The organism is Streptomyces sp. NPDC049687 (genome assembly GCF_044465285.1).
In the GTDB taxonomy this organism is placed as follows: domain Bacteria; phylum Actinomycetota; class Actinomycetes; order Streptomycetales; family Streptomycetaceae; genus Streptomyces.
In genome coordinates, this window is record NZ_JBITLN010000010.1 from 1 (window position 1) to 114,100 (window position 114,100).

Here is a 114,100-nt window from a genome sequence, read left to right on the forward strand (position 1 = left end):
AGGATCATCATGTAGCCGGTGTGCCGCCAGCAGGCGGCGACCAGGATGGCCCACAGGTTCAGGTGCGGGTCGCCGATCCAGTCGATGTAGTGGCCCGGCTTGTTGGCCCCGATGACGCTGTTGATCAGGCCGGTGTCGGGGTTGTAGACCAGCTGCCAGACGAACCCGGTGACCGCCAGCGAGACGACGACCGGGAGGAAGAAGGCGGTCTGGTAGACCCGGCTGAAGCGGATCTTCTTGTCCAGCTGGACCGCGAGGAAGAGCCCGAGCGGGGTCGGGATCAGGATCAGCACGACGAACCAGATGACGTTGTGCTGGACGGCGGGCCAGAACTGCGGGTTGTTGGTGAACAGCTCCCTGAAGTTGTCCAGCCCCACCCAGGTGATGGAGTCGAAGCCGATGCCGTCCCAGGTGGTGAAGGCCAGGGCGATCGAGGCGAGGGCGGTGACCCAGACCAGGGTCACGTGCAGGACCGTCGGCACCCCGGCCATCAGGCCGAGCGTGAGCCGGTCGCGGCGGGTCAGCAGGCGCCGGTGGCCCCGCGGAACCCGCTTCGTGGAGGAGGCGGCGCCCGGAGGCGGCACGGCGGCCGCCTCCCGGGTCTTCGTGGTGTCGATGCTCATGTCGCTGGAAGGGTCCTCGCCTCAGCCGGACGCGAAGATCGTCTTCTTCTGTCGCTCGATCGAGGACAGCAGGCTGTCGACGCCCTTGGGGTCACGGACGAACTTCTGCAGCGCGGGCTGCATCACCGTCGAGGTGAAGTCCGGCCGGCTGTCGCGGTCCATGAACTGGGTGAGATGCTTCGCGCCGCTGATCATCTCGTAGGCCTTCTTCTGCAGGGGGCCGTAGCCGGAGGTGTCGGCCTTCGTGGAGGCGGCGATGAGGCTCGGGTCGGCCTTGAGGTAGGTTTCCTCGGCCTGCGGCGTGCCCAGGAATTCGAGCAGTTCGACGGAACCGGCGTGGTTCTTGGGGCTCTTGCTGAGCATGATGCCGTCGGTCGGCGCTTCCACGGTGTCCTGGCCGTGGGCGGGGTCGATCTCGGGGAAGGCGAAGAAGTCGAGGTCGTCCAGGTCGGCCTTGTCGGTGAACTGCTGGGCCACGAACATGCCGAGCATATACATGCCGGCCTTCTTGGCCACCAGGGTCTGGGCGGCGTCCTGCCAGGTACGGCCGACCGCGCCCTCCTGGTGGTAGGGGAGGGTCTCGGCCCAGGTGTCGAAGACCTTGCGGACCTTGGCGTCGGTCCAGGAGGCCTTGCCCGCCATCAGCTCGACGTGGAAGTCGTAGCCGTTGAGGCGGAAGTTGATCTGGTCGAAGGAGCCCATCGCCGGCCAGGCGTCCTTGTCGCCGAACGCGATGGGCACCAGGCCGTCCTTCTTCATCTGCTTGCACAGGGCGACGTAGGCGTCCCATGTGGCGGGGACCTCGTAGCCGTACTTCTGGAAGAGGCTCTTGCGGTAGAAGACCGCCCACGGGGACGTGGTCAGTGGTACCAGGTAGTACTTGCCGTCCTGACCCTTGCTCAGGTCGTGCATGGCGGTGGGGAAGTTGCCCCCGATCGTCTTCCACACGTCGTCGATGGGGGTGGCCAGCCCCTTGGCCGCGAAGAACTGCATCCGGTAGCCGGCGAACCACTGGAACACGTCGTCCGGCGTGCCCTGGAGGTAGGAGTTGATCTGTTCCTGGAAGGTGCCGTGGTCCTTGGTGTTGATGGCGACCTTGATCCCGGACTGCTTCGTGAAGGCCGCGTAGACGTCGCCGTATGCCTTCTTCGGGACGGCGTCGGAAGCGTTGGAGCCCACGGTGACGGTCTTGGAGTCGGTCGCGGTGCCGCTGCCGCCGCAGGCGGACAGCAGCGGGACACCAGCACCGAGCAGAGCGGCTCCGCCCAGCCCGCGCAGCACGGTTCGGCGACTGGTTCCGGGCACGGACTGACCAAGGGATGAATGGCGCATTTCGGCTCCTGACAGGGCTGGCGGTGCCCAGGCAATGGCACGTCAGCGCGAAGGGGTAACGGCGAAAGAGGGTCGCCGGACGATCAGAACCAAACACGATCGAACAAACACGATCGGGCGGATGCCAGGAAGCGTGAACGCTCCGTGGACTCGCTGTCAAGACTCCGCATGCAGCGAACCATGACGGCCGGACCGGCGAGACCTCGCACCTGTCGGCGGCCGGACCGGGCCGACAGGGCCGGCCGTCACGCCGCTTCCCTCTGGGAAATATCCGCCTGACCAGCATCGACACCGTCCCGGCATGGACTCCTGGGCCCGCGCGACGGTCTGCTCCGCGCGGCTGCCGACCCCGGCGGCCGCCAATCCGTTCGGCAAGTGGCGTTGCGCGAACTCTTGACGAGCGGTCGGTGGATGCGTAGACATTGACCGCGCGGTCAGACCGCGCGGTCATGTCACTGACCTCGCACGATGTAGGCACGCTCGTTGGGAGACTCCATGACGACAGGGGCACTGCGGGGCGCGAGCGCCTCCGCGCCGCGTAGTGCGGACGTGGCCACACCGGCCGGCGTCTCGCGCAAGACGGTCTCACGGGTCCTCAACAACGAGCCGTACGTCTCCGAAGAGGCCCGCCGACGTGGCCGCGCGGCCGCCGAGGAGCTCGGCTACCGACTGAACAACGCGGCAAGGGCTCTGGCCCCCGGACGCACCCGGTCCATCGGCGTGGTCGCTCTGCGAACCGCCGGGTACGGAACCGCCTCCCTGACCGCGGACTGTCCTGGACCTTCGTCAGCAACATCGCCACCGGTGGCGAGGCGATCTCCAGCAACGGCCACACACCGGTGTGGGAGCCGTTCTTCCTGTTCGCCGACGGCCGGCTCATCGCCTACTACTCCGACCAGCGTGACACCGCCTACGGGCAGAAGATCGACCACCAGGTCTCCACGGACCTGCGGACCTGGGGTCCGGTCGTGGACGACGTGACGAAGCCGACCTATGCCGACCGGCCGGGCATGCCGGTGGTCACCCGGCTGCCCAACGGCAACTACGTGATGACCCACGAGTACTGCGGGGCGCCCGAGGGCGGCTGCTCCGTGTACTACAAGATTTCCGCCGACCCCGAGGCGTTCGACTCCGCCACCGACCGGGTGCCGCGGGCGACCGACGGCACCATCCCCAGCGGAGCGCCCTACGTCACCTGGCTCCCGACCGGCGGCCCCAACGGCACCACGTCTTCAGGTGGGCCGGCGTCACACTGAGGCCGGGGCAGAACACGGTGACGGTCACCGCGACCGTCAACGGCTCCCCGTACACCGACAGCGTCGACTGGACTCTCGGCTGAGAATCTCAGAAGGAGCTGGTCGGACACCGGCGTCACGCCACGGCCACGCGGTCACTGGTCCGTTTCCGCGCCGATGAGGACGAAGGCCATCGTGACCGGTCGGCCGCTGCGGTTGCGCCAGGCGTGGCGGGTGCCGTTCTGGATCACGATGTCTCCTGCCGCGAGCGGGGTGCACTGACCGTCGTCGAGTTCGAGGACGATCTCGCCCTGCAGCACGATGCCGTAGTCCACGGTCGGCGTGGTGTGCATGCCGTCGGGCTCGATGAGTTCCGCGATGCCGGGTGAGTCGGCCCGCTGTTCCCGGTCGAAGGCGACCGGGTCGAAAGCCGGGTCGGCCATCGCGGCCTCCGGCGGGAACGTCAGGACGATGAACCGGGTGCCGCCGGGTGCCGGAAGCAGGTTGGTGACCTTCGGGGTGGGGTCCTCGCCGGTCCGGCTGACCGGTGCGCCGGCTTCGGTGGCCCAGGGCAGGCGGGAGACCCAGCCGGGCAGGCTGGTGAACTCCCGGCTGCGCGGGACGGGGCCGTCGCTGACAACCACCGACTTGCCGTGCTCGTCATGGCCGGTGACGACTCTGCGCATGGTCTCTCCTCGGTCGGTCTGTGGGGTACGCGGCAGCGCTCGGGTCAGTCGGGCCGGCCGCTGACGGGTTCGGCGTGGGTGCCGACGGCGACCGCCCAGGCGTCCAGGACGTCCGCCACCGTGGGGACGGGCGCCCGGAGCAGGGCCGATGCCGCGGTGCGTACGAACAGTCGGTGCCGGTCGTCGGTGAGGTACTCCACCGGGGACTTGCCGTCCACGCGGGCGAGCAGCAGAGCCGGCAGCAGTGCCGCGGCTCGCTCCTCGATGACGGGTCGGGGCTCCCAGTCGACACACCGGAGGTACTCCTCGACCAGCGCCCGGGCGCAGGACAGCAGTTCACCGCGGCGTCCGGGCACCACCAGGGTCTTGAGGAGGAGATGGTTGACGCAGAAGGCCACGTCGAAGGCCGGGTCGCCGTACCAGGCGCACTCGGCGTCCAGCAGCACGGGTCCCGCCGGGCCGACGAGGATGTTCTTGGGACTGACGTCCCCGTGCACCAGGGCCAGGCGCGTGGTGGACGTGCGGTCGGCGAGGCTCTGGAGGATGTCGTCGAGCTCGGGATGCGCCGCCGCGGTGGCCAGCAGATACGGCTCGATGCGCAGGGCGTGGAAGTTGTCGTCCGTGGCGAACTCGGCGGCGATGGCCGCGTCACCCGCGCTCGCCGCGTGCAGGGTGCCGAGTACCTCTCCGACGGCCGCCGCGGTCGCCACCTCCACCTCGCCGCCGAGCAGTCGTGCCTTCCACATGGGGTATCGACCGGGGGGCAGGTACGCCATCGCGAAAAGGCCGGCTTCGGCGTCCTGGGCCAGCAGCTCGGGCACGTTGTCGGGCCGGTGCCGGGAGGCGAACCGCATCCATGCCCATTCGTAGGCGTTGCGCGAGACCGGTGCCTCCCAGTCCGCCGCGACCCGCAGCCGGGCCAGGGCCCGCTTGACGCACAGGGAACGCCCCGGCAGGTCCACCCGCCACAGGTCCGACGAGACTCCGCCGGCCAGCGGCGTCCAGTGGGCGGTCTCGCCGGGCCGGGCGAGTCGGTGGGCGATCAGGAAGTCGGCCAGCAGGGGGTCCGGACTCGCCGGCACGGAGGTCGGGCTCATCGCCGGCCGCCCGGAACGGCGGGGCGGTCGCCGGGGATGTTGCAGGGGTGCGTCGGTGCCTCGCCCGCGAGGACACGGACGACCTCCTCGGCGGCGCGGCGGCGCAGTTCTGTCACGGAGGCGTCGGAGGAGAAGGCCACGTGGGGGGTGAGCAGCACACCGGGCTGGTCCAGCAGCGCGGTGGGCACATGGGGTTCGCTCTCCAGCACGTCGAAGGCGGCTCCGTCCAGTCGTCCGCCGTTCAGTGCGTCGGTGACCGCGTCGGTGTCCACCAGACCACCGCGGCTGACGTTGACCAGCAGCCCGCCCGGCTTCATCGCCGCCAGTTGCTCGGCACCGATGAGGTGGTGGGTGCCGGGCGTGAGCGGCACGTGGAGGATCACCACGTCGCTGCGGCGCAGCAGTTCCTCCAGGTCCACCATCTCCACCCCGGGGGCGTCCCTGGGCGGGTGCGGGTCGTGGGCGAGGATCCGGCAGCCGAACGCACCGAGCTTGCGCACGGTGGCTCGTCCGATACGTCCGTACCCGACAACGCCGCAGGTCAGCGTCGACAGTCGGCGCAACCGGGCGCTCGCGGGGTCCCAGCGGCCCGCGCGGACCTCCCGGTCGGACCGGGCCAGTCCGCGCGTCCATGCCAGCACCATGCCGACGGCATGGTCGGAGACTTCCTCGACGCAGTAGTCGGGAACGTTCGTCACCCACGCACCCCGCGCGGTGGCGGCGTCCACGGCGATGTTGTCGAGACCGACCCCGAGCCTGGCCACGATCCGCAGCTCCGGCGAGGTGCCGATCGCGGTGGCGGAGACAGGCGCCCAGCAGGTCAGGATCCCGGCGGGCCGGTGTGCGGCGACCAGGTCCTCGATCACGTCGGCTGAGGCGGGCTCGGCAGGGCCGGTCACCAGGGTGTGGCCCGCTTCCTCGATCACGGATCGCTCGACGGAGTCGTCGGGCCAGGCATGGTCGGTGAGCAGCACGGTGCCTGGGCGGCTCGATGGTTTCATGGCAGGTCGTCCTCGCAGAGTCGTGCGGCCGCCGCCGGCGGCCGGGCGTCCCGCCCTTCACGTCCGGTCAGCAGGTTCGATCGTCATCCGGAAGGGCGACCGACGGCATGTCCGATGAGGCCGTTGGCCGCCATGGGCGGGGTGGGGAGGGTCACTGGGCTCGGGTCGGGACGCCGGCACCCGCCGACTTGTGGTCGGTTCGGGCGCCGCGGTACGTCCCGGGAACGGGTCACGAGATGCCGGGGCACGTCGAGTCACTCTGTCACAGCCACGCAGTGCTAACGATAGCACCGACGCCCTTCGGAACGTCAAGAGCCCGGCCGCGGACTCGGTCGCCGACACCCCGCCCGCGTTCGCCGGGAAGCGCGGAACCGGCCGACGCGGGGAAAACACGGACCGCCGAAGAAATCCCCTGCCCGCGTCTTGACGCATGAGGGACTTCGCATTCAAGGTTTCTGCCAACGCCGACCGCGTGACCGATATGTGTCCGCACGAGGTCCGGCTGTCGACGACGCCACAGCCACGGACGTCACCGACGGGCGATACACGAATGAATTCCGCACGCGGCGTCCGACCGCGCTGCGGCCCATCGCCCCATTCCACCGATCGGCGACCACCTCACCGTCGCCGACGCGAGTCCGTGTTCAGCTCACCGCTTCTCGTCATCGCCGTACGACCCCGTACCGGCGAGGCATCCGCCGCGGCCTGCCGCGGCCCATTCCTCCTCAGGAGCCGCCATGACTCACGCAGCGCAAGTCGACACCCATCCCGTGCCCGCCGACGACACGCAGGAAAGCAACCGCGCACCCATTTCCAGGGGCATGACCGGGGTGGGCTTCCTGCTGGTGGTGCTCTCCTACATGGTCAACGCGATGGACCGCCAGGTCTTCCCCCCGCTGCTGCCCGACATTCGCCAGGGCTACGGCTTCTCCCTGGAGCAGGGCGGACTGCTGGCCACGAACTTCACGCTCGGCATGGCCCTGGCCGGCCTGCCCGCCGGCTACCTCCTGGACCGCTTCCGGCGCAAGACCGTGCTCCTGGTCAGCATCGTGATCTACTCCCTGGGCACGATGGCCACGCCACTGGCCGTCGGCTTCGCCGACATGACCGTGTACCGCGTCGTCTCCGGCTTCGGCGAGGGCATGCAGTCCGCCGCGATCTTCGCCGCGCTGGGCGCCTTCTTCACCCACCGGCGGGGCCTGGCCTTCGGCATCATCGGCGTGGGCTACTCCATCGGCGTGTTCGTCGCCCCGCTGATCGGCGTCCGGCTCATGAACCTGCACGGCACCTGGCACGCGCCCTTCTACCTGTTCGGTACGGCCGGCCTGCTGATCGCCGCCGCCTCCCTCTTCCTCGTGAAGACCGGCCTGACCGAGCACGCCGTCGAGAAGGCCGTCTCGACCAGGACCTACGAGTACATGCCGGCCTCCGCCTACAACCGCAACAGCATCGCGCTGGCCGTCCACTCGGTGGTCAGCGGTGTGGCCATCTACGGGTTCCTCGGCCTCTACCCGACGTACCTCATCACCTCGCTGCACTACACCTCCGAGCAGGCGGCCCTCGCCATGAGCCTGCTGGGCTTCGGCGGCATGACGGCCCTCCTCGGGGGCTGGCTCGGCGACCGTATGAACCAGCGCACCCTTCTGATCGGGAGCCTGCTGGCCGTCTCGGCCGTCGCCGTGTGCATCTACGAGACCCGGGCCGGCGTCGGCGCGCAGTGCGCGTTCGCCTTCCTCATGGGCGCCTTCGGGCTGGGCTTCATCTACCCCAACACCAACAGCGCGATGCAGCGGGCCGTCCGACCCGAGCAGATCGGACGCGCCTCCGGCCTCTTCGTCACCAGCTACTACGGAACGGCGGCGTTCTCGGGACTGCTGTTCGCCGCCCTGGTGGACTCCGTCGGCTGGAGCCGGGCCGGCCTCCTTCAGGTCACGTTCCTGCCGCTGGTGGGTGTCGTCGCCCTGACCTTCGTCCGCCCGTCGCTGTTCAACAACGCGGACCGCTGAGCGGCCGCGCCTGAGCGGTCCCGGTGAGCGGGGTGACAGGGGTGCCCCCGCTCGAGCGAAGTCGGGAGGGGGGAGTCGGCAACCGACGACACCTCGGCAGACGCGCGCGCCACACCCCGCAGACACGCAAGGGGGTTGCCCACCACCGTTCGGTGGTGGGCAACCCCCTTTCTCGGCCTACGGCGGGTCCCGGAGTCAGAGGCTCTCGGCGACGACGGGGTTGCGCAGCACACCGATGCCCTGGATCTCGACCTCGACCTCGTCTCCGGGGCGGATCGGACCGACACCGGACGGCGTGCCGGTCATGATCGCGTCACCGGGCAGCAGCGTCAGATACCGGCTCAGGTAGGCGACGATGTCGGGCACGGCGAGCAGCAGGTCGGCCGTGCTCGCCGACTGCACGACCGTCCCGTTCACACGAGTGGTCAGCGACAGCCCGGACGGGTCGAGTTCGGTGGCGATGACCGGTCCGAGGGGAGCGAAGGTGTCCTGTCCCTTCCCGATCAGCAGCGTCCCGAACGCACTCTCCTTGCGCTGGACGATGCGGTCGCTGACATCATTCCCGCACGTGTAGCCGAGGATGTATTCATGGGCCTCGGAGGGCTTCACATGGCGGGCTTCCTTTCCCATGACGACGACCAACTCGCCCTCGAAATGGATAAGTTCACCGTCCACTGGAAACACGATCGCGTCCCCCGGCCCAATGACAGCCGTGCTCGGCTTCATGAAGCAGACGGGAACTTCCGGAATCTCACGCTCGGTCTCGTCGATGTGTGAGGCGTAGTTGTAGGCGAACCCGAAGATCCGGGGCCGCTCGAGCGGTGGGAGAACGACGACGTCACCGACATCGTCGACGCACCCTGTGGCGACCAGTCCGGTGAAGGGATCGCCTTCGAATCTGGCGATCCGCGTGTCACCGAATTCGAGTTCCCCGTAGTGCCGCACACCGCCGACGGCATACCTGACGATTCGCAAAGGAGACCTCCGCAATTGGGCAGCCGGGGGCGGCTGCACGGCCCATCCAGCAATGCTAACGTTAGCACGAAGCAGATGATTGGTCCGGCGCCCCACTCGTCCGGCCACGGAGCACGACAGCAGCGCTATCGTTGGCACACGGAAAGTGACCGCACCAGGATCCGGTAGCTCGAAGGGGCCTCTAAGTGATCACCACCAGGGACATCGCCGAACACCTCGGCGTCTCCGTCTCGACCGTCGGCCGGGCACTCGCCGACGATCCGCGCATCAGCGAGGAGACCAAGTTCCGGGTCCGCCAGGCCGCTTCCGAGATGGGATACGTCGGCAACCGCGCGGCGCGGATGATGCGGGGCGCGTCCAGCAACGTGGTCGCGCTGGTGATCCCGGACATCCGCAACAGCTTCTACTCGACCATCGCGCACGAGCTGTCCAAGAACATGGAGGCCGAGGATTACCAGCTGATGCTCTCGGAGACCGACGACGACCGGATGGTGGAACTGCGCCATCTGCGGGAGCTTTCGGCGAACCGCGTCGCGGGCGTCATCATCGTGCCCACCGCGCGTCCGCACGGCGAATCCGTCAAGCTCCTGCGCGCCCTGCCGCACCTGCAGCTGCTGCGCCGCCACACCCTGCTCGGATCCCAGTGGTTCGGCGTGGACGACCACGAGGCGCTGCGCCAGGCCACGGCGCACCTGGTGGCCCAGGGGCACACCCGCATCGCCTACATGGGCGGCCCCGAGGAGCTGCCCACGGGTGCCGAGCGTCTGCGCGGCTTCCGCAGCGCCCTGCGCGAAGGCGGCCTGCCGGACGATGCCGGGCGCGCGGAGCTGGGGCCGCCGTCGTCCGTGAACCACGGCCGCGAGACGGTACGCCGGCTGCTCGAGGGTCCGGATGCGCCCACCGCGCTCGTACTGGGATCGATCCAGCTCACGCTGGGCGTCCTGGAGGAGTTGTCCGCGCAGAACGTGAAGGTGCCCACGGACCTGTCGGTGGTCGGGTTCGGGGACGAGCCCGGCTTCTCCTGGTGGGGTCCCGGACTCACCACGATCGGTCTGCCGATCCAGGAGATGGCCACCGGCTGCGCGCTGTGGCTGATGCGCCGGCTCAAGACCAAGCCGAGCAACGACGGCCCGTACACCTCCCTCTCGCCCGGAACGCTGCTCCTGCGCGGCAGCACCGCACCACCCGGCGACCGGCTCCCGTCCCCGTCCGGCTGACCGCGGAGCGACATCGGCCGCACGTGCCGAGGCGCCCGGAGCGATACACCCCGGGCGCCTCCGTACCGCCTGCGCGGATCAGTGCGCTGCGCCGCGCAGCCGGCGCATGACGCGCGCCGTGCGCGCCGGCTCGTCGAGCACCTGCTCCGCAGCGGTCTCATGGATCTCGCCCGCCCGGAACGCGCCGCCCTCGACCCGCTCGCTGACGAACGGGATGCTCACGGTCACGGAAGCGTGAGTTCGCGCAGGTCGACCACGTGCGACTCGGACTCGTCGCACTCCGCGACCCGGATGGTGAACCAGTCCGCGACGGACCTGCCCACACGTCCGGGACGCGTGCTCGCGACGACAGTGGTGAGGGTCATCGGTGCCACGGAGGGCTCGGCTGTCGTGTCGGCTCGCTTTCGGTCCGGCCGCGGTCCGGCCCGGCGGGCCCACGCCCACCTGTGCTGTCCGTCCGTCCAGGAGGAGCGCAGGTCCGCCGGAGTCCTCACCGGAGCGGACCAGTTGTGCGAACGATAGCATTGGCGCTGAAGGACACCAAGAGGTCGGCAGCCGCTCCTGACGGTCCGAAATGGAGAGGCACCTCCCCCTTGACACCGAGACAAGCGCTGCGCACCATTGCGCTATCGTTAGCATTTGCCGCAGCGCCCCTCGCCTTCGCATCCCCACTCCCGTCGGCCCGGCGGCGGCGACGAAGAGAGCCGTACGACGCTTCGCTCGCCCTCTGCCCCGGCGCCCCGCCGATCCGGATGCCGCACCGCGAGGTCGGCTGCGCCCCGGAGGGCCCTGCCGCGAGGGCAGGCCCGGCCCGGCCCCCCGATGGTCCGAACTCCGAAAGGTTGCACCGCCATGACAGACGCGCGGATCGCCAGGCTCTACGGCCGCAGGGTGTGGGACTCACGCGGCCGGCCGACCGTCGAGGTCGAGGTCCACCTCGGGGACGGCGCGGTCGGGCGGGCCATCGCGCCGGCGGGCGCCTCCATGGGCCAGGGCGAGGCCCTCGATCTGCGCGACGGGGGCGAACGCTTCGGCGGGCTCGACGTCCACCGCGCGGTGGGCTCGGTGAACGACGAGATCGCTCCCGCTCTCCTGGGCCTCGACACGACCGATCAGGAAGCCGTCGACCGGCTCCTGGTGGACCTCGACGGCACCCCCGACCGCAGCCGCCTCGGCGGCAACGCCATCGTGGCCACCTCCATGGCGATCCTGCACGCCACCGCCGCGTCGGCAGGCGTGCCCCTGTGGCAGCACCTGTCCGGCGGGCGTCCGGTCCGCATTCCCCTGCCGGAGATCCAGATCTTCGGCGGCGGCGCCCACGCGGACCGCCGCGTCGACGTGCAGGACTTCATGGTGGTCTGCCCCGCGGCGGCGACTTTCTCCGAGGCCCTGGACTGGACGGCGGAGATCTACCGGGCGGCCGGCAGCCTGATGCGCGCGGCGGGCAAGGCCCAGGGCGTGGCCGACGAGGGCGGCTTCTGGCCCGCGTTCGACTCCAACGAGGAGGCCCTGGAGACGCTGACCCTGGCCATCGAGACCGCCGGCTTCACACCGGCGGCCCAGGTCGGCATCTCCCTGGACGTCGCGGCCTCCCAGTTCGGCGGCGGCGGGCGGTACACGCTCGCGCTCGACGACCGCACCCTGGACACCGCGGCGCTGATCGACATGCTCGGCGGCTGGATCGAGCAGTACCCGATCCTGTCCGTCGAGGACCCGGTGGGCGAGGACGACCAGGACGGCATGGTCGAGTTCACCCGGCGCTACGGCCACCGCTGCCAGGTGATCGGCGACGACTACCTCGTCACCAACGCCAAGCGGGTGGAGGCGGCGGCCACCGACGGCGCGGCCAACGCCGTCCTCGTCAAGCCGAACCAGGCCGGCACGGTCACCGAGGCCCACCAGGCGCTGCGCGCCGGAAAGGACGCCGGCTTCGGCACCATCGTGTCGGCCCGCTCCGGTGAGACCGAGGACATCACCATCGCGCACCTGAGCGTCGGATGGGACGCCGGCCAGCTCAAGGTCGGCTCGTTCACACGCTCCGAGCGTATGGCCAAGTGGAACGAGGTTCTGCGCATCGAGGAGTCGCTCGGCGATGCCGCGGAATTCAGCGGATGGTCCGCCTTCACATTCGCCGATTCCGCACCTGCCACGAGGCGATAGAAAATCCAGCAGTATTGAGTTCAGTGGAATACAGAGCCGACCGGAGCACGGAGACCAGCATGCTGCCCCCCGTCAACCTGCGCCCGAGTTTCAACATCACCCGAACCAGCCATGTGCGTCTCACCGTGGCCGACCTCGCCGAATCCCGGAATTTCTACGTGAACGCCCTCGGACTCGTCGTCAGCGACGAGGACGAGCGCACCTGCTACCTCCGCGGCCTCGCCGAGGCATGCCACCACAGCCTCGTGCTGGAGCTGGACGCGGAAGGGGCCGGCGCCTGCCGGAGGATCGGTTTCCGCGTCTTCTTCGACGAGGACCTCGACATCGCCTACGCGTGGTTCCGCGACCGGGGGCTGCCCGCGGAGTGGGTCGACCTCCCCTACCAGGGCCGTACCCTGCACGTCAGCGACCCCACCGGTACACCGCTCGAACTCTGCGCGCACATGGAGACGCGCCCGCGGCTGCACATCGGCTTCGAGCACCACAAGGGTGCCCACGCCCAGCGGCTGGACCACTTCCAGACCTTCGCACCGAACGCCTACGAGCTGACCGCGTTCTACGGCGAACTCGGCTTCCGCAACTCCGAGTACCTGGCCCACGGCGACAAGCTGCTGAGTGCGTTCATGTACCGCAAGGGCACCTGCCTGGACCTCGCGATCGTGGAGAACACCGGCCCCGCCCTGCACCACTTCGCGTACACCGTCTCCGAGAGCCGTGACATCTTCACCGCCTGCGACTGGGCGGGCATCCTCGGCTACGGCGAGGGCGTGGAGCGGGGTCCGGGACGTCACGGCCCGGGCGGGATGCTCTTCACCTACCTCCGCGACCCCGACGGCCACCGGGTGGAGGTCTTCAACAGCCACTACCAGACGATCGACACCGAGGTGGAGCCCGTCCGCTGGGACGCGGGATCGCTGAGCACGAACGTCCGCTGGGGGCTTCCGGCGCTGGAGAAGTGGTACTTCGAGGCGTCGCCCTTCGTGGGCGTGAAGCAGACCCCGCCGGCCGAAACGCCGCAGCCGATGACGCTCGAGCGGTTCCTGCTCGAACAGTCCACGCACTGACCCTTGAGCCCCCGAGGAGACGCCATGGCACGAGTTCCCTATCTGCGCCGCGAGGACGCGGACGAGTCGCACAAGCCCCTGTACGACCGGCTGGAAGCCGAACGCAAGGTACCGACGGCGAACATCTTCCTCGCCCTCGCCAACGCGCCGGACCAGCTGGACGGCTTCCTGACCTACGCCAACGCGCTGCGGGCCGGAGAGCTCAGCCCCGCACTGCGCGAACTGGCGATCCTGACCGTGGGGCACCTCACCCGCTCCGCGTACGAGGTGGCGCACCACCACTCGCACGCGCTGCGGGCCGGGCTCACGGAGGAACAGATCGCCGCGGTGGGCGACTTCGAGAGGGCCGAGGTGTTCGACGAGACGGAGAAGGCGGTGATGCGCCTGGCCAAGGAGTCCACGCTCCGGGTCGACGTCTGCGAGGAGACCTGGCGTGCCGCTGCCGAGCGCCTGCCCCGGAAGCAGATGGTCGAGCTCGCGCTGTCCATCGCCTGGTACAACTCCGGCGTCCGCATCATGGGCCTGCTGGACATCGACCTCGAAGACAACTACGCCAACCCGTTTCCGAATTCGTAGTTCTGGGCGCCGATTCGGCCCGTCAGTAACCGAGATGTGATTACCGAGCCGCCGTTCCGCCGCCTCGGTCGCCGAAAGGAAAGTCTCCGGCCCCCGATCGTCGGGACGGAACAGTTTCAAGGAGTATTTCAATGGCGAAAATGCTCGCTGCTCGACTGCACGCGCTCGGTGAGCCGATGTCCGTGGACACGGTCGACGTGCCCGTCCCGCGGGCGACCGACGTCCTGGTACGGGTCAAGGCGTGCGGAATCGTGCCGAACATGGCCAACGTGATCAACAACTGGCCCACCTGGTATCCGCACCAGCCGCTGCCCAAGCTGCCCGCGATCTTCGGTCTGGACCCGGCGGGCGTGGTCGAGGCGGTTGGCGAGGCGGTGCTCAACACCAAGCCCGGCGACCGGGTCTATGTGAGCCCGCTGCGGTCCTGCGGCAGCTGTCAGGTGTGCCGCGGCGGCGAGCTCAGCCGCTGCCGCTACTTCACCCTGAACGGCTACTTCAGCACCTCCCGGGACGGTCAGCGGATCTTCGACCTCTACCCCTACGGGGGTTTCTGCGAGTACATGACGGCACCGCAGCACGCGATCGTCAACATCCCCGACAACATGACGTTCGAGCAGGCCGGCAAGCTCGGCTACATCGGCACCTCCTACCGAGCCCTCGCGTGCGCGGCGGCCGGCCCCGGCCAGGTGGCGCTGATCGACGGGATCACCGGCACCCTCGGCGTCGCCGCCACCCTCCTCGCACTGGCCTCGGGTGTCTCCAGGGTCCTCGGGACCGGCCGCAACGAGGAGTTGCTCAAGCGCGTCCATGAGCTGGCCCCGGACCGGATCGAGGTCATGCGGCTGGGCGAGCGCTCCTCCGGCGAGTGGGCGAAGTCCCGCACCGGCGGCGAGGGGGCGGACTTCGTCATCAGCGCCCTGGGTGCCAAGGCTCCCGTGGAGACCATGCTCGACTCCATGCGGGGTGTCCGCCGCGGCGGCAGGGTGGTCAACGTCGGCGGTGTGGCCGACCGGCTGTCCCTGGACGTGAAGTGGCTCATGGACGAGCAGGTCCAGCTGATCGGCTCCAACTGGTTCAGCACCGCGCAGGGCCAGGAGGTCGCCGACATGGTGGCGACCGGGGCTCTGGACCTGTCGTACCTGATCACGAAGCCCTTCCCGCTGGCCGAGGTCAACGAGGCGATCTCGGGACGCGCGACGGACCTCGACGGCGGGTTCAGCAACTACGTCGTGATCCCCTGAACGGCGGATCCCGCACACTCACCCCGCGGCGGTCCTGTTCTGCCCCGACACCGCCGCGGGGTGCCCACCCACGGCCGCGGCGACCACGGGTGCTCTCGGCGGCAGGACGGAGGAGCCGATGGAACTGCGCTGGCTGGAATCGTTCGTCACCGTCGCGGAGGAACTGCACTTCGCGCGCGCCGCGGACCGTCTGCACCTGGCCCCGTCAGCCCTCAGCGCCCAGGTCAGAGCCCTGGAGTCGCACCTGGGCGTACGGTTGATCGACCGCGGCCGGCGCACCCGCCCGGCCCTGACCGGTGCCGGGCGGCTGTTCCTCGAAGAAGCGCGGCTCACCCTCGCTCAGGCCGCCCGGGCCGTGGCGGTGGGCCGGCGCGCCGGGCGCGGCGAGCTGGGGCACGCCCAGATCGCGTACGTCGCCTCGGCCGCGTTCTCGGGGGTGCTGACCCACGTCCTCACCCGCTGCGCAGCTCCCGGGACCGATCTGACGGTGCAGGTACGCGAGTTGGAGACCCCGGCCCAGCTGGAGGCGCTGGCCTGCGGGGACATCGATGTCGGCTTTCTGCGCTGGCGGCCGGAGTACCCGCCCGAAGTCACAGCCATCTGCCTGCTCACGGAGGAGGTGGTCCTGGCGCTGCCTGTCGATGCGCCGCTGGCGGCGTACGAGGCGGTCCCGGCCGCGAAGCTGCGCGACGAGTGCTTCGTGGCACCGCACTTCGACGAGGAGTACGGCTGCCGCGACCAGATCCTCGAAGTGGCGGAGCAAGGGGGTTTCAGCCCGCGATGCGCTCCCCCGGTCCGGGACTTCATCGCCGCGCTCACCCTGGTGGGCGGTGGTCTCGCGGTCGCCCTGGTCCCCGACTCCCTGCGCCGCGTCCGGATCCCAGGGGTCGCCTACCGCCCGCTGGCTGACGTGGCGCCGACCACCCGGCTGGTGGGTGCCTACCGCCGGGGTGAGACCTCGCCCGCGGTGCGCGGTGTGATCCGCAGGCTGCGGGAGGCGTCCACCGCGACGGTCACGGCCGGCTGAAACCCCGGTGCGCCGGCCGGTGTCAGCGCATGCCTGACACCCGGTCGGCGAACGCGGTCCCGGATGCCCACGGCTGCCTCCGCCGGCTCCCCTCTCCCGCCGCCGGGCCGCCCCGGTCGTGATCGTCGTGCTCCCCACGGCAGCGCCGGTCAACGACGGACCCACGCATCTTTGTACGCGGATGACGCACCGTCCGAGCAGGTCAGAGGGGGTGCACCCGGCCTAGGCTCGATACGGAACCACAGTCCGTGGTGGCACCGTTCGGCCGCCACGGACGGAGGAACAGGCGGAGGAGCACATGACATCGATCAAGCACGTGGGCGTCGTCGGCGCCGGCCAGATGGGCCGGGGAATCACCGAGGTCTGCGCCCGGGCCGGACTGCGCGTCACGCTGTGCGACGTGACCGAGGACCGGGCCCGCGCCGGCCTCGCGGGGGTGGCGGACTCCCTGCTCAAGGCGGAGCAGCGCGGCGCCATCGGGCCGGAGGACCGCGCACACGCCCTCGCCGGGGTCGCGGCCACCGCCGACCTCTCCCGCCTGTCCGGCGCCGACCTGGTCATCGAGGCCGCCGTCGAGGACGAGGAGGCCAAGACGGAGCTGTTCCGGCAGCTGGACAAGGTGGTCACCGACCCGGCAGCCGTACTCGCCAGCAACACCTCCTCGATTCCCATCGCCCGGCTCGCCGCCGCGACCGGACGACCGGAGGCCGTGGTGGGCCTGCACTTCTTCAACCCCGTCCCCGTCATGCCCCTGGTCGAGATCATCCCCACGCTGCACACCTCCAAGGCCACGGAACAGCGCGTGCGCGCCTTCGCGGGGGACGTGCTGGGCAAGAAGACCGTCGTGGCCCAGGACCGGGCGGGATTCGTGGTGAACTCCCTGCTGATTCCTTACCTGTTGGCGGCGGTGCGGATGGTCGGCTCCGGCACGGCGACGGCGGAGGACATCGACACCGGGATGACGGCCGGCTGCGCCCACCCCATGGGCCCGCTGCGCCTCGCCGACCTCATCGGCCTCGACACCGTGGCGGCCATCGGCGAGGCGCTGTACGAGGAGTACCGGGAACCGCTGTACGCACCGCCCCCGCTGCTGCGCCGCATGGTCGAATCGGGCCTGCTGGGCCGTAAGTCGGGACAGGGATTCTTCACCTACGGGGCGGCCTGCGGGCAGCGGCCGGATTCGGGACGGGCCGCACCCCCGTCAAGGCGGCCCTCGCATGTCGGAGCCTTCGGATCGGCCTGAGCGGGACCGGTCCAGGGACAGGACGGGACCGGAACGGCTTGAAGAGATACGGCGGCGTGCGTCTGCACGCCGCCGTTGTCCGGCCGAACTGCTCGTCCTGCACGGAGCTTGCGAGGTGACCGCGGCGGTGGCCGCCGCAAGAGCTCCCCCGCGAGCCGGAAAGCCACGATCCCCTCCCGCCGCTCCGGCGTACGGCGGAGGGCCGGACCGGTCCCGGACCAGCCCGGCCCCCCCGATCCGGGCGCACTGCCGCAGTCCGGTGCCGGTGCCCTCCGGTTCGTTCCGCACACCGCCGCTCAGGGCTCAGCCGCGCCTCCTCGCAGTGGAGGGCGTGGTCCGCGCCGGTCAGGGTGTGTTACGGGACCCGTACGACGGTGTCCACGGCGTTGCTCCCTCGGCCTTCCCCCGATTCAGCGGTACGCCGGCCGGCCGGTGATCGCCTGTCCGACGACCAGGGTGTGCATCTCACTGGTGCCTTCGTACGTCAGCACGGACTCCAGGTTGTTGGCGTGGCGCAGCGGCGAGTACTCGAGGGAGATGCCGTTGGCACCCAGGACGGTGCGGCACTCGCGCGCGATGGCGAGGGCCTCGCGGACGTTGTTGAGCTTGCCGACGCTGATCTGTTCGGGCCGGATGCGGTGCTGGTCCTTGAGCCGGCCCAGATGCACGGCCAGCAGCGCGGCGGTGCCCAGGGACACGGTCATGTCGGCGAGCTTCTTCTGCGTGAGCTGGAAGGCGCTGATCGGCTTGTCGAACTGCACCCGGGAGTCGGCGTATTCGACGGCCGCCTGGAGCGAGTCGCGGGCGGCGCCCACCGCGCCGAAGAGGATGCCGAAGCGGGCCTCGTTCAGGCAGGACAGTGGTCCGCGCAGACCCTCCGCCAGCGGAAGCCGTGCCGAGTCGGGCAGTCGTACGTCGTCGAAGGAGAGCTCCGAGGTGATCGAGGCGCGCAGCGACATCTTCTGCTTGATGTCCTGGGTGGTGAAGCCGGGCGTGCCGCGCGGCACGAGGAAGCCGCGAATGCCGTCCTCGGTCTGTGCCCACACGGTGGCCACGTCCGCGATACCGCCATTGGTGATCCACATCTTGGAGCCGTTGAGGATCCAGTCGCCGCCGTCGCGTACGGCCCGGGTGCGCATGCCGGCGGGGTTGCTGCCGAAGTCGGGCTCGGTCAGCCCGAAGCAGCCGATCGCCTCACCGGCGGCCAGCCGGGGCAGCCACTCCTGCTTCTGCTCCTCCGAGCCCCACTTCCAGATGGAGAACATCGACAACGAGCCCTGCACGGACACGAAGCTGCGGAAGCCGGAGTCCGCCGCCTCCAGCTCCAGACAGGCCAGTCCGTAGCCGACCGCGTTCGTGCCGGCACAGCCGTATCCTTCGAGATGCATGCCGAGGACGCCCAACTTGCCGAGCTCAGGGGCGAGTTCACGGGCGAAGTGGGCGTTCTCGAACCACTCGCCGACGTGCGGCCGCACCCGGTCGGCGAGGAACTTGGCCACGGTGGCCTGGATCTCCCGCTCCTCGTCGGTGAGGACGGAAGCGATGTCGAGCAGGTCGAGGGGGTCCTTCAGCGGCTTGCCGTTCATCCGGGGCTCCTTGTGGTCGTGGTTGTGTGTTCGGGCGCCGGGTCGGTAGAGGTGCCGACCTGGCGGTGGAGGATCTCTTCGGTGTGCTGGCCCAGCCGCGGCGGGGGCAGCAGGTACCGGGCGGGAGTTGCGCTCAGCGTGATGGGATGCGCGACTTGGCGGACGGGCGCGCCGCTCGCTCCTTCCGCCGTCGCGGCAGGGATCTCGACGATGCCGGGCAGGCCGAGTTGGTGAGCGAAGGCAAACGCCTCGTCGAGGCCGTTGACCGGGCCGGCCGGCACCCCTGCGGCCAGCAGGGCCGTCGACCACTGATCCGCGCCCGCGGTCCGCAGCAACCCGGTCAGGTTCTCCCGCAGCTCGCCGCGGTGAGCGACGCGATCCGTGTTGGTACGGAAGCGGTCGTCGAGCGCGAGACCGGGATTGCCGACGACCCCGGCCAGCGCGGCGAACTGCCTGTCGTTGCCCACCGCGAGGGCGATCGGGCGATCGGCGGTCGGGAACGTCTCGTACGGAGCGATGCTCGGATGCGCGTTGCCCATACGCCCGGGGACGACACCGGCGACGGCGTACGCCGATGCCTGGTTGACCATGGCCGACAGCAGCGAGCCGAGCAGGTTCACCTCCACGAGCTGCCCCTCCCCGGTGACGTCCCGGTGCCGCAGCGCCGCGAGGATGCCGAGCGAGGCATGCAGTCCGGTGATCACGTCGACCAGGGCCACGCCCGCCTTGACCGGTTCCCCGTCCGCGGTTCCGGTCACGCTCATCAGACCGCCGACAGCCTGCACGAGCAGGTCGTATCCGGGGATCGCGGCGCCCGCGCCTCTGCCGAAACCGCTGATCGAGCAGTAGATCAGCCCCGGATGGCGGGCCCGGAGTTCCTTGGGGCCGAGCCCCAGCCGCTCCATCGTGCCGGGACGGAAGTTCTCCACCACCACGTCGCACTCGGCGACCAGGGCTCGGGCCTGTTCGAGCCCGGCCCCGGTCGCGAGGTCCAGGACGACCGACCTCTTGTTCCGGTTGACGCTCAGGAAGTACGTCGAGGTACCGTCGCGGTCCGCGGGCGGGTGCCAGGCCCGGGTGTCGTCCCCGATGCCCGGCCGCTCGACCTTGATCACGTCGGCCCCGTGGTCGGCGAGGAGCATGGTGGCGTACGGCCCCGCGAGAACCCGGGAGAAGTCGGCGATGCGCAGACCGTGCAGCGCGCTCCGCCCCGCTCCGTCGAGACCGCCGGCCCGTCCGTCCGGCATGTTGTGCTGGGTGCTCACACACCCTCCTCTCTGATCGTCCCGCCCGCGTGACTCCGTCGGAGCCGGAGCGGGACCCTCACCACAGACGCGGCAGAGGCCGTGCCGACTCGGTGAGTTCGACGACGGGAAGGCCCTGCCCGATGGGTGCTCCGGCTCGTACGACAGTCACCCGCACGCCCACCCCCACCACGAACGGTGCCGTCCCCGTGACCTGGCAGAGCAGGTTGAAGCCCTCGTCCATGGCGACGAACCACGTGTTGTGGTGGGCGTGGCCGTTGCGGCGAACGACGACCCCGACGCCCGCGCTGCGTTCCCTGCTGAAGGTCATGGACCCGCAGGCACGGCAGAACGAGCGCCGGTAGGCCGGTGTGCCGCACCACACGCAGCGCTGGAAGAAGAGTTCGCGGCACCCCGCCGGTGCGGCCGGCGGGCCCGTCGGTGTCGCGTCGGCGGCAGCCGCGTCGGGGGTTTCCCGGGGCTCGGTGTGTTCTCGGGTTTCTGTCTGGAGCATCGCGGCCTCCCGCACGCAGTTCGGCGACCGGAAAACGGGTGATCGGAATCCGATGTCCCCCTCACCCTGGCCCGGCAGCGAATCGCCGGTCAACGACGAGATGGCGCATCTTTGTGCGCGGAAAACGTTCCATCCGCCGAGGTCAGAGCCGTCTGCACGGCATGGCTCCCACCGCGGGTCCCGCCGGCCGCGGGTGCTTGCGCACTCGTGATCACGTCGCGGAGACGTCGACGACCGCCTCGGCCCCGGCCAGCGCCGTATCCGGCCCGGCTCCGCTCAGCAGATCGACACCCTGCCCCCGCGACAGCGCCGCGGGCACGTGCCCGCGCGCCCGCAGTGCCCCCATCACGAGCCGTCCGGCCACACCCGTGCCACCGGCGATTGCGATCTTCATGCCGTCCCTGGGGGTGACCCGCGTTCGGGGGCGACATGCCGCCCATGGCGTAATCGGCTCGTCGGACCGGTCGGGGATGCGAACCTGTGCCGGTCGACAGCGTCGTGCCGCGCCGATCGGCGCTGCCTGCCGGACGGGTCCGAGAGCGTCGGACGGGTGCGTCGCGTACGGCCCCGTGGGTCGGGGTGTGAAGGCGCCGACGCCATTGCGGCCGGTACCGCCACGCACCGGCTGCGGTTCGACGAGGAGGCGCCGGGGCGCCCGCGGACAGCGCGTGGACGGGAGCCACCCCGATGCGTTCCCCATGCCCCGGGGCGAAGGGAAGCAGACAGCGATGACGGACGGTGGGCACGGACCGGACGGAGTTGGGGTGGACCGGTCGGAGGGGTTCGGCGAGCGACTGCTGGGTGTGCTGCTGGACCGGGCTCACGAGATGCCGCCGGACTTGATCGCCCCACTCGTCGCGGAGGAGGTGGCCAGGGTCGGGGGGCGGGAGGTCTCCATCCTCCTGCAGGACTACGAGCAGGTGCTGCTGGTGCCGCTGCCGGGCCGGAGGCTGAGGGTCGGTGGCCCCGAGCCGGTCGAGGACTCCCCCGCCGGCGAGGCGTTCCTGAGCCGCAGAACGGTGGAGGTGCCGCAGAACGGCAGTGTGCGGATGTACCTGCCGCTGCTGGACGGCAGCGACCAGATCGGGGCGATGGCCGTCACCCTGGACAGGGTCGACGACGACGACCGGCGGTTGCTCCGCAGACTCGCCGGCCTGGTCGCCGACATGATCGTCACCAAGGACGCCTACACCGACCAGTTCTTCCAGGCCCGCCGCAGCGCCCCGATGAGCGTGGCCGCGGAGATCCAGTGGTCGTTGCTGCCCCCGCTGTCGATGACGGTTCCGCAGGTCGAGGTGGCCGGAATCCTGGAGCCCGCCTACGACGTGGCCGGCGACAGCTTCGACTACGCCCTCAACGGCGACATCCTGCACGTGGCCATGCTCGACGCGATGGGTCACGGGCTGGACGCGGCGACCATGGCGACGGTGGCCGTCGGCGCCTATCGCCACACGCGACGTGCCCATACCGATCTGTCCCAGGTGTACGCGTTCATGGACAGCGCCATCAACCAGCAGTTCGGCCCGGAGCACTTCGTCACGGCGCAGATGATGATCCTGAACATCGCCACGGGCCGGCTGCAGTGGGTCAACGCCGGTCACCCGGCTCCGTTCCTGATCCGTGACCGCGCCGTGGTGGACCGGCTGGAGAGCCCGACCACGTTGCCGGTCGGGTTCGGCGGAGAGGAACCGGTGGTCAGCGAGCGGATGCTGCGCCCCGGGGACCGGTTGCTGTGCTTCACCGACGGCCTGATCGAGGAGCACGAGGCCGGCGGAGAACAGTTCGGCGAGGAGCAGCTCGTCGAGTGGACCAACCGCATCCTCCGCGACCGCACCGAGGTACGGGCGGTGGTGCGAGCGCTCTCCCACGCCCTGAAAGAGGAACGCGGCGGCACCACGAGCGACGACGCGACCATCTTCCTCGTCGAGTGGCGAGGCGGCGATGCCGATCATCTCGCCACCCTCGGCTGAGGCTCGCGTTTCTACTCTCGGTGCCTCAGCACTCTCCGGACCAGCAGGAAGGCCGCGATGGCGATCAGGGCGATCCCCATGAAGATCACGACTACCCCGACGACGACCAGAAGCATCCCGAGCAGGATCACCAGTGTCCCGATCAGAAGAAGAAACATCGCGAGGACGGTCACGGTCGCCTCCTGTCCCTCCTCCGACTCTGACTCCTCCCCGCCCTCCAGCGCAAACATTTCCGGATAAATCATCATGAGAGCGGTGCGGAGGTCGGTGCCGAGGTCGGCGCAGGCTTTGCGGAACGGCTGCGGGTCGGGCTTCTCGCGGCCTTGCCCGTAGGAGATGACACAGGTGTCGGTCAAGGCGTCCCGCCCGTGGTGGGCGAGGTGGTGCGCAGGTGGCACGCGAAATCGCTGACGGCGACCTGCTCGACCACCCACGCGGCCCCGCGCCGTGGGCGCGGGGCCGCGTGGGTCTTCGCCTTACCGGATGGTGCGGTAGGCGCGCTCCACTGTCTGGACCAGGGTGTTGCCGTCACGGTCGGTCAGCTCGGCTCGCAGGGAGACGGTGCCCGGCTGAGCGGGGTGGCGCAGTGACAGGTGGGTGCCGTCGACCTTCTTGGCCGCCTCCCAGGTCCTGCCCTCGTCGTAGGACACCTCGAAGGCCAGCTTCCGGACCGTGCGCGCGGTGGCGGCGCCCTCGACGGTGAAGGGCACCTCGAACGTCTCCCCGGCCTTCGCGGTGCTGGTCAGCGACAGCTCGGGGCGGAAACGGACCACGGACAGCGGCAGCCGGGTCCAGTCGTCCTCGGACACCTGCGCCGACCTGAACGTCCACTGTGCCCGCACTCGGGTGCTGAGCGAGAACAGCTCGGGGTCCCGGGAGGCGTCGAGGCTCAGCTCGTACCGGCGGTCCTCCGCGGGGACCGTGTACTCGGCGGAGAACAGCGGATCGCCGTCGGTGGGGATCTCCTCGCCGTCCGCGCGGAGCGAACTCTCCACCGTGTAGGTGCTGGCGTAGCCCACATGTCCGTCGCCGTCGGCGAACAGGGGCAGCACCGCCTTGACCGTGTTCCCGCGCCGCGCGAGACCGGGCCGCGTCAACTCCGGTTCGTCCTCGGCCGCGGACAGGGTCGGGCCGAAGACACCGACGTTGAACCGACGGGTGTAGCTCTTCCCCGGCTTGAACGCCGTGTACGGATCGTCCAGCGAGGCCGCCAGGTCCCACATGGTGTAACCCCACTTGAGGCCATTGCCGAGGACGTATTCGGTGGTCCGCAGCGGCAGTTCCAGCTCGGGGAGGGCGCTGTAGTCGGCCCCGAAGCCGTCGGGCGTCAGGGGCACCGTCGCGATCTGCGCGTTCTGGTCCGGGCCGGGCGTGCCCACGGTCAAGTCGATCTTGGCGAGGTCCTCGCGCCGGACACGTGCGGTGAAACCGCCGAGCGAACCCGTACGGTTCCACGCCATGCGGTAGTTCACGGCGTGCCCGTCGGCGTCCTGACGGGTCCAGAAGCCGCTGTACTGGGCGTATGCCGCGTCCTTCGGTGCCTTGGGGCCGATGTGCGCGACCTTGAAGCTCTGGAAGCCGGGGTAGGCGAGGACGACCGGCTCGAGGGGCTGCCCGTCGGAGCGGGTGTAACCCGGGATGAGCTGGGCGTGGTAGTTCTCGGCCTGCGCGTCGGGGACGGTGACCCGCGCGGGCTTGGCCTGTCCGGCGTCCATGACGATGGTGGTGTCCTTGTCCAGCTGGACGGCCGGAGCCAGGAAGAGGGATTCGGCGGCGGAGGCGTCGGCGGCGCCGAGGAACCCGGTGAGCGCGTAGCCGCCCTTGGGCAGTCGCACCGTGAGCTCACCGTCCGCCGGGTCGGCGACCTCCTTGTGGAAGTCGCGGTCCCGGCCGTCGATCGCCGTGAACCCCCTGCCGGTCGGCTTGCCTTCGTCGTCGAGCTGCTTGATGGTCAGGTCGTACGACTCGACCTCGCGCTCCACCCCGAAGGCGGTGCGCACCGCGGTCTCGCCGTCGGCCGAGGTCGCGGTCACCGAGCCGCCGTAGGAGCCGTCGGCGTCGCCGCCGACCCGGGTGTCGGCGGTCACCGTGGCACTCGCCGTACCGCCCGCCGGGACGCTCAGCTGCCGCGTCGAGATCTGGAACATGCCCTCGGGAGCGGGCTTGCCGTCCACCCCGAGCGCCTCGACGCCCAGGTCGAGGACGACCGGTTCGGTGCCGAGGTTGCGGTAGGTGATCTCCTTCGTCACCGGCTGGTCGTCGGTGTGCGGCCACTGCTGGAGGCCGAAGCCGAGCGGGCCCTGTTCGGTGACGACGGTCTGCCCGATCGCCCGGGCCACATCGGTGCGGCCGGTGCCCTGCTGGTACGCGCTGTAGGGGCCGGGCTTCGTCGAGGCGGTGAGAGCCGCCTTGATCCGCTCGCCGGTCCAGTCCGGGTGCCGCTGCGCCAGGATGGCGGCGGCGCCGGCGACATGCGGGGTGGCCATCGACGTACCGCTCAGCGTGGCGTAACCGGGCGTGCCCGAGGGAGACCCCTTCTCCACCCGGCTGCCGGTGGCGGCGGCGGCCGTGATGTCGACGCCCGGCCCGGTGAGGTCCGGCTTGACCCCGCCGTCGCCGACCCGCGGGCCGCGGCTGGAGAAGTCGGCGAGTTTGTCGGCCTTGTCCACCGCGCCGACCGTCAGCGCGGACTCGGCGCTGCCCGGTGACCCGACGGTGGACTCGCCCTGATCGCCCTCGTTGCCCGCGGCGATGACGAACAGCGTGTCACTTTCGGCGGAGAGACGGTTGACCGTCTCCTCCAGCGGGTCGACACCGGGCGTGTCCGTGCCGCCGAGGCTGAGGTTGACGACGTCGGCGCCCTGGGCCACCGCCCATTCCATGCCCGCGATGACGGAGGAGTCCGCGCCCTCGCCCCTGTCGTTCATGACCTTGCCGTCCAGGATTCGCGCGCCCGGCGCGACCCCCTTGAACGTGCCGCCCGACTTCGCACCCGTACCCGCCACCGTCGAGGCCACATGGGTGCCGTGACCGAACCGGTCCACACCGTCGGGGGAGTCGGAGAAGTTCTGTTCGGCGATCTCCTGGCCCGCGAGGTCGGGGTGTGTCTGGTCGACGCCGGTGTCCAGCACGGCGACCTTGACGCCGGTGCCGTCGTACCCGGCGTCCCAGGCCGTGGGAGTGCCCATCTGGGGCACGCTCTTGTCCAGGCTCGCCTTGCGCCTGCCGTCCAGCCAGACCTTCTTCACCTTCTTCACCGCCGGGGAACCGGTCAGCCGCGCGGTGCCCCGGCCGGACTCGCCGCCGTCGGTGAAGGTGTTCCAGAGCGCGGCGCCGCCGCGCTTGTCGGCGCGCAGCGCCACTCCGTTGACGCTGTCCAGCGTTCGGCTCACCCGCGCCCGTGCGTCACGGAAGGCGCTCGCGGACGGTGTCTCGTTCCCGTTGTAGGTGACGATCAGCGGCAGGTCGGACCGCCCGGCGTCGTCGTAGCCGTAGGCGAGCAGCTGGGTCACGTCGAACAGCCGCCGGTCCAGCGTGCCCTGGGCCACCGCGAGTGCCGCGTCGCCCGGGACGACGTAACTGTGCCCGTCGGCCTTCCGGAGGGAGAACGACGCGCTCTCGCGTCCTTCGGCCCGCTCGATCCCGGTGACCGAGCCGTCCGCGGCGATCGTCACCTTGTCGCCGGTGATCAGGGTCACCGTCTTCGCGCTCTTCGAAGCCGGACCGGACAGCGAGGTCCCCGAGTCCGGAGCGGCGGAGGAGGACGCGACGGCCTGGCTCACCCCCGGCATGCCGGTCGCGGCCAGTACGACGGCCATGGCGAGGACTTTCAGTGGGGTGGCCGCACGTAAGCGTCTGCTGGGCGGTAGGGGCATGGTCATCCCGTATCTCTCTCGGTGAGCGGTCGTGATCACGGTCACCGAGGCTGCAACCGCCATGTGACCGCGCCTGGACCGGCCGATAACGGAGCCGCAACGGCCGTCCCGGGCACTCGGCGCGGCACCGGAGCGACAAGGACGAAGATTGCATCGGTAACAGGCCAAGTACCTGAAGTTCGAAGGTTCGGTAAAATTTGCCGGACAAGGCTCGCATGTCAGGTACTTGGCGCACATCACCCCTCGTCGCACATGCAAGAGATCCGGTATCAATGGGTCCGCATGCCTTTTCGGAAATGCGAGCTTACGGGGGGCTCCATGTTCTGCTGCCGTGCGTCCAGAAACGTTTCACGATTAGATTTCCGGCCACCGCTCCCAGCAGAACGGTGGTGAGGCAGTGTCGCAGCGCGACATCGAGGTGAAACTCCTGCGCACCCTGCTGGCCGTGGTCAACGAGGACGGTTTCTCCCGGGCCGCGCAGTCGCTGCACGTGACCCAGCCGACGGTGAGTCAGCAGATCCAGCGGCTGGAATCCATCATTCAGGCGCCGTTGTTCCAGCGCACCAAACGGCCGTTACGGCTGACACCGGCCGGCCGGGAACTGGTGGCCCACGCGCGCCGGGTGATCCTCCTCAACAACGAAGTGCTGAACAAACTGTCGGCGATTTCCAGTCAGGAGTCGTTCGGCATGGGCTGTTCGATCCATTTCGCCGAGGGACTGCGCACCATGCTCATGCAACTGGCCGCGGAACGGCCCGGGTTGCGGTGCGCCATGGTCACCGGCGTCAGCGCCGCACTCGCCGACCGGGTCACGGAAGGGGAGTTGGAGGCGGCCCTGCTGCTCGGGACGGAGACGCCCCGGTGCGAGTTGCTGGGGCGGCTGCGCCTCGGCTGGTTCGGGCACGCGCCGCTCACGGCCGGGGAGCGGGGTGTGCCGATCGCGCTGACCGGTGAGCGCTCGGCGCTGTCCATCCGGATCGTCGAGGCGCTCGCCGAACAGGGTGTCCTGTGGCGCTCCGTCCCGTGGAGTTCCGACCCGCTGGCGGTCCGGGCGTCCGTGCAGGCGGGGCTCGCCTACACCGCGCTCAGCGAGAGCGCCCACCACAGCCATCCCGCGCTGCGCCCGGCCCCGCCCGGGGTCCTGGGCCCGGCACCCGCACCCCTGCCGGTCTATCTGGCCTTCTCCCCCACCGTCCGCCCCTCCGTCGTCGACGCCGCCCGCGCGGCGGCCCGCGCGACACTGGCGGACGTTCCCCTGTCGCCGCCGTAGCCGGCCGGGCCTCCGACGGTGGCGCCGGGCGGCCGGTACGGGGGAGGGACCGGTCGCGGCGGGGCCGCCGTCGGAGGCGGTTCGAGGGCCTGCCGGGCACATGCCCGGCGATGGGCGGGGATCAGTAGGAACTGCGGGCGGCGCCGCGGGCGGCCAGTTTCGGGCCGTAGGGGGCGGAGTCCAGCCAGGCGCCGGCGCGGCGGCCCGCCGTGGCGACGGCTGCCGCGGCGCGCTGGCGCAGCCAGAGGGAGGGGCGGTGGGCCAGCATGTGCTCCAGGGCCGCGCTGGCGCAGGCGCGGTTGTAGGTGGCCGCTTCCTTGCGTTCCTCGGCGAACCGGGCGACGGCCCGGGTGGCACCCGCGCCGCCGGTCTCCAGGGCCTCCACCGCCGCCTCCACCGCCCGGACCGCGTCCGGCACGCTGGAGTTCATGCCACGGGCCCCGAACGGCGCGAACAGGTGGGACGCCTCACCGGTCAGCAGCACCCGGTGGTGGGTGTCGGTGAAGCGTGCCGCGACCTGTTGGGCGAAACGGTACGTCGACACCCAGCGCACCCGTTCGCCGTACGCCTCGGGCAGGATCCGCGGGATCCAGCGGCGCAGGCCCTCCGGGGAGACGTACCGCTCGGGGTCGTCGTGGACGAGGAGGTTGAGGTCGACCCGCCAGCCGCCGGCGAAGGGCACGGTCAGCACGTTGCGGCCGCCCACCCGGGGGTGCCGGTAGTGGAAGACCCGCTCGATCGGCATGGGGTTGTGGTCGGGGTCGTCGTCCAGGTCGACGACGACGAAGGTGTTCTGGGAGCGCGGGCCCTCCAGCGGGCTGCCGATGGCGGTGCGCAGCACCGAGCGGGCGCCGTCGGCCGCGATCACGTAGTCGGCGAGCCACTCGCCGCCGGACGCGTCGGTCAGCCGTACCCCGTCGGGGGTGGACTCGGCGGACGTCACCTCCACCCCCCAGTGGAACTCCACCCCGTGCTTGCGGCAGGCGGTGGCCATCAGGTCCTCGGTGATCACCTGCGGGAGGCTGGTGAAGGGCGGCAGACCGTCGCGGGCCGAGGGCGGGTACGTACGGGTGTAGACCTCCTGGCCCGCCCAGTACGACCGTTTCGTCGCCCACATCAGGCCGCGGCCCGCTATCTCGTGGCCGAGCCCGGGGCTGAGCCGCTCCAGTTCGCGCAGGGAGGCGCCGTGGAGGTAGGCGGCGCGGCTGCCGGGGCGCACCGAGGACTCCGTACGGCGTTCGAGGACCACGGCGGGCAGGCCCGCGGCGCGCAGGGCCAGGGCGGCGCTGAGGCCGGCCGGGCCGGCGCCCGCGATCAGGACCGGATGACGCGTCGGGGAACTCATACCGCCTCCTTGGCGAGGTGGAGCGTGTCGGCGGTGAAGGCGACGATGCGGCCGTCCAGGCCGCCGGTGAGGGTGGCGAACCAGACCGCGGTGCGGATAGCGGCGGGGTCGCGGCGCAGCACCACCTCGTCGGCGGCGGAGCTCAGCTCCAGGTAGTCGCCGGTGTGCCGGACGGCCATGCCGGCGGCCTCGGCGGTGTGCACGACGGGTTCGAACTCCGGTACGTCCAGCACGTACAGCGCGAGCGTCACAGTTCCGCCACCTCCGCTGATTTACGGACCAGTTCGGCCTTGCGCTGCCACAGCGCCTCGACGGTGGGCCGCGGGGACTCGGCGACGTCGGCGAGCGCGCGGACGGTCAGTTCGGCGTCCCGGGAGTCGATGCCGGACATCTCGCGCAGCGGGCGGGTGATCTCCAGCTGGATGCCGTTGGGGTCGTCGAAGTAGATGGACTCGATCAGTTCGTGCGGCAGCGGCGGGGTGACCCGCACCCCGTGGGCCTTCAGCCGGTCGCGCCAGGCGAGGAGCTCCTCCTCGGTGTCGACGTGGAAGGCGAGGTGCCGGGAGCGGTGCATGAGGTCGCTGGGGGCGTCCTCCTGCGGCAGGCCGAAGTAGTAGAAGAACGCGATGCGGTTGCCCGCGCCCATGTCGAAGAAGAAGTGCACGAAGTCGGGGTAGTCCTCGGTGACCCAGCCGGTCGCGGTGATCGCGTGCACCAGCGGCATGCCGAGGGTCTGGGTGTAGAACTCCACGGTCGCCCGGGGTTTCCAGGTGACGAAGGCGAGATGGTCGACCCCGTCGACGCGCAGGCCCGGCCGGCCGGGGTGGGGACGGTCGGACGGTGATGCGGTTGCCAATGCTCCTCCAGTGGTCGGGACAGCCGGCAGGGCGCTGCGCGTCACGGGGACGGGGTCGTCGGGAGACGGAAGGGGCGAACCGGTGTCAGTTCGCGGTACGACCCCGCAGTCCCGTTCCCGCGATGAGCGCCCCGAGCAGCAGGGACGCGCCGCCGACGACCAGCGCCCAGCGGGTGCCGTCGGCGGTGGTCGAGGACAGGTTGAGGATCACGCCGAGGACGGCGACGCCGAGGGAGGCGCCGACCTGGCGGGCGGAGTTGAGCGTGCCGGCGCCGATGCCGGCGAACTCGGTGGGGATGGAACTGGCCATGCCGGCGACGAGCGCGGGCAGGGCGAAGGAGACGCCGAAGCCGAAGGCCAGCAGGCCGACGATCGTGGCGGTCAGGTCGAGGGCGGAGTCCCCGGTGAAGGGGGCCTGGAGCAGGGCGCCGACGCCCATCAGCAGGAACCCGGTGGTCGCGGGGCGGCGCGGGCCGATCCGGCCGACCAGGCGGCCGGTGTAGATGGGGTTGAAGGCGGTGGGCAGGGTCAGCGGCAGGAAGGCGAGACCGGCGTTGAAGGAGGAGTAGCCGCGGCTCTCCTGGAAGAACAGCGCCAGCACGAACAGCAGACCGGACAGGCCGAAGTTGGCGAGCAGGCCGGCGCCCAGCGCGGCGGAGAAGCCCCGGCTGCGGAACATCCGCAGTGGCAGCATCGCCGCGTCGCCGGCCCGTACCTCGGCGGTGATGAACACCGCGGCCGCGACCGCCGTGAGCGCGAAGGCGCCGAGCACCGGGCCGGTCGCCCAGCCCTTGTCCGGGCCCTCGATCAGCGCGTACACGAACGCGGCCAGCGCGACCACGGCGCTGAGCTGTCCGGTGACGTCGAGGCCGCTGCGCTGCTTGAGCGCGGTCTCCGGGGCCAGGCGCAGGGTGATGAAGAAACTCACCAGCGCCAGCGGCACGTTGACCAGGAAGATCGCCCGCCAGCCGACGCTGTCGGTGAGCGCGCCGCCGACCAGCGGGCCCGCGGCGAGCGCGGCGCCGGTGATGGCCGCCCAGTTGCCGACGGCACGGGCGCGGTCGGCGGGGTCGGTGTAGGCGTTGGTGATCACGGCGAGGGAGGCCGGCAGCAGCAGCGCGCCGGCGACACCGAGCGCGAGGCGCAGCCCGACCAGGGCGCCCAGGGTGGTCGCGGCGGCCGAGACGCCCGAGAGCACGCCGAAGGCGGCGAGGCCCCAGAGGAAGACCCGACGGCCGCCGTAGCGGTCGGACAGCCAGCCCGCGGTGAGCAGCAGAGCGGCGAAGGTGATGGTGTAGCCGTTGGTGACCCACTGCAGACCGCTGAGCCCGACGTGCAGGTCACTGGAGATGGCGGGCAGCGCCACCGAGACGATCGTCATGTCCAGCAGGACCATGAAGTAGCCGAGCGAGAGCCCGATCAGCAAGGTCCGGGAGGGCTTGTCGGTTCGTGCCGGTGCGACGGAAGCCCGTTGCGGTTCCGCCTGCGTCGACATGATTTCTCCTTTGTTTCAGTTTGTTGCAGCTTCGATAATTCGCCCCCGGACGGGGGATGTTGGGGGGCGGCACAAACCATTCAAGCCGACGGGAAAGGCGAATTGCCGCTCCTGACGCCGGGAATGCCCTATGGGTAACATCGGCTGAGCCGATCGGTCGTCGAGTCGGTCAGCAAGGGGGACCCGGGATCGTGGAGTTACGGCATCTTCGGACGTTCGAGACGGTCGCCAGGACGCTCAGCGTCACCCAGGCGGCCAGGGAACTGCACTACGCGCAGTCCAGTGTCAGCGACCAGATCCAGGCGCTGGAGCGCGACCTGGGCGTGGAGCTGCTGGACCGTTCCCAGCGCAGAGTACGGCTGACCCCTCAGGGGGTGGCGCTGTCGGAGTACACCGAGCGCATCCTCAAGCTGCTGGAGGAGGCGCGCTGGGCGGTCGCCCGGCCCGGCTCGGAGGTGGCGGTGGGCGCGCTGGAGACGGTCTGCCTGCATCTGCTGCCCGGTGTCCTCTCCCGCTACCGCTCCCTGTATCCCGAGGCGCGGGTGCGGGTGGCCCAGGACAACCGGGGCGAGCTGTACAAGGCGGTGCGCCGGGGCGACCTGGACGTCTGTCTGACCTTCGGCGACCCGCCGGCGGACGCGGGGCTGCGGGCCGAGACGCTCGCCGAGGAGCCGCTGGTGGTCATCGCCCCGCCGGACCACCCGCTGGCCGCCCGGGGCCGGGCCGGCCTCGCGGAGCTGGCCGCGGAGCCCTTCCTGGCCACCGAACGGGGCTGTGGTTTCCGGGAGATGTACGACGGTGTCTTCGCGGGTTCGGCCGCGAAGGAGCCGGTCGCGGAGGTGTCGAGCATCGGCACGCTCGGGGCGTGCGTGGCGGCCGGCATGGGGTGCGCGCTGCTGCCCCGGCTCGCGGTGCGCGCCCAGGCCGACCGGGGTGAGGTGGCCGTGGTCCGGGTCGACGACGCGGATCTGCGCACCGCGGTCACGATGACCTGGCTGGACCGCAACTCGGCCAACCCGAACCTCATGGGCCTCCAGACGGTGCTGCGCAAGCAGCTGGGGGGCTGAGGGGGCGAGGACCGGCCAACCGGACGCGGGGCGGGCGATCGCCCTCGGGGTGGCTGCCGCCGGGGCTGTTGCCGTCGCGCCGGCCGCCCTCCGGCCACCCCGCGTCGGGCATCTCATCGGCCCGGCTCCGCCCTGCCGGGAACCGGTACCGGCTCGGGTGCGGGTGCGGCCCGGTGAGCGGGTGCGGGGAGAGGCGGCAGGGGGATCGCCTTGAGGCGGGCTCGGGCGATCTTGCCGGTGACCGTGGTCGGGAGACTGTCCACGAGGACGAGTTGTTCGGGGAGTTTGTAGGTGGCCAGGCCCTTGCGGGCGAGGTGGGTGGTCACCTCGTCCAGGGTCAGCCGCGCGCCCTCGCGCAGTGCGACCAGCAGGCACGAGCGCTGGCCGAGGCGGGAATCGGGCCGGCCGACGACGGCGTGCTGTGCCAACTCCGGCAGGTCGTTGAGGAGTTCCTCGACCTCCAGGGCGCTGAACTTCAGCCCGCCCCGGTTGATCAGCTCGTCGGCGCGGCCCCGGTAGGTCACCGCCCCGTCCGCCCCCAGAGCGGCCAGGTCGCCGGAGCGCAGCCAGCCGTCGGGGGTGAGGGCGGCCCGGGTCTGCTCCGGGGCCCGGTAGTAGGCGCTGAACATGTACGGGCTGCGGTACTGCAGTTCGCCGGTCTCCCCGGGCGCGGCCGGCTCACCGGCCGGGCCCACCACCCTGACCTGAGCGCCCGAGGCGGGCCGGCCGATGGTGAACGCGGCCTCGGGCGGGTCGGCGGGCCGGGTGTAGGTGCCGGCGCCGACCTCGGTCATCCCCCACTGCACGACGAGCCGTGCGCCGAGCGACTTCCGTACGCCGTCGGCGAGTTCGCGGGGCACGGGGGCGCCACCGGTGCGCACCTCGCGCAGGGCGAGGGACGGCAGCGTGTCCGGGGGGAGGGCGAGCAGGTCGCGCAGCTGGGCGGGGACCGCGAACGCGGCGGTGGCCGAGGCGGCGGCCAGGGTCCGGGCGAACCGCACCGGCTCCCAGCCGTCGAACAGCCCGACCGCTCCCCCGGTCACCAGGGCCAGATGCACCGACAGCAGCCCGAAGGCGTGGCTGAGGGGGCTCGCGGAGACGATGGTGTCGCCGGCGCCGAGTCCGCCGTCCGCCGCGACGGCCGCCGCGTTGCCGAGCAGTCCGCCATGGCTGTGGACACAGAGTTTCGGCCGCTGGGAGGTCGTACCGGAGGAGGCGAGCAGCACCAGCGGGGTGGACGGGTTCCGGGGGCGGGGCGGAAGCGGGACCGGCGGGCCCGCCTCCTCGGCCGACGGCCCGGTCACCCCGTTCTCCTCGGACACCAGCTCGGTCACCTCGGGGAGCCCGGCGGTTCCCCTACGGCCCTCCCCCGTGGTCCTCACCCAGACGTGCCGCAGTGACGGGCACTGCTCGCGCAGGGTGAGGATCTCGCCGATGCGGTCGTGCCCGCGATGGAAGGCGCGGGCCACCAGGCCGGTCGCGCCGGACTGGTCGATCAGGGCCCGGGCCTCGTGGGTGCCGTAGGCGGAGTGCAGGGGCAGCAGCAGGACGCCGAGCCGGGCGGTGGCCGCGTGCAGGACCACCAGGTCCCAGGAGTTCGGCAGTTGGGCCGCGAGGACGTCGCCGGCCGTGAAGCCGTGACGGTGCAGGGCGACGGCGGTCCGTTCGGCCTGGCGCAGGCAGTCGAGCCAGGTCCGCCATCGGCCGCCGTCCCATACGGCGGGCTCCGTACGGCGGGCGGCGGCGCGTTCCAGTGCGTCGGGGAACGTGCGCGGCGCCGCCGGGGATTCCATGGGTGGTGCGGGAGCGTTCACGAGGAAACCTCCGGGTGCGGCAGAGCGAAACGGGTTCACTGCCTTGCGACACGGATTCTGTGCGGCACCGGATTGGATCGTCCAGCGAAGACCGATAAGGAATTCCGATACGGATCTCCGGGTCGGCCGCAATAAAAATTCCCTATGCAAGCGGTTCCTGGCGGGCGCGGACGGGTCGTCGAAGGCGCGTCGCACCCGCCGTTCGGTACCGCCGATGGGGGTCATCGGCGGTACCGAATCCCGGTCGGTCGCCGCAGCGGCTCCGGCAGCGGAACGAACCGCTTTCCCGAGTGGTAAGAAATCTCAATAGAGAAATCACGGTCTCCACTTCAGCGAGATGTCCGAACGGTTACCGACCGAGCCGATCGGTAGCCCCGATGAAGGTCATCGATAAGGCCGAACTGCCACGTTTCCGCAGTTCAGAAAGGTGCCAAGAGCCGAGAACGCGGTTTCCCGAGCAGCGGGGCCCCGAATCGCACCTGATCACCCTTGCCCGGCGAGCGGAACGCGTCACAGAATTCCGTCGGCCCTGATGCAGGAGGTATCAATGGCCTTAGTCCATCCCTCTGGCAAAACCCGGGAAAATCCGCTGCCGGCCGACTTCACGGACGGGGGCGGCGCATTCTCCGGAACGGATCTGCGCCGACTGGACGCCACGATCCGTGATGCCCGCTCCGCCTCCACGGCGACGGCGTCCGCGCTTCTCGCACCGGTCGTCCCGCACGGCGACGCGGTGTCCCTGACGGACCTGAACTGCGTGTTCGACCACTGCGCCGTCCTGCTGTTCCCCACCACGCTGAAGGCGGGACTGCGTCATCTGGAGCGGGCCGGCCTGGCGCCGCTGCCGCCGGTGCCGAGCACGGTGGTGCGGAACCGGCTGAGCGCGCGTCACGGCCTGGACCCGGAGCTGTGCCGGATCCACATCACCCGGCTGCGCCTGGACCTGCCGGACGGCCGTCGGCACCCGGCGGTGGAGGTCTTCCTCTTCCCGCACGACAGCCGCGCCTTCGACGAGCGGCCCGGGGAGCACCTCGGACAGCGGGTCGAGGAGTCGGAGATCGAGAACGGTTTCGAGAACCACACCGCGTTCGTCGTCGGCCGCCCGTCCGCACCGCTGCTGGGCGAGCTCGTCACCGCCTGGCGCACCGAGGCGGGGCTGCTGTGGGAGGGCGGCGGTCACAACCCGCACGAGGGCGGACCGCACGGATCGACCGTCCTCTACTTCGTCCGCGACCACGAACGGCCCGCCGAGCGACGCCGGTTCGAGCTGCACTGCGCCGGCGACCTGCGCGACGTCACCGCCGCGCTCCCCCGCCAGGACGACGCCGTCCGCCGCGCCTACGAGGCGTGGCCGCGCATCCGCCGTACCGCCGCCTGAGACCGAACGCCCCTACGACCACCGGGAGAAACCCCGTGCTGCGGAACGAGACGCTCAGGAACATCCCGCTCACCCCCGACCTCCACGACTATCTGCTCACCGAGGGCAGGATGACCCCCGACCCGCTCCTGGTCGAGCTGGAGGAGCGGACCCGCGCGGCCGTCCCCGACCAGGCGCACATGGTGGTCGCGCCCGAGGAGGGCGCCCTGCTGACCTTCCTGGTGCGGCTGCTCGGCGCCCGCCGCGTCGTCGAGGTGGGCACCTTTACCGGTTCCTCCTCGCTGTGCCTGGCCCGCGGCCTTCCGCCCGGCGGCTCCCTCGTCACCTGCGACCTCTCGCCCGAATGGACCTCGCTGGCGCACGAGTTCTGGGCCCGCGGCGGGGTCGGCGACCGAATAGAGCTGCGGCTCGGCCCGGCCGCCGAGACGTTGCGCGCCCTGCCCGCCGAACCACATCTGGACCTCGCGTTCATCGACGCGGACAAGCCCGGCTACATCACCTACTGGGAGGAGCTCGTGCCGCGGATGAAGCCCGGGGCGCTGCTGCTCGTCGACAACACGCTCTTCAGCGGCGAGGTGATCGAGGAGTTCCCCGGCGAGAAGGCGGCCGCGATCCGGGCGTTCAACGAGCACGCCCGCAAGGACGACCGGGTCCAGCTGGTGATGCTGCCGGTCGCGGACGGACTGACGATGGCGCGGCGGCTGCCGGCCGGAGAGTCGCCGTTCTGATGGCGGGCACGACATCCTCGTACGGATATCCGCTGCACGCCCTCGCCGCGGAGTCCCCGCTCGACGATCTCGACGAGGACTTTCCCACCGGGCTGGGCACGGCCGAGCAGCAGCCGCACTGGGACGATCCGGTCCGGGTCGCGGCGGCGCGCGCCGAACTGGCGCGGCTGCCGGGCCTGGTGGGCTGGGAGGAGGTCCGGCTGCTGCGGACCCTCCTCGCGGAGGCCGCGACCGGCCACTATCTGGTGATCCAGGCGGGCGACTGCGCCGAGGACCCGGCCGAGTGCGAGCCCTCGGCCGTGGTGCGCAAGGCCGGGCTGCTGGACGCGCTGGCCGGGGTGATGGTCGCGGGCACGGGGAAGCCGGTGCTGCGCGTCGGCCGGATCGCGGGCCAGTTCGCCAAGCCGCGCAGCGCCCCCACCGAGACGACCGGCGGCGTCGAACTGCCGGTCTACCGCGGCCACTTGGTCAACGCCCCCGAGCCGACCGCCGAGGCCCGCCGCCCCGATCCGCGCCGGATGCTGGACTGCTACTACGCCGCCCACCGCGCCGTGACCTATCTGCGGCACCGCACCAGCGACTGGGCGCTGCCGACGGAGGCGCCGGTGTGGACCAGCCACGAGGCGCTCGTCTTCGACTACGAGCTGCCGCTGCTGCGGCGGACCCCGTCCGGCGACATCCTGCTGGCCTCCACGCATCTGCCCTGGATCGGCGAGCGCACCCGGCAGTCCGACGGCCCGCACGTCAGGATGCTGGCGCAGGTAACCAACCCGGTGGCGTGCAAGGTGGGCCCGGCGACCCGGCCGGCGGAGCTGCTGGCCCTGTGCGCCCGGCTGGACCCCGGCCGTGAGCCGGGGCGGCTCACGCTGATCGCGCGGATGGGCGCGGGGGCGGTCCGCGAGGCGCTGCCGCCGCTGGTGGCCGCCGTGCGCGAGGCCGGCCATCCGGTGGCGTGGCTGTGCGACCCGATGCACGGCAACACCGTCAAGTCGCCGTCGGGTGTGAAGGTCCGCTCGGTGCGCACGGTGGTCGAGGAGGTGCGCGCCTTTCTGGAGGCGGTGACCTCCGGGGGCGGCACGCCCGCCGGACTGCATCTGGAGACCACGCCGTACGACGTCGCCGAGTGCGTCTGGGCGGACCCGGCGGAACTCGACGCCGGCGCCGGCGGCCGGGGCTCGGCCGCGGCGTCCCACTGCGATCCCCGCCTCAACCCGGCGCAGGCGCTGGAGGTGGCCCGCGCCTGGGCGAACCCGTGACCCCTCGAGCCCCCACCCCGTCACGTCCGCATATCGAGCCCGTATCACAAGGAAAGGGAACGACACCATGTCCGAGACCGTGATCCGTACCGACGACGGCACCTTCGCGATGATCAACGTCTTCGAGGTCGAGCCGGAGAAGCAGACCGAGCTGGCCGAGGTGCTCAGCGAGGGCGCCGAGAAGTTCATCCGGCACCGGCCGGGGTGCATCTCGGTGAACATCATGACCAGCCTGGACGGCAAGCGCCTGGTCTACTACGCGCAGTGGGAGAGCAAGCGCGACATCAAGGCCACCATGGCCGACCCGGACGTCCAGGTGTACCGCGACCGCGCGGCCGCGCTGGCCAAGCCAGACCCGCACGCGTACACGGTGTTCGCCGTCCACCACCCGGAGGCCTGACGGCACCCGGAAGCCCTTCCGCACGCGCCCGAGCCGTACGGCACCGCACCGCCCGCTCCCGGGGGTGCGGTGCCGCCCCCTCCCGCCGGTAAGGAGACGTCCCCGCCATGTCCCGCCGTCTGTTCACCTCGGAGTCCGTGACCGAGGGCCATCCCGACAAGATCGCCGACCAGATCAGCGACACCGTCCTCGACGCGCTGCTGCGCGAGGACCCGACGTCCCGGGTCGCCGTCGAGACCCTGATCACGACCGGCCTGGTGCATGTGGCCGGCGAGGTCACCACGCGGGCGTACGCGCCGATACCCCAGCTCGTCCGCGAGAAGATCCTCGAGATCGGCTACGACTCCTCGAAGAAGGGCTTCGACGGCGCCTCCTGCGGAGTCTCGGTGTCGATCGGCGCGCAGTCCCCGGACATCGCGCAGGGCGTCGACACCGGCGGCGCCGGCGACCAGGGCCTGATGTTCGGTTACGCCACCGACGAGACCCCCGAGCTGATGCCGCTGCCGATCCAGCTCGCCCACCGCCTCTCCCAGCGTCTGACGGCCGTCCGCAGGGACGGGGCGGTGCCCTATCTGCGACCCGACGGCAAGACCCAGGTCACCATCGAGTACGACGGTGAGCGCGCCGCCCGTCTGGACACCGTCGTGGTCTCCTCCCAGCACGCCTCCGACATCGACCTGGACACGCTCCTGACCCCGGACATCCGGGAGTTCGTGGTCGAGCCGGAGCTGAAGGCGCTGCTGGAGGCCGGCATCAAGCTCGACACGGACGGCTACCGTCTGCTGGTCAACCCCACCGGGCGGTTCGAGGTCGGCGGCCCGATGGGCGACGCCGGCCTCACCGGACGCAAGATCATCATCGACACGTACGGCGGCATGGCCCGCCACGGCGGCGGCGCGTTCTCCGGCAAGGACCCCTCCAAGGTGGACCGCAGTGCCGCGTACGCGATGCGCTGGGTGGCGAAGAACGTCGTCGCCGCCGGGCTCGCGGCCCGCTGCGAGGTGCAGGTGGCGTACGCGATCGGCAGGGCCGAGCCGGTCGGGCTGTTCGTGGAGACCTTCGGCACGGAGACCGTGGCCGTGGACCGCATCCAGAAGGCGATCACCGACGTCTTCGATCTGCGCCCGGCGGCGATCATCCGCGACCTGGACCTGCTGCGCCCGATCTACGCCCGGACCGCCGCCTACGGTCACTTCGGCCGGGAGCTTCCCGAGTTCACCTGGGAGCGCACCGACCGGGTGGCGGCTCTGCGGGCGATGGCGGGGGCCTGAGATGCGCGTCGCGGTCACCGGTTCCATCGCCACCGACCATCTGATGACGTTCCCCGCCCGGATCACGGACCAGCTGCTGGCGGACCGTCTCGACCGGGTCTCCCTGTCGTTCCTGGTGGACAGCCTGGAGATCCGGGAGGGCGGGGTCGCCGCGAACATCGCGTACGGCCTGGCCCTGCTCGGCCACCGGCCACTGCTGGTGGGGGCGGTGGGCGCCGACTTCGAGGCGTACGGGGCGCGGCTGGCGGCCCTCGGGGTGGACACGGCCGCCGTACGGGTCTCGGCCACCCGCCACACGGCCCGTTTCCTGTGCACGACCGACCCGGACGGCAACCAGATCGCCTCGTTCTATCCGGGCGCGATGACGGAGGCGTCCGCGATCGATCTCGCGGAGGTCCTGCGGGCGGGTGTGGACACCGTGCTCGTCGGGGCGGACGATCCGGCGGCGATGCTCCGGCACACGCGCGCGTGCCGGGCCGCCGGGGTCCGTTTCCTCGCCGATCCCTCCCAGCAGTTGGCCCGCCTCGACGGCGCGGCGATCCGTGAACTCGTCGAGGGCGCCGACCACTTGTTCACCAACGAGTACGAGCACGGGCTGCTCCTGGAGAAGAGCGGCTGGTCCCGGGCCGAGGTGCTGGGCCGGGTCGGGACCTGGGTGACCACCCTCGGCGAGAAGGGCAGCCGTGTCGAGCGGGCGGGCGAACCGGTGCTGGAGGTGCCCGCGGCCCCGGCGGCCGCCGTGGCCGACCCGACCGGCGTCGGCGACGCCTACCGCGCGGGCTACCTCTCCGGCCTGGCGGCGGGCCTGGACCCGGTGCGGTGCGCCCGGACGGGCTCGGTCCTGGCGTCCCGGGCCCTGGCTGCGGTGGGCACCCAGTCCTACGCCGTCACCCCGGACGCCCTGCCCGCCCTGCTCGCGTCGGCCTACGCGGGTTAGGGCGTGTTGTGAAAGAAGCGTCGTCCGCCCGGAGGGCGGGCCCGGCGGTGCCTGGTGCGTGCGATCGCAAGGCGGAGGGTCGCCCCGATACTGGAGGTATCGGGGCGACCCCGACAACGCAGCGAGCGTGCTTGCCAGGCGCCGCCGGGCGGACGGGACTTTCACAACCCGCCCTAGACCTGGGTCAGGGTGACGTCCTGCCGCTGTACCGCGTGGAAGCGGGGCAGGGGCAGGCCGCCGCGGGGTTCGAGCTCCAGCAGCGTGGACTCCACGTGGACGGGGCCGGCCTTCAGGGCGTCCTGGGGCGCCTTGCCGGTGTTCTGCCAGGTGTGCACGGCGCCGTCGCACAGGGCACGGGAGCCGCCGACGCCGTACCGCGTGGTGCTCGGGTCCTGCCGGACGGAGGAGCTGACGAAGACCGGCCCCGTGCTGCCGACGCAGCGGTAGGTGCCGGTCAGGGTGACGGTGCCGTCGGCGGTGATCCGGGCGGCCGGGGCGACGGTGACGGTCTCGGACGGGCCGGCGGTGGCGGCCTGGCCCGGTACCGCGAGCAGGAACAGGGCGGCGCCGGCGGCCGCGGTCAGCAGAGGGCGAAGCGACATGGAGTCCTCCTGTGGTGAGGGATTCCACTGGTACCGGGCGGACGCGTCCAGGTCCGTGATCGTCACTCCTTCGGTGGCGAGTCCGCTCCGGTCGTCGGCGAACGGTCCTGGAGTTGTCCTGGTGCTGTCACGCTTCCGGTAACCCCCTGGCGATGCCCCGCCGACGGGCGCATGGTCGTTGCATGCGAGGCCGACCGGACGGCCGGCCCCCACCGACGTGGAGGTGCGCCATGTGTTCCCACTCCTTCGCCGCCGCTCCTGCCGACGCTACCGCGATGCACGTCGTCGCCGCCCACCCCGAGCAGGGCTGGAGCCTGCTGTGCGACGGCACGATCGTCTTCGACGACTCCGGCGAGCTCCTCCCCGACGGCCGTGTCGTGGCCCCGCACCGGGTGCCCGCCGGCCACCTGGCCGTCGCCGCGTGACACCCGCTCACCCGTCCAGCACCGCGAACCCGTCCAACTCGACGAGGGCCTCCTCGTCCCACAGCCGTACGACGCCGACCACCGCCATCGCCGGATAGTCCCGGCCGGCCGACTCGCGCCAGAGCCGGCCGAGTTCGGGGGCGCAGGACCGATAGGCGGCGACGTCCGTGACGTAGACCGTGACGCGCGCCAGGTCCGCCGGCCCGCCGCCCGCCGCCCCCAGCGCGGCCAGCAGGTTGGCGAGCGCCCGCGCGAACTGCTCGGGCAGGGTGGCCCCCACGACCTTCCCGTCGGCGTCGAGCGCGGTCTGACCCGCGAGGAACACCAGCCGGGTGCCGGTGGCGACGACGGCGTGGGAGAAGCCGGTGGGCGGGGAGAGGCGGGGCGGGTTGACGCGTTCCGTCGTCATCGGGTGGCCTCCAGGCCGGCGTACAACTCGCGGGCGATGATGCCTCGTTGGACCTCGCTGGCGCCCTCGTAGATGCGCGGTGCGCGCACCTCGCGGTAGAGGTGTTCGAGGAGGTGGCCGCGGTGCAGGGCGCGGGCGCCGTGCAGTTGGACGGCCGTGTCGACGACGTACTGCGCGGTCTCGGTGGCCAGCAGCTTGGCCATGGCGGCGCGCTGCGGGACGTCGGGGGCGCCGGTGTCGTACGCCGTGGCCGCCGCGTGGACCATCAGGCGGGCGGCCTCCGTGCGCAGGGCCATCTCGGCGACGGTGTGGGCGACCGTCTGGAGGTCCCTCAGCTTGCCGCCGAAGGCGTCCCTTCGGGAGGTCCAGGCGAGGGTCGCGTCGAGGGCCGCCTGGGCCATGCCGACCGCGAAGGCGCCGACGCTGGGGCGGAAGAGGTTCAGGGTGGTCATGGCGACCCGGAAGCCGCGGTCGGGCTCGCCCAGTACATCGGCCGTCGTGACCGGGACGGCGTGGAAGTCGAGGGTGCCGATGGGGTGCGGGGAGAGCATGTCGAGGGGGGTGCCGGTGAGGCCGGGGCGGTCGGCGGGGACGAGGAAGGCGGTGACGCCGCGGGCTCCGGCGTCCTGGGTCGTACGGGCGAAGACGGTGTAGAAGTCGGCTTCGGGGGCGTTGGAGATCCAGCTCTTGCCGCCGGTCAGACGCCAGGCGTCCGGCCCGTCGGGCTCGGCGGCGAGGGACAGCGCCGCCGCGTCCGAGCCCGCCCCCGGTTCGGACAGCGCGAACGCGGCGACCGCGCTGCCGTCGGCCACCCGCGGCAGCCAGCGCTCCCGCTGGGCGGGGGTGCCATGGGCATGGACCGGATGGGCGCCCAGGCCCTGGAGGGCGAGCGCGGTCTCCGCCTCCGTGCAGCCCTGCGCGAGGGACTCGCGCATCAGGCAGAGGTCGAGGGCGCCCGAGGTGAACAGGCGGGAGAGCAGCCCCAGTCGGCCGAGCTCGGCGAGGAGGGGCCGGTTGACGCGACCCGGTTCGCCCTTCTCGGCGAGCGGGCGCAGCCGGTCCCCGGCGAGGGCGCGCAGCTCGGCGCACCAGGCCGTCTGTGCCGGTTCGAGCGAGAATGCGGGCATCGCCAGGTCCCCTCTGCCGTCTGTGGCCGGCGGCCTCCCCGACGGTATCGCGTATCGTTGACTGTCGTCACCAAGGCGATACGCTCGTTGCGCGAGCCCACCCGACGCGCCTTCCAGGCAAGGGGGCGAACGCCCATGAACGTCTCGGCCCATGTCGACACCTTCGCGCGCGACCACCTCCCGCCACCGGACCAGTGGCCCGACCTCCGTTTCGACCTGCCGGAACTCGGCTACCCCGACCGGGTGAACTGCGCCGCCGAGCTGCTCGACCACGCCGGCTCCCCCGGCCGGCCGGTGTTCCACACCCCCTCGGGACCGGCCTGGACGTACGGGGAGCTGCGCGCCCGCGTCGACCGGATCGCGCATCTGCTCACCGGGGACCTCGGGGTGGTCCCCGGCAACCGCGTCCTGCTGCGCGGCCCGACCACGCCCTGGCTCGCGGCCTGCTGGCTGGCGGTGCTCAAGGCGGGCGCGATCGCGGTCACCGTGCTGGCTCAGCAGCGGCCGCAGGAGCTGCGCACGATGTGCGAGATCGCCCGGGTGGGGCACGCCCTGTGCGACGTCCGTGCCGTCGACGACCTCGCCAAGGCCGAGATACCCGGGCTGCGGATCACCACGTACGGCGGTGACTCCCCCGACGACCTGCTGAACCGTCCGGCGTCGAGCGCCCCGTACCCGGCCGTGGACACGGCGGCCGACGACGTGGCGCTGATCGCGTTCACCTCCGGCACCACGGGCCGGCCGAAGGGCTGTCTGCACTTCCACCGGGATGTGCTGGCGATCGCCGACACCTTCTCGCGGCACGTGCTGAAGCCGCTGCCGGACGACGTCTTCGCCGGCAGTCCCCCGCTCGGCTTCACCTTCGGCCTGGGCGGTCTGGTCGTCTTCCCGCTGCGGGCCGGGGCGAGCGCCCTGCTGCTCGAACAGGCCGGCCCCCGGCAGTTGCTGCCCGCTGTCGCCGCACACCGGGTGAGCGTGCTGTTCACGGCGCCCACCGCCTACCGCGCGATGCTCGACGACCTCGCCGCGCACGACGTGACGTCCCTGCGCCGCTGTGTCTCGGCCGGCGAGAACCTGCCCGCGGCGACCTGGCGGGCCTGGCACGAGCGCACCGGGCTGCGCCTGATCAACGGCATCGGCGCCACCGAGCTGCTGCACATCTTCATCTCCGCCGCCGACGAGCACATCCGCCCCGGCACCACCGGCGTCCCGGTCCCCGGCTGGCACGCGCGCGTGCAGGACGCGCTCGGCGCACCCGTGCCCGACGGCGAGCCCGGGCTGCTCGCGGTGCGCGGCCCGGTCGGCTGCCGCTACCTCGCCGACCCGCGCCAACAGCAGTACGTGCGCGACGGGTGGAACGTCACCGGCGACACCTACGTCCGCGAGCCCGACGGCTACTTCCGGTATGTGGCCCGCGCCGACGACATGATCATCTCCGCCGGGTACAACATCGCGGGGCCCGAGGTCGAGGAGGCGCTGCTGCGCCACCCGGACGTGGTCGAGGCGGCGGTCGTGGGACGGCCCGACGAGGACCGGGGGCACGTCGTCGTGGCGTTCGCCGTCCTGCGGGAGGGTGCCCGGCGGGACGCCGACGCCCTGCGCGCCTTCCTCAGGGAGGAACTGGCGCCGTACAAGTGTCCGCGCGAGATCGTCTTCCTGGAGGCGCTGCCGCGTACCGCGACCGGCAAACTCCAGCGCTTCAGACTGCGCGCCGAACGCGACCTAAGATGATCAACGTGTCCGACCAGCCCGCACCTCGGTCTCTCATCGTCACGCTCTACGGCGCGTACGGCCGCTTCGCGCCGGGCCCGGTGCCCGTCGCCGAGCTGATCCGGCTGCTCGCCGCGGTCGGCGTCGACGCCCCCTCCGTACGGTCCTCGGTGTCCCGGCTGAAGCGGCGCGGACTGCTGCTGCCGGCCCGTACCGCGCAGGGCGCGGCCGGTTATGAACTGTCCGACGAGGCGCGTCAGTTGCTCGAAGACGGCGACCAGCGCATCTACGCCCCCGCCCCGCCGCGGGACGAGGGCTGGGTGCTGGCCGTCTTCTCGGTGCCGGAGTCGGAGCGGCAGAAGCGGCACGTCCTGCGCTCCCGGCTGGCCGGACTGGGCTTCGGCACGGCGGCTCCGGGCGTGTGGATCGCCCCGGCGCGGCTCCACGAGGAGACCCGGCACACCCTCGAGCGGCTCGGGCTCGACACGTACGTCGACTTCTTCCGCGGCGAGCACCTCGGCTTCGCCCCGACCGTCGAGGCCGTGGCCCGCTGGTGGGACCTGGCCGCCATCGCCAAGGAGCACGAGGCGTTCCTGGACCGCCACGCGGGCGTGTTGCGGGCCTGGCAGCAGCGGCCGGACACGCCGCCCGAGGAGGCCTACCGCGACTATCTCCTCGCCCTGGACTCCTGGCGCCATCTGCCCTACGTCGACCCCGGCCTGCCCGCCCGGCTGCTCCCCGAGAACTGGCCGGGGGCGCGCTCGGCGGCCGTCTTCCACGGGCTGCACGAGCGGCTGCGGGACGCGGGCGCGGAGTTCGCGGGGGTGTGACCCCTCGAACACCAGGCGCCACTCAGCCAAACCTCAGGTTCCTCAACAGGTCGTCTCAGACTCCTTGCCTACCGTTCGACGCGTTGCACGCCGGTAGGAAAGAGGACTGTTGCGCATGACCAGCACACCAAGGGCCGTCGCTCCGAGGGCCCGGGGGGCCACGGTCTGGCTCACGGGACTGCCGAGCGCGGGCAAGACCACGATCGCCCGCCTGCTGGGCGACCGGCTGAGGGCCGAGGGACACCGCGTGGAGGTCCTGGACGGCGACGAGATCCGCCGCTTCCTCTCGGCCGGCCTCGGCTTCAGCCGCGAGGACCGCAACACCAACGTGCAGCGGATCGGGCTCGTCTCCGAGGTCCTGGCGCGCAACGGCGTCCTGTCCCTCGTCCCCGTCATCGCGCCCTACGCCGACAGCCGCGAGGCGGTGCGGCTGCGGCACGAGAAGAGCAGGACGCCGTACGTGGAGGTGCATGTCGCCACTCCGGTAGACGTGTGCAGCGAGCGGGACGTGAAGGGGCTCTACGCCCGGCAGCTGGCGGGCGAGCTGACCGGGCTGACCGGCGTAGACGACCCGTACGAGGTGCCGGTGGACCCCGCGCTCGTGCTGACGACGCGGGAGCAGACACCGAAGGAGTCCGCGGACGCGGTGTACGCGGCGCTGGCGGAGCGGGGGCTGGTGTGAGCGGGGCAGAAGGCACCGAGGGTGCGGGCATGAGCGTCAGGGCGTCCTTGATGCAGGCCGAGCGCGTGAACTGGGCTTCCCTGCGCTGCGGGTGCGGCAGGACGGGAGCCCACATTCCCGAGACCTTCGCTCAGTTGCTCGAGGCAAGCACGTCCCAAGAGTTGGCCGAGGCGTCCCTGGAGGGACACGGCCAAGCTGATCGACCGGGTCGGAAAGCGGGCGAAGCGCTGATGGGGCTGTGCCCCGGACGACGCTTCCGAGAGGGGGTGCCGGTAAGAACGCTGTCACCAGCCGCAAACGGCGGGCGTCACGTGCGGCGACGTGCGGCGGGGTCGCGTTCCGCGACGTGTCGGGCGACCGCGTCGACGCCGGGGCGGGCGTACCGCTCCAGGGAGCGGACGGAGGCGTGGCGGGAGCGGGCCAGCAGCATCGGCGTGGACGTGCAGTCTTCGGCGTCGTGTGTGAGGGCACTATGGCGGAGCCGGTGGAGTGTGAAGCCGTCCAGGTCCTCGATGTCCTCGTGTGAGGCGAGCGGGTTGGCCAGGAGCCGGGTGTTCTCCTCGAAGATCTCCTCGGCCCGGCGGTAGGAGAGCCGCGCCCGGCCAGTCTCCGGGCACACGTCGAGCGTCGGAGTCCCGGCAGCGGCCTTGCGGTCGGTGAGGAACAGCGGGCCACGGGTCCGGCGGGCGATGAGGCGGGGCAGGAGCTGGGCTGTGCCGGACTGCCAGTGAATCCACTCCGTCGCCCCGCCCTTGGCGGTGATCTTCCCGCGCTTGTCCTGCGGGTACAGGTCTTCCACGTTGAGGCACAGCACCTCGGCGGCGCGGGCCGCGGACTCGTAGAGCACCTTCCAGAACGTCTTCTCCCGCAGGGCGACGTCCAGGCGCCACAGGGCGGCGATCTGCTTCTCGGCCAAGGCCTTGGTGCGGTCCGGCGGCGCCGGCCGCCGCTCGATCCCGATCGTCGGGTCACCGATGATCCAGCCCTGGCGCTGCCACCAGCCGATCGCCTTGCGCGCGATGGACAGTTCGCGGTTGACGGTGTCGGCGTCCATCTCGTCCGCCCGCGCCGCCGCCAGCTCGGCCAGCACCTCGGGCAGCGCGGGATCGTCGATCGCGGCGACGGGGACGACGGGCGGCTTCGCGCCCCGGCGAGCGGGCCCGGTCGGCGCCGGTTCGCCGGCGAGCATCCACCCCCACGTCGTCAACGAGATCCGGTAGATCCGCGCAGAGGACTTCGCGATGCCCGCACCGGTGAGGTACCGCTCGACCGCTGCGGTATACGACGAGGGCGGGGCGGACAGCGGCACGACCCGGGCGCGCGGCAAACGCAGCACGCCCCGGCTCCCGAGTTCGGTCACCGGTTCGATCGCCACGCCCGTCCCGCCCTCCCGGCCCTGCCGCAGTAAATGCGTACACCTCGCCTGCGGCGGTCGGAGGGTCCGCCGCAGGTCGCGTTGATCACGGTAGAGGCTCTGCCGCAGTAAATCCGGCATTTACTGCGGCAGTCATCTGAAAGTGTGGGCGTCACGGATTGCAACGGCGGTTACCGACAGCTACTTGTCGGGTGGCGGCAGCTGTACGAGGACAAGTCCCCAGCACACATGGCGTGTTGGCGGCGGTCAGAAGGCTCGTTGCCGCAAGGCGCCAAGCGACCTCCGGATGACTGAGCTCCGGGGGGAGGGCACCGCTGGTCCCGGCGAACCTCGCGGCTGACTATCCCGCGCACTCCGACGGTCGTTGTCGGTGCAGCCCCATAACTTGGGGCCATGATGGAAAGATCTGATCACGTGTCCCGGGATGTGACTGCCTCGCAGGGGCTGGCTTCTTGGCGGGCGGACTGGACGTGCGGTTCCGGGTCGGACCCTCGGCTGCTGCGCTGCTTCAAGGGTCACGACGCCCCTGTGGTCGCGGTGGCGACGGCGGTTGTCGACGGGCGTCCGGTTGTCGTCTCGGCGAGCCGCGACGCGACGATGTGTATCTGGGACCTGGCGACGGGGGAACGGCTGCATACGCTGACGGCAGCTCTCTCCGACCCCATGTCGTTGTTGTCGCCCGAGTTCTTGGCCCTGGCCACGGTGGTGGTCGACGGGCAACCCCTGGTCCTCACGTGCCACGAGGACGGGACCGCAAGGCTGTGGGATCCGGAGACGGGGCGTTCTGCGGGCGAACTGGTCCTGGGTCTGGCGCGGTTGGATATGGACGGTCGGCACGTGGTGCTGGCCATCGGGGCGGACCGGACGCTGGGTGTGTGGGACCAGGCCACCGGCAGCCGACTGGGCGCATTCCCCTGGATGGCGGGCATGGGGGAGCTGGATGGACGCAAGGTCGTTGTCACATCTCCACCGGACCATCCAGCGCAGGTGTGGGACCTGGCCACCGGCCACGAGGTCGGCGAGTGCCTGCCGGCCGAGGGACCCTGGACACTCGAAGGGCGGCACTTCGCCGTAACCGATGAGGAGAGCCAGGCACCCCGTGTGTGGGATCTGGACCGCCACGTGCTTCTGGCAGCCGACCCGCAGGAGCTGCTGGCGGATACCGAGTGCCATGACGAATTGTCAGCCCTGACGGTCGTCGACGGGCGGGTCGTGGTCCTCAGCTTCGACTACGAGGAGGCACCGCAAGTGGTCGGAGACCTGGCTCCCATCGCTTTTCCCGACGGCCCGTCCGAGACCCTGATCCTGGAAGAGCGCAGTGTGGCGCTCGTCGTAAACGCGGACCAGACACTGCGCTTCTGGGACCTGCCGACGAGCCCCATAGGCCCTGACGGTACTCGGAGCATCCGCAGCATCCCTTTGGCAGCCGCTGAGGGGAAAGGGCTGATCAATGCCGACCCGGAAAACCGGGCTGGCCTGTGGACCCTGGTCTCCGCCCGAACGAACGGCCTGCTCGCCGTCGAGTTGCGCTGGGGAATCGGGGTAGGGGTCGCTTCCCGGAGTCTGGTGCTGGATGACCTGCCCGTCTCCCTCATCGCCGAATCGGACGGCACCATCACGGTGCGGCACGCGCGCAGCCTGTCACCTGCGGGCAGTGCGCTGACCGGTCACACCGATCGGGTGTGGGCCATCGACAGCGCTCCGGTCGGGACGCGAACCCTGGCGGTCACGACCTCCCGCGACCGCACCGTACGCGTCTGGGATCTCGCCACCGGCGAACAGGAGGGTGAGCCCCTCACCGGGCACACCGGCCAGGTGTGGGACGTCGCCACCACCGTTGTGGACGGACGTTGCGTCGCCGTCACCGCAGGGGAGGACCACACAGTGCGCACCTGGGACCTCACCGCTGCCCGAGGGGACGGTGACCGACTGCGTGCCGGACACACCGAATCAGTCCTGGCGGTCGCCACCGCGGTCGTTGACGGCGTCCCCGTGGTCGTCACCGCAGGCGCCGACCACACCGTGCGCACCTGGGACCTGACCACCGGCTCGCGGGCCTCCGACTCCCTGAGCGCAGAGGTGTCCGCCATGACGACGGCGGTGGTGGGCGGACACGCGGTCGTCGTCACGGCCACTCCCGACGCCACCCTGCACATCCTGGAGCTCGCCACCGGCCGACCGGTCCACCGCCCGTTTCCCAGCGGCCACGGCAGAGTCCTGGCCATCGCCTCGACGGCCCTGGACGGCCTGCCCGTCGCCCTCACCGCAGGCAGTGACCGCGTCGTGCGCGTCTGGGACCTCACCACCGGACAGCCCCTGGTCGCACCTCTCACCGGCCACTCCAGCCGTGTTACCACCGTCGCCACCGCGGTTCTCGGCGGACGGCCCGTGATGGTGACAGGCAGCTGGGACAAGACGGTGCGACTGTGGGACCTCCCCACTGGCCGACAGCTCGGTGAACCCCTGATCGGCCACACCGACTGGGTGACCGCCGTGGCCACTGCCACCTTGGGCGGAGCTTCCATCGCGATCAGCAAGGGCCGGGACCGGACGGTACGCCTGTGGAACCTGTCCACGGGGCAGCAGATCGGCAATGCCCAGGCCGCCGAGTCAGGCTCCGGCAATTCGCTGGCGGTCTCAGCGATGGCCGACGGACGGCTCGTCGCGGCCTTCGCCGATGACCACACCGTGCGGTTCCACGATCTCACCGCAGGGTGCCCGGCCGGTACCGACCACCTGCTCCCTTTCCCCGTGCACTCACTCGCCGCGGCACCGGGAGGGCGCTTCGTGGTCGGGTTCGGTTGTGAGGTCGCGGTGCTGTCGAGGACATCCTGACAAGCCAGGTCTCGCCAGGGTAGCGACGGTCCTCGCCGAGCCGCGGCTGTCGCTCCACACGGTCCGTCGGCAGGACGGACACAGAGGACGCCGGGAGGAAGCGGAACTGGCCGTCGACATAGTCCTGCACCGGACAGCGCTCGGCCACCCACCTGTGGCCGGGCGGCCCTGGAGGGAACCAGGCTCATGCGTTCTCCACGGGTGCTCGGGCAGCCTCGCTGTCCGCGCCTCGGGGCCCCGGAACGGTCACCTCGGCGAGGTTGAGGCGAGTGTCCATGTCGAGGTTCACGTCACCGTACGGGCGGACGTGGGACCAGAACAGCGGGGTCAGGCCGCGCCGGTCGGCGGGGGTGAGGAGGTCCGTCCATTCCGGTTCGCCGAGGATGTCCTGGAGCATCAGGGTGTTCACGTAGACCAGGGCGGATTGCAGGATGCGCAGGCACAGGACGAACATCTCCTGCTCGTCGCGCCGGTTCGAGGCGATCTCCCCGCCCTTCCCGTAGGCGATCACGGAGTTGGCGCCGTTGGAGGACTCCATTACGTTCAGGCCCTCCTCGATCTCCCGCTGAAGGTCGCGCAGCCGCAGGTAGCGGGCCACGAAGGTGGTCTTCTGTGCGCGGCCGACCTCCAGCATGGCCGCGTAGGTGGGGTGGGAGGCGTTGTGAAGCGGCGCAGGATCGCCTCGGTGGACGCGGTCCGCGTGCGGATCGCGGTCGCGTACTTGATCATCTCGCCCTCACCGGCACTGGCTTCACCGGGTACGGCGTCGTCCGTCTGGTCGGCCCCGGCGACCAGGGCGATGATCCGCTCCGTGCTCTGAACCGTGATCCGGGCTGAGATCCTCGCTGTCAGCATCTCCTCGGCCACTCGCAGCGCGGCACCCACGATCCGGTCACACCGCCCCGGAGTCGGCGGCTCGATGCTCTCCGTGCGGCAGCGGGCCAGCAGTTCCACCCGTACCTGCTCCGGCCGCCGCTCCTTGCACGCGACGTACTCGGCGAGCCAGCCGGTCAGCTTGTCCGCATCCGCAACGCTGGACTCACGAAAGCCCAGGTGCCCCCGGATCTGCGCGCGGTGGTACTCCACCGTCCGGCCGCTCCACTCGTACACGTCCAGCTCGGCGGCAGGCACCTGTACCTGCCGGGCGACGAACTCCACCGCCTCGCCCGGCAACTCGAATCGGCCCCGGGGAAACCGGCCGTACTGCGTATAGAACTTCAGCAACATGGCGAAGCCCAGTCGCGTCGCACCGCGCTTACCTGACACAAGCCCATGCTCGTCCTTCAACAGCGTCCAGTGCTCGACCAGGTCGTCCAGGTCCAAAGGGGTACGGGCCACGGTCGTCGATCGTCCTCTCGGGCCCCGCCCCGAGCAGCTGTACGACCCCGGACTCACCCACACGGGTGACATCCTCGCAAGATCACCGTTTGCGGCTGGTGACAGTGTTCTTACCGGCACCCCGAGAGGGCGGTATGAGAGTGCACAGGAGTCCTGTCGTCACCTGAACCCGTGGTGGTGCGGCATCCCAGCCGGTCGGCGGCCATGGGCCTCGTTCTGCCGGTCGTGATTCCTGTGCGTCGGAGGCCGCGCTGTCCGTCCGCTGTGGGTGTCACACCTTGCCGATCCCGGCGTCGACTTTCCTCTCCGAGGGCGGTCCAGGGCCCGGCAGCCAATTCGGCCGTGCGCCGTTCGATCTCCGCTCGCAGCCGGCGGCCGGCGGGGTGGCGGTGCCGTCGGAGTCCGGCAGGCCGCGGGCCGCAGGCCTCTGGTTGGAGTGCCGGTAGGAACTCTGTCACCGATCCTGCTGGCTTATTCGGTCATGCGGCGAGCCGTTGGTCCCCAAGGCTGGAAACGGGCCCGCACGGTCGGTCCGCCTGATTCGCCCGCCACCCGGGCGCGGGGGCGCGCGTCGAGCGCTGTCGAATACGCCTGTACGCGGATGGTGGCGGCGCGTGCGCCTGCGGGACCATTGCCTCTCCGTCACGCGGATCACGGGGGCGTCAGCCTTCCGTAACAGATCTCGTCCGTGGGCATCCCTGTGCCCGACCGGACACGTGGACACGCGCACATGGACGTTCGACTCCGGGGGTGGCCGACGATGTTTCCCGACCCTGCTCAGCAAGCGAGCCAGCAAGCCTTCAATGACTCCGTCAGGCGGCAGGCGAACGACCACCTGGACGCCATGCGCCGTAGCCAGGGCCGCACCGGGGGCCGCTCCGGTTCCGGTCTCGGCGGCCTGCTGAGGCTCCTGCTCCTCGTCGTGGTCGCCGCCGTCCTCGTGCGGAACCCTGAACTGCGCGCCGATCTCTGGACATTCGCCCAGAACGTGTGGACGGACGTCCAGACCCGCTAATGATCAGAATCGGTCCGGGTTCTGGGACGTTGGACGGGTGTGAGCGATCCGGTAGGGGACGCACGGCATCCAGGACCTTTGCCACGCCCGTGCCCGTCGTCCGCGTCGGCAGCCGGCGCAACCGCTCCAGCTCCGAGATCCGACGGCCTTCCGGAACGTGCAGCAGCGCCACCAGGTCGCTCACCACCCGGAAGGAACCGTCGTGAAGAACTTCCTGGCCCTTCTCGTGGCCTTGCTGCTTGCCGTCCTCGCCTACACCACCGTGCACAACGGCACTTTCGCCCTACCGTGGCAGGACTCGGGTGCCGGTTCCGGCTCCGCCGACGGCCGCAGCGGAAGCGGCGGCGGCTCGGGGTCGACCTCCGGCACCGAGACCGGCCCGGGCAAGGCCAGTCCGGGGAACAGCGGCAACAACGGCGGCACGACCACCGGGCCGGGCAGGAGCAGCAGCCCCACGCCCCCGGTCGGCCCGGCCCAGCTCGTTCCGGACGGACGGCCGTGCAGCGATGGGGCGAGCTGCGGCGTATACGGCAGCGGGTTCGCGCCCGGCGAGCTGGTCGACCTGTACTACACCTGGCCCGACCACAGCGGTGAGGTGAAACAGGCTACGAGGCAGGCCGATGACGCCGGGAGGATCGACTGGAGCGTCCTGCACGCCATCAGGGACAGCGGCACCATCCACGTCCGGGCGGTCGGTCAGACCTCTGGGCTCACCGCCACCACCAGCTACCACGACTCCGGCGCCTACTGACTTGCTACCGCCTCGCCTGAGTCTTCCCGCGGCACTAGGCGCATCCCCTTCCGTCTGAGGCGATCGTGTGGGACCTCGGCGGGTCCGGCGCGCCGGCGGTGAACGACCCTGGGCGGATCACCCTGCGCACCGCCGAGCCGCTCGCCCTGGACGACTACGGGGTCGCTCGGCGCACGGGCGCGTTCGTCCTGGTCGACCCGGCGGACGGCGCGACGCTGACGGCGGGGATGGTCGACCTCCCGGGGGCTCAACGCGTAAGCGTCAGACGGGGTTTGGGGGCGTCCGTGCGCCCGGTGCGCGGGGGCCGGCTGCCTGCCAGGTAGGGGGTCGGCCAGTCGGCGCCCGGCCCGGTGTAGCCCTGTTCGGCGGCCGCGTGCAGGGTCCAGTTCGGGTCGTGGAGGTGAGGTCGGGCGAGGGCGCAGAGGTCCGTACGGCCCGCCAGAATCAGCGAGTTGACGTCGTCCCAGGAGGAGATCGCACCGACGGCGATCACCGGGACGCCCGCCTCGTGGCGGATACGGTCCGCGAAGGGGGTCTGGTACGAGCGTCCGAACTCCGGTGTCTCATGGGCGACGACCTGCCCGGTCGACACGTCGATCGCGTCGGCGCCGTGGGCGGCGAAGGCGCGGGCGATCTCGACGGCGTCCTCGGCCGAGGTTCCACCGTCGGCCCAGTCGGTGGCGGAGATCCGCACGGTCATCGGCCGTTCCGCCGGCCAGACCCCGCGTACCGCGTCGAAGACCTCCAGCGGGAAGCGCAGCCGTTTGGTGAGGGAACCGCCGTAGGCGTCCGTGCGCCGGTTGGTCAGCGGGGAGAGGAAGCCCGACAGCAGGTAGCCGTGGGCGCAGTGCAGTTCGAGCAGGTCGAAGCCGGCCCGGGCGGCCCGCCAGGCGGCAGTGGCGAACTGTTCGCGCAGATCGGTGAGTTGGGCTCGCGACAGCTGGCGCGGGATCTGGCTGCCCGGCTTGTACGGCAGCGGGGAGGCGGCGACGAGCGGCCAGTTGCCGTCGGGCAGCGGCTCGTCCATGCCCTCCCACATCACCCTGGTCGAGCCCTTGCGCCCGGAGTGGCCGAGCTGCACGCCGATCGCGGTGCCCGGCGCCCGGGTGTGCACGAAGTCGGTGATCCGCCGCCAGGCGTCGGCCTGCCTGCCGGTGTAGAGACCGGCGCAGCCGGGCGTGATGCGCCCCTCCGGGGAGACGCACACCATCTCGGTCATCACCAGCCCGGCCCCGCCGAGGGCGCGGGCGCCCAGGTGCACCAGGTGGAAGTCGCCGGGGACGCCGTCGGTGGCGGAGTACATGTCCATGGGCGAGACGACGACCCGGTTGGGCAGGGTCAGGCCGCGCAGCCGGAACGGGGTGAACATCGGCGGTGTGCCGGGCGGGCAACCGAACTCCCGCTCGACGGCCTCGGTGAAGTGCGGGTCGCGCAGGCGCAGGTTGTCGTGGGTGACGCGGCGGCTGCGGGTGAGCAGGTTGAAGGCGAACCGGCGGGGCCGCTGGCCGACGTAGAGGCCGAGGTTCTCGAACCACTCCAGGCTGGCGCGGGCGGCCCGCTGGGTGGAGGCGACGACGGGCCTGCGCTCCTCCTCGTAGGCGGTCAACGCCGTGCGGAGATCCGGCTGTTCGCGCAGACAGGCCGCGAGGGCGAGCGCGTCCTCGACGGCGAGTTTGGTGCCGGAGCCGATGGAGAAGTGGGCGGTGTGGGCGGCGTCGCCCAGCAGGACGACGTTGCCGTGCGACCAGTGCTCGTTGGTCACCGTGCGGAAGGTGGTCCAGGCGGAGTTGTTGGACTTGAGGGAGCGGCCGCCGAGTGCCTCGGTGAAGATCTTGGCGCAGCGTGCCGTGGACTCGTGCTCGTCGAGTTCGTGGAAACCGGCCGCCTTCCAGACCTCCTCGCGCATCTCGACGATCACGGTGGAGGCGTCGGCCGCGTACGGGTAGCCGTGCAGCTGCATCACCCCGTGCTCGGTCTCGGCGATCTCGAAACGGAAGGCGTCGAGGGCGAGGTCGGCGGCGAGCCAGATGTAGCGGCAGCGGTGGGGGGTCACGTGCGGGCGGAACACGTCGGCGTACGCCTCGCGGGTGGTGCTGTGCACGCCGTCGGCGGCGATGACCAGGTCGTAGGTCTCGGCGAGCCGGGACGGGTGGGGGGCCTCGGTGCGGAAGCGCAGGTCGACGCCGAGCTCGCGGCAGCGGTCGTGGAGGACCTGCAGGAGGCGGTGCCTGCCCAGGGCGGCGAAGCCGTGGCCTCCGGCGGTGTGACGGGTGCCTCGGTGGACGATGTCTATGTCGTTCCAGCGGACGAAGTCGCGTTGGAGGGCCGCGTGGACGACCGGGTCGGCGTGTTCTATCCCGCCGAGGGTTTCGTCGGAGAGGACCACTCCGAAGCCGAAGGTGTCGTCGGGGGCGTTGCGTTCCCAGAGGGTGATCTCTCGGGTGGGGTCCAGGCGTTTCAGCAGCGCGGCTGCGTAGAGGCCGCCGGGGCCACCGCCGATGATCGCGACTCGTGGCGGGTGGGGGGTCCTGTCGGGCGGCCGCGGGATTGTTGCGGCCGGCCGTGCCCCTGAGGTGGGCGTCCCCGGAGTCGGCTTCGTCATCGGCCCCGCCACTTCGGAGGGCGCTTTTCCGTGAAGGCCGCGTGGAACTCCGCGTAGTCCTCGCCGTTCATCAGCAGTGCCTGGGTCGCGGCGTCCAGTTCCACCGCTGCCGCCAACGGCATGTCGAGTTCGGCCGTCAGCAAGGCCTTGGTCTGGGCGTACGCCAGGGCCGGGCCGTCGGCGAGGCGGCGGGCCAGTGCTTGTGCCGCCTTGTCGGCGTCGCCCTCCTCCGTCAGTTCGCTGATCAGGCCGATTCGCTCGGCCTCGCAGGCGTGGACCGGGTCGCCCAGCATGAGGAGGCGGGTGGCGTGGCCGAGGCCGACGACCCGGGGCAGGAGGTAGGCGGCGCCCATGTCGCCGCCGGAGAGGCCGACCCGGGTGAAGAGGAAGGCGAAGCGGGCGGTGGGGTCGGCGATCCGGAAGTCCGCGGCGAGGGCGAGCACCGCTCCGGCGCCGGCGGCCACCCCGTGCACGGCCGCGATCACCGGGAACGGGCACTCCCGTACGGCCCGCACGACCTGGCCGGTCATCCGGTTGAAGTCCAGGAGCTGGGCGGTGTCCAGGGCCAGGGTGGCGCCGATGATCTCGTCGACGTCGCCGCCGGAACAGAAGCCGCGGCCCTCGCCGGCCAGCACCATGGCGCGGACCGACCGCTCCCGGGACAGCTCGGCGAGCAGGTCGCGCAGGTCGGCGTAGGCGCCGAAGGTGAGGGCGTTCAGTTTCGCGGGGCGGTTCAGCGTGACGGTGGCGACGCCGTCGGTGTGCTCGACACGGAGGTGTTCCCAGTGGGCGGTGCGCGCGGCGGATCCGGTGAAGGGACTCATCAGGGCGGCCTCCTCGACGGTCACTCCTGAAGTTATCACTGATATGTGACTGTCGTCACGAGGGCGCGATATGGCGGTGTCGGGGCGAGCGCCGATCACAGTGTCACCGCTCGTCAATAACGCGGTAACAACGGGATCGGGAAGGCGGGAGGGGCCGTTGTCCGGGGTAAGCCACCTGTCAGCGGGACCGAAGGTCCCGTACGGCGCCCTTTGAGCGTCGCCGCCGGGGGCCCCGTACCATTCCTCAAAGTTGAAAGCAGGACCGCCTGATGTCGATCACAGGACCCTGCGCCATGAACGGACTCGCCTTGCAAGATCGTCCCTCCGACTCGACCGCCTCCTGGCGGATCGCACTGCCGCACTCCGCCGCGGCCGTGCCGGTGGCCCGTGCACTGGTCCGTACGGCGCTGGCGGAGCTGGAGCACGGCGCGGACAGCGACACCGCGGAGCTGCTGACGGCCGAGCTGGTCGCGAACGCCGTGGAGCACACCGCTGTCGGGGACGCCCCGATAGAGCTGGTGGTGGAGTTGCGGCCGACCGGCTGCCAGGTCGAGGTGCACGACCACGACCCGATGCCGCCGGGGGACCTCACCCGGCCGTCCGGCCAGGAGCCCGACCCCTGGCAGGAGCACGGGCGCGGGCTGCTGCTGATCCGCGCCCTCAGCTCGTCCTGCGGGCACCGACCGACCGAGAAGGGCAAGGCGGTGTGGTTCAGGCTGGCCGCGGTTCCGCCGCAGTGGCGGCCGCGTCCGGAGTGACCTGCGGGTGCGGGTTTCAGGCCAGGGTGGCCACCAGCACGGCCTTGATGGTGTGCATACGGTTCTCCGCCTCGTCGAAGACGACCGAGTGCGCCGACTCGAACACCTCGTCCGTGACTTCCAGCGACTCGAGGCCGTGGGTCTCGTGGATCTCGCGGCCGACCTTGGTGCCGAGGTCGTGGAAGGCCGGCAGGCAGTGCAGGAACTTGACGTCGGGGTTGCCGGTGGCGCGCAGGACGTCCATGGTCACCGCGTACGGGACGAGGGCGGCGATCCGCTCGTCCCAGACCTCCTTGGGCTCACCCATGGACACCCAGACGTCGGTGGCGACGAAGTCGGCGCCGAGCACGCCCTCGGCCACGGACTCGGTGAGTGTGACGCGGGCGCCGCTGGTCTCGGCGAGCTCGCGGGCCCGGTCGACGATCTCCTGGGCGGGCCAGTAGGTCTTGGGGGCGACGATCCGTACGTCCATGCCGAGCAGGGCGCCGGTGACCAGGTAGGAGTTGCCCATGTTGAACCGGGCGTCGCCGAGGTAGGCGAAGGCGATCTCCGTGAGGGGCTTGGCGCTGTGCTCGGTCATGGTGAGGACGTCGGCGAGCATCTGGGTGGGGTGCCAGTCGTCGGTGAGTCCGTTGTAGACCGGGACGCCCGCGTACGCGGCCAGTTCCTCGACCTTCTGCTGGCTGTCGCCGCGGTACTCGATGCCGTCGTACATCCGGCCCAGGACGCGCGCGGTGTCCTTCACGGACTCCTTGTGGCCGATCTGGGAGCCCGACGGGTCGAGGTAGGTGGTGGAGGCGCCCTGGTCGGCGGCGGCGACCTCGAAGGCGCAGCGGGTGCGTGTCGAGGTCTTCTCGAAGATCAGCGCGATGTTCCGCCCGCGCAGGTGCCGGCTCTCCGTCCCGGCCTTCTTGGCCGCCTTCAGCTCGGCGGCCAGCTCGATCAGGCCGCGGAACTCCTCCGCCGTGTAGTCCAGCTCCTTGAGGAAGTGGCGGCCGGCGAGGGCGGTCGGGACTGTCGCCATGGGGGCGCTCCAGGGGTACGGGAACAGGACCATGGAACTCTATACGATGATTAGCATTTCTATACAGTGACTATACGGGCGCCCGTTCGACCGGACAGCTCATGCAGCGGGGTCCGCCCCTCCCCCGGCCCAGTTCGCTGCCCGGGATCTCGATCACCTCGATGCCCTGTTTGCGCAGGTGGGTGTTGGTGGTGGCGTTGCGTTCGTACGCGATCACGACACCGGGTTCGACGGCGAGGACGTTGCAGCCGTCGTCCCACTGCTCACGCTCGGCCGCATGCACGTCCTGGGTGGCGGTGAGCACCCGGATCTCACTGAGGCCGAGGGCGGCGGCGATCGCCCGGTGCATGTGCTCCGGCGGGTGGTCGGTGACCTTCAGTTCCTTCTCGCCGACGCCGGGTTCGATGGTGTACGAGCGGAGCATGCCGAGGCCGGCGTACTGGGTGAAGGTGTCGCCGTCGACCATCGTCATCACGGTGTCGAGGTGCATGAAGGCACGGCGCTTCGGCATGTCGAGGGCCACGATGGTCTGCGCCGAGCCGGCGGCGAACAGCTTGTGGGCGAGCAACTCGACGGCCTGCGGGGTCGTCCGCTCGCTCATCCCGATCAGCACCGCCCCGTTGCCGATGACGAGGACGTCACCGCCCTCGATCGTGGAGGGGTAGTCGGCCTGCCCCTCGGACCAGACGTTGAACGTTTCACCACGGAACAGGGGGTGGTGCCGGTAGATCGCCTCGAAGTGAACGGTCTCGCGCTGCCGGGCGGGCCAGCGCATGGCGTTGACGGCGACTCCGTCGTAGATCCAGGCGGAGGTGTCACGGGTGAAGAGGTGGTTGGGCAGCGGGGCGAGAAGGAACTCGTCGAGGTCCATGACATGGAAGCGCACGGAGACCGGCTCGGGATGCGCCTCGAGGAACTCCCGCTTGGTCATGCCGCCGACGAGGCTCTCGGCCAGGTCGGCCGCGGGCAGGGTGTCGAAGGCGGCACGGAGGTGGTCGGTGGCGAGCACCCCGTACTCCTTCTCGTCGAAGACGCGGTCCAGGACGAGGGCGCGGGCCGCCGGGACCTCCAGGGCCCCGACGAGCAGATCGCCGAAGAGGTGGACGGCGACACCGCGGTCGCGCAGCGCGTCGGCGAACCCGTCGTGCTCGGCGCGCGCCCGGCGCACCCACAGCACGTCGTCGAAGAGGAGCGCGTCCTTGTTGCTGGGGGTGAGCCTTTTGAGCTCGAGATCCGGCCGGTGCAGGATGACGCGGCGCAGCCGCCCGGCCTCGGAGTCGACTTGGAATCCCATGCCTCCATCCTGACCATCGGGGACCGTCTTCACCCGCGGTGCGACCGTTTCCCCGCCTCTTATTTTCGTCCCCTTGACGACAACTGGTCGGCTCGATTATCGTCGCATTGACGAAAAACACGAGGGCGAGGGGGATCACTCCATGGCCGACATCACCCGGCGGCTGGGCTGGCGCCATCTGCGCGGCGCCCCGACGGCACACATCCGCCACCACCGCTCGGGCACGCTGGTGCACGACGGCCCCGGGCTCAGCTTCTGGTTCCGCTCGTTGACCGCGGCGCTCTCCGAAGTGCCGGTGGACGACCGTGAGCTGGCCATGACCTTCCACGCCCGTACGGTCGACTTCCAGGACGTCACCGTGCAGGCGACGGTGACCTACCGGATCAGCGACCCGGCGGTGGCCGCCGCCCGCCTGGACTTCTCCATCGACCCGGACACCGGCAGCTGGCGCGGCGCGCCCCTGGAACAGCTCGGCACGCTGCTGACCGAGACGGCCCAGCAGCACGCGCTGGACGTCCTCGCCCGTACGCCGCTGTCGGCGGCGCTGGTCGACGGGGTCGCCTCGGTGCGGGAGCGGGTCGCCGCGGGGCTGGCGGCGGAGCCGCGCCTGCCCGCCACCGGCATCGAGGTGGTCGCCGTCCGCGTGGTCGCGCTGCGCCCCGAGCCCGAGGTGGAGCGCGCGCTGCGCACACCGGCCCGCGAGCAGATCCAGCAGGAGGCCGACCGGGCGACGTACGAACGGCGGGCGGTGGCCGTCGAGCGCGAACGGACCATCGCCGAGAACGAACTGGCCAGCAAGATCGAACTCGCCCGGCGCGAGGAGCAGTTGGTCGAACAGCGCGGTACCAACGCCCGCCGCGAGGCGGAGGAGAGCGCGGCCGCGGACAAGGTCCGGGCGGAGGCCGAGGCGACCCGCACGGTACGACTCGCGGAGGCGGAGGCCGCCCGCGCCGTACAGCTCGCCCGGGCGGAGGCGGAGGCGGCGCGTGAGGTGGGCCAGGCGCGGGCCCAGGCGCAGGCGGCCTGGCTTCGGGTGCACGCGGAGGTCGATGTCGCGACCCTGCACGCCCTGACCGGAACCCGGCTCGCGGAGAACCTGCCGCGCATCGACAGCGTGACCATCTCGCCGGACGTGCTGACCGGGCTGCTCGCCAGGCTGGGAGCACCTCGGTGAGCCTCGCCCCGCGGGCCGTGCTCGTCCATCGCACCACGGAGTACGAGGAGTTGGTGGCCCGGCACGGCACGCACGGCCAGGCCGCCTTCTTCCTCTCCTCTCGGGGCCGGGACATCGAGGAGATCGCCGAACGCCATCGCCGCACCCGGCGTGCGCTGGCCGAGGTGACGGCGGCGATCCCTCTGACCTGGCGTCAGACACGGGTGGAACGTACCGACCTGGACCGCTTCCTCTTCGCCCCCGAGGATGTGGTGATCGTGGTCGGCCAGGACGGTCTGGTGGCGAACGTCGCCAAGTACCTCGCCGGACAACCGGTGGTGGGCATCGACACCGACCCCGGCCGCAATCCGGGCGTCCTGGTCCGCCACCGCCCGGGGGACGCCGCCGCGCTCCTGCCCTCGGTGCTCGCGTCCGCCACCGGTGTGTCCGAGCTGACCATGGTCGAAGCAGTCGCCGACGACACACAGCGCCTGCTGGCCCTCAACGAGATCTACCTCGGCGCCGCCGGTCACCAGACCGCCCGCTACCGCCTGGGCCTCGAGGACGACGGGGGTGTCGTCGAGGCCCAGGCCTCCTCCGGGGTGCTGATCGGCACCGGCACGGGAGCCACCGGCTGGATCCGCTCGGTCTGGCAGGAGCGGGGCGGAGGCCTCCGGCTGCCGGGGCCCGCGGAGGAACGGCTCGTGTGGTTCGTACGGGAGGCCTGGCCGTCGCCCGTGACGGGGACGTCATGGGTGGCGGGCGAGCTGGCCGGCGGCGGCCGGCTGACCCTCACCGTCGAGTCCGAGCGGCTCATCGCCTTCGGGGACGGGATCGAGGGCGACGCGGTGGAGCTGACGTGGGGGCAGACGGTGCGGGTGGGGGTGTGCGGGGAACGGTTGCGGCTGGTGGGGTGACGGGCGAGCCCATGAGCCAATAGGGCGAAATGTACGGCTCCGGCGGCGGGTCGTCCGGCACGGCGTGGGACATCCCTGGTAACGCCCCCACTCTGCGACAGGAGCCCGCCTTGCCCCACATACGCATGATCCCGAGCGGATGGCACGCCCGCTGTGCCCTCACCGGGATCCTCACGGCCGTCGCCGTCCTGTGCGGGATGCTGCCCGCCGGAGCGCGCGACGGACTGTTCTGGATCACGCTGCCGTCCATGCCCACGGCTCGTTCCCAATTGGCCTCGGCCGCCGCGCCCTGCCCGCGTGGCCAGACCGGGAGCTGTCTCTACGCGGTGGGCGGTACCACCGGCGGCTCGACGCTGGCCACGGCGGAGTCGTACAACCGGCGCACCAACGCCTGGTCCACGCTGCCGCCCCTGCCCGCGCCCCGCAGCGCCCTAGCGGCGGCTGCCGCGCCCTGCCCGGACGGGCTGGGCGGGACCTGCGTGTACGCCCTCGGGGGTTCCGGCGTCAGCGGCGCGGTCACGTTCTACAACCCTGCGGTCAACGCCTGGGGAACCGCCACACCGCTGAAGACGGCCCGCAGGTCCTTCGCGGCGGCGTCCGCACCCTGCCCCGCGGGACAGGGCGGGATGTGTGTCTACGCGGTGGGCGGTGTCGGCTCCTCCGGCGCCCTGGCGACCGTGGAGTCCTTCAACCCGGTCACCAGGTCCTGGAGCACGGTCGCGTCACTGCGCGCGGCCCGGTACTCCCTGGGCGCCGCGGCCGCCCCCTGTCCGGCGGGGCAGACGGGCATCTGTGTCTACGCGGTGGGCGGGTTCGACGGCAACAAGCACGCCACGGGCACGGTGGAGTCCTACAACCCGGCCACCCGCGCCTGGAGCCAGGTGGCGTCGTTGCCCGTTCCCAGAGGAGCTCTGGGAGTGGCCGCCAGCAGCTGCCCACCGGGACAGCAGGGCACCTGTGTCTACGCGGTGGGCGGCGCGACCGACACGGCGCTCCTGGCCGACGCCGAGTCGTTCAACCCGGCGTCCAACGCCTGGACCACCCTGCCGTCGCAGCCGGGGCCCCGCTCGAACACCGGAGCCGCGGCGCTTCCGTGTCCCGCCGGGGTGACCGGCAACTGTGTCTACGTCGTCGGCGGCGTCACGAACGCCGGCGAGGTGGCCCGACTGGAGGCCCTGGACCCCCCGTCGGCCACCCGACGCTGACCTCACAGCCGCGGGTCCACCGGCTCCGACTCCAGCGCCAGCACCCCGAACACCGCCTCGTGGACTCGCCACAGCGGCTCGCCCTCGGCCAGGCGGTCCAGAGCCTCCAGGCCGAGCACGTACTCGCGGATCGCGAGGGAACGCTTGTGGTTCAGGAAGCGTCCGCGCAGCCGTGCCAGGTTGTCGGGGCGCGTGTACTCCGGGCCGTAGATGATCCGGAGGTACTCGCGGCCCCGGCACTTGATGCCGGGCTGGACCAGGCGGCCCTGCCCGCCCCCGCTCTCGGCTTCGCCCGAGCGGGGGGACCCGCTCCGTACGACGGCACCGAGCGGCTTGACGACCATGCCCTCACCGCCGCGGCCGGTCATCTCCAGCCACCAGTCGACGCCGGCCCGGACCGACTCGGGGTCGGCCGTGTCGACGTACAGGCGGCGGGTGGTCTGCAGCAGACCGGTGCCGTCGTGCTCCACCAGCCGGTCGAGCAAGGCCAGTTGCTCGTCGTGGGGCAGGCCGGCCAGGCTGCGGCCCTGGACCGCGAGGATCTGGAACGGGGCCAGGCGTACGCCGTCCAGGCCGTCCGTCGTCCAGCAGTAGCGGCGGTAGGCCTCCGTGAACGCGGCCGCGTCCGAGGCACGTCCGCGCTGGCGGGCGAGCAGGTCCGAGACGTCGACGCCCCTGGCCGCCGCGCCCTCCAGGGCGGCGAGGGCGCCCGGGAAGACCGCCCCCGACGCGGCGCCCACGGCCGCGTACTGCGAGCGCAGCAGACCTGAGGCCTTCAGCGACCACGGCATCAACTCGGCGTCCAGCAGCAGCCAGTCCGTGTCGAGTTCCGCCCAGAGTCCCGCCTCGTCCACCGCCGTCCGCACCCGCCCGAGGATCTCCTCGGTCACCGACTCGTCGTCGAAGAACGGGCGGCCGGTGCGGGTGTAGAGGGACCCGGTGGGGCCGTCGACGCCGAAGCGCTTGCGCGCCACGTCCGCGTCACGGCAGACCAGGGCCACCGCCCGCGAGCCCATGTGCTTCTCCTCGCACACGACCCGTGCGACGCCGTCCGCCGCGTACTGCGCGAACGCCTCCGCCGGGTGCTCCAGGTAGCCGTCCACACGGCTGGTCGCCGTGGGCGCCATGGTCGGCGGCAGGTACGGCAGCAGGCGCGGGTCGACCGCGAACCGGCTCATGACCTCCAGGGCCGCGGCCGCGTTCTCCTCGCGGATCGAGATCCGCGCCTGGCCGTCGTACCGGGTCTCGACGACGCGACGGCCGTGGACATCCGCCAGGTCCAGCGGGCGGCCGTCGTGCCCGCCGGGCGCCTCCGACCTCAGCGGCCTGGCCGGCTCGTACCAGACCCGCTGCGCCGGTACGTCGACCAGCTCGCGCTCGGGCCAGCGCAGCGCGGTCAGCTTGCCGCCGAAGACGGCGCCGGTGTCCAGGCAGATGGTGTTGTTCAGCCAGGTGGCCTCCGGGACAGGGGTGTGCCCGTAGACGACCGCCGCCCGGCCCCGGTAGTCCTCCGCCCACGGGTAGCGCACCGGCAGGCCGAACTCGTCGGTCTCGCCGGTGGTGTCGCCGTACAGGGCGTGCGAGCGGACCCGGCCGGAGGTGCGGCCGTGGTACTTCTCCGGCAGACCGGCGTGGCAGACCACCAGCCGGCCGCCGTCGAGGACGTAGTGGCTGACGAGTCCGTCGATGAACTCCCGTACCTCCCGGCGGAACTCCTCGCTCTCGCCCTCCATCTGCTCGATCGTCTCGGCGAGCCCGTGGGTGTGCTGGACCTTGCGGCCCTTCAGGTGACGGCCGTACTTGTTCTCGTGGTTGCCCGGGACGCACAGGGCGTTGCCCGACCTGACCATCGACATCACGCGCCGCAGCACGCCCGGGCTGTCCGGGCCGCGGTCGACGAGGTCGCCCACGAAGACCGCCTGGCGGCCCTCCGGGTGGACGCCGTCGGTGTAGCCCAACTTCTCCAGCAGCGACTCCAGTTCGAAGGCGCAGCCGTGGATGTCGCCGATGATGTCGAAGGGGCCGGTGAGGTGGGTCAGGTCGTTGAAGCGCTTCTCGGTGACGACGGTGGCGTTCTCGACGTCCGCCACGCCCCGCAGGACGTGCACCTTGCGGAAGCCCTCGCGCTCCAGGTGCCTGAGGGAACGGCGCAGTTCGCGGGTGTGGCGCTGGATCACGCGGCGCGGCATGTCGGCGCGGTCGGTGCGGCCCGCGTTGCGCTCGGCGCACACCTCCTCCGGCACGTCGAGCACGATGGCGATGGGCAGCACGTCGTACTGCTTGGCCAGGTCGATCAGTTGCCGGCGGGCGTCCTGCTGGACGCTGGTGGCGTCGACGACCGTGCGGCGGCCCGCCGCGAGCCGCTTGCCCGCGATGTAGTGCAGGACGTCGAAGGCGTCCCTGGTCGCGCTCTGGTCGTTCTCGTCGTCGGAGACCAGCCCCCGGCAGAAGTCGGAGGAGATCACCTCGGTGGGCTTGAAGTGCCGTCGCGCGAAGGTGGACTTGCCGGACCCGGACGCGCCGATCAGCACGACGAGGGAGAGGTCGGTGACGGGGAGGACCCGCCCCTGGGTGTGTGTCTCGGTCATGCCGCCTTCGCCTCCTTCTCGTTCGTGGTCTCGGTGCTCCTGATGCTGAACACGGCCATCTGGGTGGGCGGTCCCACCTCCGGGTCGTCCGGGCCGACGGGGACGAACCGAACCTCGTAGCCATGCCGTTCGGCCACCGCGGCCGCCCACCCGCGGAACTCCTGCCGCGTCCACTCGAAGCGGTGGTCGCCGTGCCGGACGTGTCCCGCCGGCAGGCTCTCCCACCGGACGTTGTACTCGACGTTCGGGGTGGTCACCAGGACCGTGCGCGGGCGGGCCGAGCCGAACACCGCGTACTCCAGGGCCGGCAGCCTGGGCAGGTCGAGGTGCTCGACGACCTCGCTGAGCACGGCGGCGTCATAGCCCTTGAGGCGGGTGTCCGTGTACGCGAGCGAGCCCTGGAGGAGCCGGACGCGGGACGCCTGCCGCTCGCCCATCCGGTCCAGCTTCAGCCGTCGGGAGGCGATGGTGAGCGCGCGCACCGACACGTCGACACCGACGATCTCGGTGAACCCCGGGTCCTTCAGCAGCGCCTGCACCAACTGTCCCTGGCCGCAGCCGAGGTCGAGCACACGGGCGGCGCCGGACGCCTTGAGCGCGGCGACGATCGCGTCCCGCCGCTGCACGGCGAGCGGGGTCGGCTTCTCCTCCGTCTCCGCCTCCGCCTCGACCGCGTTGTCGATCTCCTCGACCGCGCTGTCGTCGGCCTCGGCGAGCCGGACCAGCTCCAGCCGCTCCATCGCCTGCCGGGTCAGCGACCAGCGGCGCGAGAGGTAACGGCTGGTGATCAGCTTCTGCTCGGGGTGTTCGGGCAGCCAGCCCTCACCGGCGCGCAGCAGCTTGTCGACCTCGTCGGAGGAGACCCAGTAGTGCTTGGCGTCGTCGAGGACCGGCAGCAGCACATACAGGTGCCGCAGCGCCTCGGCGAGGGTCAGCGTCTCGGATTCCAGTACGAGACCGACGTACCGCGAGTCGCCCCACTCGGGGAACGCGGTGTCGAGGGCCACCGGGTCGGCGGTCACCGTCCAGCCGAGCGGCTCGAAGAGACGCCGTACGAGAGCGGCGCCGCCCCGGGCGGGCACCGCGGGCACCTCGACGCGCAACGGCCTTGTCTGCCCGGGGAGTTCGGGCCTGGCACCGCACACGCCCCGCATCGCGCTGGAGAAGACGGCGCTCAGCGCGACGGCGAGCAGCGAGGAGGCCGCGTACGGACGGTCGTTGACGTACTGAGCGAGCGCCGCGTCGGGGGCGCCGCCGCGGCCCTTGCCCTTGCCGCGCCGGACCAGCGCCACGGCATCCACCTCCAGCAGCAGCGCCGCCGTGCAGCGCCGGTCGTCGGCCTCGGGATAGAGGACGTGCGCCTTGCCGTAGGAGGTGGAGAACGCCTGCGATTTGTCGGGATGCTTGTGCAGCAGGAAGCCCAGGTCGGTGGCGGGGCGTTCGGGGGTGCCGGTGGTGGTGATCGTCAGGAACACGGTGGGTGCCTCGAAAGGGTTCGGTAGGAGCGAAAGCGCTGGTCGTGCGCTCGCGCGCCCCTCCAACGTACAGAGATCGGTCCGGGCGCACGCGGGAATTTCCCGGCGTACGGCCGCGCCCGTTCCCGCGTCCTACGGTTCCGCCCGTTTCCACGCGCCGACGCCCAGCTTGCCGGTGGTCCCGAGATCGAGGTGGGGCGTCACCGTCACCGGTGCGGCGCCGGCCTTGGCGCGGATCCGGACGTAGGGGATGTTCACGGCGGTGCCGGAGCCGGTGGTGTTGCGCCAGACCAGACCGGACACCGCGCTGTCACCGGGTTTCAGGGTGAGGGGGCGGGGCGGGTCGTCGTAGCCGGTGCCGCCGGCGATGCTGTCGCCACCCCGGAGGATCCGCACTCCTTCGACCGGCTCGCGGTCCTCGTCCAGGAGGGTCAACTGCGGGTAGCCGTCGAGGCTGTAGTCCTTCGTGCCGCAGTTCTCCAGGCGCAGTCCGACGACGCGCAGCCCCATGGCGGCGTCGCCGTCGTCGGCCGTGACCCGGATCCCGGAGGGCGGGCAGACGCCGGCCTCGGCCGGCGCCTCGGCGGCGGGGACCTTGGTGACCTCGGTGACCTTCACCGTGGTCACCGCGGGCGCTCCCGGTGGCAGCACCCCCGGTCCGACGGTCCCCCGGACCGTCCTGCCGGGACCGACCGAGCGTACGGTCTCGCGCTGGTTGCTCACGGCCCCGCCGTCACTCGACATGAAGCCGAAGAGCACGGTGTACGTCAGCGCCTCGGTGCCGTCGTTGGTGACCTCGTAGGCGGCGGAGACCTCGGGGTCGGCGGGGAGAGGGTCCGCGTGGACTTGGCCCGGGGAGGCGGAGGGGGTCGGCGAGGCGGACGGGATGCTCACGGCCGTGATGCGTACGCCGTCCACCGGCGGGTCCGTGACCCGGGTCCGGGGCGCCGGGGAGGCTGCTCCGGGACCGTTGGACGGGTGGCCGACGCGTTCCGAACCGCAGGCCGACAGCAGCAGCACGACGGCGAGGGCCGGGACGAGGGGGGCGGGTCTGCGCATCCGGTCACCTCATCAGGGCCGCACCGCCCCGGCCGTGATGGAAGGCACACCTCCGGTCACAGCCCTGTCACAGCGGGGCGCCCTCGGTGGACTCCCTCACTGGGGCGACATGGTGAGCACACCGGAGGCACGGTCGAGGAGATACTGCAGGGGCTCGGCCGTCCACGGACCGCGCCGGGCGATCAGCTCGCCGGCGTGCCGGCCGAGGTCCTCGCCGCTCAGCCAGGACACGCTGTCGGCGCCCGCCGCGGCGCGGGGGCGGGTGCGGACGGGGCCGATGACGAGCTCGTAGATCCGCGGGCCCTTGCCGTCGAGTTCGGCGGTCAGCGTGCGCAGCAGCGACTTCTTGGCCGCGTTGGTCGCGCCGATCAGGGCGGCACCCGGGTAGGGCAGTTCCGCGCTGAAGCCGGTGAAGTGGACGAGTGCGCCGTCCGGGGCGAGCAACGGGGTGACCGCGCGCAACGCCCGGAAGTGGCTGGAGAGGTTGTCGGCGATCATGGTGTCCCAGAGCTCGTCGGTCACCTCCAGCAGCCCCGTCCGGCCCTGCGGGCCCCAGTTGCCGAGGGTCAGGACGGCGCCGTCGAACGTGCCGTACTCCTGGGCGAGCGCGGAGCGCACGGCGGCGCTGTCGGGGTCGGAGACGTCGACCACGTGGGGACGCAGGATGCCCGGGCCCGCGTCGGCCGCGTACTCGGCGAGGCCGTTCAGCCGGGCCTCGCTGCGGCCGGCGGCGACCACGGTGGCGCCGAGCGTCAGCAGGGCGCGTGTCACTCCTTCCCCGATGCCGCCGCTCGCGCCGACGACGAGCACGGTGCGGCCCTGCAGGTAGGGAGCGGCGGGCGGTTGCCCGAATGTCTTCCCGAATGGCCTTCCGAAGAGTTCCTCGGGCGGTTCCCCAAACGGTAATGAACGAGTGGTCATTTCGAGCAGCCTAGTCAGCGGCGGCGCTAATGACCAGATGTACATTTGGAGTTGTGACCACGGAACCGACCGATGCCCCCGCCCCGGCCAGGAAACGCGTCCGCGCCCCGGAGGCGCACCGCGAGGCGATCCTGGAGGCCGCGCGGGCCGCGTTCGCCGAGCGGGGCTACGCCCGGGCCACGATCCGGGAGATCGCGGGCCGGGCCGGGGTCACCCACGGTCTGGTCATGCGGCACTTCGGCTCGAAGGAGCAGTTGTTCCTCGCGGCCGTGCCCGGCCCGCGGGACCTGCCCGAGCTGATGCCCGGCCCGCCCGGCACCCTGCCGGACCGGATCGCACAGGCCTTCGTCGAGCGGATGGAACACGCCGACGGCAACGACCCGTTCCTGGCCCTGATCCGCAGTGCCGCCTCCGACGAGCAGGCCGCCACCGAGTTGTACGCGGCGATGCGGCGCAGCAGCGCGGAGGCCTACCGCACGGTGCTGACCGGCCCGGACGCGGACGAGCGCATCGATCTGCTCGCCTCCCAGCTCATCGGCGTCACCTTCAGCCGGTACGTGCTGCGCAGCGGGCCGGTGGCCGAGATGCCGCCGGAGCGGCTGGTGGCGCACCTGACGCGCATGCTGCGGTGTCTGCTTCAACCCCTCGAACACCTCGAGCCCGTACACCCCGAGCCCTTCGGAGGGACCTCCGCGTCATGACGGAACAGAGCGTCGCTCACGTCGAGTTACCGCCGTCCCTCACCGGCCGCGCGGTCCTGCCGTCCGACGCGCGCTACGAGCGGGTGCGGCACGGATACGTCCACCGGGGCGCCCCGGCGGTGGTGATCTTCCCGGAGAGCGTGGAGGAGACGGCCGCGGCTCTGGCGTACGCCCGCTGCCGGGGCGGGGTGCTGTCCGTGCGCAGCGGCGGGCACGGCATCAGCGGGCGGTCGACCAACGACGGCGGTGTCGTCCTCGACGTCTCCCGGCTCGACCGGGTGGAGGTGCTGGACCGGGCACGCCGCCGGGTCCGGGTCGGCGCGGGCGCCCGCTGGGGGCGGGTGGCGCAGGTCCTCGCCCCGCACGGGCTGGCCGTCAGCTCGGGCGACACCGGCGATGTCGGCGTGGGTGGGCTCGTCACGGCGGGCGGCATGGGCTGGTTCGCGCGGCGGGACGGGCTGACGATCGACCATGTGACGGCCGTCGAACTCGTCCTGGCGGACGGGACGTTCGTACGGGCCGAGGCGGAGCGCGATCCCGACCTGTTCTGGGCGGTCCGGGGCGCGGGCGGCAACTTCGGGGTCGTCACGGCGGTGGAGCTGGAGGCGTCCGAGACCGGTGACGTCGTGTTCGCCGACCTGATCTTCGACGCGCGGGACGGCGCGGCGCTCGTGGAGGAGTGGGGAGAGGTTCTGGCGACCGCGCCCCGGGAGCTGACCAGTTTCCTCACCCTCATGCCGGCGGGACCCGGCCGGCCCCCTGTCGCCCATGTCGCCGCCGTGTACGCGGGCGAGCGGCCGGAGGACGCCCAACGGGTACTGACGCCCCTGCTGGGGCTGGGCCCGCTGCTGAAGCAGGAGGCGGTGCTCGCCCCCTATCCGGCCCTGGTGCCGGTGGGCGGCGCCCCGCACCACGGCCAGGGGCTCGGCGCCACCCGCTCCGGGCTGCTGGACCGGGTGTCCGCGCACACCGCGCGGTCCGTGGCGGAGGCACTGGCGTCGGGGCAGGTGCTGATGGAGCAGTTCCGTTCGGTGGGCGGCGCGGTGAACGACGTCGATCCCTCGGCCACCGCCTACGCCCACCGCACCCAGAACTTCCAGCTGCTCTCCGCGACCGTCCCCGACCTGGAGCGCTCCCTCGACGCCCACTGGGCGCGGCTCGCCCCCGAGGTGAACGGCATGTACCTCAGCTTCGACAGCCGCCGCTCCCCCGACGTCCTCGCCGAGGCGTTCCCCGAGCCGGCCCTGACCCGGCTGCGCTCGCTCAAGGCCCGGTACGACCCGGAGAACGTGTTCGACCGCAACTTCCCGCTGCGGTGAGCCGCCGCCCCGGGCGTCAGGCTCCGCCGTGGGTGCGGGCGCCGTCGATCGCCGCCTGGTAGGAGGTGGCGGCCAGCTCCTTGAACTGGGCGAGCCGCGGCACGTGCGCCGACTTGGTGAGCTCCGCGTGCAGGAAGGTCAGGTCGGCGGCGAGGCCGACCATGGCGAGGGCCGCCTTCAGATACGGCTCCTGGTGGTCGCTGTCGTGGCGGGGCGTGCCGGGGCCGTAGGCACCGCCGCGCGCGGAGGCCACCACGACCTTCTTGCCGGACAGCGGGCCCTGGCCGGTGGCCGGGTCGGCGATCAGCGGGGCGATCAGGACCCGGTCGAACCACGCCTTGAAGGTGGACGGCACGGAGAAGTTGTACATCGGGACGCCGAGCAGGACGGTGTCGGCCGCGAGCAGCTCCTCGATCAGCGGCCAGGTCACCGCCCAGCTCGCCTTCTCCTCGGGCGACCGCGCCGCCTCCCGGGCCGCCGCGAGGTCGCGCACGCCCTCCGTCTCCAGACGGTGCATGACCTCGATCTGCGGGTGATCGACGTGCGGCACGGGGTCGGCGGCCAGGTCGCGGTAGACGTAGGTGCCCTCGGGGTTGGCCTTGCGCCAGGCCTCCGCGAACTCACCCGAGATCTGGCGGGAGACCGAGCCCCGGCGGGGGCTGGAGTCGAGGTGGAGCAGTGTGGGCATGCGGATTCCCTTGTGTGAGCTACGCGTTGGACAGGGCCGATCTCCATTGAAAGCGCCGCCCCGGAGCCCTGTCCCGTAATCTGGCGTGATACTTCGTAACCGGAAGCGTTAGCGAGGATGACGGTGCTGGACGTACGGAAACTGGTGCTGCTGCGCGAGGTGGGGGCGCGGGGGTCGATCGCCGCGGCCGCCCAGGCGCTCAACTACACGCGTTCCGCGGTCTCCCAGCAGTTGTCCGCGCTGGAGTCGGAGACCGGCGCCGCGCTCCTGGACCGGGGCAGCAGGCGGGCCGAACTCACCGCCGCCGGGCGCCTGCTGGTCGCCCACACCGAGCGGGTCCTCGCCCAGTTGGAGGCTGCCGAGGCCGAGTTGCTGGCGCGTGACGGCAGGGTCAGTGGCGAACTGCGGGTGGGGGTGCCGCTGCACGAGGGCCCGGCCCTGCTGGTGCCGGCGCTGAACCGCCTGCGGGAACGGCATCCGGATCTGCGGATCACCCTCCACGGCGTGGATCCGGACGAGGGCCGGCAGACGGTCCGGCTGGGCCGGCTCGACGCGGTCCTGGCCTCCGGCTATTCGCAGGTGCCCGAGCCCCGGGTGCCCGGACTGTACGAGGAGGAGGTGATCAGCGACCGTATCCGCCTGGTCATCGCACCCGGTCACCCGCTGGCGCGGGGTGAGGGTCCGCGTGACCTCGCCGAGTTCGCGGAGCAGCCCTGGCTGCTGGACCGCACCTCCGGGCTGGGACAACTGGCCCTGCACATGTGCGCCGGGGCCGGGTTCGTCCCCGACATCGTCTCCGACATCGGGGACATGCAGGCCGTGTTCGGGCTGGTCTCGCTGGGCTGGGGTGTCGCCCTCGTGCCCGATCTGGTGCCGGAACGCCCGGGCCATCCGGTCACCCGTATCGCCCTTGCCGGCGTCCACCCCACCCGCCGTATCACCCTCGTGGTCCGCGAGGGCGCCCTGGACAGCCCTCCGGTCGCGGTCCTGCTCCCTGCCGTTCGAGAGGCGGCCGAGGACCTCCGCCGCGGCGCCTCCGACGACCCCGCACGCCCCACGCCGGCCTGACTCGACCCCAGCCGGCGGGGCCGTCATTCCGGCAGCGGCCGGCACAGCGCGGTCCGCGTGCAGGTCCCCTCCGGGCCGGGGCGGGCGTACGTCATGGGCACACGTCAGCTCTCGATCACACGGTGGAAGGCGACGGTGTCGAAGATGTCCTCCATCCGCACGGCGCGGCCGTCGCGCAGCACCCAGGAGTGCACGAACGGCTGCCGCTCCGTGTGACCGCCGAGGGAGGTGATGTCCCGGTGGCCGAAGACCACCACGCGCTCCCCCTCGCGGACGAACTCCTCGGGATGCAGCCGCATGCCACCGAGGACGGTCGGCACGTGCGCGAGGAACTCCTTGACGCCGGCGTGCCCGTGCTTGGTGCCGCCGAGGCCGTATTTGTCCATGCCCTCGGGGTGCACCCACTCGATGTCGGGGTCGAAGGCGCCCAGGAGGGCTCCCACGTCACGGTTGGCGAAGGCCGCGTAGGCGGCGTGGATCGGTGCCAGCGGATCGGTGTTCTCGGTCATGGCCGGTCCGTTCCTTCAGTCCTTGAGATGGTCGGGGTGCAGCGCCGCGAGGGTGCGCCGGATGCCCTCGCGCCACGGCACCTTGCAGGGTCCGGTGAGCGAGCGGCGCAGCGTCGGGTCGAACTGGTAGGTCTCTCGGGTGACCTCGCTCGGTACGAGGTTCGCCTTCACCCCGGTGAGCTCCTCCAGGTAACGGACGCAGTCGGTGATGCCGACGGACTCGTCACCGCCCCAGTTGGTGAGGGTCACGGGGACGCTCGCCGCGTCCCACAGACGCGGGACCTGTTCCACCAGGTCGTCGGTGTACAGCAGGGAGGTCCAGTTCTGGCCCTCCAGGGGGACGGGGATCGGCTCGCCCGCGAGCATGCGCTTGAAGTAGAGCATCGGTACGCCGCCGTAACCGCCGGGGCCGTAGGCGATGTTGAGGCGGGCGATGACGGTCGGCAGACCGAGGGTCTGGGCGAACGCCCGGACCGTGCCCTCGGCCGCGATCTTGGCCACGGGGTAGGCGGGCAGCCAGTCCGCCCTGCCGTCCAGCGGGTCGGTCTCGGTGTACTGGTGGTCGAGGGTCTGCCGGGCGTACAGGGCGCCGGTGGAGACGTACAGGAACGCCTCCGCCGTACGGCAGTGGGTCATCAGGCGTCCCGCGGCGACGGAGTTGACCTCGACGGCGGCGTTGAAGTCGCCGTCCTCGCCGCGCCGGACCGCCGAGTGGAAGACGTGGGTGAAGTCCTCCGGCAGGCCCTTGAGGGAGCCGGCGCTCGTGTCGTCCATGTCCCAGCGGACGGTGCGGATGCCGTGCCGGGTCAGTTCCTCCTCGGACCCGGGGGTGCCGAAGCGGCCGAGTGCCCACACCTCGTTGCCGTCGGCGAGCGCCTTGGCCACCGGTCCGGCGACCTGTCCGGTGGCGCCGGTCACCAGGATCTTCTTGCCGTTCAAGGGATTCCCTCCCAGGGATGCGGGGTCAGGCGTCGCCGAGGGCGCGGTCGAGCTCCTTGCGCAGGATCGACTGGAAGGTCGCCACGTGCGCGGGGCCCATCAGGGTGTAGTGCTCACCGGGCACGTCGAGGTACCGGTTCTCTCCGGTGACGTGCTCGTCCCAGCGGCGCAGCTCGTTGTTGAGCCAGTCCTCCTTGGTGCCGCGCAGCGGAACGGCGTAGAAGACGCTCATCGAACGGACCTTGCCCTCGGGTGAGTAGCCGCGCCCGAGGTCGGTGAGCCGGTCGGCCAGTTCCGCCCACGCCTTGAACTTCTCGAAGGTGAGGTCGAGTTCGGCGAGCCGGCCCTTCGGCGCGTGCTCGATGAAGTACGCCAGCTGTTCGTCCCTCGGCAACGGCCTCAGTACCGCGGGGAGTTCGAGGGACTGCTTCTTGTCGATGAGCTCCAGGAAGAACGCCAGGTTGGCCGCCGTCTCGATGAAGTCGAGTTCCTCCATGCGGTACTTGATGTGCGGGGGCAGATTGAAGCTGCCGACGAAGTCGACGCGTTCACCCTGTGCTTCGAGGGCTTTGGCCATCTCGAAGGCGACGGCGCCGCCGTAGGAGTATCCGGCGACGGCGTACGGACCGTGCGGTCGGCGGGAGCGGATCGCGCGGACATAGGTGTCGACCATCTCCGCGAAGCTCTCGAAGGGCTTCTCGCCGGGGTTGAAGCCACGGGCGCGCAGCGCGTAGAACGGGCGGTCGCCGACGAAGTACTTGGCGAGGTTGACGAAGACGAGTACCTCGCCGACGCCGGGGTGGACGCAGAACAGCGGGGTCCGGTCGCCGGTGGTCTGCATCGGGACGATGGGGTCGTACTCCTGCTCGCCCTCGGCCGCCCCGTCGAGCCGGGCGGCGAGCGCGCGCACGGTGGGAGCCCGCAGGACGGTGATGATCTGCAGGTCGTGCGCGCCCAGGCGCTGGGCGACCAGGGAGCGCAGCCGCAGGATGTCGAGCGAGGTGCCGCCCAGGTCGAAGAAGTTGGCGGTGGCGCTCAGCCGCCCCGGGTCGGTGTCGAACATGTCGGCGTAGATGCCGGCCAGGACCTTCTCCGTGTCGCCCTCGGGGGCGGTGTAGCCGCCGAGCCGGCGCAGGACCAGGTCGTCGACGTACGCCTTCACGTCGTCGTACGCCCCGGCCTCCAGACGTTTGCGCATCAGCGCGCGCTGGATCTTGCCCAGGCTGGTCTTGGGGAAGGCGTCCTCGGGCAGCGGCAGGATGAGCGCGGGCCGGAAGCCCCAGTGCATGACGACCGTGCTGCGGACCGCGGTGAGCACCCGGTACAGCGCGAGCTCGTCGCCCTCGGGGCACTCCGGGTGGAAGGCGATGACGAGCTGCTCGGTGTCGCTGCCGGGGGCGCGGGTGGGGAAGGCGGCGACATAGGAGCGGGCCACGTCGTCGAGGTCTTCGAGGAGGGTCTCGATGTCATGGCTGAAGTAGTTGACGCCATTGACGATGACGCTGTCCTTGCTGCGGCCGACCAGGGTGAGGCGGCCGTCGTCGATCCGGCCGAGGTCGCCGCTGCGGAACCAGCCGTCGGGCGTGAAGGCGTTCCGGGTGGCCTGCTCGTCGTTGTGGTAACCGGCGGTGATCATGGGGCCGTCGAGCTGGAGCTCACCGACCTCGCCCTCGGGCAGCTCACGGTGGTTCTCGTCGGCGATCCGGATGCGCAGTCCCTCGACGGGGCGGCCCAGGTTGGCGAACTCCTGTCCCTGGTCGGCGGCCGGGAAGTCGACGGAGTAGACGCTGCCGGCGCAGGTCTCCGACATGCCGAAGGCGGGCCAGAGGGCGTCGGCGCGCAGCCCGTGGGGCGCGAAGCGGCTCAGGAAGGTCTCGCCGGTGGTGCGGACGACGGCCTCGCCGCCGCTGATGATGTGCCGCAGCCGCGACAGGTCGAGCTCGTCGCCGTCCTCCTCGTCGAGCCGGTCGGCCTGTGGATTGATCAGCCCCAGCAGGAAGTTGGGTGTGAAGGTCATGGTGACCCCGAAGCGGGAGACGATCCGCAGGAAGTTCAGCGGTTCCTGGAGCACCACGGATGCTTCGACGTGCAGTTGGGTGCTGCCCGCGGACAGCGGCAGCAGATGGCACTCGAGAAGGGCGGCGACATGGTCGAAGGAGACCCAGTTGAGGCTGGTGTCCTCGGCGGTCAGCCGGTGGTAGCCGTTCTTGGCGGCCATGGAGGCGAGCAGGTTGGCGTGGCTGAGCATCACGGCCTTGGAGTTGCCGGTGGAGCCGGACGTCAGCACGAGGACGGCGGTGTCCTCGGGGTCGGCCTCGTGGAAGGAGTCGGCCGGCTGTTCGGCGCGCAGCTCCTCCAGCGGCACGACGTCGAGGCCGTCGGCGCGCGGGAGTTCGGCGGCGAGGGTGGCGCTGGTGACGAGCAGCGGATGGTCGAGAAGGGTGTCGACATGGGTGAGCTGGGCCGCCCAGCGCTCGGGGTCGCCGCCCAGGGCGGCCATCGGGCAGGGCACGAATCCGCCGAGCTGGCAGGCCCAGAACGCGGCGAGGAACTCCTGCGGCTTCTCCAGGAGCAGGACGACCTTGTCGTGGGGGGCGAGGCCGTGGGCGCGCAGTCCGGCGAGGACCGAGCGGGCCGCGTCGAGGAGTTCGGGATGGCTCTGCAACGGCGCGTCCCGGTCGTCCGCGCTCCGGGGGTAGCGCAGCCCGGACTCCGGATGGTTGCGGGCCGCGTCGCGCAACAGGTGCGCGATGGTCCGTGTCGCCGTCACGGCTGTGGTCATGGGGGGTGCCTTTCCTCTGCCTCGGCAGCCGTGCCCGGGATCACCGGGTCGGTATGCCGAACGATGTACGGAATGTCGTACTGACGAGGTGAGACGTACAGGGAACGAGGGGGGTGAGGCGTACATGGGAAAGAGGGCGCCGACCGCCCTCCGGAATCTTCAATTCCATGAGCCACGTCGGCCGGGCTCCGAATACCCGTGGACTATAAGAACCGCCCGATCGGGTTGTCAAAGGTAAAAGGCGCAATCCGAAAGACCAGGAATATGGGAAGAAAGCCCCGTCAAACATCTACGAGCGTGAGTGAGAACACACCGGTCAGAGCGGGTGTTGCCCCGGAATCGACATCGGTGTCATTTCCTGACCTGCGCCGCCTCGACTTCGTTGCCTCGCCCGTCGCATTGAGTTGCCCGGCATTTCCGCGAAACCCCGGGGTGCCGGTTTTTCTGACGGTGGGCGTAAGCAATGCAGACGGATGCGGGAAAGGCGGCCCGCCGCACCGGTCCGGCGGGCCGCCCGGGCTTACGGCAACTGCGACTGCACCTGGGCGGAGATGAGTTCCAGGTGGTCCAGGTCGTGCAGGTCGAGGATCTGGAGGTACATGCGGCGGGAGCCGGTCTCGGCATAGCGGCCGATCTTGTCGACGACCTCGGCCGGGGTTCCGGCCAGGCCGTTGGCCTTGAGTTCGGCCACCTCTCGGCCGATCGCGGCGGCGCGGCGGGCGACCTCCTGGTCGTCCTTGCCCACGCAGGCGACGAGGACGTTGGAGAGGGTGATGGCGTCGGCGTCCCGGCCGATCTCGGCGGCGGCGTCCCGCACCCGGCCGAACTGGCGCCCGCTGTCCTCGGGCGAGCCGAACGGCATGTTGAACTCGTCGGCGAACCGGGCCGCCAGCCGGGGCGTGCGGCTCGCGCCCTGGCCGCCGATCAGGACGGGCACCTTCGGCTGCGCGGGCTTGGGCAGCGCGGGCGACTCGGTGAGGTCGTAGTACGTGCCGTGGAAGTCGAAGGTCTTGCCCGGCCCGGTGGCCCACAGGCCGGTGACGATCGCCAGCTGTTCCTCGAGGCGGCCGAACTTCTCCTTCGGGAAGGGGATGCCGTACGCCGCGTGCTCCTCCTCGAACCAGCCCGCGCCCAGGCCGAGTTCCACGCGGCCGCCGGACATCTGGTCCACCTGCGCGACCTGGATGGCCAGGACACCGGGCAGCCGGAAGGTGGCGGCGGTCATCAGCGTGCCGAGACGTATGCGCCGGGTCTCGCGGGCGAGGCCGGCGAGGGTGATCCAGGCGTCCGTGGGGCCGGGGAGGCCGTCGGCGTCCCCCATCTTCAGGTAGTGGTCGGAGCGGAAGAAGGCGTCGAAGCCGAGGTCTTCGGTGGCCTTCGCCACGGTGAGGAGGGTGTCGTAGGTGGCGCCCTGCTGGGGCTCGGTGAAGATACGAAGATCCATGCCTCCCATCCTGCATGCCGGGCGTCCCGTCGACCCCACCGGTCCCCTCGGGCCGGGCCGTCCCCGGTCGGGTGAAAAACGTCCGTGCCGGCCTGGGGGGTTGCCCGCGCCAGTGACCCGCCCCGGCGGTGATCGTTGGCTGCTGCGGAGCCGGACCGCCCGGCGCCCGCCCGGCGGTTCGGCGCCGGGACGTCACCGCGTCGGCTGCCCCCGAGGGCAGACCGGGGCCGAGGAGGCCGTCATGTCGGAAGAGACCGCGCCGCACCAGGACGAGGGCGCCGCGGCAGCCCAGCCGAAGGGGCTGCTGCAGCGGATGGAGGAGCTGATGGCGGCGCTGAACACGAACCTGACGGCACTGGAGGACTTCCACTCGGCAGGGAGCACACGAGCGCCGCGGGCGGCGGAGGGGGACGTGGGCGAGGTGCGCTGACCCGGAGTCATCTCTCCGGTAAAGCGCCTTCTCTCTCCTCTCGCTCCTCTCTCTCCTCCCTCGCCGCCAGCTTGCGCAGCATCTCCAGGACGCGGTCCCTGGACTCGTCGGCCGCGTCGATGGCCTCCATGCACTGCCAGTACGTGCCCTGGTCGTCCGCCGCACTGGCGAGGGCGACCAGGGCGATGCCGACCTCGCCGAGCAGGCCGCCCAGGTCGATCAGGGCACCGCGGGCGTCCTCCAGCGCGGTGAGCTGGGCGGCGCGCAGGTCTGAGGGGTCGAGGTCGGGGGCGTCCAGCACACCGCAGCCGCGACCCGCCAGCTCCGTCAGCCCCAGGGCCTCGCCGCGCAGTTCGGGCGGGCCCGAGACGGCGAGGCGACTGCCCATCGCCTGGGCCAGGGCCTGCGCCTGCCACACCTCCGTGAGGATCTCCGCCTTGCCGCCGCTGCCCGCGAGCGCACGCCTGCTCGCCAGAATGAGCCGCACCGCGTCCATGCGCCGCCCCCGTCTGTCCCGACGCGCTCCTCGCACGTCCGCCCGAACTCCCGTGCACCCAGCCCTGGTCCCGCTCTTGCGCACCGAGAGCGTTCCACTACCCAGAGTGAAGGCCTGTGGGGCGAAAAGCCAGAGGAAGGGGGAAATCTGTGGACAACAAATCGGTGTCGGGCCAGCCGATGACTCCGGAGAGTGAAAGCGGACCGAGGTAATCCAGAGTTGTCCACAGCCAACGGCTCGGCACGCCGGTCACGGCGCGGGGAACCTCCGCTCGTTGCGGTCGATCTTCGCGTCCAGGGCGGCGAGCGGGTCGATGCCGAGCACCTCGCACAGTTGCAGCAGATACGCGAGGACGTCGGCGACCTCGTCCGTCACCCGGTGGGCGGTCTCCGGGTCGTCCATGACGCGCGCCGACTCCTGCGGGGTCAGCCACTGGAAGATCTCGACCAGCTCGGAGGCCTCCACGCTGAGCGCGGCGACGAGGTTCTTGGGCGTGTGGAAGGGCTGCCAGTTCCGCGCGGCGGCGAACTCGGCCAGCCTGCGCTGCAGCTTCTGCACGTCGAGAGGTTCGGAATGTTCGGTCACGGCCCCAGGTGTACCACCGTCACTCCCTTGGTCCGGACGGCGTACGACGGGTCGCTCACCGCGCCGACCAGGCGGATGTGCCCGCGTTCGGCCATCCGCACGGCAAGCCTCAGCAGTCCGGCGCGCTGCCGTACGTCCAGGCCCCGGTCGAAGTTGTCGGCGAGCAGGGTGAGTGCCTGCATGGCCGAGGGCACCTCGCCGGCCGTGTCCAGGTCGAGTACGCCGGGGCCGGTGAGCAGGACCAGGGCGAGGGCCACATGGCGCAGTTCGCCGTATCCCAGCCGGGCGAGTTCCGTACAGGTGCCGTCGCCGCGGTCGAGCACCGCGCGGACCGTGCCGTCGGACAGGGGTTCGGCGCGCAGGTCGACGACGGGTCCGGCGCAGCCGTCGTCCAGGGCGGCGACCAGTTGCGCGTGCCGTCGTCCGCACTCCTCGCGGGTGCGCCAGAGCACGTCGGCGAGGTTGTCGCAGCCGCCGAGCAGCCGCCCGGAGCCGGTGGGCACCGGAGCGCCCATCCACTCCGGCCGGGGGTCGCAGGCGAAGACGGACCGCAGGGCGACGACCATCTGTTCGGCGGCGGCGAGTACGTGGCGCTGCCCCTCGGTCTTGCCGGCCACGCGCAGCGGCAGCAGGGCGGTGCCGAGCCGGTCGTCGGGCAGCGGGGCGCGGGTGACGGGGGCGGATCCCGCGGTGTGCCAGGCGGCCTGAACCGTACGGCGCCCCGGGTCGCGCAGGGCGGTCTCGAGCAGCACGAGCCCGCCGGCGCTCAGCCGCTCCCCCGCGATGCGCAGTGCGGGCTCCGCCTGCACGGCGATGTCGAGCCGGACCGGCCCCTCGGGCCCGTCGGCGGTGCATCCGATACGGAACCCTCGGCGCCGCTGGGCGTCGGGCCGCGCCCGCTCGGGCACACAGGCGAGGGGATCGGGGAAGACCTCGCCCAGCCTGGCCCCGCCCCCGAGCCGCGCCAACGCCTCGTACGCCCGTAGCGCGGTCGTCTTCCCGCTCCCACTGGCCCCCGCGAGAACGGTCACCGCTCCCAGCCGGATCCCCAGCCGCCGATGCCCGCCGAAAGCGGAGAGCCGCAACTCGGTGAGACAGGGGCGGAGCGGGTGGGGGCGGCGGACGGGGGTGGGCGGGACGCCGTCCATCGGGGAAGCCGGGACGGCCGGAGAGGCGGAGGAGGCACGCGGCACGGTCATGTGCGGACGGTAGGACTCCGGCTCTCAGGCGAACCGTTCCGTCCGCAGCAGCTTCCCACGATCGGGCGACGTGCCCGACCGACCCGCCCCGCGAATGGGCCGGGTCCTCATGGGCCGACCGAGTCGGTCCGGCCCCGTCTCAGCCCCCCGGGGCCCCCGCTTCCTCCATGATGCCGCTCACCTCGGTGCCCGGTGGGGTGAGGAGGAAGACGTTGCGGTCGACGCGGTGCATGCCGCTGGCGAGGCCGAAGACGACGCCGGTGGAGAAGTCGAGGACGCGCTTGGCGACCTCCGTCTCCGCGCCGGTGAGGTCGAGAAGCACCGGGATCCCCGCCATGAGGGTCTCGGCGACCTCGCGGGCGTCCGCGAAGACGTTGACCCGCAGGACGACGAAGCGGCGCCGCGCCTCCGTCTCCGCGTCGGGCAGCGCACGGTGGTTCACCGCCGACGGCCACGCGTCCCGGCCCCGCAGCGGAACGACCTGTGCGAGCCCTTCCCACTGTTCATCGGTGACGTCGTATCGGTTCACCGGCTCCCCCCGAACTGACTCGCACTCCATGCCTGCACCAGCCAATTCTTACGCCAAGTCACCCGTTCGGCCCAACAGCGACACGGACCGCGACCGTCACAACCGTCCCACAGATGCTTCCCAGCGCCCGCACACCGGAATCTTCACGTCCAGGAGCACCCCCTTCACCAGGTGCGATTACGTTCACGCGCCGCGCACGTGGCAGATACCCCGCTGGTGGCACCCGCCCGGCGGTGTCCGCCTTTCCTGAGCCCCGCTCAGTGGCACCGCGTCCTGACGCCGCTCTCCACCGCCGGCCTCTTCATCGGCACCCGCGCGGTCTGGAGCTCGGCCACGGGCCACCGGGTCGCGGTGGCTGCGTACGGCGACCGTACGACGGTGAAGGGACGGCCGGTCAGGCAGTCGTCGCGCGCGTGAAGCGGAGCGTGGCGTTGACCGTGGTCAGGCCGCGGATCATGCCGAGCTGGTTCCAGCCCAGGCCGAACTCGCCGCGGTCGACGGTGAATTCCGTGTCCAGCGTGACCGCGTCGGCGCTCGCGCCGGTGAGCTTCGCGGTGAGGGAGTGCGGCCTGCTGATGCCGCGCACGGTGAGCTGGCCGGACACCTGGACCGTGCCGCCGTCGCCGAGTTCGGCGGAGCGCACGGCGTAGGTGATCTCGGGGTGGTTCGCGACGTCGAAGAAGTCGGCGCCGCGCAGGTGCTCGTCCCGCTTGGCGTTCTTCGTGTCGAGGGAGGCGGCGTCCAGGGTGAGGGTGCCGGTGGCGGATCCCTCGGGCCCCACCTCTCCCCCACCGCTCACGGCGGCGATGGCGCCCTTGACGGTCACCAGGCCCCACATCGTCTTGTGCTTCAGGGCGACGGTGGAGGCGACGGTGTCGAGCTGCCACAGTCCGGTTTCCACGGCGACGGTCATGATCTGTCCTCGAATGAGTGGTTCAAATTTGGATGATCACACGCTAGCTGGTCATCCAAATCTGAACAACCCCGTCATCCAAAATTGGACGACAGGTACACTCGGAGCATGGCCGACCCCGACGAGCACGCCCTGGACCTGCCCGAATGTCCGTCCGCGCAGGGCGCGGGGCTGCTGCCGCCCGAGCTGCGGGCCTGGATGATGCTGCTGGCCGCGACCGGAGCGGTGGAGCAGCGGCTGCGGTCGGTGGTCAAGGAGCGGCTCGACGTCTCGCACGACGAGTTCCTCGTCCTGTGCCTGTTGGCGGAGCAGCCCCGCGAGGGCCTGCGCATGACGCGCATCGCGGAGCTGCTGGGCCGCCCGAAGACCCGGCTCACCTATCAGATCGCCTGCCTCCAGCACGCCGGCCTCGTCACCCGCAAGGCGGTCTGTGGCGACAAGCGCGGCGTCGAGGTCGCCCTCACCGACAAGGCCCGCACCCTGCTGCGGGAGGCGTCCGACTCCCTGGCCGAGACGGTCACCGGGGCGATGGCCCACGTCGTGGGGCCCGACCACAGCGCCGCCGTACGGCGGCTGCTGTGTCTGGCGGAGGAGGCGGAGCCGGAGCAGGAGGCCGGGCAGGCCACGGAGGCCGTCGTCGTGTCCGACTGACGCCGAGGGGTGCCGGGGCCGGCCGACCGCCACGGAGCTTGGCCCCTACGCCCCCGGGTACCCGGCGACTGCCGCGCGGGGCGCGCGGTCATGACCTCTGCCGGTGTCCGAAGGAGGCCCCCCATGGGTGTGCAGGACCTGCCCGATCCCGTCCGCCACCGGCCGTCCGATCCCCCGGTGGACACCGGCTCCCTGGCGGCCGCACTGCACGCGCGCGTGGACGGGGAGGTGCGGTTCGACGCCGGAACGCGGGCCGCGTACTCCACCGACGCCTCGAACTTCCGGCAGACCCCGATCGGCGTGGTCGTCCCCCGTACGCCCGAGGCTGCCGCCGAGGCGGTGGCGGTGGCCCGTGAGCACGGCGCACCGGTGCTGTCCCGGGGCGGCGGGACCAGCCTGGCCGGGCAGTGCACCAACACCGCCGTGGTGATCGACTGGTCGAAGTACTGCCACCGGCTGGAGTCCGTGGACGCCGACGCCCGCACCTGCGTCGTACAGCCCGGCATCGTCCTCGACGACCTCAACCGGCAGCTCGCGCCGACCGGACTGCGCTTCGGCCCGGAGCCGGCCACCCATATGAACTGCACGATCGGCGGCATGATCGGCAACAACTCCTGCGGCGCCACCGCGCAGGCGCACGGCAAGGTCGTCGACAACATCGCCCGGCTGGAGGTGCTGCTGTACGACGGCACCCGCTTCTGGTGCGGCGGGACGAGCGACGAGGAGTACGCCGAGATCGAGCGGCACGGCGATCTGCGGGCCGCCGTGTACCGGCGGCTGCGCACCCTGCGCGACACCTACGCCGACGAGATCCGCCACCGCTTTCCGCGCATCCCGCGCCGGGTCTCCGGTTACAACCTCGACTCCCTCCTGCCCGAGCACGGCTTCGACGTCGCCGGGCTGCTGGTGGGCAGCGAGTCGACGCTGGTGACCGTGCTGCGCGCGGAGCTGGAACTGGTGCCCGTGGTCAAGGAACGCACGCTGGTGGTACTCGGGTTCCCGGACATCGCGGTGGCCGCGGACGCGGTGCCGGCCGTACTGCCGTACGAACCGATCGCGCTGGAGGGCGTCGACTCGCGGCTGGTCCACGACGAACAGCTCAAGCGGCTCAACGCCAAGGCGATCTCTCAACTCCCCGAGGGTGACGCCTTCTTGATGGTGGAGTTCGGCGGGGACACGCTCGAACAGGCGGAGGAGCGCGCGCACGCGATGCTGGACGCGCTGGACGAGAGCGAGCACGACGCGGAGGTCGCCTTCCTCGACGACCCGTCCCACGAGGAGCAGTTGTGGCAGGTACGGGAGGCAGGCCTCGGCGCCACGGCGCACATCCCGGGCCGTCCCGACACCTTCGAGGGCTGGGAGGACTCCGCCGTACCGCCCGAGCGGCTGGGCGAGTATCTGCGCCGGCTCCGGGCGCTCTTCGAGGAGTTCGGCTATCTCAGCGACACCGGGCCCAGTCTGTACGGGCACTTCGGGCAGGGCTGCGTCCACACCCGTATCCCCTTCGACCTGTACACCGCGGCCGGGGTGGCGGCCTACCGCCGCTTCATGCGGCGAGCCGCCGATCTGGTGACCGAGTTCGGCGGGTCCTTCTCCGGGGAGCACGGGGACGGACAGAGCCGGGGCGAGCTGCTGCCGAGGATGTTCGGGGAGGAGATCGTCGAGGCGTTCGGCCGGCTGAAGGCCGTGTTCGACCCCGGGGACCGGATGAATCCCGGCAAGGTGGTGGCGCCGTACCGTCTGGACGAGAACCTGCGTCTCGGCGGCCACTGGGCACCGTACGACCCGCAGGACCTGTACTTCCGCTTCCCGCACGACGGCGGTTCGTTCGCCGAGGCCGCCAACCGGTGTGTGGGCGTGGGGAAGTGCCGCCAGCACACCACCGAGGGCGGTGCGGTGATGTGCCCGTCCTACCAGGTCACCCTGGAGGAGGAGCACTCCACGCGCGGACGGGCCCGGCTGCTGTTCGAGATGCTCGACGGGCACGGCGACGGCGCGATCCGGGACGGCTGGCGGTCCAGGGCGGTGCGGGACGCGCTCGACCTGTGCCTGGCCTGCAAGGGATGCAGGAGGGACTGCCCGGCCGACGTCGACATGGCCACGTACAAGGCGGAGTTCCTGGCCCACCACTTCGCGGGCCGCCCATGGCGCAGGCCGCGCTCCGACTGGTCGATGGGCTGGCTGCCGGCCGTCGCCCGGACCGTCGGCCGCGCCCGCCTGGGTCCGCTCGTCAACACCGTCACCCACACGCCCGTGCTGGCGAAGGCCGCGGTGGCCGTGGCGGGGGTCGAGGACCGCGAGATCCCGCTGTTCGCGCCGGAGACGTTGCAGCAGTGGTTCCGCCGTCGTGAGCCGTACGGCGACGGCGCGCGCGGCACCGTACTGCTCTGGCCGGACACCTTCACCAACCACTTCCACCCGCACCTGGGCCGGGCGGCCGTCCGTGTGCTGGAGGCGGCGGGCTGGCGGGTGACCATGCCCACGGAGCCGCTCTGCTGTGGCCTGACCTGGATCTCCACCGGCCAACTGGCTGTCGCCAAGCGTGTGCTGACCCATACCGTCCGCCACCTCGCCGAACATGTGCGGGACGGCGGGCTGGTGGTCGGCCTGGAGCCGAGCTGTACGGCGGTCTTCCGCTCCGACGCTCCCGAACTCTTCCCCGGCGACCGCGACGTACGGCGGCTGCGCGACCGGACGGTGACCCTCGCCGAGCTGCTCACCGAGCACAGCCCGGGCTACGAACCGCCGCAGGTCCCGGCCCACGCGGCGCGCGCCCTCGCCCAGGTGCACTGTCATCAGCACGCGATCATGGGCTGGGACGCCGACCGCGAACTCCTGCGCCGCGCAGGCGTGGACGCCGAGCCCCTGGATTCCGGCTGCTGCGGACTGGCCGGCAACTTCGGCTTCGAACGCGGCCACTTGGAGGTCAGCCACGCCTGCGCGGAACGCGTCCTGCTCCCGCGCCTCCGTGAGACGGCCCCGGAAACCCCTGTCCTCGCCGACGGCTTCAGCTGCCGTACCCAGATCCACGAGTGGGACAGCGGCGGTCACGAGGCGGTGCACCTGGCGGAACTGCTGGCGACCGGGCTCCCGCCGGGCGGGACCGTCGACGACTCCGCCGGCTCGGCCTACGGTGTGGCTCCCGATGCGCGCCCCGCTCCCCCGGGACCCGCGGCCAGGGCGCTCGCGCTGGCGGGGGCGGGGCTGGCGGTGGGCGGTGTCGCGATCGCGGCGGCGGGAGTGGCGCGGAGGCTGCTGCGCGGGTGAGGCATGCGCGGGGGAGGCCGGGCGCTTTCCACCCGGCCTCCCTCTTCTCGGTATGGCTGGCGTCATCGCCGTGGAACTCGAAGAACGGGCGCGGACGGCGACCGGCCTGCGCTGCCGGCCCAGCCGGCGCGGAGGCCGAAGCCAGGCTCGCCGAGTTCGCGCGCAATGACGTGTTCGACGGCCAGGTCGTCACCGACGAGGTCCGGATACGCCGCATCGTCGCCCGCCACGACCCGCACCTGCACCTGCACCTGCACCTGCATCCGGGAACACAGGAACTGACTGCAGATCATGCCGAGGAACCGTTCATCCGGTCGTCGGTGACGATCAGGAACACCTTGCCCGCGACCTTGTTGACGTCGAGACACGGGGTGAAGGGGTATCCGTGACTGACGTCGGGGAGGGCCAGGGCCGCCTGGCGGGCGGTGTCCTGGAGCCGGCCACCGGCCGCGTTCACCGGGCCGCCCGCGTGCCGGTGCCGTAGGTGTGCGGGTCGACGGGCCGCTCGGCCTTGGGCAGATGGGCGACGACGAGCCGGTAGGAGTCGGTGACGAGCTCCCTGACGAACTCCTTGTCGACGCCTTCTCCGCTCTCCAGGACACCGCGCACTGGGGCGCCGCCCCCTCAACATCCACCACGCTCTACGGCGCAGCCTGCTCGAATCGCTGTTGCCGCGCCTTGCCAACTCCCCAGGCATCGCCCCCATCGGCACGGCCGCGGTCGGCACCGGCCGCGCCGACCGGTACAGGCGCTTCCTGGACACCTTGGAGCTGCACTTTCGCGAACTGCACCAAGCCGCGGATTACGCCGAGTTGCTCGGCTGCTCGGTGCGCACCCTCAGCCGCGCCGCCCGGGACGCCACCGGCAAGGGAGTACGCGAGCTCATCGACGAGCGGCGCCTCCTGGAAGCCCGGCGCCTGCTGGGAGGTGCCCGGTGGGACGCCCGGACCGTGGCCCTCCACCTAGGCTTCACCGACCCCGCGAACTTCGGCCGCTTCTTCCGCGACCGCACCGGTATCACCCCGGCCGCCTTCGCGGCCCGCGCAGCGAGGACCAACGCGTGACGGAAACGCGGCGAAGGCCCCTTGCCCGTCAGGAGGCGATGGCTCCCGTCGCGGTCTGCGCGAACGCCCAATGGGAGGGCACGATGTGCCACTCGCCGTCGATCAGCCGGTACGCCTCGACGGCGTTTCAGGCGCGCCGTTGCCAAGCGGGCCCAGATGCCTCGAACCCGCACGCCTTCCCCCTTCGATGAACTGGAGTCGGCGGAGAACTCAGAGGTTCGACGGACGATTCAGCGCCTGTTGGGCCGCCGCCACACATGGACAACGGACTGGAGCGACCCTGTCCATGGCTCCGCCGCTTCCGACCTACTTGGCGCCCGCCGACTCCTTCGGCCTCTCCGTCCGTGCCGGCTCCTGCGAGCGGGCCGGGGCGGGGTTCTCGCGGGTGGGGAGGACGGCGAGGACGATCACTGTGCCGACGGCCATGATGACTCCGCCGATGAGGCTGGTCTGGACGACGCTGTGGGCGAAGGCCTCGTGGACGGCGTCGATCAGGGCCTGTGCCTGCTGGGCTCCGCCGGCCGGGTCCTTCGCGATCTGCTCGGCGACCGCGATGCCACCGCCCACCGAGTCCTTCGCCGTCTCCAGCGCGGCGGCCGGCAGGTGTCCGCCGGCCAGGTCGGTCAGCTTGTCGCGGTAGGCGGTGCCCAGCAGCGAGCCGAGGATCGCGATGCCCAGGGAACCGCCCAGCTCCAGCGCGGTGTCGTTGGCGCCGCCGCCGACGCCCAGTTCCGACTCGGGGAAGGAACCCATGATCGTGTCGGTGGCCGGCGAGACGCTCAGGCCGATCGCGAAGCCCAGCATCACCAGCGACGGCAGGAAGTCGGTGTAGGTGGAGCCCGCCTCGATCCGGGTGAGCAGGAAGACCCCCGCGCTGCCGATCGCCATGCCGGCCACCACCATCGGCTTCACGCCCAGCTTCGGGGTCAGCCGCCCGGTCACCGCCGCACCGACGAACACCGCACCGGCCAGCGGCAGCAGCCGTACACCGGTCTCCAGCGCGTCGTAGCCGAGGACGAACTGCAGGTACTGGGTCGAGTAGTAGATGGACCCGAAGGTGCCGAAGAAGAAGAACAGCACCGCGAGCATCGACCCGCTGAACGGCCGCTGCGCGAACTTGCGCACATCCAGCATGGGGTGCGGGTGACGCAGTTCCCAGGCCACGAAGGCCACCAGACCCACCCCGGCGACCACGGCGGCGGTGATCGGGCCGACGCCCCAGCCGAAGTGCGGGCCCTCGATCGTGGCGTAGACGAGCGAGCCGACGGAGACGATCGACAGCAGGCCGCCCACGGAGTCGATCCTGCCCATGCCCTCCGCCTTCGACGGCGGGACCAGGGCGAGCGCGCCGAGGACGGCGACGACCGCGATGGGGACGTTGATCAGGAAGGTCGAGCCCCAGGCGTGGTCCTCCAGCAGCCAGCCCGCGACCACCGGGCCGACGGCGATGGCCAGGCCGGAGGTGGCGGTCCAGGCCGTGATGGCCTTCGCCCGCTCCCGCCGGGGGAACATCGCGACCAGCAGCGACAGCGTGGCCGGCATGACCACCGCGGCGCCGACGCCCATCACCGCGCGGGCGGTGATGACCAGTGCGGTCCGGTCCACCAGGCTGCCCATCACCGAACCGCCCGCGAACACCAGCAGACCGGTGATCAGCGCGCCCCGGCGGCTGTACTTGTCGCCTGTCGCGCCCAGCACCAGCATCAGCGCGGCGTACGGGACGGTGTAGCCGTCGATGACCCACTGCAGGTCGCTGCTGGACAGGCCGAGGTCGGTCGTCATGTCCGGGGCGGCCACGATCAGCGAGGTGTTCGCCATGACCACGATCAGCAGACTCAGGCACAAGACGAGAAGCGCCCACCAGCGCCGCGCGTACGGCCCGGTCATCTTCTCCACTGGCGTGTTGGCGACAAAGGGCATCGGGACTCCTAGCGGCGACGAGTAATTGCCCACTGATGTGCAGACTAATTGATTGCTCATTGATGTGCAAATAGCGTGACGGACGTCGAAGCCAGGGAGGCGGGTGCCCAGAGACAGGGAAGAAACGCCGAAGGGGCCCTCCAGGAGGGCCCCTCATCGGTCCCGCACGCGCGACGAACCAGTCGTACGCCGTACGCCCGTCACTCCTCGCCGTCGGCCTCCGCGCCCGCCGCCCTCGCCGCGTCCGGCACGACCTCCTCGACCACGGACCGCGCCCGCTCCGCGGGCACCCCGGCAGCGATGAGCATGGTGACGGCCATGCGGGTGCCGTCGTCGGCGAGGGCACCGGCGTTGACCTGCTCCAGCAGCGCGAAGTGCATCCCCTCCAGGCCGGCACTGAGCACCGCGGGGGGCAGTTGGGCATGGAAGACGCCGTCGCGCAGGCCCCGCTCGAGGATGGCCGTGACCTCCGCGCGGGCCGGCGCCAGGATGCCGACGACGCGCTCCACGCCCAGGTCCCGCTGGGCCAGCGCCAGAAGCAGCCGGTAGCGGTCACCCACGGGCCAGATGGAGTACACGAAGTGCGCGAGCGCCCGCTCGGCCGGCTCCTCCGGCTTCCTCGCGGTTTCCAGCACCGCGCGCAGCGTCTCCGAGGCCTCCTCCGCGAGCGCCTCCAGCAGCGCCGCGCGCCCGGGGAAGTGCCCGAAGAGGGTGCGTCGTACGACACCGGAGGCGCGCGCCAGCTCCTCCAGGGTGATGTCGGGGTTCCGGCCGAGCTCACGGCGGGCCGTGGTGAGGATGCGCGCCCGGTTGGACCGCGAATTGCGTCGCTGCGGCTCGCGGGCCGCGGGCTTGGTCACGGTGGAACCTCGGTGAATCGGTACGGACGACGGCCCGCTCATTCTGGCACGGCACCCCGTGCACCCCGCCCGACCTGCCCCGACCCACCGCGGCCACCAGGGCCCCGCCGGATGTGCACCACCACGTCACCCCGGCCCACGAGAATCGCCCCGCCGGGAACCGGCCAGGACCACGGGGCGGCTCTCCGGGACGCCTTCCGCCCCAGGGCCACCACGACCGGGGACCATAGCGGGGCACACCACGAGTGACACGACACTCCAAAACTTGGCTTGCTCGTTTTCTTGAACTATTCGTGTTTAGCGAAGTAGGTTGGTCCCCATGACTGCGCCCCAGCCCCGAACCGTCGCCGATGAGCTGCGCGGTGCCGGCCTGCGGGTGACGGCCGCCCGCGTCGCGCTGCTCGAGACCGTCCGCAACGGCGATCACCTCGACGTCGAGACGATCGCCTCCGGAGTGCGCGACCGCGTCGGCCACATCTCCGTCCAGGCCGTGTACGAGGCGCTGCACGCGCTGACCGCGGCCGGTCTCGTACGCCGTATCGAACCGCCCGGCAGCCCGGCGCGGTTCGAGGGACGCGTAGGGGACAACCACCACCATCTCGTGTGCCGGTCGTGCGGTGTCGTAGCCGACGTCGACTGCGCGGTCGGCCACGCCCCGTGTCTCACCGCGTCCGACGACCGCGGCTTCGCCGTCGACGAGGCCGAGGTCATCTTCTGGGGCCTGTGCCCCGACTGTTCCCCCGCCGGTACCGCAGCACCGTGATCCCCCCAGTTCGGAAGGAATCCCGAATGTCTGAAAACACCCCCGCCGAAGCGAAGTGCCCGGTCGCGCACGACCGCGCCACGCACCCGACCCAGGGCGGCGGGAACCGCCAGTGGTGGCCGGAGAGCCTCAACCTGAAGATCCTCGCCAAGAACCCGGCGGTGGCGAACCCGCTCGGTGAGGAGTTCGACTACGCCGAGGCGTTCAACAACCTCGACCTGGCGGCCGTGAAACAGGACATCGCCGAGGTGCTGACGACCTCGCAGGACTGGTGGCCGGCCGACTTCGGCAACTACGGCCCGCTGATGATCCGTATGGCCTGGCACAGCGCGGGCACCTACCGCATCAGCGACGGCCGCGGCGGCGCCGGCGCCGGCCAGCAGCGCTTCGCGCCGCTCAACAGCTGGCCGGACAACGGCAACCTGGACAAGGCCCGCCGTCTGCTGTGGCCGGTCAAGAAGAAGTACGGCCAGAGCATCTCCTGGGCCGACCTCATGATCCTCACCGGCAACGTGGCCCTCGAGCAGATGGGCTTCGAGCCCTTCGGCTTCGGCGGCGGCCGCGAGGACGTCTGGGAGCCCGAGGAGGACGTCTACTGGGGTCCCGAGAAGGTCTGGCTCGACGACCAGCGCTACACCGGCGACCGCGATCTGGAGAGCCCGCTCGGCGCCGTCCAGATGGGCCTCATCTACGTCAACCCCGAGGGCCCGAACGGCAACCCGGACCCGATCGCCGCGGCCCGCGACATCCGTGAGACGTTCCGCCGCATGGCGATGAACGACGAGGAGACCGTCGCCCTCATCGCCGGTGGTCACACCTTCGGCAAGACCCACGGCGCGGGCCCGGCGGACAACGTCGGCCCCGAGCCCGAGGCCGCCCCGATCGAGGCCCAGGGCCTCGGCTGGGCCAGCACCTACGGCACCGGCAAGGGCGGCGACGCGATCACCTCCGGCCTGGAGGTCACCTGGACCACCACGCCGACCCGCTGGAGCAACGACTTCTTCGACATCCTCTTCGGCTACGAGTGGGAGCTGTCCGAGTCCCCGGCCGGCGCCAAGCAGTGGGTGGCCAAGGACGCCGAGGCGATCATCCCGGACGCGCACGACCCGTCGAAGAAGCGCCTGCCGACCATGCTCACCACCGACCTGTCGCTGCGCTTCGACCCGGTCTACGAGCAGATCTCGCGCCGTTTCCACGAGAACCCGGCCGAGTTCGCGGACGCCTTCGCCCGCGCCTGGTACAAGCTGACCCACCGTGACATGGGCCCGAAGTCCCTGTACCTCGGCCCGGAGGTTCCGCAGGAGACCCTGCTCTGGCAGGACCCGCTGCCGGAGGCCGAGGGCGAGGCCATCGACGCGGCCGACGTCACGGCCCTCAAGGCCAAGCTGCTCGCCTCGGGTCTGACCGTCTCGCAGCTCGTCTCCACCGCGTGGGCGTCGGCCTCGACCTTCCGCGGCAGCGACAAGCGCGGTGGCGCCAACGGCGCCCGGATCCGCCTGGAGCCGCAGCGCGGCTGGGAGGCCAACGACCCCGACCAGCTGCGTCACGTCCTGGGCGTCCTCGAGGGCATCCAGTCGGAGTTCAACTCCGGCGCCAAGAAGGTCTCGCTGGCCGACCTGATCGTCCTCGGCGGTGCCGCCGCGATCGAGAAGGCCGCCAAGGACGCGGGCTTCGACGTGGAGGTTCCCTTCACGCCGGGCCGCGTGGACGCGACCGAGGAGCACACGGACGCCGAGTCGTTCGCCGCGCTGGAGCCGACCTGGGACGGCTTCCGCAACTACGTCGGCAAGGGCACCCGCCTCCCGGCCGAGTTCCTGCTGCTCGACAAGGCCAACCTGCTGACCCTGAGCGCCCCCGAGATGACGGTGCTCGTCGGCGGTCTGCGTGTCCTGGGCGCCAACACCGCCCAGTCCGCGCACGGCGTGTTGACCGACAGGCCGGGCACGCTGACCAACGACTTCTTCGTCAACCTGCTCGACCTGGGCACGACCTGGAAGTCGACCTCCGAGGACCAGCACACCTTCGAGGGCCGTGACTCCGCCACGGGCGAGCTGAAGTGGACCGGCACCCGTGCCGACCTCGTCTTCGGCTCCAACTCCGAGCTGCGCGCCCTCGCGGAGGTCTACGCGAGCGACGACGCGAAGGAGAAGTTCGTGAACGACTTCGTCGCGGCCTGGGTCAAGGTGTCGGAGCTGGACCGGTTCGACCTGGTCTGAGTCTGATTCCGAGCCGAACGGCTGAGCGCCGCCCGGGTAGTCCCGGGCGGCGCTTTCGCGTGCCTCCCGGATCAGGTCGCGGTGTAGCCGAGCTGCCGCCTCATGTACGGCGTCATCAGGGTCTTCGCCTTGGCCAGCACCGAGGGGCGGCCCCCCAGCACCGCGCGCTCGCCGCCCGGCACGGGCAGCAGGGTCAGTCCGTCGGCCGGGCCGAACGGCACGACGAGCGGGGTCCGGTGGACGGGCCGGTAGAGGCGGGGCTCCTTGCGGTGCCTGCCCGGATTGCTGAGGTAGGTGCGGATGTTCCAGGCCGCGAGGTCGGCCTGGGCCAGTGCGGCGGGGGTGATCTTGAGCTCGGTGGCGTCGTTCACGTCGCCGACCGCGAAGACGTCCCGCCACCCGTCGACCCGGAGCGACCGATCGACCCTGACGTGCCCGGACGCGTTCAGCCAGTCGCCGTGTCCGCCCAGCCGCAGCCAGAGCGTGTTGGGGGTGGTGCCGGTCGCCCAGAAGGAGAGGTCGGCGGCGATGACGTTTCCGTGCGCGTCCTTGTAGGTGCCGAACTCGGTGCCGGGCGACATGAACGAGTCGAACCGTACCTCCACGTCGTGCGCCTCCAGCCAGGCCTGCGCCCGGCGCCCGGCCCGCTCGCTGCCCGTGGAGTGCAGCAGCGCGCTCCCGGAGTGGGCGAGCGTGACCCGGGCGTCCGGCCGCGCCAGCCGTATCTCGGCGCTGAGTTCGACGCCCGAGGGACCGCCGCCGACGACCAGGACGTGTTCGGCAGTGGCGATCTTCTGCTGGTGCCCGGCGAACGACTTGACCGCCTCTTCGGTGGTGGTGCCGACGAAGCGGGCGGGCTCGGGGTAGTCGGCGCCGGTGGCGATCACCACGACGTCGTACGGCAGCCGCTCGCCCGTCGCGAGGACGACCTGCCGCTCGTCGGTGTCGATGCGGACCGCCTTGCCGACGACCACGCGTCCATGGCCCATCAGCCGGTCGTACGGAATGAACGGGGTCACCGACCACTCCGGCCGCACACCGGCCCGCAGGGAGGCGATACGGTGGAAAAAGACCTCCTTGCGGTCCACCAGGGTGACCCGCGCCACCGAATCCAGCCGCTTCGCCAGCCGGACGCCCGCATAGCCGCCGCCGATCACCACTACGTCGCCGTCGCGCATGCGACTCTCCTGTGCCTGTGGGGGGAGCGAGCGGCACGACACGTGGGCTTCCTCGGCCACTCGAATTGCCGAAGAGCGTAGCGCTTGAACTCTCAAGTTTGCCTAGGGAGTTGTGTATGTTCTGTGAAGCGAGGGCCTACGGTTCGCGACCCCGGCGCCCCCCGGGCGCCCGATCCGTGGGCCACCGGGACCCTTTCAGGACACTGGGGCGTCGACGGCGCGGGTCACCTCGGGCTCGGTGCCGGGCAGAGTGCGGGTACCGCTGCTGCTCGACGGCTTCGGTGCCAAGGACATCGAACAGCGGCACCGGCGGCGTCCCCCCGGGATGAAGGCGCGTGTGCGGGTCGGATCAAAGGGGCGAAGACGGGGCCGGGGAGGAGCAAGAGAGGGAACCCCGGGGCACCTCGCTACCGGATCTCCGACGATCAGGTGGTGCTGAGCATGCCTTCGCGCAGGCGGGCCAGAAGCCGGGAGAGCAGCCGGGAGACGTGCATCTGGGAGACGCCGAGGCGTTCGCCGATCTCGGCCTGGGTGAGTTCCTCCACGAACCGCCAGTGGATGATCTTACGCTCGCGTTCGTCGAGTTCGGCGATCATGGGGGCGAGGGCGCGGAAGTCCTCGATCAGGCCGAGGGCGGCGTCCTCGTCGCCGATGAAGTCCGCCAGCGCGGCCTCGCCGTCCTCGCTGCCGTTGATCGCCGCGTCCAGGGAGGCCGACTTGTAGCCGTTGGAGGCCAGTTGCGCCTCGACGACCTCGTCCTCGGGAAGGCACATCAGCTCGGAAAGCTCCGCGGTCGTCGGCGTCCGGCCCAGCCGGCTGCGCAGTTCCTCGGTGGCGCGGGCGAGTTGGACGCGGGCTTCCTGGAGCCGCCGGGGCACGTGCACGGCCCAGGAGGTGTCGCGGAAGAACCGCTTGATCTCGCCAACGATGTACGGCACGGCGAAGGAGGTGAACTCGACCTCGCGGGCCAGGTCGAAACGGTCGATCGCCTTGATGAGTCCGATCATGCCGACCTGGACGATGTCCTCCATCTCCTCCGGTCCGCGGCTGCGGAACCGGCCGGCCGCGTAGCGGACCAGGGACATGTTCATCTCGATCAGCGTGTTGCGCGCGTACTGGTACTCGGGCGTGCCCTCCTCCACCACCGCCAACTGGTCGAAGAACAGCTTCGACAACTCCCGCGCGTCCCTCGGCGCGACCTTCGAGGGATCCGCGATCTCCGGAACGTCCACCGTCCGCCCTGCGGTCTGCACGGTCGTCGTCATCATCCGCCCCTCCCAGTCGATCGGCCTCGTCATCGCCGGTCCGTCGTCCGGCAAGCACGCGCCTACCCCGGTCGCCCACCGGCATTCCTCGGGCTGCCGTCAGTCTCCGCTCGGCTCCCCTACCGCCTGTGCGCCCTGCGCATCCTCGTGATCGTCGTCCTCGTCCCGTTCGAGGAGCCCCACGCGCCTTCGTGCCGTTCGTCGGGTGCTCATGGTCGGCGCAGTCGCGATCTTCGCCGCCGGGAGCGGCTCCTGGGCACCGCTTCCGGCCATGGGCCTGCTCGGCGTGGCGATCCCGGACCGGGCCGGAACTCGCCCGGTGCACACGGTCCGGAGGCACCTGGCCGTCGTGGGGCTGGAGCCGTCGGTGCCCACCTGGGCCAGGTGGCCTTCGTCGTCCCAGGTCGCCCGGGGCCGGGCGGGCTCCTGTAGCACCCGGTGGCGTGAAGGCACCGTTGGGGTCACCGGTCGGTGGATCAACCTTCAGACGTTGACCACAAATTACACACAACCCTCTCTTCATACCGATCCTGATGGTCTAGATTGACCATGCTTCAGCTGATCGGAAACGAAGCAACCAATTAATGATCTATAGGTCCAGTGCCGCGAAAGGCCGGCAATCGCGTCCCCTGCTCCAGACATGGGGGCGATCATCAGTCCTTGGAGCTGAGGGAGCCTTGGACACGGGGAACACCTGAGGGTCCGACAGGTTCCGACGCGCCTCGAGACTCTGGCGGGACATGCGAGTCCGCTGCCGCCGGGGTGGGTTGTTCAAAGTAGCTCTGCATTGGTCGGCATGTCATGCGCGGGGGGCGGGGGCCTCCCGCAGGGAGGAACAGCGCGGCGCGGGGGGCGGGGGCCTCCCGCGGCAGAAACAGCGCGGGAGGTGGGGGCCTCCCGAGGGGAGGAACAGTGTTGGACAAAGACGTCGAACCACTGGGTACCCGGGGGGGACCGTGCGGCAAGGGGGACTAGTCAGCCCGTTTCCGTCGGCGCGCGGGCGTCTGACGAACGGGGCGATCAGCCAGCCCGCGATCGACTGGGAGCAGCGGTACCGCCGTGCCGTGATCATCAGCGACACCGCGGCCACCGCCTTCGTGGTGGCGGGGATCGGGAACTTCTTCGGGGCCCGTGACGCGGCCAACTGGCATGAGAAATGGGGAATTCTCGCCTTCGGCACCCATCTGCTGGTGCTGGGGACGCTTGCGGTGAGCCGGTCGTGGGCTCCGGCCGTGCTCGGCCAGGGGGCCGAGGAGTTCCGCAGGCTCGGACGCTCACTGTTCATGGCGACCGTCGTACTGGCGCTCGGCGGGATCGCCCTCACCTCGCGCAACATCAAGCTCTGGATCTTCGTCGCGATCCCCGCGATCGCGCTCGTCACCATGATCACGCGGTATCTTCTCCGCCTCTCGCTGCACAAACAGCGGAAGGAAGGCCGGTGCCTGAGACCGGTGCTCGCTGCCGGGAGCCCGGCCACCGTGCGCGACCTGATCACCCGGACCCGCAAATTCCCGCACCTCGGCTGGCGGGTGGACGCGGTGTGCACGACGTACGGTCCCGGGCTCGACGGTGACCAACTGGACGGAGTGCCGGTCGTCGGCCGACTGGCGGACGTCGCGGGCCACGTCCGCCGTGACGGCTACCGCGTCGTGGCGGTCACACCGGACCCGCACTGGTCACCGGACCGGCTCCAGCGGCTGGCCTGGAACCTCGAAGGCAGCGACGCCGAGATGGTCGTGGCCCCCGTCCTGATGGAGGTGGCCGGCCCGCGCCTGCACGTCGACGCGGTGCTCGGGATCCCGCTGCTGCGGGTCAGCATGCCGACCTTCACCGGGGGCCGCCGGGCGGTCAAAGAGGTCGTCGACCGGGTAGGCGCAACGATTCTGCTGATGCTGTTCGCGCCACTGATGGTGTTCGTCGCGCTGCTCGTGCTCGTGGACAGCCGGGGCGGGGCGTTCTACCGCCAGCGCAGAGTCGGCAAGGACGGCCGCGAGTTCACCATCCTCAAGTTCCGCACCATGGTCGCCGGGGCCGACGGGGCGCGTGCCGCGCTGGCCGACCGCAACGAGGGCGCCGGCCTGCTGTTCAAGCTCCGCCGCGATCCGCGGGTGACCCGGGTGGGAGCAGTGCTGCGCCGGTACTCGATCGACGAGCTCCCACAGCTTCTCAACGTGCTCACCGGATCGATGTCGCTCGTCGGTCCGCGGCCTCCGCTACCGGAGGAGACCGCCGCGTACGGCCCGGACATCCGGCGACGGCTGCTGGTCAAGCCCGGACTCACCGGCCTGTGGCAGATCAGCGGGCGCAGCGACCTGTCGTGGGAGGAAGCGGTCCGGCTGGACCTGCGGTACGTGGAGGACTGGTCGCTCGCCCTGGACACAGTGATCTTGTGGAAGACGCTGCGTGCGGTGCTCTACGGGCAGGGGGCCTACTGATGCGCGGAAATCGTCGTCCGGCCGACGCGCGGACCGCGGGCCCGCGAGGGCCTGTCTGGGGGAGGAACGGGTCATGAAGGTCAGCGTTTTCGGGCTCGGCTACGTGGGCTGCGTGTCGGCCGCGTGCCTGGCCAGCATGGGGCACGAGGTCATCGGGGTGGACGTGAACCAGGTGAAGGTCGACCTGGTCAACGACGGCAAGGCCCCGGTGGTCGAGGAGCGGATCGGCGAGCTCACCGCCGAGGTGGTGCGGACCGGAGCGTTGCGCGCCACCGGCGACGTCCGCGAGGCGATCATGGACAGCGAGGTGTCGCTGGTCTGCGTGGGCACGCCGTCGGAGCCCAACGGCAGCCTGTGCACCAGGTACTTGGAGCGGGTCACCGAGCAGATCGGTGCCGCGCTGGCCGAGCGGGGTGGCCGGCACACCGTCGTGTTCCGCAGCACCATGCTCCCGGGCACCTGCCTGGACCTGCTGGTACCGATCCTGGAGAAGTACGTCGGCGGCACGGCCGGGGTGGACATCGGGGTCGCGGTCAACCCGGAGTTCCTGCGCGAGGGCACGAGTGTGCGGGACTTCTTCGACCCGCCCAAGACCGTCATCGGCGAGCTCGACCCGGCAAGCGGCGATGCGGTGATGGCGCTGTACGAGGGCTTGCCCGGCGAGGTGTTCCGGGTGCCGGTCCCGACGGCCGAGGCGATCAAATACGCGGACAACGCCTTCCACGGCCTCAAGATCGGCTTCGCGAACGAGCTGGGCGCGGTGTGCCGGGCGCTCGGGGTGGACTCGCACCAGGTGATGGACGTGTTCCTGGCCGACCGCAAGCTGAACATCAGCCCCGCCTACCTGCGGCCCGGCTTCGCCTTCGGCGGCTCCTGCCTGCCCAAGGACCTGCGCAGCCTGGTCCACGCGGCGCAGCGGGCCGACGTCTCGGTGCCGATCCTCTCCCATGTGCTGCCCTCCAACTCCGACCATCTGCAACGCGCGGTGGAGCTGGTCGAGCGCACCGGAAAGCGCCGGGCGGGCCTGTTCGGGCTGTCCTTCAAACCCGGCACCGACGACCTCCGCGAGAGCCCGCTCGTCGAGCTGGCGGAGCGGCTCTTCGGCAAGGGGTACGACCTGAAGATCTACGACGCCAACGTGAACCTCTCCCGGCTGCTCGGCGCGAACCGCGAGTACATCGAGAGCCGGCTGCCGCACCTCGCGCAGCTGCTCGCGGACTCCGTCGACGAGGTGCTCGAGCACGCCGAGGTGTGCCTCGTCGGGACCAGGGATCCGGACGTGTTGTCGGCGCTGCCTCACGGCGGCGACGGCCCGGTGATCGTCGACCTCATCCACCTTCCCGACGCCGAGGCGCGTCGGGCCGAACCGGGGTACGTGGGCCTTGCTTGGTGACACGGCGTTTGGTGACAGAGCCGGCGGCGACCGGCCGGACCGGCGCGCGCTGATCCTGGTGGAGAACCTGTCGGTGCCGTTCGACCGGCGGGTGTGGCAGGAGTGCACGACCCTGCGCGACGCGGGCTGGACGGTGCACGTCATCTGCCCCCGGGGCAGTAAGCGGGACACGGAGGCGGAGGTGGAGATCGACGGGGTGCGGATCCACCGCTACCCGTTGCGCGCGGCCACCGGAGGACCGGCCGGCTACCTGCGCGAGTACGGATCGGCGTTGTGGCACACGGTCCGGCTGGCCCGGAAGGTCGGCCCCGTCGACGTGGTCCATGCCTGCAATCCGCCCGACCTGCTGTTCCTGCCGGCACTGTGGCTGAAGCGGCGCGGAGCGCGGTTCGTCTTCGACCAGCACGACCTGGTGCCCGAGCTGTACCTCTCCCGGTTCGGCCGCGGCAAGGACCTGCTCTACCGCGCCGTGTGCGCGCTGGAACGGCGGACCTACCGGGCCGCGGACGTCGTGCTCGCCACGAACGAGAGCTACCGGGACGTCGCGGTGCGCCGTGGCGGCCGGCGGCCGGCGGACGTCTTCGTGGTGCGCAGCGCTCCCGACGTCGACCGGTTCCACCCCGTACCGCCCGAGCCGGAGCTGAAGCGCGGCAAGCCTCATCTGCTGTGCTACCTCGGTGTCATGGGCCCGCAGGACGGTGTCGACTACGCCTTGCGGGCTCTCGCGAAGCTGCGCGACGAGCTCGGGCGGACCGACTGGCACGCGGTGTTCGTCGGCGGCGGCGACACCTTCGACGCGATGGTGGAGCTGTCTGGGCGGCTCGGGCTCTCGCAGCAGGTGCAGTTCACCGGGCGCGTTCCGGACGCCGACCTGGTGCGCTATCTGTCCACCGCGGACGTGTGCCTCTCCCCCGACCCGCGCAACCCGCTCAACGACGTGTCGACCATGAACAAGGTCCTTGAGTACATGGTGATGGGCCGACCGATCGTCTCGTTCGACCTGAAGGAGGCACGGGTCTCCGCCGGTGACGCCGCCGTCTACGCGCCCGCCGACGACGAGGCCGAGTTCGCCCTGCTCATCGCGAAACTGCTGGACGATCCGGAACAGCGGGCCCGGATGGGCAAGATCGGCCAGGAGCGGATCAACGGGCCGCTGTCCTGGCGGAACTCACAAGCGTCGCTGCTCGCCGCCTACGCCGCTGCCTGCCGTGACCGGTATCCGGTGCCGGCCCGCGACCCGGACCCGGCAGGGGAAGGCCGCACCGTTGAGTGATGACACGATACGCCTGGCCACGATCGGGCTGATTGTCCGTCGGCGCTGGCGGCTTCTCACCGTCCTCACCATGGTGGGTGCGCTCGTCGGCTACGGCACCTCGCTGCTGGTTCCGCCGCGTTACACGACCTCGGCGTCGGTGCTGCTGCCGGGGACGTGGGAGGAGCGCGAGCTGCTGACTCAGACGGAGGTGGCGACCAGTTCGGTGGTGGTCGACCGCGCGGCCGCCACGCTCGGCTGGACCGGAGTGAGCGGCAGCGACCTGCGGGATCAGGTCAGCGCCAAGGCCACCGACGGGAACATCATCAAGATCTCCGGCAAGGCCGACACCCCGGAGCGCGCGCAGCGGCTCTCCGACCAGGTGGCCAAGGAGTTCGTCTCCTACGCCACGCGGATCGCCAATGACACCGCCGACCCCGGAGCGGCGGAGGAACTCGCCGCGCTCCAGCAGTCGGTGGAGGACACCAGCCGCCGCATCAGCGAGCTGGCCGACGCGGCCGATCCGGGGCAGACCGTGGAGAGCGTGCAGACCCGCACCGAGCTGGAGAAGCTGCGCACCGCGCTGCGGGAGGCCATCACCACGCTGAAGCAGGCCGACCCGGCCGACTCCGAGGCGAAGAACATGGTCGTCATGGGCTCGGCGGCCCGGCCGACCGGCGAGGCTCCGCCCACGAGGACGCAGCTCATCGCCGGCGGAGCGCTGCTGTTCTTCCTGTTCGCGGTCATCGGCCATCTCACCGCCGCGCGCATGAGCCGCCGGCTGCGCGGCGAACCGGAGATCACCGCGGCGCTGGGCTCGGAGCTGCTGGGTAGCGTCGACGTACCCGTTCGACGGCCCACGCACCGGCCGGAGGGCCGTGGCCCGCGGGCTTGGTTCCGCCGGCTGCTGGGCCTCGACGTCCGGTGGGACATCCCCACCCCGCAGACGTCCGGCGACGAGGCCAGCAGGCGGATCCGCTACCGGCGGGTGTGCTCCCGTCTCCGGGACCAGCTGCCGGCCCAGCGGCGGCTGCTGGTCGTCTTCCCCGAGGGTGACGAGATCGCCCGCCGTGCCGCCGGGCAGCTCGTCGCCGACGCCGGGAGTGATCCGCTGCTGCGAGCGGTGGCGGTTTCGGTGTCCCGGCCGATGGTGCCGGACCGCGACCACGAGTCCGGTGCCGTGGTCGTGCTCAGCGCCGGCAGCTGGACCGCCGGGGAGCTCGCCGGCATCGCCGAGGCGTGTGCGGACGCCAAGCACGCGGTCGTCGGCGTCGTCCTCGCCGGTCCGGTCCGTGCGACGCGGTCGGCCGACCACCCCCGGCATGCCGCCGTGCCGGCGCTCGGGGCCTTCGACGGCGACCTGGACGACGCGACGGGAGTCCCAGGGTGACGACGAGTACGACTTCGGAGTCGCCGGCCGCCGCTCCGCTGCTTGATCTGCAGGCCCTGATGGCGGCGGTGCGCAGACGGCGCCGCCTCTGGTGCTCCCTCGCGCTGCTGGGGCTGCTCGTCGGCGCGACGGTGGCTTTCCTGCTGCCGCAGCCGCCGACCGCGGTGACCAAGGTGCTGGTCGCGCATGAGGAGGACCAGCCGAACGACCCCGGAACACTGATCCGCACCGACGTCGCGCTGCTGCAGACCACGCGGATCGCCGACAAGGCCCTGAAGTCCCTCAAGTCGGGGGAACAGGCCGAGAACTTCATGCAGGACTACAGCGGTACCGGTCTGACCAACAACATGCTGCAGATCACCGTGACAGGTGACAGCGACGCGGAAGCGGTGGCCCGCGCCAAGGCGTTGGCCGATGCGTTCGTCGCGGACCACGTGAGGCGGATCCAGGGGGCCGCGAACGCCGAGGCCAAGGCCCTGCTCGACCAGCGTGACCAACTGAAGGACCAACTGGCCCAGGTCAACAAGGCGATCGGAGACGGAACGCGAACGAGCGAGCCGGAGTCGCCGGCGGACCTGGAGTCGCTCTACGCCCGCCGGGCCGAACTCACCTCGCAGATCACCGACTTCAGCCAGCGTGCCGGGGAGGCGAGCGTCGGCACGCCCCGGCTCGTCGCCGGCACACAGATCGTGGACGCCCCGCACGTGGTGCGGTACTCCCTGCCCAAGGCCGCTGCCACCGACGCCGCGATCGGGCTCTTCCTCGGGCTCTTCCTCGGGCTCGCGGTGGCCGCGGTCGGCGCGGTGGTGGCGGACCGTCCCGTGCTGCGCCGGGAGATCGCGGCGAACCTGGGCGCCTCGGTCATCGCGGAGCTGCCCCACCGGTCGGCCGGGCGATGGCAGCGCCGCCGGGTCCGGGCGGCACGCGAGCGGCTCACCACCTCCCTGGCCCGCACCGTGCGCGGCTCGGCGGAACCCGTGTCGCTGCTGGAACTGGGCTGCGCGCGCAACACGAGCCTGATCGCGCTGGACCTCGCCCGGGCACTGGCGGCGGACGGGCCGGTGGTCGTCGTCGACGGTCTGCCCGGCCCGCAGCTCGCGCGCAGACGCCAGAAGCCGGGAGACCCGGCCGTGGTGAGCGGCGAGCCCGCCGCGGCCGTGTCGCACCAGGAGCACCGGCTCGGCGTCGGCTCGGTGGCGCCCGGCACGCCGTGGACCGACCTGCAGTACCTCGGCACCCGGACGGTACTCGTCGTGCGTGCCGGGCACGGCAGCGCCGCATGGCTGCACACCGTGGCCCGGCAGCTCGCGGACCAGCACATTCCGGTGATCGGTGTGGTGCTGATCGACCCCGATCCGCGTGACCGGACCGACGGCACGCTGTGGGACGGGCCGCACATCGCGCTGCGGGGGAACAGCGAGCGGCCGGCCCGGCAGCACGGTGGGGGTACCTCCCACGCCGTTCAGGCAGTGGGGGAGGCCCCGCGGCGGACGGAGCGGCTGCCGATGTGGGCCGCACGAGTCCCGGACAACGACCAGGAGGCGCGGTAGCACATGTGTGGCATCGCAGGCACGTACCGATGGCCGGACGGGAAGGTCGTGACCGACCGGCTCACCGACACCCTCGCCCACCGCGGTCCGGACGGGGCGGGCCGGTACAGCCACCCCGCCGGTGACGGCGAGGTGCACCTCGGCCACCGCCGGCTGGCCATCATCGACCTGTCCGAGACCGGCGCCCAGCCGATGGTCTCGGGCGGCCTCGTCCTGACGTACAACGGCGAGCTCTACAACGCGCCCGAGCTGCGGGCCGAGCTGGCAGCCGCCGGGGTGCGCTTCCGCGGCACCTCGGACACCGAGGTGCTGCTGGAGGCCTGGCGGCGCTGGGGCACGGACTGCCTGCCCCGGCTGCGCGGCATGTTCGCCTTCGGGATCTTCGACGAGCGAACCGGTGACCTGGTGCTCGCCCGCGACCAGCTCGGCATCAAGCCGCTGTTCCTGCTGCGCCGCGGCGAGGGCCTGGTGTTCGCCTCCGAGCTCAAGGCGCTCGCCACCGCGACCGGCGGGTCGCTGGAGGTGGACCACGCGGCACTGGTGGCCTCGCTGCTGTACTACTGGGTGCCAGACTCACGGTGCGCGTTCCGCGAGGCGGAGAAGCTGCCGCCGGGGAGCTGGCTGAGGTGCCGGCCCGACGGCCGGGTGGAGCGCGGCCGGTTCTGGCACCTGAAGGACGTCGCCGCCGAGGGCCGGGAGCGGGCCCGGGCCGGCGAACAGCCGGACATCGCCGCCGTCGTCGAGGAGTCGACCCGGCGCCACCTGCTCTCCGACGTACCCGTGGCGACGTTCCTCTCCGGTGGCCTCGACTCCAGTTACCTGACCGCGCTGGCCGCCCGCGACCGGCCCGGGATCTCCGCCTACACGATCGGGTTCCGGGCCGAGGACGCCAGGTTCGAGGCGATGCCGGACGACCTGCGCTACGCCCGGCAGGTGGCCCAGCGGTTCGGTGTCGACCTGCACGAGATCGAGATCGCCCCGAACGTGCTCGACCTGCTGCCGCAGATGACGTACCACCTGGACGAGCCGATCGGTGACCCCGCCGCGATCAACACGTTCCTGATCTGCGAGGCCGCCCGGGAGGCCGGCGTCAAGGTGATGCTCTCGGGGATGGGCGCCGACGAGTTGTTCGCCGGGTACCGCAAGCACCTGGCCAACCTGCTCGCGCTGCGCTACCAGCGCGTCCCGCGGCCCCTGCGGCGCGGCCTCCACGCGGCCGTGGACCGGCTGCCGGTCGCCTCGGCCCGCCGGGGGTACCGGTCGGTGCGCTTCGCGAAGCGGTTCCTCTCCTTCGCGGATCTGCCGGAGGAGACCGCGTTCCGGCGCAGCTACACCATGTACGACCGGGGCGAGCTGCTCGCCCTGGTCGATCCGGACCTGGCCGGGGCGGTCGATGACGTGCTGACGGAGCATGCGGACGTCTACCAGGACAACGACCTCGACGACTTCGTCAACCGGATGTGCCTGGGCGACGCCCGGATGTTCCTGCCGGGCCTGAACCTCACGTACACGGACCGGTCCAGCATGGCCGCCTCGACCGAGGTGCGGGTGCCGTACGTGGACGTCGAGGTGGTCAGGGCGGCGTTCGCCGTACCCGGTGATCGCAAGATCGTCGGACGGCAGGGCAAGGCAGTCCTCAAGGAGGCGGCCACCTCGATCCTCCCCCGGGAGATCGTGTACCGGCCCAAGGGCCTGTTCAGCGCCCCGCTGCGCGCCTGGATGAGCCGGGATCTGGCACCGCTGGTGCGCGAGGTGGTGAACGACGGTGTGCTCGTCCGCTCCGGATTGCTGCGCCGCGACGCGCTGGCGCGGATGGTCGCCGAGGACGCCGCCGGGCAGCGGGACTTCTCCAAGCATCTGTGGCATGTGCTGACCCTCGAGTACTGGTATCGCGACGCGACCCGCGGGTCCGGCCAGAGCACTCGGCAAACGGCTTAGGAATCAGGGGGCTTCGGGTGAAACAGGTTGTACAGAACTACAAGAGCGGCGAGCTGGCGGTGCTCGACGTACCGGTACCGGGGTGCAAGCCGGGGGGTGTGCTGGTCCGCAGCGCCTACTCGCTGATATCCACCGGGACCGAGCTCATGAAGGTGTCCGAGGCCGGCATGTCGATGCTGGGCAAGGCCCGCTCCCGTCCTGACCAGGTGGCCAAGGTCATGCAGAGCGTGGCCACCAACGGACTGCCCGCCACCTACCGCAAGGTGATGGGCAAGCTGGACTCCTACACGCCACTGGGCTACTCGCTGTGCGGGGTGGTCGAGGAGGTCGGCGCCGGGATCGACGACGTGAAGGTCGGCGACCTGGTGGCCTGCGCCGGCAACGAGCACGCGTTGCACGCCGAGCTGAACTGGGTGCCGAAGAACCTCTACTCCCCCGTGCCGGACGGCCTGGCGCCCAGGCACGCGGCCTTCGGCACCGTCGGGTCGATCGCGCTGCAGGGCGTCCGCCAAGGCGAGTCACGGCTCGGCGAGGTGGCGCTGGTCATCGGCCTCGGGCTGATCGGGCAGCTGGTGGTGCAGCTCCTCGCCGCCTCGGGAGTCCGTGTCGTCGGGGTCGACCCCGACCCGGAGCGCTGCGAACTCGCCGAGCGCGTGGGCGCCGCGGCCTGCGGTGATCCCGCGTCCGCGACCGTGGAGACCGCCGTCGCCGAACTCACCGGCGGTCACGGCGTGGACCAGGTGTACTTGGCCGCCGGCGGCGGCAGCAACCAGCCCGTCGAGCTGGCCGCCCGGCTCTGCCGGGACCGCGGCCGGGTCGTCGACATCGGCAAGTGCCGTCTGGACCTGCCGTGGAACGCGTACTACGAGAAGGAACTCGACGTCCGGTTCTCCCGCAGTTACGGCCCCGGGCGCTACGACCCGGAGTACGAGCTGGAGGGGCGCGACTACCCGATCGGCTACGTGCGCTGGACCGAGCGCCGCAACCTGGCGTGCTTCCTCGATCTCCTCGCCCGCGGCAGCGTCGACGTGGAGCCCCTGGTCTCCCACGTCGCCGACTTCGACGACGCCGTCGAGACGTACCAGCGCCTGAAGGACGGCGAACTCAAGGCCGTGGCCGTGCTGTTCCGGTACCCCGAACTCGCGCGCGAGGCAGGGGAAGCGGAGGCTCCGGCGGTGGCCGTGCCCGCGGTGAAGGTGAAGCCGGGTCCGGCCCGGGCCGCCAGGACGCCGGTGCGGCTGGCGTTCGTCGGCGCGGGAAACTACGCGACGTCGATGCTGCTGCCGCAACTGGCACAGCGCGAAGGCGTCGAGTTGTCGACCGTCGTCACCACGACGGCGCTGTCCGCGGCCAACGCGCAGCGCAAGTTCGGCTTCGCCGGGGCGACCACCGACCTCGACGCCGTGCTCGGCGACAAGTCCGTCGACGCGGTGTTCGTGGTGACCCGGCACAGCTCGCACGCCGAACTGACCCGGAGGGCGCTGCTGGCCGGCAAGTCCGTGTTCGTGGAGAAGCCCCTGGCCCTCACCGAGGACGAGCTGGCCGGTGTGCTCGCGGCGGTGGAGGAGTCCGGCAACGACCGGCTTCAGGTGGGCTTCAACCGCCGGTTCGCGCCGCTGTTGCAGGAGGCCAGGCAGCGGTTCGGCGCCCGGACCGGTCCGGCGAGCCTGCGCTACCTGGTCAACGCGGGCCGGCTGGCGCACGGCAGCTGGTACCTCCAACAGGGCACCGAGGGCTCGCGGTTCGCCGGTGAGGGCGGGCACTTCATCGACACGGCGAGCTCGCTGCTCGAGGCCGACCCGGTCTCGGTGTACGCGGTCGCCACGTCCGGCAACGAGGATCTGCAGGTCGTGCTGCGCTACCCGGACGGGTCCACCGCCACCATCAGCTACGTCACCACCGGCGCGCCCGGCTTCCCCAAGGAGACGCTGGACCTGGTCGCGGACGGCAAGGTGCTGCGGCTCGACGACTTCGTGCGTGCCGCTGTCTACGACGGCCGCCGCAAGCGGTGGGTCGGTTCACGGCTCCCCAAGGCCCGGGACAAGGGCCAGAACGCCGAACTGGCCGCGTTCATCAAGGCCGTACGGACCGGCGGTCCGATGCCGGTGCCGCTGGAGTCACTGGTCGCCACGACGGCGGCCACCCTCGCCGTGCAGGCGGGCCTGGCCGGCGGCGCGCCGGTGACGTTGGCGAGGGCCCGATGACCGTGACCTCGGGGAGTCCGGTCTGGTACCTGCGCCGGCTGTCCCGGATGGGACCGCGGGAGGTCGCGGGCCGGGTGGGCGACACGGTGCGCAGGCGGCGGTGGCGGTCGGCGCGGCCGGACAGCCCGCAGGTCACCGGCGCCCGGTTCACCGCGGTACTGCCCGCGGGGACGATCGGCGCCGTGGCGCCGGACGCCGCGAAACGTCTCGTCGCCGAGGCGGACCGGCTGATGGCGGGGCACATCCGGTATTTCGGGGTGGACCGCGACGACCTGGCCGACCCCAACTGGTGGTACGACCCGAAGACCGGGCGCCGGGCCCCCTGGGGCTACGCCTTCGACGTGCCGTACCGGAACGAGGACGCGGTCGGGGACATCAAGCAGATCTGGGAGCTGTCCCGGCATCAGTACCTCACCGTGCTCGCCGCCGCCTACGCGGTCACCGGGGACGAGCGGTACGCCGAGCGCGTGGCCGGGCACCTGCGGTCGTGGTGGCGGGCCAACGCGCCGCTGCGCGGAGTGCACTGGACCAGCGGCATCGAGCTGGGGATCCGGCTGCTGTCCTGGGTGTGGATCCGCCGGCTGCTGGACGGCTGGCAGGGCGCGGCCGCTCTGTTCGAGGACAACCCGGTGGCGCTGAACCAGATCTGGCACCACCAGCGCTGGCTGGCCGCCTTCCCCAGCCGGGGGTCCTCGGCGAACAACCACGTCATCGCCGAGGCCGCCGGGCAGTTCGCCGCGTCCTGCGCGTTCGGGTGGTTCCCCTCCTCGGCGCGCTGGCGAGCCGACGCGCTGCGCTCGCTGGAGCGGCATCTGCGCGGCAACACCTTCGGCTCCGGCCTCAACCGCGAGCTGGCCACCGAGTACCACGGGCTGGTGCTGGAGCTCGGCCTGGCCGCGGTGGCCGAGGCGGACGCGGCCGGCGTTCCGGTCCCCGCGTCGGTCCGGCTGGTGCTGCTGCGGATGACCGACGCGCTCGCGGCCGTCGTGGACAGCCGGCTACGGCCGCCGCGCCAGGGGGACGCGGACGACGGGCACGGTCTGGTCGTGGACGGCGCGGGCACCGACCGCTGGGCCTCGCTGCTGGCCACCGGGGACGCCGTGTTCGGCCGGCTCGACTGGTGGCCGGCGGTGACCGGCACCGATGTACGCACGCCGCTGCTGGCCGCGCTCGTCCGGCCGTACGCGAAAGACGGCAGCGCACCGGCCGTGTCCCGCCCGGCAGCCCGGCCGGCCCATTTCGCCGACGCGGGCATGACCATCCTGCGTGGTCCGGAGGAGATCTGGTGCCGCTGCGACGGCGGTCCGCACGGTTTCCTGTCCATCGCCGCGCACGCCCACGCGGACGCCCTGTCCGTGGAGGTCCGGCACGACGGGGTCGACGTGCTCGCCGACCCGGGGACGTTCTGCTACCACGGGCAGCCCGAGTGGCGGCGGTACTTCCGGTCGACCCTCGGCCACAACACCCTGCAACTGGACGGCGCTGACCAGTCCGTCTCCGGCGGCCCGTTCCTGTGGACCCGGCATGCCCGCAGCCGGGTCCTGGTTGCGGACACCTCCGAGGAGGGGGTGGCCCGCTGGTGCGCCGAGCACGACGGTTACCAGCCCTCCGTGCACCGCCGCCGGGTGGAGCTGACGGCCGCCAGCCGGGAACTGAGAGTGGTCGACGAGGTCCGCGGCCCACACAGCCCGCGCCGGGCCGTGCGGCTGGCGTTCCACCTCGGCCCGGCGATCGCCGCTGACCTGGTGGGGAACCGGGCGGTTCTCACCTGGACCCGGGACGGCGAGGACCGCTCCGCGGCGCTCGACCTGCCCGCGCAGCTGACCTGGCGGGCGCATCGCGGCGAGACCGATCCGCCGCTGGGCTGGTACTCCGCCGGCTTCGGGCGGAAGGAACCCGCGACAACGCTGGTCGGCACCGGTTTCGCCGACGGCGCGGAGGACTTCACCACCGTACTCGGGTTCCACGGTTAGGGGGGCGCGTGGGGATCAAGTGGCGGCATCGGGCATGGCCGGCGGCACCGCTCGCGCTGGCCCTGCTGGCGGCGACCGGCTGTGAGAGCAGCACGCCGGCCGCGGCACCGAAGCCGACCGCTGCGCCGTCCACCTCCGCGGCCCGGGTGTGCGCCAAGCCCGCGGCCGGGCCGGCGAAGGCGCCGGCCGGCGCGGTGACGGTCGACCCGGCGGTGCCCGGAGACCTGGCCGCGAAGACCGAGAGCAGCCCCCCGCACACCACCTTCTGGCTCCGGCCGGGCAAGCACACGCTCATGTCGGACAGCTATGACCAGGTGATCCCCAAGGAGGGCGACGTCTACCTCGGCGCGCCGGGCGCGCTGCTCGACGGCCGGAAGACCAACCAGTACGCGTTCGGCGGCACCGCCCGCGACGTCACGATCCGCTACCTGACCGTGCGGGGGTTCGTCGCGCCCCGTGACGAGGGCGTGGTCAATCACGACTCGGCCGACGGCTGGGTGATCGAGCACGCGACGATCCGGAACAACTCCGGCGCCGGGCTGATGGCGGGCTCCCGCCAGCAGGTCCGCGCGAGCTGCCTGCGCGACAACGGCCAGTACGGCATGAACGCGTACAAGGGCGCCGGCGGTGTCCGCGGCCTGGTGGTCGAGGGCAACGAGATCGTGGGCAACAACAAGGACGACTGGGAACGGCGGCGGCCTCACTGCGGCTGCAGCGGAGGCGTCAAGTTCTGGGCCGTGAACGGCGCCGACGTACGCGGCAACTGGGTGCACGACAACCGCGGAACCGGGTTGTGGGCGGACACCAACAACAACGACTTCCTCATCGAGGACAACCTGATCGAGGACAACGACGGTGCCGCGCTGATCTACGAGATCAGCTACAACGCGGTCATCCGGAGGAACACGATCCGGCGGAACAACTGGGTCGAGGGCCGCGGTAACGCCGCCGGCGGCGACACGTTCCCGTTCGCGACCGTCTACCTGTCCGAGTCCGGCGGCGAGCCGCGGATCCGAGCCCGCACGGACAAGATCGAGATCTACCGGAACGTGCTGGAGAACAACTGGTCCGGGATCACCCTGTGGGAGAACGCCGACCGGTTCTGCAACAGCCCGGCCAACACCTCGTCCGGTGACTGCACGTTGCTGGTGAAGAGCACCGGCCGCTGCACGCAGCCGGCGATCGCCAAGGCCCCGCTCTACTCCGACTGCCGGTGGAAGACCCAGCGGGTGGACATCCACGACAACCGCTTCGTGCTGGACAAGTCCGTCGTCGACTGCACGGTGAGGTGCGACCGGATGGCGGTGCTGTCCAACTACGGCACCTATCCGGACTGGTCGCCGTACCAGGGCGAGCGGGTGGCCTTGGCGATCACCGGTGAGCAGCACAACCGCTGGCACGACAACGTCTACGTCGGACCGTGGACCTTCGTCGTCCACGACGCGAGCCGGACGGTCGACTTCAAGCAGTGGCGGCACACGCCGTACCGGCAGGACGCGGGCAGCACCTTCCGCGCAGGGGACGGTGGTTGAGATGGGCACCAACCACACGTCGAAGATCGTCGGGACGGTCTGGGGGCTGCTCGTCCTCAACACCCTCGGCTCCACCGGGGCGAGGACCATCGTTCCGCTGCCGCGCTCCCTCATACAGATGGTCACGATGGGCTCGCTGGTGGCCGCGTTCGCGCTGGCGCTCGTGGTCAACCCCCGGGTGCGCATCCGGGCCAGCGCCTACGTGTTCCTGCTCACCCTGCTGCTGGTGCCGAGCCTGATCTCCAGCGTGGACCAGGCGGCCGGGCTGGGCGCGCTGTTCCGCTGCGCCCGGCTGGCTCTCTTCGTCGGCACGCTGTGGCTGCTCAGCCGCTGGTGGGACGGCGGCACGACGTTCGTCCGGCACCACATCCGGATGTACTTCGTGGTGCTCGGGTCGGTGGCCGCCGGCCTGGTCGTCTCACCGGGCACCGCCCTGTCCGGGGTCTACGGCGGGCGGCTCGTCGGCGTGTTGTGGCCGCTCACCCCGCCGCAGATCGGACAGTACGCCGCGGTGATCATCGGGCTCACCGTACTGCTCCTGCTGGGCCGCCGGACGGACCGGACCAGCGCGGTGGTGATCATCGTGCCCTCCGTCGCCCTGCTCGCGCTGACCCATACCCGGACGGCCACCGTCGGACTGCTCATCGGGCTGGTGCTGGCGATCGGCTCGCTCATCCTGACCAGCGCCGCCGCCCGCCGGTTCTTCACCTGGGCGGTGCTGTGCGCGACGGTGGCCGCGGTGGCGTTCAGCTCCGCGCTCCAGGCGTGGTTCCTGCGCGGGCAGAGCCAGGAGAACTTCGCCAGCCTCACCGGCCGGGCCAAGGTCTGGCACGCTCTGCTGGCGGCGCCCCGGACGACCTCGCAGTACCTGTTCGGCATGGGCTTGGGCGACAAGTCGTTCGACGGGCTCCCGATCGACAACAGCTGGCTGGCCGTCTACAACGAGCAGGGCGTGACCGGCATCGCCCTGGTGGCGGCGATCATCGTCGTGCTCGGCGGCGTCGCGCTGCTGCGGCCGCCGTCGCTGTCGAGGGCCTGTGCGATCTTCCTGATCAGCTACTGCGGGATCGCGTCGTACACCGAGGCCGGGCTGGGCGACGCCTCGCCCTATCTGCTGCATCTGGCCCTCGCCGCCTCGCTGCTGGCGACTCCTGCCGGGGCCGCTCCCCTTTCGACACCCGTAGTCCCCCGACAACGCATCCCGCGACGGGGCCAGAGATCGGAGGTGAGCTGAGCATGCACGGCCTTCACGTCCTGGTGGTGCACAACCGCTACGCCTCGGCGCAGCCGAGCGGAGAGAACAAGGTCGTCGACCAGGAGGTGGCGCTGCTGCGCGGGGCCGGCCACCGGGTCGAGGTGTTCGAGCGGCGCAGCGACGACATCGCCGCCCGGTCCCTGCTGGGCAAGGTGGCGGTTCCGCTGCTGGTGCCGTGGAACCCGGCGGTCCGCGCGGAGCTCGCCGCCCGGCTGCGCACCGAGCGGCCGGACGTGGTGCACGTCCACAACGTGTTCCCGCTCCTGTCGCCGGCGGTGCTTGCCGCCTGCGCCGACGCCGGCGTGCCCGCCGTCGCCACGCTGCACAACTACACCCAGGTCTGCCCGCCCGGCACGCTGCAGCGGGACGGCCGGCCGTGCACCGAGTGCGTCGGGTCCGCGCCGCTGCCCGCCGTCCGGCACGGCTGCTACCGGAACTCCCGGCTGGCGACGGTGCCGCTCGCGGTCAGCCTGTCGGTCAACCGGCGGAGGTGGTGGTCCGGCGTGGAGCGGTTCTTCTGCATCTCCGCGGCGCAGCGCGACGTCCTGGTGCGGTCCGGCATGCCGGCCGAGCGGCTGGCGGTGAAGCACAACTTCGTGCCCGACCCGGGCACCGGCCGGGTGGGTGCCGGCGAGCATCTGCTCTGTCTCGGCCGGCTCGCGGAGGCCAAGGGCCTGCGGCTGCTGATGGCCGCGTGGGACGAGATCGCAGCGAGCGGCGGTGTGGGCGTGCCGCTCGTGATCGCCGGCGCGGGGCCGCTGGAGCGTGAGGTGACCGCCTGGGCGGCGGGCCGGGACGACGTGCGGTACGTCGGCCTGCTGGACCCGGCGGAGAGCCAGAAGGCCGTCGCGCGATCGGTCGCCGTGGTGGCCCCCTCGACGTGGCTGGAGGCGTTCGGCCTGGTGGTCGTGGAGGCGATGGCGGCCGGGGTCCCGGTCGTCGCCGCCGGGCACGGCGCCTTCGTCGAACTCGTCGAGGACGGCG

At 71.4% G+C, this 114,100-nt stretch carries 97 protein-coding genes and 4 pseudogenes (1 of these 101 cut by a window edge); 51 read left to right on the top strand and 50 right to left on the bottom strand.

Features of this window, described 5'->3' with window-relative positions; translation table 11 throughout:
• Both ACIBVL_RS28470 and ACIBVL_RS28475 read right to left on the bottom strand, forming a co-directional pair.
• Positions 1-623 (bottom strand): carbohydrate ABC transporter permease (locus tag ACIBVL_RS28470; protein ID WP_399101268.1); only part of this gene is annotated, 623 nt, incomplete at its 3' end.
• Positions 624-644: 21 nt separating this feature from the next.
• Positions 645-1,955: an ABC transporter substrate-binding protein gene (locus ACIBVL_RS28475; protein WP_399101270.1), complete on the bottom strand. Its 1,311-nt coding sequence runs from the start codon at positions 1,953-1,955 to the stop codon at positions 645-647.
• 495 nt (positions 1,956-2,450) lie between these two features.
• On the opposite strand from ACIBVL_RS28475, the pseudogene ACIBVL_RS28480 reads away from it, so the two are divergent.
• Together ACIBVL_RS28480 and ACIBVL_RS28485 are read left to right on the top strand one after the other, a co-directional pair.
• Positions 2,451-2,717 (top strand): annotated as a pseudogene (locus tag ACIBVL_RS28480) (LacI family DNA-binding transcriptional regulator); the annotation flags it as partial.
• Positions 2,718-2,794: 77 nt separating this feature from the next.
• The gene (locus ACIBVL_RS28485; RefSeq protein ID WP_399101848.1) at positions 2,795-3,211 is read left to right on the top strand and encodes a hypothetical protein; all 417 of its coding nucleotides are present in this window, start codon (positions 2,795-2,797) and stop codon (positions 3,209-3,211) included.
• Between the two features lie 134 nt (positions 3,212-3,345).
• Here the strand turns inward: ACIBVL_RS28485 and ACIBVL_RS28490 are convergent, their stop codons facing one another.
• Genes ACIBVL_RS28490 through ACIBVL_RS28500 form a run of 3 tightly spaced genes read right to left on the bottom strand, consistent with a single transcriptional unit; the run spans position 3,346 to position 5,974 of the window.
• Positions 3,346-3,876, bottom strand: a complete 531-nt coding sequence (locus tag ACIBVL_RS28490; RefSeq protein WP_399101272.1) for a cupin domain-containing protein — start codon at positions 3,874-3,876, stop codon at positions 3,346-3,348.
• A gap of 44 nt (positions 3,877-3,920) precedes the next feature.
• Positions 3,921-4,973 (bottom strand): phosphotransferase family protein, encoded by a 1,053-nt coding sequence (locus ACIBVL_RS28495; protein WP_399101274.1) that lies wholly within the window; start codon positions 4,971-4,973, stop codon positions 3,921-3,923.
• Positions 4,970-5,974, bottom strand: a complete 1,005-nt coding sequence (locus ACIBVL_RS28500) for a C-terminal binding protein (RefSeq protein WP_399101276.1) — start codon at positions 5,972-5,974, stop codon at positions 4,970-4,972. The genes ACIBVL_RS28495 and ACIBVL_RS28500 overlap by 4 nt, the downstream gene beginning before the upstream one ends.
• Positions 5,975-6,711: 737 nt before the next feature.
• Here ACIBVL_RS28500 and ACIBVL_RS28505 point away from each other — a divergent pair.
• Complete coding sequence (locus ACIBVL_RS28505) at positions 6,712-7,980, top strand: MFS transporter (RefSeq protein WP_399101279.1); 1,269 nt, start codon at positions 6,712-6,714, stop codon at positions 7,978-7,980.
• A 195-nt stretch (positions 7,981-8,175) separates the two neighbouring features.
• On the opposite strand, the gene ACIBVL_RS28510 is transcribed toward ACIBVL_RS28505, so the two are convergent.
• Positions 8,176-9,063 (bottom strand): fumarylacetoacetate hydrolase family protein, encoded by an 888-nt coding sequence (locus ACIBVL_RS28510; RefSeq protein WP_399101281.1) that lies wholly within the window; start codon positions 9,061-9,063, stop codon positions 8,176-8,178.
• A 77-nt stretch (positions 9,064-9,140) separates the two neighbouring features.
• Between ACIBVL_RS28510 and ACIBVL_RS28515 the strand changes: the two genes are divergently transcribed.
• The gene (locus tag ACIBVL_RS28515) at positions 9,141-10,172 is read left to right on the top strand and encodes a LacI family DNA-binding transcriptional regulator (RefSeq protein ID WP_399101283.1); all 1,032 of its coding nucleotides are present in this window, start codon (positions 9,141-9,143) and stop codon (positions 10,170-10,172) included.
• Positions 10,173-10,250: 78 nt separating this feature from the next.
• On the opposite strand, the gene ACIBVL_RS28520 is transcribed toward ACIBVL_RS28515, so the two are convergent.
• Both ACIBVL_RS28520 and ACIBVL_RS28525 read right to left on the bottom strand, forming a co-directional pair.
• Complete coding sequence (locus ACIBVL_RS28520) at positions 10,251-10,400, bottom strand: hypothetical protein (protein WP_399101285.1); 150 nt, start codon at positions 10,398-10,400, stop codon at positions 10,251-10,253.
• Complete coding sequence (locus tag ACIBVL_RS28525) at positions 10,397-10,537, bottom strand: hypothetical protein (RefSeq protein WP_399101287.1); 141 nt, start codon at positions 10,535-10,537, stop codon at positions 10,397-10,399. Before ACIBVL_RS28525 ends, ACIBVL_RS28520 begins: the two co-directional genes overlap by 4 nt.
• 487 nt (positions 10,538-11,024) lie before the next feature.
• On the opposite strand from ACIBVL_RS28525, the gene eno reads away from it, so the two are divergent.
• The 6 genes from eno (at position 11,025) to ACIBVL_RS28555 (ending at position 17,483) form a co-directional block, all read left to right on the top strand.
• The gene (gene eno, locus ACIBVL_RS28530; protein ID WP_399101289.1) at positions 11,025-12,332 is read left to right on the top strand and encodes a phosphopyruvate hydratase; all 1,308 of its coding nucleotides are present in this window, start codon (positions 11,025-11,027) and stop codon (positions 12,330-12,332) included.
• Between the two features lie 59 nt (positions 12,333-12,391).
• A complete protein-coding gene (locus tag ACIBVL_RS28535) occupies positions 12,392-13,396 on the top strand; it encodes a VOC family protein (RefSeq protein ID WP_399101291.1) in 1,005 nt (334 codons plus the stop codon).
• A gap of 24 nt (positions 13,397-13,420) precedes the next feature.
• On the top strand, positions 13,421-13,972 hold the full coding sequence (locus tag ACIBVL_RS28540; protein WP_399101293.1) for a carboxymuconolactone decarboxylase family protein: 552 nt from the start codon (positions 13,421-13,423) through the stop codon (positions 13,970-13,972).
• Positions 13,973-14,103: 131 nt separating this feature from the next.
• Positions 14,104-15,213, top strand: coding sequence for an alcohol dehydrogenase catalytic domain-containing protein (locus ACIBVL_RS28545; RefSeq protein WP_399101295.1), 1,110 nt, complete (start codon positions 14,104-14,106; stop codon positions 15,211-15,213).
• Positions 15,214-15,331: 118 nt separating this feature from the next.
• The gene (locus ACIBVL_RS28550; RefSeq protein WP_399101297.1) at positions 15,332-16,240 is read left to right on the top strand and encodes a LysR substrate-binding domain-containing protein; all 909 of its coding nucleotides are present in this window, start codon (positions 15,332-15,334) and stop codon (positions 16,238-16,240) included.
• A 298-nt stretch (positions 16,241-16,538) separates the two neighbouring features.
• Positions 16,539-17,483 (top strand): 3-hydroxybutyryl-CoA dehydrogenase, encoded by a 945-nt coding sequence (locus ACIBVL_RS28555; protein ID WP_399101299.1) that lies wholly within the window; start codon positions 16,539-16,541, stop codon positions 17,481-17,483.
• A gap of 410 nt (positions 17,484-17,893) precedes the next feature.
• Here the strand turns inward: ACIBVL_RS28555 and ACIBVL_RS28560 are convergent, their stop codons facing one another.
• The 4 genes from ACIBVL_RS28560 to ACIBVL_RS28575 form a co-directional block, all read right to left on the bottom strand.
• Positions 17,894-19,069, bottom strand: a complete 1,176-nt coding sequence (locus ACIBVL_RS28560) for an acyl-CoA dehydrogenase family protein (RefSeq protein WP_399101301.1) — start codon at positions 19,067-19,069, stop codon at positions 17,894-17,896.
• Entirely contained in the window at positions 19,066-20,316 is a 1,251-nt protein-coding gene (locus ACIBVL_RS28565; protein WP_399101823.1) for a CaiB/BaiF CoA transferase family protein, read from the bottom strand. Before ACIBVL_RS28565 ends, ACIBVL_RS28560 begins: the two co-directional genes overlap by 4 nt.
• 76 nt (positions 20,317-20,392) lie before the next feature.
• The gene (locus tag ACIBVL_RS28570) at positions 20,393-20,827 is read right to left on the bottom strand and encodes a hypothetical protein (RefSeq protein WP_399101303.1); all 435 of its coding nucleotides are present in this window, start codon (positions 20,825-20,827) and stop codon (positions 20,393-20,395) included.
• A 211-nt stretch (positions 20,828-21,038) separates the two neighbouring features.
• Positions 21,039-21,221 carry a hypothetical protein gene (locus ACIBVL_RS28575; protein WP_399101305.1) on the bottom strand — a complete coding sequence of 61 codons (183 nt, stop codon included), beginning with the start codon at positions 21,219-21,221 and terminating at the stop codon, positions 21,039-21,041.
• A gap of 334 nt (positions 21,222-21,555) precedes the next feature.
• On the opposite strand from ACIBVL_RS28575, the gene ACIBVL_RS28580 reads away from it, so the two are divergent.
• Positions 21,556-22,797, top strand: a complete 1,242-nt coding sequence (locus ACIBVL_RS28580; protein ID WP_399101307.1) for a PP2C family protein-serine/threonine phosphatase — start codon at positions 21,556-21,558, stop codon at positions 22,795-22,797.
• An 11-nt stretch (positions 22,798-22,808) separates the two neighbouring features.
• Here the strand turns inward: ACIBVL_RS28580 and ACIBVL_RS28585 are convergent, their stop codons facing one another.
• Together ACIBVL_RS28585 and ACIBVL_RS28590 are read right to left on the bottom strand one after the other, a co-directional pair.
• A complete protein-coding gene (locus ACIBVL_RS28585; RefSeq protein ID WP_399101309.1) occupies positions 22,809-23,153 on the bottom strand; it encodes a hypothetical protein in 345 nt (114 codons plus the stop codon).
• Between the two features lie 120 nt (positions 23,154-23,273).
• Entirely contained in the window at positions 23,274-26,615 is a 3,342-nt protein-coding gene (locus tag ACIBVL_RS28590; RefSeq protein WP_399101311.1) for a S8 family peptidase, read from the bottom strand.
• A 454-nt stretch (positions 26,616-27,069) separates the two neighbouring features.
• Here ACIBVL_RS28590 and ACIBVL_RS28595 point away from each other — a divergent pair, with 454 nt between their 5' ends.
• Complete coding sequence (locus ACIBVL_RS28595) at positions 27,070-27,942, top strand: LysR family transcriptional regulator (protein WP_399101313.1); 873 nt, start codon at positions 27,070-27,072, stop codon at positions 27,940-27,942.
• A gap of 121 nt (positions 27,943-28,063) precedes the next feature.
• Here the strand turns inward: ACIBVL_RS28595 and ACIBVL_RS28600 are convergent, their stop codons facing one another.
• The 4 genes from ACIBVL_RS28600 to ACIBVL_RS28615 form a co-directional block, all read right to left on the bottom strand.
• Entirely contained in the window at positions 28,064-29,287 is a 1,224-nt protein-coding gene (locus ACIBVL_RS28600; protein WP_399101315.1) for an FAD-dependent monooxygenase, read from the bottom strand.
• Positions 29,284-29,538: a hypothetical protein gene (locus ACIBVL_RS28605; RefSeq protein WP_399101317.1), complete on the bottom strand. Its 255-nt coding sequence runs from the start codon at positions 29,536-29,538 to the stop codon at positions 29,284-29,286. The genes ACIBVL_RS28600 and ACIBVL_RS28605 overlap by 4 nt, the downstream gene beginning before the upstream one ends.
• A complete protein-coding gene (locus ACIBVL_RS28610) occupies positions 29,535-30,143 on the bottom strand; it encodes a VOC family protein (protein WP_399101319.1) in 609 nt (202 codons plus the stop codon). The genes ACIBVL_RS28605 and ACIBVL_RS28610 overlap by 4 nt, the downstream gene beginning before the upstream one ends.
• An 85-nt stretch (positions 30,144-30,228) precedes the next feature.
• Positions 30,229-31,638, bottom strand: coding sequence for an MFS transporter (locus tag ACIBVL_RS28615; RefSeq protein ID WP_399101321.1), 1,410 nt, complete (start codon positions 31,636-31,638; stop codon positions 30,229-30,231).
• Between the two features lie 191 nt (positions 31,639-31,829).
• On the opposite strand from ACIBVL_RS28615, the gene ACIBVL_RS28620 reads away from it, so the two are divergent.
• Positions 31,830-32,705, top strand: coding sequence for a LysR family transcriptional regulator (locus ACIBVL_RS28620; protein WP_399101323.1), 876 nt, complete (start codon positions 31,830-31,832; stop codon positions 32,703-32,705).
• Between the two features lie 113 nt (positions 32,706-32,818).
• Here ACIBVL_RS28620 and ACIBVL_RS28625 read toward each other — a convergent pair whose 3' ends face one another.
• On the bottom strand, positions 32,819-34,519 hold the full coding sequence (locus ACIBVL_RS28625; RefSeq protein WP_399101325.1) for a class I adenylate-forming enzyme family protein: 1,701 nt from the start codon (positions 34,517-34,519) through the stop codon (positions 32,819-32,821).
• A 547-nt stretch (positions 34,520-35,066) separates the two neighbouring features.
• On the opposite strand from ACIBVL_RS28625, the gene ACIBVL_RS28630 reads away from it, so the two are divergent.
• The 6 genes from ACIBVL_RS28630 (at position 35,067) to ACIBVL_RS28655 (ending at position 40,489) form a co-directional block, all read left to right on the top strand.
• Complete coding sequence (locus ACIBVL_RS28630) at positions 35,067-35,897, top strand: hypothetical protein (protein WP_399101327.1); 831 nt, start codon at positions 35,067-35,069, stop codon at positions 35,895-35,897.
• A 35-nt stretch (positions 35,898-35,932) separates the two neighbouring features.
• Positions 35,933-36,625, top strand: coding sequence for an O-methyltransferase (locus tag ACIBVL_RS28635; RefSeq protein ID WP_399101329.1), 693 nt, complete (start codon positions 35,933-35,935; stop codon positions 36,623-36,625).
• On the top strand, positions 36,625-37,881 hold the full coding sequence (locus ACIBVL_RS28640) for a 3-deoxy-7-phosphoheptulonate synthase (protein WP_399101331.1): 1,257 nt from the start codon (positions 36,625-36,627) through the stop codon (positions 37,879-37,881). The genes ACIBVL_RS28635 and ACIBVL_RS28640 overlap by 1 nt, the downstream gene beginning before the upstream one ends.
• Before the next feature lie 67 nt (positions 37,882-37,948).
• The gene (locus tag ACIBVL_RS28645) at positions 37,949-38,281 is read left to right on the top strand and encodes an antibiotic biosynthesis monooxygenase family protein (protein ID WP_399101333.1); all 333 of its coding nucleotides are present in this window, start codon (positions 37,949-37,951) and stop codon (positions 38,279-38,281) included.
• A gap of 107 nt (positions 38,282-38,388) precedes the next feature.
• Positions 38,389-39,552, top strand: a complete 1,164-nt coding sequence (gene metK / locus ACIBVL_RS28650; protein ID WP_399101335.1) for a methionine adenosyltransferase — start codon at positions 38,389-38,391, stop codon at positions 39,550-39,552.
• A 1-nt stretch (position 39,553) separates the two neighbouring features.
• Positions 39,554-40,489 (top strand): carbohydrate kinase family protein, encoded by a 936-nt coding sequence (locus tag ACIBVL_RS28655; protein ID WP_399101337.1) that lies wholly within the window; start codon positions 39,554-39,556, stop codon positions 40,487-40,489.
• 173 nt (positions 40,490-40,662) lie between these two features.
• Here ACIBVL_RS28655 and ACIBVL_RS28660 read toward each other — a convergent pair whose 3' ends face one another.
• Positions 40,663-41,091, bottom strand: coding sequence for a DUF6299 family protein (locus ACIBVL_RS28660; protein WP_399101339.1), 429 nt, complete (start codon positions 41,089-41,091; stop codon positions 40,663-40,665).
• Between the two features lie 230 nt (positions 41,092-41,321).
• Here ACIBVL_RS28660 and ACIBVL_RS28665 point away from each other — a divergent pair, with 230 nt between their 5' ends.
• Positions 41,322-41,516 (top strand): DUF5999 family protein, encoded by a 195-nt coding sequence (locus tag ACIBVL_RS28665; protein ID WP_399101341.1) that lies wholly within the window; start codon positions 41,322-41,324, stop codon positions 41,514-41,516.
• A 7-nt stretch (positions 41,517-41,523) separates the two neighbouring features.
• Here the strand turns inward: ACIBVL_RS28665 and ACIBVL_RS28670 are convergent, their stop codons facing one another.
• Both ACIBVL_RS28670 and ACIBVL_RS28675 read right to left on the bottom strand, forming a co-directional pair.
• On the bottom strand, positions 41,524-41,925 hold the full coding sequence (locus ACIBVL_RS28670) for a RidA family protein (RefSeq protein ID WP_399101343.1): 402 nt from the start codon (positions 41,923-41,925) through the stop codon (positions 41,524-41,526).
• Positions 41,922-43,052 carry an acyl-CoA dehydrogenase family protein gene (locus ACIBVL_RS28675; RefSeq protein WP_399101345.1) on the bottom strand — a complete coding sequence of 377 codons (1,131 nt, stop codon included), beginning with the start codon at positions 43,050-43,052 and terminating at the stop codon, positions 41,922-41,924. Before ACIBVL_RS28675 ends, ACIBVL_RS28670 begins: the two co-directional genes overlap by 4 nt.
• A 135-nt stretch (positions 43,053-43,187) precedes the next feature.
• On the opposite strand from ACIBVL_RS28675, the gene ACIBVL_RS28680 reads away from it, so the two are divergent.
• The 3 genes from ACIBVL_RS28680 (at position 43,188) to cysC (ending at position 46,274) form a co-directional block, all read left to right on the top strand.
• A complete protein-coding gene (locus ACIBVL_RS28680) occupies positions 43,188-44,783 on the top strand; it encodes an AMP-binding protein (RefSeq protein WP_399101347.1) in 1,596 nt (531 codons plus the stop codon).
• Entirely contained in the window at positions 44,780-45,592 is an 813-nt protein-coding gene (locus ACIBVL_RS28685) for a PaaX family transcriptional regulator C-terminal domain-containing protein (RefSeq protein ID WP_399101349.1), read from the top strand. The genes ACIBVL_RS28680 and ACIBVL_RS28685 overlap by 4 nt, the downstream gene beginning before the upstream one ends.
• A gap of 115 nt (positions 45,593-45,707) precedes the next feature.
• Complete coding sequence (cysC, locus tag ACIBVL_RS28690; protein ID WP_399101351.1) at positions 45,708-46,274, top strand: adenylyl-sulfate kinase; 567 nt, start codon at positions 45,708-45,710, stop codon at positions 46,272-46,274.
• 307 nt (positions 46,275-46,581) lie between these two features.
• Here the strand turns inward: cysC and ACIBVL_RS28695 are convergent, their stop codons facing one another.
• On the bottom strand, positions 46,582-47,649 hold the full coding sequence (locus tag ACIBVL_RS28695; RefSeq protein WP_399101353.1) for a tyrosine-type recombinase/integrase: 1,068 nt from the start codon (positions 47,647-47,649) through the stop codon (positions 46,582-46,584).
• Between the two features lie 393 nt (positions 47,650-48,042).
• Between ACIBVL_RS28695 and ACIBVL_RS28700 the strand changes: the two genes are divergently transcribed.
• Entirely contained in the window at positions 48,043-50,484 is a 2,442-nt protein-coding gene (locus tag ACIBVL_RS28700) for a WD40 repeat domain-containing protein (protein WP_399101355.1), read from the top strand.
• A gap of 184 nt (positions 50,485-50,668) precedes the next feature.
• On the opposite strand, the gene ACIBVL_RS28705 is transcribed toward ACIBVL_RS28700, so the two are convergent.
• Together ACIBVL_RS28705 and ACIBVL_RS28710 are read right to left on the bottom strand one after the other, a co-directional pair.
• Positions 50,669-51,118, bottom strand: a complete 450-nt coding sequence (locus ACIBVL_RS28705; RefSeq protein ID WP_399101357.1) for a Tn3 family transposase — start codon at positions 51,116-51,118, stop codon at positions 50,669-50,671.
• Positions 51,028-51,822 (bottom strand): DUF4158 domain-containing protein, encoded by a 795-nt coding sequence (locus ACIBVL_RS28710; protein WP_399101359.1) that lies wholly within the window; start codon positions 51,820-51,822, stop codon positions 51,028-51,030. Before ACIBVL_RS28710 ends, ACIBVL_RS28705 begins: the two co-directional genes overlap by 91 nt.
• 844 nt (positions 51,823-52,666) lie before the next feature.
• On the opposite strand from ACIBVL_RS28710, the gene ACIBVL_RS28715 reads away from it, so the two are divergent.
• From ACIBVL_RS28715 to ACIBVL_RS28725, 3 genes and pseudogenes are all read left to right on the top strand, one after another.
• A complete protein-coding gene (locus ACIBVL_RS28715) occupies positions 52,667-52,837 on the top strand; it encodes a hypothetical protein (protein ID WP_399101850.1) in 171 nt (56 codons plus the stop codon).
• Between the two features lie 202 nt (positions 52,838-53,039).
• Positions 53,040-53,588: a hypothetical protein gene (locus ACIBVL_RS28720; RefSeq protein WP_399101361.1), complete on the top strand. Its 549-nt coding sequence runs from the start codon at positions 53,040-53,042 to the stop codon at positions 53,586-53,588.
• A gap of 56 nt (positions 53,589-53,644) precedes the next feature.
• Positions 53,645-53,911: pseudogene (locus tag ACIBVL_RS28725) on the top strand (hypothetical protein); the annotation flags it as partial.
• Here the strand turns inward: ACIBVL_RS28725 and ACIBVL_RS28730 are convergent.
• Together ACIBVL_RS28730 and ACIBVL_RS28735 are read right to left on the bottom strand one after the other, a co-directional pair.
• On the bottom strand, positions 53,836-56,190 hold the full coding sequence (locus tag ACIBVL_RS28730; protein WP_399101363.1) for a bifunctional salicylyl-CoA 5-hydroxylase/oxidoreductase: 2,355 nt from the start codon (positions 56,188-56,190) through the stop codon (positions 53,836-53,838). The pseudogene ACIBVL_RS28725 and the gene ACIBVL_RS28730 overlap by 76 nt on opposite strands.
• Positions 56,187-57,014 (bottom strand): enoyl-CoA hydratase family protein, encoded by an 828-nt coding sequence (locus tag ACIBVL_RS28735; RefSeq protein WP_399101365.1) that lies wholly within the window; start codon positions 57,012-57,014, stop codon positions 56,187-56,189. The genes ACIBVL_RS28730 and ACIBVL_RS28735 overlap by 4 nt, the downstream gene beginning before the upstream one ends.
• Before the next feature lie 293 nt (positions 57,015-57,307).
• Here ACIBVL_RS28735 and ACIBVL_RS28740 point away from each other — a divergent pair, with 293 nt between their 5' ends.
• Positions 57,308-57,772, top strand: a complete 465-nt coding sequence (locus tag ACIBVL_RS28740) for an ATP-binding protein (RefSeq protein WP_399101367.1) — start codon at positions 57,308-57,310, stop codon at positions 57,770-57,772.
• Between the two features lie 16 nt (positions 57,773-57,788).
• Here the strand turns inward: ACIBVL_RS28740 and argF are convergent, their stop codons facing one another.
• Entirely contained in the window at positions 57,789-58,796 is a 1,008-nt protein-coding gene (gene argF, locus ACIBVL_RS28745; protein WP_399101369.1) for an ornithine carbamoyltransferase, read from the bottom strand.
• A 70-nt stretch (positions 58,797-58,866) separates the two neighbouring features.
• Positions 58,867-60,090, bottom strand: coding sequence for an arginine deiminase (locus ACIBVL_RS28750; RefSeq protein WP_399101371.1), 1,224 nt, complete (start codon positions 60,088-60,090; stop codon positions 58,867-58,869).
• A gap of 142 nt (positions 60,091-60,232) precedes the next feature.
• On the opposite strand from ACIBVL_RS28750, the gene ACIBVL_RS28755 reads away from it, so the two are divergent.
• The 3 genes from ACIBVL_RS28755 (at position 60,233) to ACIBVL_RS28765 (ending at position 63,365) form a co-directional block, all read left to right on the top strand.
• Complete coding sequence (locus ACIBVL_RS28755; protein WP_399101374.1) at positions 60,233-61,264, top strand: SPFH domain-containing protein; 1,032 nt, start codon at positions 60,233-60,235, stop codon at positions 61,262-61,264.
• Positions 61,261-62,160 carry a hypothetical protein gene (locus ACIBVL_RS28760; protein ID WP_399101376.1) on the top strand — a complete coding sequence of 300 codons (900 nt, stop codon included), beginning with the start codon at positions 61,261-61,263 and terminating at the stop codon, positions 62,158-62,160. The genes ACIBVL_RS28755 and ACIBVL_RS28760 overlap by 4 nt, the downstream gene beginning before the upstream one ends.
• A 110-nt stretch (positions 62,161-62,270) precedes the next feature.
• Positions 62,271-63,365, top strand: a complete 1,095-nt coding sequence (locus tag ACIBVL_RS28765; protein WP_399101378.1) for a Kelch repeat-containing protein — start codon at positions 62,271-62,273, stop codon at positions 63,363-63,365.
• Positions 63,366-63,367: 2 nt separating this feature from the next.
• On the opposite strand, the gene ACIBVL_RS28770 is transcribed toward ACIBVL_RS28765, so the two are convergent.
• From ACIBVL_RS28770 to ACIBVL_RS28785, 4 genes are all read right to left on the bottom strand, one after another.
• Complete coding sequence (locus tag ACIBVL_RS28770) at positions 63,368-65,953, bottom strand: polynucleotide kinase-phosphatase (protein WP_399101380.1); 2,586 nt, start codon at positions 65,951-65,953, stop codon at positions 63,368-63,370.
• Positions 65,950-67,428: a 3' terminal RNA ribose 2'-O-methyltransferase Hen1 gene (locus ACIBVL_RS28775; RefSeq protein ID WP_399101382.1), complete on the bottom strand. Its 1,479-nt coding sequence runs from the start codon at positions 67,426-67,428 to the stop codon at positions 65,950-65,952. The genes ACIBVL_RS28770 and ACIBVL_RS28775 overlap by 4 nt, the downstream gene beginning before the upstream one ends.
• Positions 67,429-67,560: 132 nt before the next feature.
• Complete coding sequence (locus tag ACIBVL_RS28780) at positions 67,561-68,487, bottom strand: DUF4232 domain-containing protein (protein WP_399101384.1); 927 nt, start codon at positions 68,485-68,487, stop codon at positions 67,561-67,563.
• Positions 68,488-68,583: 96 nt separating this feature from the next.
• Complete coding sequence (locus ACIBVL_RS28785) at positions 68,584-69,297, bottom strand: SDR family NAD(P)-dependent oxidoreductase (protein ID WP_399101386.1); 714 nt, start codon at positions 69,295-69,297, stop codon at positions 68,584-68,586.
• Positions 69,298-69,461: 164 nt separating this feature from the next.
• Between ACIBVL_RS28785 and ACIBVL_RS28790 the strand changes: the two genes are divergently transcribed.
• Positions 69,462-70,109, top strand: a complete 648-nt coding sequence (locus ACIBVL_RS28790) for a TetR family transcriptional regulator (protein WP_399101388.1) — start codon at positions 69,462-69,464, stop codon at positions 70,107-70,109.
• On the top strand, positions 70,106-71,428 hold the full coding sequence (locus tag ACIBVL_RS28795) for an FAD-binding oxidoreductase (RefSeq protein ID WP_399101390.1): 1,323 nt from the start codon (positions 70,106-70,108) through the stop codon (positions 71,426-71,428). Before ACIBVL_RS28790 ends, ACIBVL_RS28795 begins: the two co-directional genes overlap by 4 nt.
• Before the next feature lie 16 nt (positions 71,429-71,444).
• Here the strand turns inward: ACIBVL_RS28795 and ACIBVL_RS28800 are convergent, their stop codons facing one another.
• Positions 71,445-72,116: an FMN-dependent NADH-azoreductase gene (locus ACIBVL_RS28800; RefSeq protein WP_399101392.1), complete on the bottom strand. Its 672-nt coding sequence runs from the start codon at positions 72,114-72,116 to the stop codon at positions 71,445-71,447.
• A gap of 117 nt (positions 72,117-72,233) precedes the next feature.
• On the opposite strand from ACIBVL_RS28800, the gene ACIBVL_RS28805 reads away from it, so the two are divergent.
• Positions 72,234-73,184: a LysR family transcriptional regulator gene (locus tag ACIBVL_RS28805; RefSeq protein WP_399101394.1), complete on the top strand. Its 951-nt coding sequence runs from the start codon at positions 72,234-72,236 to the stop codon at positions 73,182-73,184.
• Positions 73,185-73,288: 104 nt separating this feature from the next.
• Here ACIBVL_RS28805 and ACIBVL_RS28810 read toward each other — a convergent pair whose 3' ends face one another.
• The 4 genes from ACIBVL_RS28810 to ACIBVL_RS28825 form a co-directional block, all read right to left on the bottom strand.
• Positions 73,289-73,693, bottom strand: a complete 405-nt coding sequence (locus tag ACIBVL_RS28810; RefSeq protein WP_399101395.1) for a nuclear transport factor 2 family protein — start codon at positions 73,691-73,693, stop codon at positions 73,289-73,291.
• A 15-nt stretch (positions 73,694-73,708) separates the two neighbouring features.
• Positions 73,709-74,632, bottom strand: a complete 924-nt coding sequence (locus ACIBVL_RS28815; RefSeq protein WP_399101397.1) for an NAD-dependent epimerase/dehydratase family protein — start codon at positions 74,630-74,632, stop codon at positions 73,709-73,711.
• 25 nt (positions 74,633-74,657) lie between these two features.
• Positions 74,658-77,414, bottom strand: coding sequence for an alpha/beta fold hydrolase (locus tag ACIBVL_RS28820; protein ID WP_399101399.1), 2,757 nt, complete (start codon positions 77,412-77,414; stop codon positions 74,658-74,660).
• 520 nt (positions 77,415-77,934) lie between these two features.
• Complete coding sequence (locus ACIBVL_RS28825) at positions 77,935-78,858, bottom strand: LLM class F420-dependent oxidoreductase (protein WP_399101401.1); 924 nt, start codon at positions 78,856-78,858, stop codon at positions 77,935-77,937.
• Positions 78,859-79,099: 241 nt separating this feature from the next.
• On the opposite strand from ACIBVL_RS28825, the gene ACIBVL_RS28830 reads away from it, so the two are divergent.
• Positions 79,100-79,288 carry a hypothetical protein gene (locus ACIBVL_RS28830; RefSeq protein WP_399101403.1) on the top strand — a complete coding sequence of 63 codons (189 nt, stop codon included), beginning with the start codon at positions 79,100-79,102 and terminating at the stop codon, positions 79,286-79,288.
• 7 nt (positions 79,289-79,295) lie between these two features.
• Here ACIBVL_RS28830 and ACIBVL_RS28835 read toward each other — a convergent pair whose 3' ends face one another.
• From ACIBVL_RS28835 to ACIBVL_RS28855, 5 genes are all read right to left on the bottom strand, one after another.
• Positions 79,296-79,784, bottom strand: a complete 489-nt coding sequence (locus ACIBVL_RS28835; RefSeq protein WP_399101405.1) for a DUF6099 family protein — start codon at positions 79,782-79,784, stop codon at positions 79,296-79,298.
• A gap of 249 nt (positions 79,785-80,033) precedes the next feature.
• Positions 80,034-80,369 (bottom strand): nucleotide pyrophosphohydrolase, encoded by a 336-nt coding sequence (locus ACIBVL_RS28840; RefSeq protein ID WP_399101407.1) that lies wholly within the window; start codon positions 80,367-80,369, stop codon positions 80,034-80,036.
• Positions 80,366-81,568 (bottom strand): ATP-binding protein, encoded by a 1,203-nt coding sequence (locus ACIBVL_RS28845; protein ID WP_399101409.1) that lies wholly within the window; start codon positions 81,566-81,568, stop codon positions 80,366-80,368. The genes ACIBVL_RS28840 and ACIBVL_RS28845 overlap by 4 nt, the downstream gene beginning before the upstream one ends.
• Positions 81,569-81,707: 139 nt before the next feature.
• Positions 81,708-82,127 carry a cell division protein SepF gene (locus ACIBVL_RS28850; RefSeq protein WP_399101411.1) on the bottom strand — a complete coding sequence of 140 codons (420 nt, stop codon included), beginning with the start codon at positions 82,125-82,127 and terminating at the stop codon, positions 81,708-81,710.
• A 364-nt stretch (positions 82,128-82,491) separates the two neighbouring features.
• Positions 82,492-83,010, bottom strand: a complete 519-nt coding sequence (locus tag ACIBVL_RS28855; protein ID WP_399101413.1) for a YceI family protein — start codon at positions 83,008-83,010, stop codon at positions 82,492-82,494.
• 108 nt (positions 83,011-83,118) lie between these two features.
• Between ACIBVL_RS28855 and ACIBVL_RS28860 the strand changes: the two genes are divergently transcribed.
• Positions 83,119-83,661, top strand: a complete 543-nt coding sequence (locus tag ACIBVL_RS28860; protein ID WP_399101415.1) for a MarR family winged helix-turn-helix transcriptional regulator — start codon at positions 83,119-83,121, stop codon at positions 83,659-83,661.
• Between the two features lie 123 nt (positions 83,662-83,784).
• Complete coding sequence (locus ACIBVL_RS28865; RefSeq protein WP_399101417.1) at positions 83,785-86,928, top strand: FAD-binding and (Fe-S)-binding domain-containing protein; 3,144 nt, start codon at positions 83,785-83,787, stop codon at positions 86,926-86,928.
• Between the two features lie 62 nt (positions 86,929-86,990).
• Here ACIBVL_RS28865 and ACIBVL_RS28870 read toward each other — a convergent pair whose 3' ends face one another.
• From ACIBVL_RS28870 to ACIBVL_RS28880, 3 genes and pseudogenes are all read right to left on the bottom strand, one after another.
• The gene (locus ACIBVL_RS28870) at positions 86,991-87,221 is read right to left on the bottom strand and encodes a hypothetical protein (RefSeq protein ID WP_399101419.1); all 231 of its coding nucleotides are present in this window, start codon (positions 87,219-87,221) and stop codon (positions 86,991-86,993) included.
• On the bottom strand, positions 87,218-87,385 hold the full coding sequence (locus tag ACIBVL_RS28875) for a hypothetical protein (protein ID WP_399101420.1): 168 nt from the start codon (positions 87,383-87,385) through the stop codon (positions 87,218-87,220). The genes ACIBVL_RS28870 and ACIBVL_RS28875 overlap by 4 nt, the downstream gene beginning before the upstream one ends.
• Positions 87,382-87,525, bottom strand: a pseudogene (locus tag ACIBVL_RS28880) (MmcQ/YjbR family DNA-binding protein); the annotation flags it as partial. The pseudogene ACIBVL_RS28880 and the gene ACIBVL_RS28875, both read right to left, overlap by 4 nt.
• 2 nt (positions 87,526-87,527) lie before the next feature.
• Between ACIBVL_RS28880 and ACIBVL_RS28885 the strand changes: the two are divergent.
• Positions 87,528-87,992 (top strand): annotated as a pseudogene (locus ACIBVL_RS28885) (helix-turn-helix domain-containing protein); the annotation flags it as partial.
• Between the two features lie 306 nt (positions 87,993-88,298).
• On the opposite strand, the gene ACIBVL_RS28890 reads toward ACIBVL_RS28885, so the two are convergent.
• Entirely contained in the window at positions 88,299-89,912 is a 1,614-nt protein-coding gene (locus tag ACIBVL_RS28890) for an MFS transporter (RefSeq protein WP_399101422.1), read from the bottom strand.
• A 200-nt stretch (positions 89,913-90,112) separates the two neighbouring features.
• The gene (locus ACIBVL_RS28895; protein ID WP_399101424.1) at positions 90,113-90,772 is read right to left on the bottom strand and encodes a TetR/AcrR family transcriptional regulator; all 660 of its coding nucleotides are present in this window, start codon (positions 90,770-90,772) and stop codon (positions 90,113-90,115) included.
• Positions 90,773-91,091: 319 nt separating this feature from the next.
• Between ACIBVL_RS28895 and ACIBVL_RS28900 the strand changes: the two genes are divergently transcribed.
• Complete coding sequence (locus ACIBVL_RS28900; RefSeq protein WP_399101426.1) at positions 91,092-91,535, top strand: Fur family transcriptional regulator; 444 nt, start codon at positions 91,092-91,094, stop codon at positions 91,533-91,535.
• Positions 91,536-91,561: 26 nt separating this feature from the next.
• The gene (gene katG / locus ACIBVL_RS28905; protein WP_399101428.1) at positions 91,562-93,751 is read left to right on the top strand and encodes a catalase/peroxidase HPI; all 2,190 of its coding nucleotides are present in this window, start codon (positions 91,562-91,564) and stop codon (positions 93,749-93,751) included.
• A gap of 71 nt (positions 93,752-93,822) precedes the next feature.
• On the opposite strand, the gene ACIBVL_RS28910 is transcribed toward katG, so the two are convergent.
• Positions 93,823-94,929, bottom strand: a complete 1,107-nt coding sequence (locus ACIBVL_RS28910; RefSeq protein ID WP_399101430.1) for an NAD(P)/FAD-dependent oxidoreductase — start codon at positions 94,927-94,929, stop codon at positions 93,823-93,825.
• 425 nt (positions 94,930-95,354) lie between these two features.
• On the bottom strand, positions 95,355-96,197 hold the full coding sequence (locus ACIBVL_RS28915) for an RNA polymerase sigma factor SigF (protein WP_399101825.1): 843 nt from the start codon (positions 96,195-96,197) through the stop codon (positions 95,355-95,357).
• 953 nt (positions 96,198-97,150) lie between these two features.
• On the opposite strand from ACIBVL_RS28915, the gene ACIBVL_RS28920 reads away from it, so the two are divergent.
• From ACIBVL_RS28920 to ACIBVL_RS28970, 11 genes are all read left to right on the top strand, one after another.
• Positions 97,151-98,629: a sugar transferase gene (locus ACIBVL_RS28920; protein ID WP_399101432.1), complete on the top strand. Its 1,479-nt coding sequence runs from the start codon at positions 97,151-97,153 to the stop codon at positions 98,627-98,629.
• Between the two features lie 73 nt (positions 98,630-98,702).
• The gene (locus ACIBVL_RS28925; RefSeq protein ID WP_399101434.1) at positions 98,703-100,022 is read left to right on the top strand and encodes a nucleotide sugar dehydrogenase; all 1,320 of its coding nucleotides are present in this window, start codon (positions 98,703-98,705) and stop codon (positions 100,020-100,022) included.
• Entirely contained in the window at positions 100,012-101,295 is a 1,284-nt protein-coding gene (locus tag ACIBVL_RS28930; protein ID WP_399101436.1) for a glycosyltransferase family 4 protein, read from the top strand. The genes ACIBVL_RS28925 and ACIBVL_RS28930 overlap by 11 nt, the downstream gene beginning before the upstream one ends.
• Positions 101,288-102,664 carry a polysaccharide biosynthesis protein gene (locus ACIBVL_RS28935; RefSeq protein ID WP_399101438.1) on the top strand — a complete coding sequence of 459 codons (1,377 nt, stop codon included), beginning with the start codon at positions 101,288-101,290 and terminating at the stop codon, positions 102,662-102,664. The genes ACIBVL_RS28930 and ACIBVL_RS28935 overlap by 8 nt, the downstream gene beginning before the upstream one ends.
• Entirely contained in the window at positions 102,661-104,214 is a 1,554-nt protein-coding gene (locus ACIBVL_RS28940; protein ID WP_399101440.1) for a Wzz/FepE/Etk N-terminal domain-containing protein, read from the top strand. The genes ACIBVL_RS28935 and ACIBVL_RS28940 overlap by 4 nt, the downstream gene beginning before the upstream one ends.
• Positions 104,215-104,217: 3 nt before the next feature.
• Entirely contained in the window at positions 104,218-106,152 is a 1,935-nt protein-coding gene (gene asnB, locus ACIBVL_RS28945; protein ID WP_399101442.1) for an asparagine synthase (glutamine-hydrolyzing), read from the top strand.
• Between the two features lie 17 nt (positions 106,153-106,169).
• Positions 106,170-108,356 (top strand): bi-domain-containing oxidoreductase, encoded by a 2,187-nt coding sequence (locus ACIBVL_RS28950; protein WP_399101444.1) that lies wholly within the window; start codon positions 106,170-106,172, stop codon positions 108,354-108,356.
• Entirely contained in the window at positions 108,353-110,329 is a 1,977-nt protein-coding gene (locus ACIBVL_RS28955) for an alginate lyase family protein (RefSeq protein WP_399101446.1), read from the top strand. The genes ACIBVL_RS28950 and ACIBVL_RS28955 overlap by 4 nt, the downstream gene beginning before the upstream one ends.
• Positions 110,330-110,337: 8 nt before the next feature.
• Positions 110,338-111,861, top strand: coding sequence for a right-handed parallel beta-helix repeat-containing protein (locus tag ACIBVL_RS28960; RefSeq protein WP_399101448.1), 1,524 nt, complete (start codon positions 110,338-110,340; stop codon positions 111,859-111,861).
• Between the two features lies 1 nt (position 111,862).
• Positions 111,863-113,095, top strand: a complete 1,233-nt coding sequence (locus ACIBVL_RS28965) for an O-antigen ligase domain-containing protein (RefSeq protein WP_399101450.1) — start codon at positions 111,863-111,865, stop codon at positions 113,093-113,095.
• Positions 113,096-113,097: 2 nt separating this feature from the next.
• Positions 113,098-114,100 carry the 5' portion of a glycosyltransferase gene (locus ACIBVL_RS28970; protein WP_399101452.1) on the top strand. It continues 248 nt past the right edge of the window, so the window shows 1,003 of its 1,251 coding nt (coding positions 1-1,003); its start codon is at positions 113,098-113,100; its stop codon lies off the right edge, out of view.

Coding starts and splice junctions, on each gene's coding strand:
- ACIBVL_RS28475 (WP_399101270.1), bottom strand. CDS start 1,955: ATGCGCCATTCATCCCTTGGTCAGTCCGTGCCCGGAACCAGTCGCCGA.
- ACIBVL_RS28490 (WP_399101272.1), bottom strand. CDS start 3,876: ATGCGCAGAGTCGTCACCGGCCATGACGAGCACGGCAAGTCGGTGGTT.
- ACIBVL_RS28495 (WP_399101274.1), bottom strand. CDS start 4,973: ATGAGCCCGACCTCCGTGCCGGCGAGTCCGGACCCCCTGCTGGCCGAC.
- ACIBVL_RS28500 (WP_399101276.1), bottom strand. CDS start 5,974: ATGAAACCATCGAGCCGCCCAGGCACCGTGCTGCTCACCGACCATGCC.
- ACIBVL_RS28505 (WP_399101279.1), top strand. CDS start 6,712: ATGACTCACGCAGCGCAAGTCGACACCCATCCCGTGCCCGCCGACGAC.
- ACIBVL_RS28525 (WP_399101287.1), bottom strand. CDS start 10,537: ATGACCCTCACCACTGTCGTCGCGAGCACGCGTCCCGGACGTGTGGGC.
- eno (WP_399101289.1), top strand. CDS start 11,025: ATGACAGACGCGCGGATCGCCAGGCTCTACGGCCGCAGGGTGTGGGAC.
- ACIBVL_RS28535 (WP_399101291.1), top strand. CDS start 12,392: ATGCTGCCCCCCGTCAACCTGCGCCCGAGTTTCAACATCACCCGAACC.
- ACIBVL_RS28540 (WP_399101293.1), top strand. CDS start 13,421: ATGGCACGAGTTCCCTATCTGCGCCGCGAGGACGCGGACGAGTCGCAC.
- ACIBVL_RS28545 (WP_399101295.1), top strand. CDS start 14,104: ATGGCGAAAATGCTCGCTGCTCGACTGCACGCGCTCGGTGAGCCGATG.
- ACIBVL_RS28550 (WP_399101297.1), top strand. CDS start 15,332: ATGGAACTGCGCTGGCTGGAATCGTTCGTCACCGTCGCGGAGGAACTG.
- ACIBVL_RS28555 (WP_399101299.1), top strand. CDS start 16,539: ATGACATCGATCAAGCACGTGGGCGTCGTCGGCGCCGGCCAGATGGGC.
- ACIBVL_RS28560 (WP_399101301.1), bottom strand. CDS start 19,069: ATGAACGGCAAGCCGCTGAAGGACCCCCTCGACCTGCTCGACATCGCT.
- ACIBVL_RS28565 (WP_399101823.1), bottom strand. CDS start 20,316: ATGCCGGACGGACGGGCCGGCGGTCTCGACGGAGCGGGGCGGAGCGCG.
- ACIBVL_RS28570 (WP_399101303.1), bottom strand. CDS start 20,827: ATGCTCCAGACAGAAACCCGAGAACACACCGAGCCCCGGGAAACCCCC.
- ACIBVL_RS28575 (WP_399101305.1), bottom strand. CDS start 21,221: ATGAAGATCGCAATCGCCGGTGGCACGGGTGTGGCCGGACGGCTCGTG.
- ACIBVL_RS28580 (WP_399101307.1), top strand. CDS start 21,556: ATGACGGACGGTGGGCACGGACCGGACGGAGTTGGGGTGGACCGGTCG.
- ACIBVL_RS28590 (WP_399101311.1), bottom strand. CDS start 26,615: ATGGCCGTCGTACTGGCCGCGACCGGCATGCCGGGGGTGAGCCAGGCC.
- ACIBVL_RS28600 (WP_399101315.1), bottom strand. CDS start 29,287: ATGAGTTCCCCGACGCGTCATCCGGTCCTGATCGCGGGCGCCGGCCCG.
- ACIBVL_RS28615 (WP_399101321.1), bottom strand. CDS start 31,638: ATGTCGACGCAGGCGGAACCGCAACGGGCTTCCGTCGCACCGGCACGA.
- ACIBVL_RS28630 (WP_399101327.1), top strand. CDS start 35,067: ATGGCCTTAGTCCATCCCTCTGGCAAAACCCGGGAAAATCCGCTGCCG.
- ACIBVL_RS28640 (WP_399101331.1), top strand. CDS start 36,625: ATGGCGGGCACGACATCCTCGTACGGATATCCGCTGCACGCCCTCGCC.
- ACIBVL_RS28645 (WP_399101333.1), top strand. CDS start 37,949: ATGTCCGAGACCGTGATCCGTACCGACGACGGCACCTTCGCGATGATC.
- metK (WP_399101335.1), top strand. CDS start 38,389: ATGTCCCGCCGTCTGTTCACCTCGGAGTCCGTGACCGAGGGCCATCCC.
- ACIBVL_RS28655 (WP_399101337.1), top strand. CDS start 39,554: ATGCGCGTCGCGGTCACCGGTTCCATCGCCACCGACCATCTGATGACG.
- ACIBVL_RS28660 (WP_399101339.1), bottom strand. CDS start 41,091: ATGTCGCTTCGCCCTCTGCTGACCGCGGCCGCCGGCGCCGCCCTGTTC.
- ACIBVL_RS28665 (WP_399101341.1), top strand. CDS start 41,322: ATGTGTTCCCACTCCTTCGCCGCCGCTCCTGCCGACGCTACCGCGATG.
- ACIBVL_RS28670 (WP_399101343.1), bottom strand. CDS start 41,925: ATGACGACGGAACGCGTCAACCCGCCCCGCCTCTCCCCGCCCACCGGC.
- ACIBVL_RS28675 (WP_399101345.1), bottom strand. CDS start 43,052: ATGCCCGCATTCTCGCTCGAACCGGCACAGACGGCCTGGTGCGCCGAG.
- ACIBVL_RS28680 (WP_399101347.1), top strand. CDS start 43,188: ATGAACGTCTCGGCCCATGTCGACACCTTCGCGCGCGACCACCTCCCG.
- ACIBVL_RS28685 (WP_399101349.1), top strand. CDS start 44,780: ATGATCAACGTGTCCGACCAGCCCGCACCTCGGTCTCTCATCGTCACG.
- cysC (WP_399101351.1), top strand. CDS start 45,708: ATGACCAGCACACCAAGGGCCGTCGCTCCGAGGGCCCGGGGGGCCACG.
- ACIBVL_RS28700 (WP_399101355.1), top strand. CDS start 48,043: ATGATGGAAAGATCTGATCACGTGTCCCGGGATGTGACTGCCTCGCAG.
- ACIBVL_RS28705 (WP_399101357.1), bottom strand. CDS start 51,118: ATGCTGGAGGTCGGCCGCGCACAGAAGACCACCTTCGTGGCCCGCTAC.
- ACIBVL_RS28715 (WP_399101850.1), top strand. CDS start 52,667: ATGCGCCGTAGCCAGGGCCGCACCGGGGGCCGCTCCGGTTCCGGTCTC.
- ACIBVL_RS28730 (WP_399101363.1), bottom strand. CDS start 56,190: ATGACGAAGCCGACTCCGGGGACGCCCACCTCAGGGGCACGGCCGGCC.
- ACIBVL_RS28735 (WP_399101365.1), bottom strand. CDS start 57,014: ATGAGTCCCTTCACCGGATCCGCCGCGCGCACCGCCCACTGGGAACAC.
- ACIBVL_RS28740 (WP_399101367.1), top strand. CDS start 57,308: ATGAACGGACTCGCCTTGCAAGATCGTCCCTCCGACTCGACCGCCTCC.
- argF (WP_399101369.1), bottom strand. CDS start 58,796: ATGGCGACAGTCCCGACCGCCCTCGCCGGCCGCCACTTCCTCAAGGAG.
- ACIBVL_RS28750 (WP_399101371.1), bottom strand. CDS start 60,090: ATGGGATTCCAAGTCGACTCCGAGGCCGGGCGGCTGCGCCGCGTCATC.
- ACIBVL_RS28755 (WP_399101374.1), top strand. CDS start 60,233: ATGGCCGACATCACCCGGCGGCTGGGCTGGCGCCATCTGCGCGGCGCC.
- ACIBVL_RS28770 (WP_399101380.1), bottom strand. CDS start 65,953: ATGACCGAGACACACACCCAGGGGCGGGTCCTCCCCGTCACCGACCTC.
- ACIBVL_RS28780 (WP_399101384.1), bottom strand. CDS start 68,487: ATGCGCAGACCCGCCCCCCTCGTCCCGGCCCTCGCCGTCGTGCTGCTG.
- ACIBVL_RS28795 (WP_399101390.1), top strand. CDS start 70,106: ATGACGGAACAGAGCGTCGCTCACGTCGAGTTACCGCCGTCCCTCACC.
- ACIBVL_RS28800 (WP_399101392.1), bottom strand. CDS start 72,116: ATGCCCACACTGCTCCACCTCGACTCCAGCCCCCGCCGGGGCTCGGTC.
- ACIBVL_RS28805 (WP_399101394.1), top strand. CDS start 72,234: ATGACGGTGCTGGACGTACGGAAACTGGTGCTGCTGCGCGAGGTGGGG.
- ACIBVL_RS28810 (WP_399101395.1), bottom strand. CDS start 73,693: ATGACCGAGAACACCGATCCGCTGGCACCGATCCACGCCGCCTACGCG.
- ACIBVL_RS28820 (WP_399101399.1), bottom strand. CDS start 77,414: ATGACCACAGCCGTGACGGCGACACGGACCATCGCGCACCTGTTGCGC.
- ACIBVL_RS28825 (WP_399101401.1), bottom strand. CDS start 78,858: ATGGATCTTCGTATCTTCACCGAGCCCCAGCAGGGCGCCACCTACGAC.
- ACIBVL_RS28830 (WP_399101403.1), top strand. CDS start 79,100: ATGTCGGAAGAGACCGCGCCGCACCAGGACGAGGGCGCCGCGGCAGCC.
- ACIBVL_RS28835 (WP_399101405.1), bottom strand. CDS start 79,784: ATGGACGCGGTGCGGCTCATTCTGGCGAGCAGGCGTGCGCTCGCGGGC.
- ACIBVL_RS28845 (WP_399101409.1), bottom strand. CDS start 81,568: ATGACCGTGCCGCGTGCCTCCTCCGCCTCTCCGGCCGTCCCGGCTTCC.
- ACIBVL_RS28850 (WP_399101411.1), bottom strand. CDS start 82,127: ATGGAGTGCGAGTCAGTTCGGGGGGAGCCGGTGAACCGATACGACGTC.
- ACIBVL_RS28855 (WP_399101413.1), bottom strand. CDS start 83,010: ATGACCGTCGCCGTGGAAACCGGACTGTGGCAGCTCGACACCGTCGCC.
- ACIBVL_RS28860 (WP_399101415.1), top strand. CDS start 83,119: ATGGCCGACCCCGACGAGCACGCCCTGGACCTGCCCGAATGTCCGTCC.
- ACIBVL_RS28865 (WP_399101417.1), top strand. CDS start 83,785: ATGGGTGTGCAGGACCTGCCCGATCCCGTCCGCCACCGGCCGTCCGAT.
- ACIBVL_RS28870 (WP_399101419.1), bottom strand. CDS start 87,221: ATGATCTGCAGTCAGTTCCTGTGTTCCCGGATGCAGGTGCAGGTGCAG.
- ACIBVL_RS28890 (WP_399101422.1), bottom strand. CDS start 89,912: ATGCCCTTTGTCGCCAACACGCCAGTGGAGAAGATGACCGGGCCGTAC.
- ACIBVL_RS28900 (WP_399101426.1), top strand. CDS start 91,092: ATGACTGCGCCCCAGCCCCGAACCGTCGCCGATGAGCTGCGCGGTGCC.
- katG (WP_399101428.1), top strand. CDS start 91,562: ATGTCTGAAAACACCCCCGCCGAAGCGAAGTGCCCGGTCGCGCACGAC.
- ACIBVL_RS28910 (WP_399101430.1), bottom strand. CDS start 94,929: ATGCGCGACGGCGACGTAGTGGTGATCGGCGGCGGCTATGCGGGCGTC.
- ACIBVL_RS28915 (WP_399101825.1), bottom strand. CDS start 96,197: ATGATGACGACGACCGTGCAGACCGCAGGGCGGACGGTGGACGTTCCG.
- ACIBVL_RS28925 (WP_399101434.1), top strand. CDS start 98,703: ATGAAGGTCAGCGTTTTCGGGCTCGGCTACGTGGGCTGCGTGTCGGCC.
- asnB (WP_399101442.1), top strand. CDS start 104,218: ATGTGTGGCATCGCAGGCACGTACCGATGGCCGGACGGGAAGGTCGTG.
- ACIBVL_RS28955 (WP_399101446.1), top strand. CDS start 108,353: ATGACCGTGACCTCGGGGAGTCCGGTCTGGTACCTGCGCCGGCTGTCC.
- ACIBVL_RS28965 (WP_399101450.1), top strand. CDS start 111,863: ATGGGCACCAACCACACGTCGAAGATCGTCGGGACGGTCTGGGGGCTG.